This window comes from Caulobacter sp. P1_D6 (assembly GCF_056406095.1).
Genome location: NZ_JBFUAW010000012.1, coordinates 1 through 107,061 on the forward strand (window position 1 = coordinate 1; position 107,061 = coordinate 107,061).

The 107,061-nt window shown below is 69.5% G+C and carries 118 protein-coding genes, 2 pseudogenes and 1 riboswitch; of the genes and pseudogenes, 60 read left to right on the forward strand and 60 right to left on the reverse strand.

Going from position 1 to position 107,061, the window contains the following annotated elements; all coding sequences use genetic code 11:
• Positions 1–122 precede the first annotated feature (122 nt).
• From ctaD to AC1DYP_RS08740, 10 genes are all read left to right on the forward strand, one after another.
• On the forward strand, positions 123–1,802 hold the full coding sequence (gene ctaD / locus AC1DYP_RS08695) for a cytochrome c oxidase subunit I (RefSeq protein ID WP_477045994.1): 1,680 nt from the start codon (positions 123–125) through the stop codon (positions 1,800–1,802).
• A gap of 98 nt (positions 1,803–1,900) precedes the next feature.
• Complete coding sequence (gene cyoE / locus AC1DYP_RS08700; protein ID WP_477045995.1) at positions 1,901–2,923, forward strand: heme o synthase; 1,023 nt, start codon at positions 1,901–1,903, stop codon at positions 2,921–2,923.
• Positions 2,920–3,063: a hypothetical protein gene (locus AC1DYP_RS08705; RefSeq protein WP_018061469.1), complete on the forward strand. Its 144-nt coding sequence runs from the start codon at positions 2,920–2,922 to the stop codon at positions 3,061–3,063. Before cyoE ends, AC1DYP_RS08705 begins: the two co-directional genes overlap by 4 nt.
• Positions 3,064–3,112: 49 nt before the next feature.
• Positions 3,113–3,751, forward strand: a complete 639-nt coding sequence (locus AC1DYP_RS08710; RefSeq protein ID WP_477046082.1) for a cytochrome c oxidase assembly protein — start codon at positions 3,113–3,115, stop codon at positions 3,749–3,751.
• 73 nt (positions 3,752–3,824) lie between these two features.
• Positions 3,825–4,700, forward strand: a complete 876-nt coding sequence (locus AC1DYP_RS08715) for a cytochrome c oxidase subunit 3 (protein WP_477032742.1) — start codon at positions 3,825–3,827, stop codon at positions 4,698–4,700.
• A gap of 100 nt (positions 4,701–4,800) precedes the next feature.
• Positions 4,801–5,163: a DUF983 domain-containing protein gene (locus AC1DYP_RS08720; RefSeq protein ID WP_477045996.1), complete on the forward strand. Its 363-nt coding sequence runs from the start codon at positions 4,801–4,803 to the stop codon at positions 5,161–5,163.
• Entirely contained in the window at positions 5,156–5,854 is a 699-nt protein-coding gene (locus tag AC1DYP_RS08725) for an SURF1 family protein (protein ID WP_477045997.1), read from the forward strand. Before AC1DYP_RS08720 ends, AC1DYP_RS08725 begins: the two co-directional genes overlap by 8 nt.
• Positions 5,854–7,251 carry a threonine synthase gene (gene thrC / locus AC1DYP_RS08730; protein ID WP_477045998.1) on the forward strand — a complete coding sequence of 466 codons (1,398 nt, stop codon included), beginning with the start codon at positions 5,854–5,856 and terminating at the stop codon, positions 7,249–7,251. The genes AC1DYP_RS08725 and thrC overlap by 1 nt, the downstream gene beginning before the upstream one ends.
• 165 nt (positions 7,252–7,416) lie before the next feature.
• A complete protein-coding gene (locus AC1DYP_RS08735; protein ID WP_477045999.1) occupies positions 7,417–8,685 on the forward strand; it encodes a M16 family metallopeptidase in 1,269 nt (422 codons plus the stop codon).
• Positions 8,686–8,805: 120 nt separating this feature from the next.
• A complete protein-coding gene (locus AC1DYP_RS08740; protein WP_477046000.1) occupies positions 8,806–9,456 on the forward strand; it encodes a hypothetical protein in 651 nt (216 codons plus the stop codon).
• A 24-nt stretch (positions 9,457–9,480) separates the two neighbouring features.
• Here the strand turns inward: AC1DYP_RS08740 and AC1DYP_RS08745 are convergent, their stop codons facing one another.
• Entirely contained in the window at positions 9,481–10,788 is a 1,308-nt protein-coding gene (locus tag AC1DYP_RS08745; protein ID WP_477046001.1) for a serine hydrolase domain-containing protein, read from the reverse strand.
• A gap of 260 nt (positions 10,789–11,048) precedes the next feature.
• On the opposite strand from AC1DYP_RS08745, the gene AC1DYP_RS08750 reads away from it, so the two are divergent.
• On the forward strand, positions 11,049–11,627 hold the full coding sequence (locus AC1DYP_RS08750) for a GNAT family N-acetyltransferase (RefSeq protein ID WP_477032735.1): 579 nt from the start codon (positions 11,049–11,051) through the stop codon (positions 11,625–11,627).
• 41 nt (positions 11,628–11,668) lie between these two features.
• On the forward strand, positions 11,669–13,336 hold the full coding sequence (locus tag AC1DYP_RS08755) for a putative bifunctional diguanylate cyclase/phosphodiesterase (protein WP_477032734.1): 1,668 nt from the start codon (positions 11,669–11,671) through the stop codon (positions 13,334–13,336).
• Between the two features lie 75 nt (positions 13,337–13,411).
• On the opposite strand, the gene AC1DYP_RS08760 is transcribed toward AC1DYP_RS08755, so the two are convergent.
• Entirely contained in the window at positions 13,412–14,212 is an 801-nt protein-coding gene (locus tag AC1DYP_RS08760; protein WP_477046002.1) for a lysozyme inhibitor LprI family protein, read from the reverse strand.
• A gap of 163 nt (positions 14,213–14,375) precedes the next feature.
• Positions 14,376–14,960: a YqgE/AlgH family protein gene (locus AC1DYP_RS08765; protein WP_477046003.1), complete on the reverse strand. Its 585-nt coding sequence runs from the start codon at positions 14,958–14,960 to the stop codon at positions 14,376–14,378.
• A gap of 121 nt (positions 14,961–15,081) precedes the next feature.
• Here AC1DYP_RS08765 and AC1DYP_RS08770 point away from each other — a divergent pair, with 121 nt between their 5' ends.
• Positions 15,082–15,564, forward strand: a complete 483-nt coding sequence (locus tag AC1DYP_RS08770; RefSeq protein ID WP_056435751.1) for a peroxiredoxin — start codon at positions 15,082–15,084, stop codon at positions 15,562–15,564.
• Between the two features lie 177 nt (positions 15,565–15,741).
• Here AC1DYP_RS08770 and AC1DYP_RS08775 read toward each other — a convergent pair whose 3' ends face one another.
• Positions 15,742–17,484 (reverse strand): acyl-CoA dehydrogenase, encoded by a 1,743-nt coding sequence (locus AC1DYP_RS08775; protein ID WP_477046004.1) that lies wholly within the window; start codon positions 17,482–17,484, stop codon positions 15,742–15,744.
• Between the two features lie 174 nt (positions 17,485–17,658).
• Between AC1DYP_RS08775 and AC1DYP_RS08780 the strand changes: the two genes are divergently transcribed.
• The 4 genes from AC1DYP_RS08780 (at position 17,659) to AC1DYP_RS08795 (ending at position 20,943) form a co-directional block, all read left to right on the forward strand.
• Entirely contained in the window at positions 17,659–18,279 is a 621-nt protein-coding gene (locus AC1DYP_RS08780; RefSeq protein ID WP_477032730.1) for a YceI family protein, read from the forward strand.
• 89 nt (positions 18,280–18,368) lie between these two features.
• Positions 18,369–19,697, forward strand: a complete 1,329-nt coding sequence (locus AC1DYP_RS08785) for a YceI family protein (RefSeq protein WP_477046005.1) — start codon at positions 18,369–18,371, stop codon at positions 19,695–19,697.
• Positions 19,628–20,620, forward strand: a complete 993-nt coding sequence (locus AC1DYP_RS08790) for an L-threonylcarbamoyladenylate synthase (RefSeq protein ID WP_477046006.1) — start codon at positions 19,628–19,630, stop codon at positions 20,618–20,620. The genes AC1DYP_RS08785 and AC1DYP_RS08790 overlap by 70 nt, the downstream gene beginning before the upstream one ends.
• A gap of 5 nt (positions 20,621–20,625) precedes the next feature.
• Complete coding sequence (locus AC1DYP_RS08795; protein WP_477046007.1) at positions 20,626–20,943, forward strand: 1-deoxy-D-xylulose-5-phosphate synthase; 318 nt, start codon at positions 20,626–20,628, stop codon at positions 20,941–20,943.
• Here AC1DYP_RS08795 and AC1DYP_RS08800 read toward each other — a convergent pair.
• Together AC1DYP_RS08800 and AC1DYP_RS08805 are read right to left on the reverse strand one after the other, a co-directional pair.
• Positions 20,940–21,335: a type II toxin-antitoxin system VapC family toxin gene (locus AC1DYP_RS08800; RefSeq protein ID WP_477046008.1), complete on the reverse strand. Its 396-nt coding sequence runs from the start codon at positions 21,333–21,335 to the stop codon at positions 20,940–20,942. The genes AC1DYP_RS08795 and AC1DYP_RS08800 overlap by 4 nt on opposite strands.
• The gene (locus tag AC1DYP_RS08805) at positions 21,332–21,613 is read right to left on the reverse strand and encodes a type II toxin-antitoxin system VapB family antitoxin (RefSeq protein ID WP_477046009.1); all 282 of its coding nucleotides are present in this window, start codon (positions 21,611–21,613) and stop codon (positions 21,332–21,334) included. The genes AC1DYP_RS08800 and AC1DYP_RS08805 overlap by 4 nt, the downstream gene beginning before the upstream one ends.
• 67 nt (positions 21,614–21,680) lie before the next feature.
• On the opposite strand from AC1DYP_RS08805, the gene AC1DYP_RS08810 reads away from it, so the two are divergent.
• Positions 21,681–23,090, forward strand: coding sequence for an FAD-binding oxidoreductase (locus AC1DYP_RS08810; RefSeq protein WP_477046010.1), 1,410 nt, complete (start codon positions 21,681–21,683; stop codon positions 23,088–23,090).
• 11 nt (positions 23,091–23,101) lie between these two features.
• On the opposite strand, the gene AC1DYP_RS08815 is transcribed toward AC1DYP_RS08810, so the two are convergent.
• Entirely contained in the window at positions 23,102–23,431 is a 330-nt protein-coding gene (locus tag AC1DYP_RS08815) for a hypothetical protein (protein WP_477032723.1), read from the reverse strand.
• A gap of 101 nt (positions 23,432–23,532) precedes the next feature.
• Here AC1DYP_RS08815 and yaaA point away from each other — a divergent pair, with 101 nt between their 5' ends.
• The 7 genes from yaaA to AC1DYP_RS08850 all read left to right on the forward strand — a co-directional run bounded on the left by yaaA (position 23,533) and on the right by AC1DYP_RS08850 (position 29,034).
• A complete protein-coding gene (yaaA, locus tag AC1DYP_RS08820) occupies positions 23,533–24,300 on the forward strand; it encodes a peroxide stress protein YaaA (RefSeq protein ID WP_477046011.1) in 768 nt (255 codons plus the stop codon).
• Between the two features lie 95 nt (positions 24,301–24,395).
• Complete coding sequence (locus AC1DYP_RS08825; RefSeq protein WP_477032721.1) at positions 24,396–25,193, forward strand: 3-hydroxybutyrate dehydrogenase; 798 nt, start codon at positions 24,396–24,398, stop codon at positions 25,191–25,193.
• Positions 25,194–25,204: 11 nt separating this feature from the next.
• Positions 25,205–26,266, forward strand: a complete 1,062-nt coding sequence (locus AC1DYP_RS08830) for a patatin-like phospholipase family protein (protein ID WP_477046012.1) — start codon at positions 25,205–25,207, stop codon at positions 26,264–26,266.
• Positions 26,267–26,310: 44 nt separating this feature from the next.
• Positions 26,311–26,766, forward strand: coding sequence for an NUDIX hydrolase (locus AC1DYP_RS08835; RefSeq protein WP_477046013.1), 456 nt, complete (start codon positions 26,311–26,313; stop codon positions 26,764–26,766).
• A 177-nt stretch (positions 26,767–26,943) separates the two neighbouring features.
• Positions 26,944–27,726 (forward strand): SDR family NAD(P)-dependent oxidoreductase, encoded by a 783-nt coding sequence (locus tag AC1DYP_RS08840; protein ID WP_477046014.1) that lies wholly within the window; start codon positions 26,944–26,946, stop codon positions 27,724–27,726.
• Between the two features lie 131 nt (positions 27,727–27,857).
• Positions 27,858–27,995: a hypothetical protein gene (locus tag AC1DYP_RS08845; protein WP_477033262.1), complete on the forward strand. Its 138-nt coding sequence runs from the start codon at positions 27,858–27,860 to the stop codon at positions 27,993–27,995.
• 73 nt (positions 27,996–28,068) lie between these two features.
• A complete protein-coding gene (locus AC1DYP_RS08850; protein ID WP_477046015.1) occupies positions 28,069–29,034 on the forward strand; it encodes an NAD(P)H-dependent flavin oxidoreductase in 966 nt (321 codons plus the stop codon).
• Between the two features lie 137 nt (positions 29,035–29,171).
• Here AC1DYP_RS08850 and AC1DYP_RS08855 read toward each other — a convergent pair whose 3' ends face one another.
• Entirely contained in the window at positions 29,172–29,924 is a 753-nt protein-coding gene (locus AC1DYP_RS08855; protein ID WP_477046016.1) for a Crp/Fnr family transcriptional regulator, read from the reverse strand.
• Between the two features lie 128 nt (positions 29,925–30,052).
• Here AC1DYP_RS08855 and AC1DYP_RS08860 point away from each other — a divergent pair, with 128 nt between their 5' ends.
• On the forward strand, positions 30,053–30,601 hold the full coding sequence (locus tag AC1DYP_RS08860; protein WP_477046017.1) for a hypothetical protein: 549 nt from the start codon (positions 30,053–30,055) through the stop codon (positions 30,599–30,601).
• Here the strand turns inward: AC1DYP_RS08860 and AC1DYP_RS08865 are convergent.
• Positions 30,598–30,807, reverse strand: coding sequence for a hypothetical protein (locus AC1DYP_RS08865; RefSeq protein WP_477033258.1), 210 nt, complete (start codon positions 30,805–30,807; stop codon positions 30,598–30,600). The two genes, AC1DYP_RS08860 and AC1DYP_RS08865, sit on opposite strands and share 4 nt — an antisense overlap.
• Positions 30,808–30,965: 158 nt before the next feature.
• Between AC1DYP_RS08865 and AC1DYP_RS08870 the strand changes: the two genes are divergently transcribed.
• From AC1DYP_RS08870 to AC1DYP_RS08880, 3 genes are read left to right on the forward strand one after another with little or no spacing between them, the layout of a single operon-like run.
• Positions 30,966–31,403 (forward strand): TIGR02301 family protein, encoded by a 438-nt coding sequence (locus AC1DYP_RS08870; RefSeq protein WP_477046018.1) that lies wholly within the window; start codon positions 30,966–30,968, stop codon positions 31,401–31,403.
• 48 nt (positions 31,404–31,451) lie between these two features.
• On the forward strand, positions 31,452–32,405 hold the full coding sequence (locus AC1DYP_RS08875; protein WP_477033271.1) for an SPFH domain-containing protein: 954 nt from the start codon (positions 31,452–31,454) through the stop codon (positions 32,403–32,405).
• A gap of 4 nt (positions 32,406–32,409) precedes the next feature.
• Positions 32,410–32,862: an NfeD family protein gene (locus AC1DYP_RS08880; protein WP_477033256.1), complete on the forward strand. Its 453-nt coding sequence runs from the start codon at positions 32,410–32,412 to the stop codon at positions 32,860–32,862.
• Between the two features lie 108 nt (positions 32,863–32,970).
• On the opposite strand, the gene AC1DYP_RS08885 is transcribed toward AC1DYP_RS08880, so the two are convergent.
• Together AC1DYP_RS08885 and AC1DYP_RS08890 are read right to left on the reverse strand one after the other, a co-directional pair.
• The gene (locus AC1DYP_RS08885) at positions 32,971–33,732 is read right to left on the reverse strand and encodes an ABC transporter permease (RefSeq protein ID WP_477033255.1); all 762 of its coding nucleotides are present in this window, start codon (positions 33,730–33,732) and stop codon (positions 32,971–32,973) included.
• Positions 33,729–34,652, reverse strand: coding sequence for an ABC transporter ATP-binding protein (locus AC1DYP_RS08890; protein ID WP_477046019.1), 924 nt, complete (start codon positions 34,650–34,652; stop codon positions 33,729–33,731). The genes AC1DYP_RS08885 and AC1DYP_RS08890 overlap by 4 nt, the downstream gene beginning before the upstream one ends.
• Positions 34,653–34,872: 220 nt before the next feature.
• On the opposite strand from AC1DYP_RS08890, the gene AC1DYP_RS08895 reads away from it, so the two are divergent.
• A complete protein-coding gene (locus tag AC1DYP_RS08895; protein WP_477046020.1) occupies positions 34,873–35,496 on the forward strand; it encodes a hypothetical protein in 624 nt (207 codons plus the stop codon).
• The gene (locus AC1DYP_RS08900) at positions 35,497–36,066 is read left to right on the forward strand and encodes a hypothetical protein (RefSeq protein WP_477046021.1); all 570 of its coding nucleotides are present in this window, start codon (positions 35,497–35,499) and stop codon (positions 36,064–36,066) included.
• A gap of 48 nt (positions 36,067–36,114) precedes the next feature.
• On the opposite strand, the gene AC1DYP_RS08905 is transcribed toward AC1DYP_RS08900, so the two are convergent.
• From AC1DYP_RS08905 to AC1DYP_RS08920, 4 genes are read right to left on the reverse strand one after another with little or no spacing between them, the layout of a single operon-like run.
• Positions 36,115–36,546, reverse strand: coding sequence for a hypothetical protein (locus AC1DYP_RS08905; RefSeq protein ID WP_477046022.1), 432 nt, complete (start codon positions 36,544–36,546; stop codon positions 36,115–36,117).
• Positions 36,546–37,556, reverse strand: coding sequence for a phosphotransferase family protein (locus AC1DYP_RS08910; protein ID WP_477046023.1), 1,011 nt, complete (start codon positions 37,554–37,556; stop codon positions 36,546–36,548). Before AC1DYP_RS08910 ends, AC1DYP_RS08905 begins: the two co-directional genes overlap by 1 nt.
• The gene (locus AC1DYP_RS08915; RefSeq protein ID WP_477046024.1) at positions 37,553–38,656 is read right to left on the reverse strand and encodes an Rv3169 family protein; all 1,104 of its coding nucleotides are present in this window, start codon (positions 38,654–38,656) and stop codon (positions 37,553–37,555) included. Before AC1DYP_RS08915 ends, AC1DYP_RS08910 begins: the two co-directional genes overlap by 4 nt.
• Position 38,657: 1 nt before the next feature.
• Positions 38,658–39,995, reverse strand: a complete 1,338-nt coding sequence (locus tag AC1DYP_RS08920; RefSeq protein WP_477046083.1) for a cytochrome P450 — start codon at positions 39,993–39,995, stop codon at positions 38,658–38,660.
• A gap of 138 nt (positions 39,996–40,133) precedes the next feature.
• Here AC1DYP_RS08920 and AC1DYP_RS08925 point away from each other — a divergent pair, with 138 nt between their 5' ends.
• Entirely contained in the window at positions 40,134–40,745 is a 612-nt protein-coding gene (locus AC1DYP_RS08925; RefSeq protein ID WP_477046025.1) for a TetR/AcrR family transcriptional regulator, read from the forward strand.
• Between the two features lie 155 nt (positions 40,746–40,900).
• On the opposite strand, the gene AC1DYP_RS08930 is transcribed toward AC1DYP_RS08925, so the two are convergent.
• From AC1DYP_RS08930 to ftrA, 5 genes are all read right to left on the reverse strand, one after another.
• Entirely contained in the window at positions 40,901–42,085 is a 1,185-nt protein-coding gene (locus tag AC1DYP_RS08930; RefSeq protein WP_477046026.1) for a Gfo/Idh/MocA family protein, read from the reverse strand.
• Positions 42,086–42,102: 17 nt separating this feature from the next.
• On the reverse strand, positions 42,103–42,903 hold the full coding sequence (locus tag AC1DYP_RS08935; RefSeq protein ID WP_477046027.1) for a hypothetical protein: 801 nt from the start codon (positions 42,901–42,903) through the stop codon (positions 42,103–42,105).
• 15 nt (positions 42,904–42,918) lie between these two features.
• Positions 42,919–43,839, reverse strand: a complete 921-nt coding sequence (locus AC1DYP_RS08940; protein ID WP_477046028.1) for a VOC family protein — start codon at positions 43,837–43,839, stop codon at positions 42,919–42,921.
• Between the two features lie 323 nt (positions 43,840–44,162).
• Positions 44,163–44,813 (reverse strand): hypothetical protein, encoded by a 651-nt coding sequence (locus tag AC1DYP_RS08945; RefSeq protein WP_477046029.1) that lies wholly within the window; start codon positions 44,811–44,813, stop codon positions 44,163–44,165.
• A 72-nt stretch (positions 44,814–44,885) separates the two neighbouring features.
• Positions 44,886–45,863, reverse strand: coding sequence for a transcriptional regulator FtrA (gene ftrA / locus AC1DYP_RS08950; RefSeq protein ID WP_477046084.1), 978 nt, complete (start codon positions 45,861–45,863; stop codon positions 44,886–44,888).
• An 85-nt stretch (positions 45,864–45,948) separates the two neighbouring features.
• Here ftrA and AC1DYP_RS08955 point away from each other — a divergent pair, with 85 nt between their 5' ends.
• The 3 genes from AC1DYP_RS08955 (at position 45,949) to mug (ending at position 47,643) form a co-directional block, all read left to right on the forward strand.
• Positions 45,949–46,368, forward strand: a complete 420-nt coding sequence (locus tag AC1DYP_RS08955) for a rhodanese-like domain-containing protein (protein WP_477046030.1) — start codon at positions 45,949–45,951, stop codon at positions 46,366–46,368.
• A gap of 154 nt (positions 46,369–46,522) precedes the next feature.
• The gene (locus AC1DYP_RS08960; protein ID WP_477046031.1) at positions 46,523–47,119 is read left to right on the forward strand and encodes a DNA-3-methyladenine glycosylase; all 597 of its coding nucleotides are present in this window, start codon (positions 46,523–46,525) and stop codon (positions 47,117–47,119) included.
• An 11-nt stretch (positions 47,120–47,130) separates the two neighbouring features.
• Positions 47,131–47,643: a G/U mismatch-specific DNA glycosylase gene (mug, locus tag AC1DYP_RS08965; protein WP_477046032.1), complete on the forward strand. Its 513-nt coding sequence runs from the start codon at positions 47,131–47,133 to the stop codon at positions 47,641–47,643.
• On the opposite strand, the gene rnhA is transcribed toward mug, so the two are convergent.
• The 4 genes from rnhA to AC1DYP_RS08985 all read right to left on the reverse strand — a co-directional run bounded on the left by rnhA (position 47,640) and on the right by AC1DYP_RS08985 (position 51,722).
• The gene (rnhA, locus tag AC1DYP_RS08970) at positions 47,640–48,089 is read right to left on the reverse strand and encodes a ribonuclease HI (RefSeq protein WP_477046033.1); all 450 of its coding nucleotides are present in this window, start codon (positions 48,087–48,089) and stop codon (positions 47,640–47,642) included. The genes mug and rnhA overlap by 4 nt on opposite strands.
• A complete protein-coding gene (thrB, locus tag AC1DYP_RS08975) occupies positions 48,086–49,048 on the reverse strand; it encodes a homoserine kinase (protein ID WP_477033241.1) in 963 nt (320 codons plus the stop codon). The genes rnhA and thrB overlap by 4 nt, the downstream gene beginning before the upstream one ends.
• 125 nt (positions 49,049–49,173) lie before the next feature.
• On the reverse strand, positions 49,174–51,015 hold the full coding sequence (locus AC1DYP_RS08980; RefSeq protein WP_477033240.1) for an arginine--tRNA ligase: 1,842 nt from the start codon (positions 51,013–51,015) through the stop codon (positions 49,174–49,176).
• Positions 51,012–51,722, reverse strand: a complete 711-nt coding sequence (locus AC1DYP_RS08985) for a Tat pathway signal sequence domain protein (RefSeq protein WP_477033239.1) — start codon at positions 51,720–51,722, stop codon at positions 51,012–51,014. The genes AC1DYP_RS08980 and AC1DYP_RS08985 overlap by 4 nt, the downstream gene beginning before the upstream one ends.
• A 182-nt stretch (positions 51,723–51,904) precedes the next feature.
• On the opposite strand from AC1DYP_RS08985, the gene ispH reads away from it, so the two are divergent.
• The 8 genes from ispH (at position 51,905) to AC1DYP_RS09025 (ending at position 59,162) form a co-directional block, all read left to right on the forward strand.
• The gene (gene ispH, locus AC1DYP_RS08990) at positions 51,905–52,876 is read left to right on the forward strand and encodes a 4-hydroxy-3-methylbut-2-enyl diphosphate reductase (protein ID WP_477046034.1); all 972 of its coding nucleotides are present in this window, start codon (positions 51,905–51,907) and stop codon (positions 52,874–52,876) included.
• Positions 52,877–52,935: 59 nt separating this feature from the next.
• Positions 52,936–53,027, forward strand: a riboswitch (glycine riboswitch).
• 152 nt (positions 53,028–53,179) lie between these two features.
• On the forward strand, positions 53,180–54,307 hold the full coding sequence (gene gcvT / locus AC1DYP_RS08995) for a glycine cleavage system aminomethyltransferase GcvT (protein WP_477046035.1): 1,128 nt from the start codon (positions 53,180–53,182) through the stop codon (positions 54,305–54,307).
• Positions 54,308–54,321: 14 nt separating this feature from the next.
• On the forward strand, positions 54,322–54,687 hold the full coding sequence (gene gcvH / locus AC1DYP_RS09000; protein WP_477033236.1) for a glycine cleavage system protein GcvH: 366 nt from the start codon (positions 54,322–54,324) through the stop codon (positions 54,685–54,687).
• Between the two features lie 3 nt (positions 54,688–54,690).
• Positions 54,691–55,209 (forward strand): hypothetical protein, encoded by a 519-nt coding sequence (locus tag AC1DYP_RS09005; protein WP_477046036.1) that lies wholly within the window; start codon positions 54,691–54,693, stop codon positions 55,207–55,209.
• Entirely contained in the window at positions 55,210–56,556 is a 1,347-nt protein-coding gene (gcvPA, locus tag AC1DYP_RS09010; protein ID WP_477046037.1) for an aminomethyl-transferring glycine dehydrogenase subunit GcvPA, read from the forward strand. It abuts the gene before it with no gap.
• Complete coding sequence (gcvPB, locus tag AC1DYP_RS09015) at positions 56,553–58,145, forward strand: aminomethyl-transferring glycine dehydrogenase subunit GcvPB (protein WP_477046038.1); 1,593 nt, start codon at positions 56,553–56,555, stop codon at positions 58,143–58,145. Before gcvPA ends, gcvPB begins: the two co-directional genes overlap by 4 nt.
• Before the next feature lie 133 nt (positions 58,146–58,278).
• On the forward strand, positions 58,279–58,722 hold the full coding sequence (locus AC1DYP_RS09020; RefSeq protein WP_477033232.1) for a hypothetical protein: 444 nt from the start codon (positions 58,279–58,281) through the stop codon (positions 58,720–58,722).
• On the forward strand, positions 58,719–59,162 hold the full coding sequence (locus tag AC1DYP_RS09025) for a hypothetical protein (protein ID WP_477033231.1): 444 nt from the start codon (positions 58,719–58,721) through the stop codon (positions 59,160–59,162). Before AC1DYP_RS09020 ends, AC1DYP_RS09025 begins: the two co-directional genes overlap by 4 nt.
• A 231-nt stretch (positions 59,163–59,393) precedes the next feature.
• Here AC1DYP_RS09025 and AC1DYP_RS09030 read toward each other — a convergent pair whose 3' ends face one another.
• From AC1DYP_RS09030 to AC1DYP_RS09050, 5 genes are read right to left on the reverse strand one after another with little or no spacing between them, the layout of a single operon-like run.
• Positions 59,394–59,903: a F0F1 ATP synthase subunit B gene (locus AC1DYP_RS09030; RefSeq protein ID WP_477046039.1), complete on the reverse strand. Its 510-nt coding sequence runs from the start codon at positions 59,901–59,903 to the stop codon at positions 59,394–59,396.
• 12 nt (positions 59,904–59,915) lie between these two features.
• Positions 59,916–60,449: a F0F1 ATP synthase subunit B family protein gene (locus tag AC1DYP_RS09035; protein WP_477033229.1), complete on the reverse strand. Its 534-nt coding sequence runs from the start codon at positions 60,447–60,449 to the stop codon at positions 59,916–59,918.
• 29 nt (positions 60,450–60,478) lie between these two features.
• Positions 60,479–60,703, reverse strand: a complete 225-nt coding sequence (locus tag AC1DYP_RS09040; RefSeq protein WP_477033228.1) for a F0F1 ATP synthase subunit C — start codon at positions 60,701–60,703, stop codon at positions 60,479–60,481.
• 49 nt (positions 60,704–60,752) lie between these two features.
• On the reverse strand, positions 60,753–61,523 hold the full coding sequence (locus AC1DYP_RS09045; RefSeq protein ID WP_477046085.1) for a F0F1 ATP synthase subunit A: 771 nt from the start codon (positions 61,521–61,523) through the stop codon (positions 60,753–60,755).
• A gap of 25 nt (positions 61,524–61,548) precedes the next feature.
• Complete coding sequence (locus tag AC1DYP_RS09050; protein WP_477033227.1) at positions 61,549–61,917, reverse strand: AtpZ/AtpI family protein; 369 nt, start codon at positions 61,915–61,917, stop codon at positions 61,549–61,551.
• A 511-nt stretch (positions 61,918–62,428) separates the two neighbouring features.
• Between AC1DYP_RS09050 and AC1DYP_RS09055 the strand changes: the two genes are divergently transcribed.
• The 3 genes and pseudogenes from AC1DYP_RS09055 (at position 62,429) to AC1DYP_RS09065 (ending at position 63,787) form a co-directional block, all read left to right on the forward strand.
• Entirely contained in the window at positions 62,429–62,644 is a 216-nt protein-coding gene (locus AC1DYP_RS09055) for a hypothetical protein (RefSeq protein ID WP_477046040.1), read from the forward strand.
• 114 nt (positions 62,645–62,758) lie between these two features.
• Positions 62,759–63,088, forward strand: a complete 330-nt coding sequence (locus AC1DYP_RS09060; RefSeq protein WP_477033224.1) for a DUF6481 family protein — start codon at positions 62,759–62,761, stop codon at positions 63,086–63,088.
• A gap of 72 nt (positions 63,089–63,160) precedes the next feature.
• Positions 63,161–63,787 (forward strand): annotated as a pseudogene (locus AC1DYP_RS09065) (TSUP family transporter).
• A 139-nt stretch (positions 63,788–63,926) separates the two neighbouring features.
• Here AC1DYP_RS09065 and smc read toward each other — a convergent pair.
• The 4 genes from smc to AC1DYP_RS09085 form a co-directional block, all read right to left on the reverse strand.
• Positions 63,927–67,373 (reverse strand): chromosome segregation protein SMC, encoded by a 3,447-nt coding sequence (gene smc / locus AC1DYP_RS09070; RefSeq protein ID WP_477046041.1) that lies wholly within the window; start codon positions 67,371–67,373, stop codon positions 63,927–63,929.
• Positions 67,374–67,386: 13 nt separating this feature from the next.
• Positions 67,387–68,013, reverse strand: a complete 627-nt coding sequence (locus AC1DYP_RS09075) for a DsbA family protein (RefSeq protein ID WP_477046042.1) — start codon at positions 68,011–68,013, stop codon at positions 67,387–67,389.
• The gene (locus tag AC1DYP_RS09080; protein WP_477046043.1) at positions 68,010–68,648 is read right to left on the reverse strand and encodes a thioredoxin domain-containing protein; all 639 of its coding nucleotides are present in this window, start codon (positions 68,646–68,648) and stop codon (positions 68,010–68,012) included. Before AC1DYP_RS09080 ends, AC1DYP_RS09075 begins: the two co-directional genes overlap by 4 nt.
• Positions 68,649–68,783: 135 nt before the next feature.
• Positions 68,784–69,323 (reverse strand): DUF721 domain-containing protein, encoded by a 540-nt coding sequence (locus AC1DYP_RS09085; protein WP_477046044.1) that lies wholly within the window; start codon positions 69,321–69,323, stop codon positions 68,784–68,786.
• Positions 69,324–69,505: 182 nt separating this feature from the next.
• Here AC1DYP_RS09085 and mutY point away from each other — a divergent pair, with 182 nt between their 5' ends.
• The gene (gene mutY, locus AC1DYP_RS09090) at positions 69,506–70,558 is read left to right on the forward strand and encodes an A/G-specific adenine glycosylase (protein ID WP_477046045.1); all 1,053 of its coding nucleotides are present in this window, start codon (positions 69,506–69,508) and stop codon (positions 70,556–70,558) included.
• Positions 70,559–70,562: 4 nt separating this feature from the next.
• Here the strand turns inward: mutY and AC1DYP_RS09095 are convergent, their stop codons facing one another.
• From AC1DYP_RS09095 to AC1DYP_RS09120, 6 genes are all read right to left on the reverse strand, one after another.
• Positions 70,563–71,441 carry an NAD(P)H-hydrate dehydratase gene (locus AC1DYP_RS09095; protein ID WP_477046046.1) on the reverse strand — a complete coding sequence of 293 codons (879 nt, stop codon included), beginning with the start codon at positions 71,439–71,441 and terminating at the stop codon, positions 70,563–70,565.
• Positions 71,438–72,202: a histidine phosphatase family protein gene (locus AC1DYP_RS09100; RefSeq protein ID WP_477046047.1), complete on the reverse strand. Its 765-nt coding sequence runs from the start codon at positions 72,200–72,202 to the stop codon at positions 71,438–71,440. Before AC1DYP_RS09100 ends, AC1DYP_RS09095 begins: the two co-directional genes overlap by 4 nt.
• 68 nt (positions 72,203–72,270) lie before the next feature.
• Positions 72,271–73,347 (reverse strand): DNA methyltransferase, encoded by a 1,077-nt coding sequence (locus AC1DYP_RS09105; protein WP_477033216.1) that lies wholly within the window; start codon positions 73,345–73,347, stop codon positions 72,271–72,273.
• A 120-nt stretch (positions 73,348–73,467) separates the two neighbouring features.
• Positions 73,468–74,982 carry a sensor histidine kinase gene (locus tag AC1DYP_RS09110; RefSeq protein ID WP_477046048.1) on the reverse strand — a complete coding sequence of 505 codons (1,515 nt, stop codon included), beginning with the start codon at positions 74,980–74,982 and terminating at the stop codon, positions 73,468–73,470.
• Positions 74,983–75,130: 148 nt separating this feature from the next.
• Positions 75,131–75,784 (reverse strand): ribonuclease HII, encoded by a 654-nt coding sequence (locus AC1DYP_RS09115; RefSeq protein ID WP_477046086.1) that lies wholly within the window; start codon positions 75,782–75,784, stop codon positions 75,131–75,133.
• Between the two features lie 46 nt (positions 75,785–75,830).
• Positions 75,831–76,430 carry a helix-turn-helix domain-containing protein gene (locus AC1DYP_RS09120; protein WP_477046049.1) on the reverse strand — a complete coding sequence of 200 codons (600 nt, stop codon included), beginning with the start codon at positions 76,428–76,430 and terminating at the stop codon, positions 75,831–75,833.
• Positions 76,431–76,504: 74 nt separating this feature from the next.
• Between AC1DYP_RS09120 and AC1DYP_RS09125 the strand changes: the two genes are divergently transcribed.
• The gene (locus AC1DYP_RS09125; protein WP_477046050.1) at positions 76,505–77,419 is read left to right on the forward strand and encodes an NAD-dependent epimerase/dehydratase family protein; all 915 of its coding nucleotides are present in this window, start codon (positions 76,505–76,507) and stop codon (positions 77,417–77,419) included.
• Between the two features lie 9 nt (positions 77,420–77,428).
• Here AC1DYP_RS09125 and AC1DYP_RS09130 read toward each other — a convergent pair whose 3' ends face one another.
• The 5 genes from AC1DYP_RS09130 to AC1DYP_RS09150 all read right to left on the reverse strand — a co-directional run bounded on the left by AC1DYP_RS09130 (position 77,429) and on the right by AC1DYP_RS09150 (position 81,438).
• Positions 77,429–78,013, reverse strand: coding sequence for a DNA-3-methyladenine glycosylase I (locus AC1DYP_RS09130; RefSeq protein ID WP_477046051.1), 585 nt, complete (start codon positions 78,011–78,013; stop codon positions 77,429–77,431).
• 68 nt (positions 78,014–78,081) lie between these two features.
• Complete coding sequence (locus AC1DYP_RS09135) at positions 78,082–79,593, reverse strand: serine hydrolase domain-containing protein (RefSeq protein ID WP_477046052.1); 1,512 nt, start codon at positions 79,591–79,593, stop codon at positions 78,082–78,084.
• Positions 79,594–79,647: 54 nt separating this feature from the next.
• The gene (locus AC1DYP_RS09140; protein WP_477046053.1) at positions 79,648–80,028 is read right to left on the reverse strand and encodes a PRC-barrel domain-containing protein; all 381 of its coding nucleotides are present in this window, start codon (positions 80,026–80,028) and stop codon (positions 79,648–79,650) included.
• Positions 80,029–80,090: 62 nt separating this feature from the next.
• Positions 80,091–80,885, reverse strand: a complete 795-nt coding sequence (ygfZ, locus tag AC1DYP_RS09145; protein WP_477046054.1) for a CAF17-like 4Fe-4S cluster assembly/insertion protein YgfZ — start codon at positions 80,883–80,885, stop codon at positions 80,091–80,093.
• Positions 80,886–80,949: 64 nt separating this feature from the next.
• Positions 80,950–81,438, reverse strand: a complete 489-nt coding sequence (locus tag AC1DYP_RS09150; protein ID WP_477046055.1) for an arsenate reductase/protein-tyrosine-phosphatase family protein — start codon at positions 81,436–81,438, stop codon at positions 80,950–80,952.
• Between the two features lie 143 nt (positions 81,439–81,581).
• Between AC1DYP_RS09150 and AC1DYP_RS09155 the strand changes: the two genes are divergently transcribed.
• On the forward strand, positions 81,582–82,745 hold the full coding sequence (locus AC1DYP_RS09155; protein WP_477046056.1) for a glycosyltransferase family 9 protein: 1,164 nt from the start codon (positions 81,582–81,584) through the stop codon (positions 82,743–82,745).
• Between the two features lie 173 nt (positions 82,746–82,918).
• Here the strand turns inward: AC1DYP_RS09155 and pip are convergent, their stop codons facing one another.
• A complete protein-coding gene (gene pip, locus AC1DYP_RS09160; RefSeq protein WP_477046057.1) occupies positions 82,919–84,004 on the reverse strand; it encodes a prolyl aminopeptidase in 1,086 nt (361 codons plus the stop codon).
• 153 nt (positions 84,005–84,157) lie between these two features.
• Between pip and AC1DYP_RS09165 the strand changes: the two genes are divergently transcribed.
• The 5 genes from AC1DYP_RS09165 (at position 84,158) to AC1DYP_RS09185 (ending at position 89,695) form a co-directional block, all read left to right on the forward strand.
• Complete coding sequence (locus AC1DYP_RS09165; RefSeq protein ID WP_477046058.1) at positions 84,158–85,492, forward strand: dihydroorotase; 1,335 nt, start codon at positions 84,158–84,160, stop codon at positions 85,490–85,492.
• 211 nt (positions 85,493–85,703) lie between these two features.
• Positions 85,704–86,069 carry a YciI family protein gene (locus AC1DYP_RS09170; RefSeq protein WP_477046059.1) on the forward strand — a complete coding sequence of 122 codons (366 nt, stop codon included), beginning with the start codon at positions 85,704–85,706 and terminating at the stop codon, positions 86,067–86,069.
• A gap of 134 nt (positions 86,070–86,203) precedes the next feature.
• Positions 86,204–86,557 (forward strand): YciI family protein, encoded by a 354-nt coding sequence (locus AC1DYP_RS09175; RefSeq protein WP_477033203.1) that lies wholly within the window; start codon positions 86,204–86,206, stop codon positions 86,555–86,557.
• 5 nt (positions 86,558–86,562) lie between these two features.
• Positions 86,563–87,810, forward strand: coding sequence for an RNA polymerase sigma factor (locus tag AC1DYP_RS09180; protein ID WP_477046060.1), 1,248 nt, complete (start codon positions 86,563–86,565; stop codon positions 87,808–87,810).
• Positions 87,811–87,874: 64 nt separating this feature from the next.
• The gene (locus tag AC1DYP_RS09185) at positions 87,875–89,695 is read left to right on the forward strand and encodes a feruloyl-CoA synthase (protein ID WP_477046061.1); all 1,821 of its coding nucleotides are present in this window, start codon (positions 87,875–87,877) and stop codon (positions 89,693–89,695) included.
• 46 nt (positions 89,696–89,741) lie between these two features.
• On the opposite strand, the gene AC1DYP_RS09190 is transcribed toward AC1DYP_RS09185, so the two are convergent.
• Positions 89,742–90,428, reverse strand: coding sequence for a lysoplasmalogenase (locus tag AC1DYP_RS09190; RefSeq protein ID WP_477046062.1), 687 nt, complete (start codon positions 90,426–90,428; stop codon positions 89,742–89,744).
• 219 nt (positions 90,429–90,647) lie between these two features.
• Between AC1DYP_RS09190 and AC1DYP_RS09195 the strand changes: the two genes are divergently transcribed.
• Entirely contained in the window at positions 90,648–92,189 is a 1,542-nt protein-coding gene (locus AC1DYP_RS09195) for an acetolactate synthase large subunit (protein WP_477046063.1), read from the forward strand.
• A gap of 102 nt (positions 92,190–92,291) precedes the next feature.
• Here AC1DYP_RS09195 and AC1DYP_RS09200 read toward each other — a convergent pair whose 3' ends face one another.
• The 3 genes from AC1DYP_RS09200 to AC1DYP_RS09210 are packed head-to-tail and all read right to left on the reverse strand — an operon-like array spanning position 92,292 to position 94,839.
• Complete coding sequence (locus tag AC1DYP_RS09200) at positions 92,292–93,638, reverse strand: ATP-binding protein (protein ID WP_477046064.1); 1,347 nt, start codon at positions 93,636–93,638, stop codon at positions 92,292–92,294.
• Complete coding sequence (locus tag AC1DYP_RS09205; protein ID WP_477033197.1) at positions 93,638–94,339, reverse strand: response regulator; 702 nt, start codon at positions 94,337–94,339, stop codon at positions 93,638–93,640. Before AC1DYP_RS09205 ends, AC1DYP_RS09200 begins: the two co-directional genes overlap by 1 nt.
• Entirely contained in the window at positions 94,336–94,839 is a 504-nt protein-coding gene (locus AC1DYP_RS09210) for a MarR family winged helix-turn-helix transcriptional regulator (protein ID WP_477033196.1), read from the reverse strand. The genes AC1DYP_RS09205 and AC1DYP_RS09210 overlap by 4 nt, the downstream gene beginning before the upstream one ends.
• A gap of 119 nt (positions 94,840–94,958) precedes the next feature.
• Here AC1DYP_RS09210 and AC1DYP_RS09215 point away from each other — a divergent pair, with 119 nt between their 5' ends.
• Positions 94,959–95,846, forward strand: coding sequence for a branched-chain amino acid aminotransferase (locus AC1DYP_RS09215; protein WP_477046065.1), 888 nt, complete (start codon positions 94,959–94,961; stop codon positions 95,844–95,846).
• Positions 95,847–96,261: 415 nt separating this feature from the next.
• On the forward strand, positions 96,262–97,944 hold the full coding sequence (gene flgE, locus AC1DYP_RS09220) for a flagellar hook protein FlgE (protein ID WP_477046066.1): 1,683 nt from the start codon (positions 96,262–96,264) through the stop codon (positions 97,942–97,944).
• 3 nt (positions 97,945–97,947) lie between these two features.
• Here the strand turns inward: flgE and AC1DYP_RS09225 are convergent, their stop codons facing one another.
• The 8 genes from AC1DYP_RS09225 to AC1DYP_RS09260 form a co-directional block, all read right to left on the reverse strand.
• A complete protein-coding gene (locus tag AC1DYP_RS09225) occupies positions 97,948–98,922 on the reverse strand; it encodes a tetratricopeptide repeat protein (RefSeq protein ID WP_477046067.1) in 975 nt (324 codons plus the stop codon).
• 168 nt (positions 98,923–99,090) lie between these two features.
• Positions 99,091–99,495: a DUF4870 family protein gene (locus AC1DYP_RS09230; RefSeq protein ID WP_477046068.1), complete on the reverse strand. Its 405-nt coding sequence runs from the start codon at positions 99,493–99,495 to the stop codon at positions 99,091–99,093.
• Positions 99,495–99,884, reverse strand: coding sequence for a DUF4870 family protein (locus AC1DYP_RS09235; protein WP_477033191.1), 390 nt, complete (start codon positions 99,882–99,884; stop codon positions 99,495–99,497). Before AC1DYP_RS09235 ends, AC1DYP_RS09230 begins: the two co-directional genes overlap by 1 nt.
• A gap of 56 nt (positions 99,885–99,940) precedes the next feature.
• A complete protein-coding gene (locus tag AC1DYP_RS09240) occupies positions 99,941–100,165 on the reverse strand; it encodes a hypothetical protein (RefSeq protein WP_477046069.1) in 225 nt (74 codons plus the stop codon).
• 85 nt (positions 100,166–100,250) lie between these two features.
• Positions 100,251–100,814, reverse strand: a complete 564-nt coding sequence (locus tag AC1DYP_RS09245; RefSeq protein ID WP_477046070.1) for a hypothetical protein — start codon at positions 100,812–100,814, stop codon at positions 100,251–100,253.
• Positions 100,811–101,224, reverse strand: coding sequence for a dihydroneopterin aldolase (gene folB, locus AC1DYP_RS09250; protein WP_477033188.1), 414 nt, complete (start codon positions 101,222–101,224; stop codon positions 100,811–100,813). Before folB ends, AC1DYP_RS09245 begins: the two co-directional genes overlap by 4 nt.
• A gap of 10 nt (positions 101,225–101,234) precedes the next feature.
• Positions 101,235–101,990, reverse strand: a complete 756-nt coding sequence (locus AC1DYP_RS09255) for an SDR family oxidoreductase (RefSeq protein WP_477046071.1) — start codon at positions 101,988–101,990, stop codon at positions 101,235–101,237.
• A 7-nt stretch (positions 101,991–101,997) separates the two neighbouring features.
• The gene (locus AC1DYP_RS09260; protein ID WP_477046072.1) at positions 101,998–102,132 is read right to left on the reverse strand and encodes a hypothetical protein; all 135 of its coding nucleotides are present in this window, start codon (positions 102,130–102,132) and stop codon (positions 101,998–102,000) included.
• Positions 102,133–102,236: 104 nt separating this feature from the next.
• Here AC1DYP_RS09260 and AC1DYP_RS09265 point away from each other — a divergent pair, with 104 nt between their 5' ends.
• The 3 genes from AC1DYP_RS09265 (at position 102,237) to AC1DYP_RS09275 (ending at position 105,277) form a co-directional block, all read left to right on the forward strand.
• The gene (locus AC1DYP_RS09265) at positions 102,237–103,190 is read left to right on the forward strand and encodes a DUF3829 domain-containing protein (RefSeq protein WP_477046073.1); all 954 of its coding nucleotides are present in this window, start codon (positions 102,237–102,239) and stop codon (positions 103,188–103,190) included.
• 56 nt (positions 103,191–103,246) lie between these two features.
• Entirely contained in the window at positions 103,247–103,717 is a 471-nt protein-coding gene (locus tag AC1DYP_RS09270) for an NUDIX domain-containing protein (RefSeq protein ID WP_477046074.1), read from the forward strand.
• 120 nt (positions 103,718–103,837) lie between these two features.
• Complete coding sequence (locus tag AC1DYP_RS09275) at positions 103,838–105,277, forward strand: aldehyde dehydrogenase family protein (RefSeq protein ID WP_477046075.1); 1,440 nt, start codon at positions 103,838–103,840, stop codon at positions 105,275–105,277.
• Between the two features lie 96 nt (positions 105,278–105,373).
• On the opposite strand, the pseudogene AC1DYP_RS09280 reads toward AC1DYP_RS09275, so the two are convergent.
• From AC1DYP_RS09280 to AC1DYP_RS09290, 3 genes and pseudogenes are all read right to left on the reverse strand, one after another.
• Positions 105,374–105,699: pseudogene (locus tag AC1DYP_RS09280) on the reverse strand (GIY-YIG nuclease family protein).
• A gap of 227 nt (positions 105,700–105,926) precedes the next feature.
• Positions 105,927–106,433 (reverse strand): hypothetical protein, encoded by a 507-nt coding sequence (locus tag AC1DYP_RS09285; RefSeq protein ID WP_477046076.1) that lies wholly within the window; start codon positions 106,431–106,433, stop codon positions 105,927–105,929.
• Between the two features lie 58 nt (positions 106,434–106,491).
• The gene (locus AC1DYP_RS09290; RefSeq protein ID WP_477046077.1) at positions 106,492–107,046 is read right to left on the reverse strand and encodes an RNA polymerase sigma factor; all 555 of its coding nucleotides are present in this window, start codon (positions 107,044–107,046) and stop codon (positions 106,492–106,494) included.
• Positions 107,047–107,061: the final 15 nt, after the last annotated feature.

The following is a 107,061-nucleotide window of genomic DNA, read 5'->3' on the forward strand; positions in this document are numbered from 1 at the left end:
CCGCTCCGGCCCCCGCGACCGCCGCCCCGGCAGCGACGACGCCGGCCGCCGCCCCCGCTTCCGCTCCGGCCGCGGCTCCCGCCGCGCCGGCGGCCTAAGATACGATTGCAGGATTAAGTCCGATGGCTCACGCCGCTGACATCGATCATCACGACGCCCATAACGGTGCTGGGCACGACGACGCCGACCACAAGCCGCCGTTCTTCCAGCGTTGGTTCTTCTCGACCAACCACAAGGACATCGGCACCCTCTACATCCTGTTCGCCATCATGGCGGGCCTGGTGGGCGGCGCGCTTTCGGGCCTGATCCGCTGGGAGCTGGCCGAACCGGGCATCCAGATCTTCGGCCCCAACTCGTCGATCAGCCTGATGGGCCTGATCGAGCAGTCCAAGCACGGCTACAACGCCGTCGTCACCGCCCACGCCCTGATCATGATCTTCTTCATGGTCATGCCGGCGATGATCGGCGGCTTCGGCAACTGGTTCGTGCCGATCATGATCGGCGCGCCGGACATGGCCTTCCCGCGGATGAACAACATCTCGTTCTGGCTGTTGGTCGCCGCCTGGGTGCTGCTGCTGACCTCGATGTTCGTCGACGGCGGCCCGGGCAAGGGCTTCGGCGGCGGCTGGACGATCTATCCGCCCCTGTCGACCACCGGCCACACCGGCCCGTCGATGGACCTGGCGATCCTGGCCCTCCACCTGGCCGGCGCCTCGTCGATCCTGGGCGCCATCAACTTCATCACCACGATCTTCAACATGCGCGCGCCGGGCATGACCCTGCACCGCATGCCGCTGTTCGCCTGGTCGGTGCTGATCACCGCCTTCCTGCTGCTGCTGTCGCTGCCCGTCCTGGCCGGCGCCATCACCATGCTGCTGACCGACCGCAACTTCGGCACCCACTTCTTCGACCCGGCCGCCGGCGGCGACCCCGTCATGTTCCAGCACCTGTTCTGGTTCTTCGGCCACCCGGAAGTGTACATCCTGATCCTGCCGGGCTTCGGCATCATCAGCCACATCGTCTCGACCTTCTCCAAGAAGCCGATCTTCGGCTACCTGGCGATGGCCTACGCCATGGTCGCCATCGGCTTCGTCGGCTTCATCGTGTGGGCGCACCACATGTACACCGTCGGCATGAGCATCAACCTGCGCGCCTACTTCGTGGCCGCGACGATGGTCATCGCGGTTCCGACCGGCGTGAAGATCTTCTCGTGGATCGCCACGATGTGGGGCGGTTCGATCAGCTTCAAGACGCCCATGCTGTGGGCGATCGGCTTCATCTTCCTGTTCACCGTCGGCGGCGTGACCGGCGTGGTCCTGTCGAACGCCGGCATCGACTACAGCCTGCACGACACCTACTACGTCGTCGCCCACTTCCACTACGTGCTGTCGCTGGGCGCGGTGTTCGCCATCTTCGCCGGCTTCTTCTACTGGTTCGAGAAGATGTGGGGCGTGAAGTACAACGAGTTCCTGGGCTGCGTGCAGTTCTGGATCATGTTCGTCGGCGTCAACCTGATCTTCTTCCCGCAGCACTTCCTGGGCCTGCAGGGCATGCCGCGCCGCTATGTCGACTATCCGGACGCCTTCACCCTGTGGAACCACGTCTCGTCGATCGGCTACGCGATCACCGCCGTGGGCGTGGTGGTGTTCCTGGTGATCCTGCTGGAAGCCGCCATCCGTCGCCGCAAGGCCGAGGCCAATCCGTGGGGCGAAGGCGCCACCACCCTGGAATGGACCCTGTCCTCGCCGCCGCCGTTCCACCAGTTCAGCGATCCGCCGGTCATCAAGGCCGACAGCCACTGAGTCTAGTAGACTAGAGACGCAAAACGCGGGGGCGCGGGCCGGATGAGAAATCCAGCCCGCGCCCTTCGCCCATCAAGACCTGAAGACCCTTAAGTAAAATGGCCCGCACCACTGTCCTGACCCCCGACGACGAGGCGACCGCCACGGTCCGCCACGCCCGTTGGCAGGACTACTTCCAGCTGATGAAGCCGCGCGTGATGTCGCTCGTCGTCTTTACGGCGCTCACGGGCCTCCTGGCCGCCCGCACGCCGATCCATCCGCTGCTGGGCGCGGTGGCGGTGTTCTGCATCGCCGTCGGGGCCGGGGCCTCGGGCGCGCTGAACATGTGGTACGACGCCGACATCGACGCCAAGATGCGCCGCACGCGCGGCCGTCCGGTGCCCGCCGGCCTGGTCAAGGGCGAGGAAGCCGCCACCCTGGGCGTGGTGCTGAGCCTGCTGTCGGTGCTGCTGATGGGCATGGCGATCAACTGGCTGGCCGCCGGCCTGCTGGCCTTCACCATCGTCTTCTACGCCGTGGTCTACACCATGTGGCTCAAGCGCTGGACGGCCCAGAACATCGTCATCGGCGGCCTGGCCGGCGCCCTGCCGCCCGCCATCGGCTGGGCCGCGGCCACGGGCCACGCGCCGCTGAACGCCTGGCTGATGGTGCTGGTGATCTTCCTGTGGACGCCGCCGCACTTCTGGGCCCTGTCGCTCTACATCAGCACCGACTACGCCAAGGCCGGCGTGCCGATGCTGCCCGTCGTCAAGGGAGCCAAGGAAACCCGCCGCCAGATCCTGATCTACAGCCTGATCCTGATCCCGGTCTGCATCGCGCCGGTGTTCACCGGCCTGGGCGGCTGGCTGTACCTGGCGGTGTCGGGCCTGGGCGGCCTGGTGTTCCTGACCCTGGCCTGGCGGGTGTTCGCCAGCACCGCCGGCGACGCCGCCGACCCGCGCCCCGCCGACCGCGACCTCTACGAAGTGGGCGAAACGGCGGCCAAGCGCGGCAAGCCGGTGGGCGATGCGCGCCACGCGCGCAACCTGTTCGCCTTCTCGATCCTCTATCTGTTCGCCCTGTTCGCCGCCCTGCTGGCCGAGGCTGTGCTGGGCCTGAAAGTCCTGGAGCTGCCGCTATGAGCCGTAAGGATCTTGATCCCGCCGCCAAGGCGCGCGGCGGCCGCAACATCGCCCTGGGCCTGGGCCTGGCGGCGTTCGTCATCCTGGTGTTCGTGGTCACCGTCGTGAAGCTGGGAGGCAATGTTGGCCCCCACTTTTAAGGACGACGTGTCGCCGGAAGCCATTCTTTCTCCGGAAGATCGGGCGAAGATCGAGGCCGACAACCTGGTCGGCGCCGGGCCCCGGCCGAAGGGGCGCGGCCACCTGAAGGTGGCGGCGATCTGCGGCGTGGCCTTCTTCGGCATGGTCGGCGCGGCCTATGCCGCCGTCCCGCTGTACAAGCTGTTCTGCCAGGCCACCGGCTTCGACGGCACGGTGCGCAAGGCCGTGGCCAAGCCGACCAAGATCCTGGACCGCAAGGTCGAGATCCGATTCGACGCCAACGTCCGCAACCTGCCCTGGGACTTCCAGGCCATGCAGGTCAGCCAGGACATTCGGATCGGCGACACCGGCCTGGCCTTCTTCAAGGTGACCAACACCAGCGACAAGCCGCTGACCGGCCGGGCGATGTACAACGTCGTCCCCGAGCAGGCCGGGCCCTACTTCCAGAAGCTGGAATGCTTCTGCTTCTCCAGCCAGACGATCCAGCCCGGCCAGACGGTCGAGTTCCCGGTCGTCTACTTCGTCGACCCCGGCTTCGCGACCGATCCGGAGACCAAGGGGAAGTCGGAGATCACGCTCTCCTACACGTTCTTCCCGGCGGTCGAGGACGCGGCCGGGAGCAAACAGGCGGCGACGACGCCCCGTATCGTCGAACCCCTTGGCGGCAAGCCGCCGAGGGCGCTATAGCGTTTCAAACACAGCGCGTCGGCAGGGGGAACCGGGTCGATGCGCTTCGAGGGATTAAAGGGTTAGCACGCACATGGCCCACGGCGCCGTCAAACACGACTATCACATCCTGCCCCCCAGCCCGTGGCCGTTCGTCGGCTCGGCCTCGGCCACGATCATGGCCATCGGCCTGATCGCCTGGATCAAGGGCGGCGTCTTCGGCATCGAGAAGGGCCAGTGGTGGCTGTTCGCGACCGGCTTCGCCGGCGTGCTCTACACGATGTTCGGCTGGTGGCGCGACGTGGTGAAGGAAGCCAACGCCGGCGACCACACCCCCGTCGTCTCGATCGGCCTGCGCTACGGCATGGTGCTGTTCATCGCCTCGGAAGTGATGTTCTTCGTGGCGTGGTTCTGGATCTTCTTCGAGATGGCCCTGTTCCACCATCACCGCACCCTGTCGGGCATCGAGGAAGTCCGCGCCGCCTGGGCCACCTGGCCGCCCGCCGGCGTCGAGACCGTCTCGCCCTGGCACCTGCCGCTGGTCAACACCCTGACCCTGCTGCTGTCGGGCACGACCATCACCTGGTCGCACCATGCGCTGCAGCAAGGCGACCGCAAGGGCGCCAAGTGGGGCCTGATCCTGACCATCCTGCTGGGCGCGCTGTTCACCTGCATCCAGGTGTACGAGTACAGCCACATCAACCACGAGCACCTGTTCTACTCGGAAGCCGCGGCGAACTCGGGCCTCTACGGCTCGACCTTCTTCCTGGCCACCGGCTTCCACGGCTTCCACGTGTTCGTCGGCACCCTGTTCCTGATCGTCTGCCTGATCCGGCTGATGAACGGCGCCTTCACCCCCAAGCAGCACTTCGGCTTCGAGGCCGCCGCCTGGTACTGGCACTTCGTGGACGTGGTCTGGCTGTTCCTGTTCGCCTTCGTCTACGTGGTCTTCGGCGGCTCGCCGCACTAGACCATCCGCTTCGAGGGGGCCCGGAACGCCAGATGGTGTTCCGGGCCTTTTTCATTTTGGCTTTCCCTCGTGCGACGGCGGCGGGTGTAAGGATCGGTCGATGGCTAACGTGAACCCCTACCTGGCCGGCGCGACCGGCCGCTGCCCGCATTGCGGCGAGGGGATGCTGTTCGACGGGTTCCTGAAGGTCAGCGAGACCTGCGAGGCCTGCGGCTTCGACCTGGGCGCCCACGAGACCGGCGACGGCGCTTCGACCTTCGTGATCCTGATCGCCGGCTTCCTGTGCGCCTTCGGGGCGCTGTTCTCGATGTTCGCCTTCAATTGGCCCGCCTGGCTGCTGCTGGTGGTCTGGCTGCCGATCACCCTGGCGGCGTGCCTGGGCCTGATGCGGCCGGCCAAGGGCCTGATGGTCGCCGCCCATATCGCCAACAACGCCTCCGAGGCCGGCCGCCACGATGTCTGACGTTTCTTCTCAGCAGGACGGGGGCCCCAAGGACCGCCGCTTCCCCATCGGCCTGACGATCGCCACCCTGATCGCCTTCGCCATCCTGTGCGTGCTGGGCGGCTGGCAGGTCAAGCGCCTGGCCTGGAAGGAAGACCTGCTGGCCCGGATCGAGGCCCTGAAGACCGCCCCCGCCCAACCCTTGGCCACGGTGCTGGCCGCCAAGGGCGAGGACGCCTCCTGGACCCGCGTCTCTGTGACCTGCACGCCCGACAAGGCCGAGACCCTGCCGCTGGTCTACGGCGTGCGCGACGGCGACATCGTCTGGCGCGCGACCGCTATCTGCCGGACGTCCGCAGCCGGTTACGGCGCGATCCTGCTGGACCTGGGCGTGGTCCCGGCCCTGACCGGCCAGCCGGCCCCCGCGCCGGTCGCCATGGCCGCCCCGGCCCAAGCCGTCGGCGTGCTGATGGCCCCCAAGTCGCTGGGCGGCGACCGCGCCGCGACGGTGGCCCGCTTCGCCGCTTACAAGCCCGCGCCCTACATCCTGATGGTCGAGTCCGCGACCCCCGTTCCGCCCGGCGTCACCCCCGCGCCGCTTCCGGCAGAAATTTCCAATCGGCACCTGGAATACGCGCTTACGTGGTTCGGTCTTGCCGTAACCCTCCTGTTTATCTATGCCGCCATGCTCTGGCGGAAGATGAGATCCTGATGCGCTACGTCTCCACGCGGGGTGAGTCCCCGTCGATCGGTTTCCTGGACGCGGTCCTGGCCGGCCTGGCCCCGGACGGGGGGCTGTACGTGCCCGAGCGCTGGCCGACCTTCACGCCTGAAGAGATCGGCGCCTTCGCCGGCCAGCCCTACGCCCAGGTCGCCGCCACGGTGATCGGCAAGTTCGTCGGCGATGACCTGCCGGCCGAGGACCTGCGCGAGATGTGCGACGAGGCCTACGCCTCCTTCGCCCACGCCGCCGTCGCGCCGCTGAAGCAGCTGGCGCCCGGCCGTCACCTGCTGGAGCTGTTCCACGGCCCGACCCTGGCCTTCAAGGACGTGGCGATGCAGTTGCTCGGGCGGCTGTACGACTATGTGCTGTCGCGCCAGTCGCGGACCATGACCATCATCTGCGCCACCTCGGGCGACACCGGCGGCGCGGCCGTCGAGGCCTTCCGCGGCCGCTCGCACGCCCGCATCGTGGCCCTGTTCCCCGAAGGCCGGATCAGCGAGGTCCAGCGCCGGTTCATGACCACGGCGATCGACAAGAACGTCGCCTGCGTCTCGATCCAGGGCTCGTTCGACGACTGCCAGGCCATCGTCAAGCAGGCCTTCCAGGACGACCAGTTCCGCCACGCCGTCGACCTGTCGGGCGTCAACTCGATCAACTGGGCGCGGATCGCCGCCCAGAGCGTCTATTTCTTCACCGCCGCCGTCGCCCTGGGCGCCCCGGCCCGCAAGGTGGCCTTCGTGGTGCCGACCGGCAACTTCGGCGACGCCTACGCCGCCTATGTCGCCACCCGCATGGGCCTGCCGATCGCCCGCATCGTGGCCGCGACCAACTCCAACGACATCCTGGCCCGCGCCTTCGAGGACGGCCGTTACGCACGCGGCGCGGTGGCCGCCACCCAGAGCCCGGCCATGGACATCCAGGTCGCCTCCAACTTCGAGCGCCTGTATTTCGAGGCCGTCGGCCGTGACGGGGTCGAGACCGGCCGGGCGTTCCGCGCCTTCGCCGGCACGGGCATGCTGGACATCCCGCCCAGCGCCCACGCCAAGATGCGCGAGCTGTTCCAGGGCGCGTCGGTCAGCGAGGCCGACACCGCCAAGACCATCCTGTCGACCCTGAACGAGACCGGCGAGGTCATCGACCCGCACACCGCCGTTGGCGTCGCCGCCGCCGCGACCCTGCGCCTGGCCGATCCGACGACCCCGGTCGTGGTGCTGTCCACCGCCCACCCGGCCAAGTTCCCAGAAGCCGTCGCCGCCGCCGCCGGCGTCGTCCCCGCCACCCCGCGCGCCACGCCGGACCTGTCCAGGAAGCCCGAAAAGTTCGACCGCCTGCCCGCCGACGCCGAGACGGTGAAGGCCTTCGTGCGGGAGTTCGCGGCGAGCTGACGAAGTCGGGGGACATGCCCTTGTGGCGTGTCCCCACCTCGGCCCTGAAGTTGCGGAACGAGAACCTCGGCGACCGACGAGGAGACACGCCGCAAGGGCATGTCCCCGATCCGGCGATCGGCCACACTGGCGCCATGGCCCTCGCCCCGCTATGTGCGTGGGCAGATGACAAACCCCACCACCCTCCACACCCTCGAAAACGGCGTCCGCGTCGTCCATGACCCGATGCCGGGCCTGGAGACCATCGCCCTCTCCGTCGTCGCCGGTCGCGGCGCGGCCTACGAGGATCCGGCGCGGTCCGGCTGGTCGCACCTGCTGGAGCACATGGTGTTCAAGGGCGCGGGCAAGCGCAGCTCGCGCGACATCGTCGAGGTGATCGAGGCCGAGGGCGGGCAGATCAACGCCGCCACCGGCTATGAGCGCACCAGCTTCCAGGTCCGCGCCCTGAAGGGCGGGCTGGACCTGGGCATGGGCGTGCTCAGCGACCTGGTGCTGCGGCCCACGCTCGACGAGGGCGACCTGACCCGCGAGAAGCAGGTGGTGGCCCAGGAGATCGCCGAGGCCGCCGACGCCCCCGACGACTACGTCTTCGACCTGGTCCAGGCCGCCGCCTGGGGCGACCATCCGCTGGCCCGGCCGATCCTGGGCACGGTCGACAGCGTCAACTCGGCCACGGTCGAGGGCCTGTCGCACTGGCGCGGCCAGCTCTACGCCGCCGACCGGCTGATCGTCAGCTGCTCGGGCGCGGTCGAGCTGGACGAGGTGCTGGACCTGGCCCGCCGCGAGTTCGGGTCGATGCCCGCCGCCAACGGGGCCCTGGCCTCCGATCCGGCTGGCTTCATCGGCGGCCGCAAGAGCCAGGCCCGCAAGCTGGAGCAGGCGCACCTGGTGTTCATGCTGCCGGCCGTCAGCGCCCGCGAGGACGACTATTTCGCCCTGCGCATCTTCGCCGAGGCCCTGGGCGGGGGGATGTCGTCACGACTGTTCCAGGAGGCCCGTGAGAAGCGGGGCCTCGCCTACAACATCGACGCCTATGCCGACACCTACGCCGACGCCGGGGCCCTGGGGGTCTATGCCGGCTGCGCTGCGGACGACGCGGCCGAGACCGCCAAGGTCTGCGCCGAGCAGATCGCCCTGCTGGCCGCGCGGATCGAGGACGCCGAACTGGCCCGCGCCAAGGCCCAGCTGAAGGCCCACATGTTCATGGCCCGCGAACAGCCCCTGTCGCGCGCCGAGCAGGCGGCCGGCCAGGCCCTGATGTTCGACCGGCTCTACACGCCCGCCGAGTTGGCCGAGGCGGTCGACGCGGTCACCGTCGACGACCTGCAGCGCCTGGGCCGCATGATCCTGGGCCCCGGCAAGGCCGCCAGCGCCATCCTCGGCGCCAAGGCGGCGCTCAAGGCGGGCGAAGTGTTCGAGAAGGCGCTGGGCTAGGAACCCTCGGCGGGCCTCGATCGCGCCAGGCGTGTGCGATGCAATCCATGCTTGTTATGCTGCGGCATCCGGCTTTGAATGCCGTTCACGGAGGGACGCCGGGCCTCCGGGAGCGATGACATGACTGGACGCTGGATCACGGTGAGCCTCGTCGCGCTGGCGATGGCCGGCTGCAACAAGAAGGAGGCCGACAAGCCGCCTCCGCCCAAGACCGAAACGCCGACAGCGCCCCCCACGGCGCCAGTGACGCCTCCCCCGACGACGCCGGCCCCGACCGATTCCGTGCCCGCCGTCGAGACGCCCGCCAATGAGCCGGCGCCGCCTCCGCCAGGCGTCACCCCGACCACGACGCCGGACGCGCCGCCCACCTTCCTGCCGACCAAGCCGCTGCGGCCGGTCATCAGGCCGACGCCGAACATGGCGGCGATGGCCCGGCCGAACCTGAAGATCGCCAAGACCCCGGCCCAGCTGAAGGCCGAGCGCGACGTCCTGGGCCTGTGGATCGAGCAGAAGCGCAACAAGTCGATCCTCAACTTCACGCTCGACGGCAAGGTCACCTACGTGGAGAAGATCACCGAGAAGCCCCTCTGGACGGGTAAGTGGAAGGCCGGCCCGGACGGGGTGGTGGCGTTCGACCTCGCCATGGAAGGCGCGACCAGCAGCCTGCAGTTCGCGGCCTATCCGACGGCGGCGAACATCATGGCCGTCGCCCCGCACTGGACCAGGGAATGGGCCGGCTCGGGGCAGTATGCGTACGTCAGGATGAAATAGGCCTCCGGCCCGCTTCCTGATGGATCAGGGGGCGGGCGCGGGCGAGCGGTCGCCCTTCAGCTGCAGCCAGTCGGTGAACGGCTGGTGGTAGGCGCTGTCGAAGACCTCGGCCTGGAGCTTGAAGGGCAGGCTGCTCTCGCTGTTCCACAGCATGACCACGCCGGTCTTGGTGGCCGGCTCGAACATCATGGTCGAGCGATAGCCGTCCACCGCCCCGCTGTGACCGATCATCCGATGGTTCTTGTAGATGAAGCTGCGCATGCCCAGGCCGTAGCCGGGCTGGTCCAGCGAACGGCCGAGCGGCGAGTTGCCGTAGGGCCGTCCCGTCTTGACGCGCGGCTGCTGGATGTCGGCCAGCACCGGGGCCGGCAGGACGGCGGGCGCCTGGCCCATCTGGGCCTGCATCCACCGCGCCAGGTCCACGATGTTGGAATTGACCCCCGCCGCGGCGGGCACGCGGTAATAGGCGTCAGCCACGGGCATGGTCCGGCCGTAGCGGGACGGCCGCGCCCAGTGCTCGGCGTCGCGCAGGCCCTCGACGCCGATGGTGGCGCTGGTCATGCCCAGCGGCAGGAACAGCCGCTGGCGGACCTCATCGGCGTAGGAGCGGTGGGTAGTGGTCTCCACCACCTCGCGGATCGTGTCGTAGGCGACGTTCTGGTAGCTGTGGCAGGTGCCCGGCGGGCATTGCGGCGGCACGGTCCCCAGGCTCTGGCGGATCATCCTCGGGTCCCGCCCGCCCTCCAGCCAGCCGTCATAGGCGTTGCGGGGCAGGCCCGTGCGCTGCGACAGCAGCTGCTCGACCGTCAGGGTGTTCTGGGCGTCGGCGGGCAGGCGCAGGCTGGTGTTGAACTTGCCCAGGGGATCGTAGAGCGAGAACACCCCGTCCCGGGCCAGGCGGGCGCTGAGGGTGCCGGCCACCGTCTTGGACAGCGACGCCCAGCGGAAGATCGTGTCGGCGTCGATCTTCTCGCCGTCCTTCGGCGAGGTCAGCCCGTAGCCCTGGACGAACGACAGCCGGCCGTTCTCGACCACGGCGATCGCCAGGCCTTCCATGGTCTTGTCGGCCATCATCGTCCGGATGCGGGCGTCCAGGGCGCGATAGTCGATCTCGCCGCGCCAATCCTGGGGCTTCAGGGGCAGGACGGCCGGCGTCGCCGGGGCGGCGGCCATCTCGACGGTCTTCGGGGCGTGCGAGCGGTGGGCCGCCGTCCAGCCCAGCGCCCCGAGGCCGGCCGCCAGCACCAGGGCGCCCGCCATCCACCAGCCGCGTCGAGAGCGAAAGGCGAAGGTGTTCTGCTTGGTCCGATAGAACTTGGTCAGCCGTCTCATCCGCCGAAAAAACCGTCGTCGCCCAAATCCGCGACGCTTGGGCCGCGACGTCAGCGGAAGGCTGTCGTCCGGCGTCGAAGACGCGTCGTGCGAGTCATGAACCCCGTGTCCTACCCTTTTGCCGCCCGACGACAAGGCTCAAGCCGAAAGTCCCGTCCATCGATGTCCAAAGCAGGGCGGAGAAGGCCTGCGACGGCGCGCCCCTATTGCCTCGAAGGCGTTGACGCTCGAAGGTGCGCCCCTCAACGAGAACGCTCCGCTTGACCGCCTTCCTTCGCCTCTTCCAGACCGATACCGGCCCCCGCCTCGAAGGCGAGAAGGTGTTCCTGCGTCTGCCGCGCCTGCACGACTACAAGCCCTGGGCCGAGCTGCGCGCCCAGTCGGCGGCCTTCCTGCGGCCCTGGGAGCCGACCTGGCCGGAGGACGACCTGACGCGTCCGGCCTTCCGCGCCCGGCTCAACGCCTATGCCCGCGAACTGGAGGTGGGGGAGGCGTTTCCGTTCTTCATGTTCCGTCGCGACGACGGCGCGCTGATCGGCGGGGTGCGGCTGTTCCACATCCGGCGCGGCGTCGCCCAGTGCGGGGTGATGGGCTACTGGATCGGCCAGCCCCATGCCCGCCAGGGCTACATGAAGGACGGGGTCCGGGCGGCGATCGACTTCGCGTTCGGCGAGCTGGCGCTGCACCGGCTGGAGGCGGCCTGCATGCCCGAAAACGAGCCTTCGGCCGCCGTTTTGCTGAAATCCGGCTTCTCCGAAGAGGGATATGCCCCCGCTTATCTGAAAATTAACGGCGAGTGGCGAGATCATCGTCTGTTCGGGATGGTCGCGCCAGAATAGCGCGGACCCGCACACAGCGCCTTCGGGCGCGGGATCAAGGCATGTCGTTCAAGATCAGTCAGCGACGCGTATGGGACGCCACGGCCACGCTCGAGGCCTTGGGCGCCGCCGAAGTCGCGCTTTGGCTCTGGGAGCCCGAGGCCGACCGCCTGCGCGTCAACGGCGCTGCTAGAGCCCTGGGCCTGGGGCCGCTGGCCCCGGACTGCTCCTCCGCCGCCTTCCGCGCCCTGACCCTGCCCCAGGACCGCGCCCAGGCCGAAGACATCCTCAAGGTCCGCCCGCCGGGCAGCGAGATCGTCGCCCGCCTGCGCATGCGCAACGGCGAGATCTGCATCTGGCGCGGAACCTGGCTGGAAGACGGCGTGCGCGCCGCCGGCGTCATCGCCCCCGAGGTCAAGTTCGCCGCCTCCGAGCGCGACACCCTCACCGGCCTGCTGGACCGCAAGAGCTTCATCGCCCAGGCCCGCGAGCGGTTGGGCAAAAGCGGCGTGCACGAACTGGTCGTCGCCGACGTCGACCGCCTGCGCCGGCTGAACGAGGCCCTGGGCCACGAACGCGCCGACCTGGTGCTGGCCGCCCTGGGCTCGCGCCTGGCCGCCGCCTTCCCGTCCGAGGCCCTGCTGGGCCGGATCGGCGAGGACGAGTTCGCGGTGCTGTGCGACCCGGCCGGCTTCGAGCCCGCCGAGCTGCTGCGCAACGCCCTGGAGCAGCCCCTGCGGGTGGCCGGCTTCGACATCCACCCGACCCTGTCGATCGGCGCCGTCTCGGCCGAGGGCGGCGAGGACGCGCCGGAGGCGGCCGAACTGCTGCGCCGCGCCGAGCTGGCCGTCGAGGCCGCCGCCTCCAACGGCCGCGGCAGCGCCGCCGCCTACGGCCGCTCGATGGAGACCGACGGCCTGTCGCGCCTGGCCCTGGAGGCCGACCTGCGCGGCGCCATCGGCCGCGGCGAGATCACCCCCTTCTTCCAGCCGGTCGTCCGGCTGTCGACCGGCGCCCTTTCGGGCTTCGAGGCCCTGGCCCGCTGGATCCATCCGCGTCGCGGCATGTTGCCGCCCGACGAGTTCCTCCCGCTGGTGGAGGAGATGGGCCTGATGAGCGAGTTGGGCGAGCACATGATGCGCACCTCGGCCCGGCAGCTGGCAAAATGGCGCGACAGCCACCCGGCCGTCGGCGCCCTGACCGTCAGCGTCAACCTGTCGACCGGCGAGATCGACCGGCCCGGCCTGGTCCACGACGTGCGCCAGGTGCTCAAGGAGCACGACCTGCCGCGCGGCGCCCTGAAGCTGGAAGTCACCGAAAGCGACATCATGCGCGATCCCGAGCGGGCCGCCGTGATCCTGCGGACCCTGCGCGAAGCCGGCGCCGGCCTGGCGCTGGACGACTTCGGCACCGGCTTCTCGTCGCTGTCGTACCTGACGCGCCTGCCGTTCGACACGCTGAAGATCGACCGCTACTTCGTGCGGACCATGGGCAGCAACGCCGGCTCGGCCAAGATCGTCCGCTCGGTGGTCAAGCTGGGCCAGGACCTGGACCTGGAAGTCGTCGCCGAGGGCGTCGAGAACGCCGAGATGGCCCGCGCCCTGCAATCGCTGGGTTGCGACTACGGCCAGGGCTTCGGCTACGCGCCGGCCCTGTCGCCGCAGGAGGCCGAGGTCTATCTGAACGAGGCCTATGTCGACGGCGCCGCGCCGGTGAAGGCCCGGGGCTAGTCCCAACCACAAAACCGGCCGTCATCATCGGACTTGTTCCGAGGACCCCTCGCGCCGCCGCGCGGAAGAATCCGACTAGGTCGAGGCTTCTCCGTCCAACGCCTTGGCAGATGACGCAGGGGTCCTCGGAACAAGTCCGAGGATGACGGGCGTGGTGGGGGCGGATTTGGACGTCAGCATTCCCACCGACCCCGCCCGCAGCTCCAGCGCCACCGCGAAACTGCGAAGCTGGCTCTCCCGCTGCTGGTAGGCGGCCAGGAGGTCCTCGGGCGAGGCCTGGGCCATCTCGTCGCGCCTGGTCAGCCAGCGGGCCTGGGAGCGTCCCAGCGCGGCCGGAGAGACCCCGGCGGCCAGCACCGCCTCATAGGCGGCCGCCATCCGCTGCTCGGCCTCGCGCAGGACGGGATCGATGCAGGTCATCTGGGCCGCCAGGGTCGGCGCGTCGCGGCAGCCGACCGTGTCCTCCGGCGGGGCGGCGTCGGCCAGGGGCGAGGCGACCACCGGCGCGCTGACGGCGGTGGGCAGGGCGCCCCAGGTCTCTGGATGGGTCACGGGCCGGGAGTCCGCGGTCAGGACAATCCTCAGTCCGCGCTGGGCGTCGGCCGCGGCGACCGCCAGCGGCGTTTGAGGGGGCGGCACCTGGAAGACCAGGGGCTGGGGCGCGGGTTCGGGGGGCTCGGTTCCCAGCAGCAGCCACAGGCCCCAGACGCCCAGCGGCATGGCGATCATGCCCAGAAGGATGTTTCCGCCGAGCGATCGCCTGGGAGGCGGCATCACGCCGTAGCGGCGCTGGCCCCAGTTTTCGGGCGGCGGGTTGCGCCCGCCCCGGGCCGCCCAGTTGTCGTTCGATGGCGATGTGAGACGCAGGTAAGCCATGCCACTGTCCTGACCACACGTCCCGCATGCGCGAGCGAGCCGGGTCCCCCAGTGACGGCTTGAAAAGCAACAGCGTGACTGTGGCGGAATATAACCGCTTCACGCGTTCAATATTATCAGCGGGAACCCGAGGTTTCGGCGCGGGATTTGCTGTAGCGTCTACTCAAGCTCTACCGGCTTGGGACGAAAGATGATCGGCCGTGATTCCGATCTTGGCCAAGGCCATTGTCCATTTGTTGTCGTAGTCGTCGCCGAATAGCAGCGCTTCGTCGGCGTCGCAGATCAACCAAACGTTATCGCGCAGTTCCTGCTCCAGTTGGCCGGGACCCCAGCCGGAATAGCCCAGGGCCAGGATGGCGTGGCGGGGGCGGCGGATTTTGCTGCCCAGGGCGTCCAGCGCGTCGCGGGTGACGGTCAGGGCCAGGCCGTCGGCCACCGGCACCGTGGAGTCGGGAGAGACGTAGTCGTCGGTGTGGAGCACAAAGCCCCGCTCGCGCTCGACGGGGCCGCCCAGCATCACCAGGTCGCCGCCGGCCTCGATCTCGGGCGCGACGCCCAGGTTGTTGAGCAGCTCGAACAAGGTCAGGCCCTCGACCGGCCGGTTGACCGCCAGGCCCATGGCCTGCTCGGCGTCGTGGGCGCACACATAGAGCACGGCGCGTTCGAAGCGCGGATCCTCGATGCCGGGCATGGCCACCAGCATCTGTCCGGCGAGGAAGGCTACGTGATCCGTGCGAGGTGAGTCCATCCTAAGAGGATCGGTTCGGAACGCGTCGGTTTCAAGTCCAACCTTCCCTTGGCGATCGGCTCCGGCGCCTTTATCTCCGTTGCGCGCTTTCAAGCTCAGGCAACGGACAGGGACACCGCACATGGCGATCAAGGTTGGCGACAAGCTTCCTTCGGCGACTTTCATGACCAGCACGGCCGAGGGCCCGGCCCCGGTCACGACCGACGATCTGTTCAAGGGCAAGACGGTCGCCCTGTTCGCCGTCCCGGGCGCCTTCACGCCGACCTGCTCGGCCAAGCACCTGCCGGGCTTCAAGGAGAAGGCCGCGGACCTGAAAGCCAAGGGCGTCGACACCATCGCCTGCGTCTCGGTCAACGACCTGTTCGTGATGAAGGCCTGGGGCGCCGACCAGGGCATCACCGACGAAGTGCTGCTGCTGGCCGACGGCAACGGCGAGTTCACCCGGGCCATCGGCCTGGAGTTCGACGGCTCCAAGTTCGGCATGGGCCTGCGTTCGCAGCGCTACTCGCTGATCGCCAAGGACGGCGTGGTCGAGACCCTGAACGTCGAAGAGGGCGGGGAATTCAAGGTTTCGTCGGCCGACTACATGCTGGGTCAGCTGTAGGGTTTTCGAGTTCTGACATGAGAAGGGCGGCTCCGCGAGGAGCCGCCCTTTTTCTTTGCGCGGGGAAGACCCCCTCAGTCGCTCCGCGACAGCTCCCCCAGGGGGAGCATCCAGAAGGCGCGGCGTCGGCCAAGATTCTCCCCCTCTGGGGGAGGTGGCCCGGAGGGCCGGAGGGGGTTAGGCCCCCAGCATCTCCGGCGTCACGACTTCCAAATCCGCCGATCCGCCCGTCACCGCCGCCACCTGCCCCGGCACGCTGGCCAGCACGTTCTCGCCATAGACCCGCGCCAGGGCCAGCCGCAGACCCGCCGGCTCGGCCAGCGCCCCCTTGGCCAGCATCCAGCCGCCGACCGTGTCGCCCAGCAGCTTCAGATAGGCCGTGGCGCCGGACAGGGCGTCGGGCATGGCCCGGACCCGGCGCTCGATCAGCCAGACCGTGGCCGAGCCGACCGCGTCCAGCGCCGCCTTGAACCGCAGGGCCACCCCGCCCAGGTCGCCGCCGGCGGCTTCGAGCGCTTCCTGGGTGTCGCGCATGTCGTCCATCAGGTCGCCGATCGCCTGGCCTTCCGACAGACCCAGCTTGCGGCCGATCAGGTCGATGGCCTGGATGCCGTTGGCGCCCTCGTAGATCGGGGCGATGCGGGCGTCGCGATAGTGCTGGGCCGCGCCGGTCTCCTCGATGAAGCCCATGCCGCCGTGCACCTGCACGCCCTGCGAGGCGACTTCGACGCCGACGTCGGTCGACCAGGCCTTGGCGATCGGGGTCAGCAGCTCCTCGCGCAGCTTGGCGGTGGCGCGCTCGGCCTCGGTGGCGGCGTGGGTGGACAGGTCGGCGGCGACGGCGGTCGACAGGCAGATGCCGCGCGCCGCCTCGATCTTGGCTTTCATCAGCACCAGGGTCTTGCGGATGTCGGGATGGTCGTACAGCCGCGAGGGCTGGACGCCGGTCCAGGCCGAGCGGCCCTGGGTGCGCTCCAGCGAGAAGTCCAGGGCCTGCTGGTAGGCCCGCTCGGCGATGGCCGTACCCTGCGCCCCGACCTGCAGCCGCGCGGCGTTCATCATCGTGAACATGTGGGCCAGGCCCGAGCCCAGTTGGCCGACCAGTTCGGCCTTGGCGCCTTCGTACAGCATCACGCAGGTGGGCGAGCCGTGGATGCCCAGCTTGTGCTCCAGCCCGCCGACCCGCACGGCGTTGGCCGCGCCCAGGGCGCCGGCCTCGTCGACCATCACCTTGGGGGCCAGGAACAGCGAGATGCCCTTCACGCCGGGAGGGGCGTCGGGCGTGCGGGCCAGCACCAGGTGCAGGATGTTGTCGGCGGCGTCGTGGTCGCCCCAGGTGATGAAGATCTTCTGCCCCGACAGGGTGTAGCCGCCGTCGCCGTCCGGGGTGGCCATCGTGGTCAGGGCGCCCAGGTCCGAACCGGCCTGGGGCTCGGTCAGGTTCATGGTCCCGGTCCATTCGCCCGACACCAGCCGGGGCAGGTAGAGGGCCTTCTGGCGGTGGGAGCCATGATGGGTCAGGGCCTCGATGGCCCCCAGGCTCAGCATCGGGCACAGGCCGAACGCCATGTTGGCGGCCTGGACCATTTCCAGCACCGCGACTTCCAGGGTCTTGGGCAGGCCCTGGCCGCCGTGCTCGGGCGCGGCCGCCAGGCTGGTCCAGCCGTCCTGGGCGAACTGGCGATAGGCGTCGGCGAAGCCGGGGGCGGCGCGGACCACGCCATTTTCCAGCTTGGCGCCGACCAGGTCGCCGGCTCGGTTCAGCGGGGCCAGCACCTCGCTAGCGAATACGCCCGCGGCCTGCAGCACGGCCTCCACGGTGTCGGCGTCGGCTTCCGGAAAGGCCGTCGCCAGGCGATCGAAGCCGGCCACGTGCTTCAGGGCGAAGGCGAGGTCGCGGACGGGCGCGCGGTAGGTCATGGGACGGTCCGATCTGGCGGCGGGCTCAAGTGAACTTCGTTTAGATGCTGCGGCGCGGCATGCAAAGCCGAACCGATCACGGCTTCGTGAAGCGCGGTCCCTTCATCGCCGGGCCAAGCTTCCTAAGTTGGGGGTTCAGCAACTGCTGCTATTACAGTTTGGAGACTGTCCCTCATGAACCGCCGCTTCGCTTCCGCCCTTCTGGTCGGTGCCCTCCTGGCCGCGCCCGTCGCCGTCCTGCCGGCCGTCGCGTCCGCCCAGGCCACCGCCACCGATCCGGCCCAGGCCCCGGCCGGCGCCTGGACGATCGACAAGAAGCACGCCAGCCTGACCATGAAGGTCACGCACTTCGGCACCTCGCACTACACCTTCCGCTTCGCCCGCGAAGCGATCGACGGGTCCTACGACTACAACCCGGCCAAGCCGCTGGACACCAAGGTGTCGATCAGCATCGACGCCGCCGCCGTCGACACCGGCCTGCCCGACTTCAACAAGGAAATCGGCACGGACCCGAAGTTCTTCAACGCCGCCCAGTATCCGAAGATCACCTTCGTCTCGACCAAGGTCGAGCCGGGCAAGCTGACGGGCGACCTGACCTTCCGCGGCGTGACCAAGCCGGTCACCCTGGACGTCAAGTACAACGGCTACGCCAAGACGCCGTTCGGCTCGCAGATCATGGGCTTCTCGGCAACCGGCACGATCAAGCGTTCGGACTTCGGCTTCACGCACCTGAAGGGCTTGGTCGGCGACGACGTGGACCTGGAGATCGAAGCCGAGTTCAATCCGAAGAAGTAGGCTGTCCAAGGCCCTAGCTTGGCCTTGGAAACGACATCGGTTCGGGCGTCTTGTTCGGACCCGGACTTAAGCTTGAGACGAGGACGACCATGACCGCCGAGACGCCTATCGAGACCGCCTCGGCGGCGGGTCGTCCTCCCCGCTACACCACGGTGGCCGTTGTCCTGCACTGGCTGATCGCGGCCGCCATCCTGTTCCAGATCATCCTGGGCTGGCGGATGGGCGACGAGCCCAAGGGGCCGGCCACCTACGCCATCTTCCAGCTGCACAAGTCGATCGGCATCACGATCCTGCTGCTCAGCCTGGCGCGCCTGGCCTGGCGGCTGTTCCACCGTCCGCCGCCGCATCCGGCCACCCAGCCGCGCTGGGAGACCATCGCCTCGCAGATCGTGCACGTGGCGTTCTACGTGATCATGATCGGCCTGCCGATCACGGGCTGGATCATCGTCTCGACCAGCAAGCTGACCATCCCGACGGTGCTGTACGGCGCGATCCCCTGGCCGCACCTGCCGTTCCTGCCCGAGCTGGCGGCCGGTCCCAAGCACCTGTGGCACGAGATCGGCGAGAACGGCCACGGCCTGCTGGTCAAGACCACCTACCTGCTGCTGGCCCTGCACCTGGGCGCGGTGGCCAAGCACCAGATCCTCGACCGCGACGAGGTGCTGGGCCACATGGCGCCGGGCGCCAAGCCGGGCTGGCTGGAGCCGCGCGCGTGGCTGGCCGCCGCCGGCCTGATCGCCGTGGTCGCGGCGGGGTACCTCTACAAGCCGGCTGTGAAGCACGCCGCGCCCGCACCCGCCGCCCCGGCCGAAGTCGCCGAGACGCCGACGGCCTCGCCGCCGCCCGTCGCCGCGACCACTCCGGCCGCCGCCGCGCCGGCCGAAACCGCCGCGCCGGTCGAGCCGGACAACGCGCTGAAGGACCCGGTCGCCTGGACCGTGGCCAAGAGCTCGACCCTGAACTTCTCGGCCACCTGGGCCGGCGACAGCATCGACGGCCAGTTCAAGCGCTGGACCGCCGACATCCTGTTCTCGCCCGAGGCCCTGGACCGCTCGAAGCTGACGGTCAGCATCGACATGGGCTCGGCCGCCACCGGCGACGACCAGCGTGACAGCAGCCTGCCCAGCGGGGACTTCTTCGACACCGCGACCCATCCCAAGGCGACCTACACCGCCAGCAAGTTCCGCAAGACCGGCGAGGGCAAGTTCGTCGCCGACGGGACGCTGGAGCTGCGCGGCGTCAAGAAGCCGGTCAGCCTGCCCTTCACCCTGAAGATCGACGGCGACACGGCCACGGCGCGCGGTGTAACCACCCTGGACCGGACCGCGTTCGGGGTTGGACAGGGTGAATGGGCGTCTACGGATCAGATCGGCGGCAAGGTGAAGGTCAGCTTCGCCATCACGGCCAAGAAGAAGTAACGGCCGCTCAAGTCGAGAAGGCCGCGCGCGCCCTCCGCGACGGCGGGCTCGTGCTGCTGCCGACCGAAACCGTCTACGGCCTGGGCGCCGACGCCTCGAACCCCGCGGCCGTGGCGGCGATCTTCGAGGCCAAGGGCCGGCCGCGCTTCAACCCGCTGATCGCCCATGTCCATGACGCCGCGACGGCGGCGCGCATCGCCGCCTTCGACGACCGCGCCCTGGCCCTGGCCGCCGCCTTCTGGCCGGGACCGCTGACCATCGTCGCCCCGGTCCGCGACACCGCCGCCGTCTGCGACCTGGCCCGGGCCGGGCTCGACACCGTGGCCATCCGCGTGCCCGGCCATCCGCTGTCGCGCGCCGTTCTGGCCGCGTTCGGCGGGCCGGTGGTCGCGCCGTCGGCCAACCGCTCGGGCAGGCCCAGCCCCACCACCTTTGACGACGCCTTCGCCGAGACCGGCGACAAGGCCGCCGCCGCCCTGGACGGCGGGCCGTGCGAGGTCGGGCTGGAGAGCACCGTCGTCGCCGTGCTCGACGGCCCCGTCCGCCTGCTGCGCCCCGGCGCGGTCACCCGCGCCCAGCTGGAGGCCGTGGTCGGTCCGCTGGCGCAGGCCGACGACGACGCCAAGCGCTCGCCCGGCCGCCTGGCCCTGCACTACGCCCCCGACGCCCCGGTGCGGATCGAGGCGACGGCGCCGGAGGCCGGCGAGGCGTTCCTGGCGTTTGGGGAATGGCCGGAGGGCGAAGGCGTGTTCAACCTCAGCCCCTCCGGCGACCTCGCCGAAGCCGCCGCGAACCTGTTCTCCTACCTGCGCGCCGCCGACCGCACCAAACCCGTCGGCATCGCCGTCGCGCCGATCCCGGACGAAGGCCTGGGCGAAGCGATCAATGACCGGCTGCGGCGCGCGGCCGGGTTCATAGGATAGAGCCGATGAAATTCCGCATCATGTACATCGAGGACAAGTCCAAGGGTGTGAACGGGCCGGCGCGGATCGGGCGCGTTCGCCTCTCAAAGACTGGAGAGACCCTGTACTACGGTGGGCGTTCGTTCGAGGCCCTGCGCAATTCGGGCCTGAAGGCCAATTTCATCGATCAGCAGACCGGTCAGGTCTTCTGGATCGCCAAAGCCCGCAAGGGCGGCGACGACCGCCTCTACAAGGGCGCGGGCGATCCCCCGGTGATCGACGACGACGTGGCCGAGGAATACTGGCGCGACATTCGGGGCATGCCGGACCCGGCGGCGAGCTAGACGTCCAGCGCCGAGCGGACGTCGGTCAGCGGAAAGTCGTCGCCCTTGTAGAGCAGGGGGGCGTCCAGTTGCTTGGCCAGGGCGTAGGCGAAGCAGTCGCCCATGTTGAGCGCTGCCCTGTGCACCCCTTTGCCCCAGCGAATATAGGCGTCGAGCGCGTCGGGTTCGCCCGCCAGATCAGACGACGTGATGTTCAAGTCGTCGAGCCATCGGTGATATTCGACGGCCGTGAAACGTCGCTCGCGCAGCACGAGAACGAGGCCGGCCTCCATCAGGTTCACGGGCGTGGCGAGCAGGACTGTAGCGTCGGCGATCACGGCCTCAAAAGCCGCGCGTTCGGGCTCTGCCAGTGCCATGGCGACAAGGGCGGATGCATCGACGACGACGATCACAGATTGTCGATTTCAGGGATGCCGGTTGGCCAAAGCGCGTCCCACTCGGCCTTGGTGATGGGCGTAGACGGTAACTGATCGAGTCCCGTGGCCTTACGAAACCGGTCGGTGGCCGCGCGGATTTCCTCCAGACTGCGTTTGCGAGGAGGCGCTACATTCGCGGACTTCAGGGCTTCGTCCAGCGCTTGATCCACCGCTGCGGTCAAACTCGAACCGCGAAGCTGCGCTAGTTCGCGCGCTTTGCGTTCGGTCTCGGGGTTCTTGATGAAGATGCCCATGACGGCCTCCGGTATATACCGAGTATATACTATGCCCCGGCGGCTCGGAAGCGTATCCTCCGCGCCCATGACCAAGCCCGTTCCCGCCGATACCCTGTCCCGCCTCAAGGCCGTGCTCGGCGAGGGCGGGTGGAGCCAGGATCCCGACCGGTTGGCGCCCAAGCTGCAGGAGTGGCGCGGGCGGTGGTCGGGCGAAACCCCGCTGCTGGCCCTGCCGCGCTCGACGGCTCAGGTCTCGGCGGTGGTCGGCATCTGCGCGGCGGACGGCGTGGCGATCACCCCGCAGGGCGGCAACACCGGCCTGGTCGCCGGCCAGATCCCGCAAGGCGAGATCCTGCTCTCCACCGAGAAGCTGACCGCCGTGCGCGATGTCGACGCCTTCGACGACGTCATAGTGCTGGAGGCCGGCGTCACCCTGGCCAAGGCCCACGAGGTCGCCCTGAGCGTCAACCGCCGCTTCCCGCTGAGCCTGGCCTCGGAGGGGTCTTGCACGATCGGCGGCCTGGCCTCGACCAACGCCGGCGGCACGGCGGTGCTGCGCTACGGCGTCATGCGCGACCAGATCCTGGGGATCGAGGCGGTGCTGCCCAATGGCGAGGTCTGGAACGGCCTCAAGCGCCTGCGCAAGGACAACACCGGGTACGACCTCAAGCATCTGCTGATCGGGGCCGAGGGCACGCTGGGGATCATCACCGCCGCCAGCCTCAAGCTCTATCCGCTGCTGGTCTCGCGCTGCGTGGCCGTCGCCGCCGTGGCGACGCCGCACGACGCCATCGCCCTGCTGGCCAAGGCCAAGGACGAGACCGGCGGGGCCATCGAAGCCTTCGAGCTGATGAGCCGCCTGGGGATCGCTTTCGCGCTCAAGCACATACCGGGTCTGCGCGAGCCGCTGGAGGCCGTGCATCCCTGGTACGTGCTGATCGAGACCGCCTCGGGCGAGCCCGGCGCGGCCGAGGCGGCCATGGAGCGGCTGCTGGCCGGCGCGCTGGAGACCGGCCTGATCCAGGACGCGGCCGTCGCCCAGACGCAGGCCCAGGCCCACGCCTTCTGGGCGGTGCGCGAGAACCAGTCGGGCGGCCAGAAGCCCGAGGGCGCGGCCTGGAAGCACGACGTCTCGGTGCCGGTGTCGAAGGTCGCCGAGTTCATCGACCAGGCCACGGCGGCGATGGAAAGGTTCTCGCCCGGCGTCCGCGTCGTGGCCTTCGGCCATGTCGGCGACGGCAATGTTCACTACGACGTGCTGCGGCCCGACGGCGGGGCCGATGACTCGCACGACGCCCTGCGCGACGAGGGCGCGCGGATCGTCCACGACATCGTCGCGTCGATGGACGGCTCGATCAGCGCCGAGCACGGCCTGGGGGCGATGAAGTCGGTCGAGGCCCTGCGCTACAAGAGCGCCGTCGAGGTCGAAGCCCTGCGCGCCGTCCGCGCCGCCCTGGATCCCCAGCGGATCATGAACCCGCGCGTGTTGTTCTAGGCCGGTCGTTCTTAGGAGGGATCGTCCTGACGGCGCTGCGCCGCCTGAAGACGGGCTCTGCGGACGCTGATGCAGATGAACATCGAGACCAGGGCCCCGACCGGGACCGTGGCCTTGAAGTAGCCGGGCTGCTGGCCGGGCCCAAGCACGTTGATCGCCGCCGGAACGAAGCCCCACGCGCCGTCCGCCGCCCGCATCCAGAACGCCCCGATCCCGACGAAGCACAGCACCGCCCAGGCCAGGCGCCACTTCAGGTTCGGGGTGCGGATCACCAGGAACAGGGCGACGAACATCACCAGCGGGCAGATGAGGGCGGCGATCAGGCCAAGGAGCTGGGGCATGGAGCGTGGTCCGAAGAAAGGGCGCGCAACATCGCGGCGAGCGGCGCCATTGTCCAGCGCCACACTAGCCGTGGCCCTTCCAAGCCTCTATCTGCACCGCCATGTTGATGGTCATCTCCCCCGCCAAGTCGCTGGACTTCACCGCCCCCGATCAGGTGCTGCCGCTCACCACGCCCGAGCTGAAGCCGCAGATCGCCGAGCTGGCCAAGGTGACGCGCAAGCTGTCCAAGGCAGACCTGCGCCGGCTGATGCACATCTCCGAAAACCTGGCCGAGCTGAACCACGCCCGGTTCCAGGCCTTCGACTCGCAGGTCGAGGACGGCCTCCAGGCCGTGATCGCCTTCAACGGCGACGTCTACGCCGGCCTCAACGCCCGCGAGCTGGACCGTCCGGCCCTGGACTGGACCCAGGACCGCCTGCGGATCCTGTCGGGCCTATACGGCGTGCTGCGGCCGCTGGACGCCCTGCAGGCCTATCGCCTGGAGATGGGCACGCGCCTGAAGACCAAGCGGGGCTCGAACCTCTACGACTTCTGGGGCGAGACCATCGCCAAGACCCTGAACGCCGCCGCCAAGGACCACGTCGACCCGACCCTGGTGAACCTGGCCAGCCAGGAATATTTCGGGGCCGTCGACGCCAAGGCCCTGAAGCTGCCGACCGTCACCTGCCACTTCAAGGAAGAGAAGGGCAACACCCTGCGGGTGCTGGGCTTCTTCGCCAAGAAGGCCCGCGGCCGCATGGCCCGCTTCGCCATCGACAACCGCATCGACAAGGCGGCCGACCTGCAGGGCTTTGATCTCGATGGCTACAAGTACCGCGCCGACCTCTCCACGCCGGCCGACTGGGTTTTCGCTCGCCTCCAGCCTTAATTTCATCTACCGATGAATTTATAAACGCTCGCTCATCGCAAGAGCGAGCTATATGCTGCGATGCAGCAATTGGGCGGCGAGCCAAGGAGCGTGCGATGGCCGTGGATTTCGGTTTGCAGGGTCAGGTCGCGATCGTGACCGGCTCGACCAGCGGCATCGGCCACGCCATGGCCGACGCCCTGGCGGCCCAGGGCGTCAACATCGTCCTCAACGGCCTGGGCGAGATGACCGCCATCGAGAAGACCCGCGCCGAACTGGCCGAGAAGCACGGCGTCGAGGTGCTCTACAACGGCGCCGACATGACCAAGCCCGGCCAGATCGCCGACATGGTCAAGGCCGCCAAGGCCGAGTTCGGCGAGCTGGACATCCTGGTCAACAACGCCGGCGTCCAGCACGTGGCCCCGATCGAGGACTTCCCGGTCGACCAGTGGGACCTGATCATCGCCATCAACCTGTCGTCGGCCTTCCACGCCACGCGCGCGGCGATCCCGATCATGAAGGAGCAGGGGCGCGGGCGGATCGTCAACATCGCCTCGGCCCACGGCCTGGTCGCCTCGCCGTTCAAGGCCGCCTATGTGGCGGCCAAGCACGGCATACTGGGCTTGACCAAGACTGCCGCCCTCGAGCTGGCCACCTTCGGGATCACCTGCAACGCCATCTGCCCGGGCTTCGTGAAGACCCCGCTGGTCGAGGCCCAGATCGTCGACCAGGCCAAGGCGCGCGGCATCAGCGAAGAGGCCGTGATGAAGGACGTGATCCTGGCCGCCCAGCCGACCAAACAGTTCGTCACCTTCGACCAGCTGAACGGCCTGCTGCTGTACCTGGTGTCCGACGCCGGGGCCTCGGCCAACGGCTCGGCCTTCAGCATCGACGGCGGCTGGACCGCGCAGTAGCGGCCGGGGACATGCCCATCGGTCCGTTCAAGAAGAAGGCCCCTGGCCCCAAGCCGATCTCGCTGGCCCTGCAGGGCGGCGGCTCGCACGGGGCGTTCGAGTGGGGCGTGCTCGACCGCCTGCTCGAGGAAGAGGATATTGAAATCCTGGCGGTGACCGCCGCCTCGGCCGGGGCGATGAACGCCGTGTGCCTGGCCCAGGGCCTGATCGACGGCGGCCGCGATGGGGCCAAGGCGCGGCTCGAGCGCTTCTGGAAGCAGGTCAACCGCAACGGCGGCCGCAACGTGTTCGGCGACACCAGCATCTGGACCAGCGCCTTCGCCGGCGGGGCCGACTGGCTCAAGAACAGCCCCGGCTGGCGGCTGGCCGAGACCTTTGCGCTGTCGATGAGCCCCTACGAGTTCAACCCGTTCAACCTGAACCCGCTGCACGACGCGCTGGAAGGCGAGATCGACTTCAAGGCCCTGCGCGAGCGCTCGCCGATCAAGCTGTACATCGCCGCCACCCAGGTGCGCACCAGCAAGGCCAAGGTGTTCCGCGAGACCGAGCTGACCGCCCGCCACATCATGGCCAGCGCCTGCCTGCCCCAGGTGTTCCAGGCCGTGGAGATCGACGGCGAGCCCTATTGGGACGGCGGCTTTCTCGCGAACCCGCCCCTGTGGCCGCTGTTCTACGACGACACCCCCGACGACATCCTGCTGGTCAGCCTCAATCCGTTCGTCCGCGAGGAGACGCCCAAGACGCCGGGCGAGATCATGGACCGGCTGAACGAGATCACCTTCAACGCCGCCCTGGCCAGCGAGCTGCGGGCCATCGGCTTCGTGCAGAAGCTGCTGGATGAGGGCCTGCTGAAGGACAACGCTCGCGGCCGCTATCGGCGGATGCTGATGCACGCCATCACCGCCGACAAGGCTCTGGCCGACCTGTCGCTGGGCAGCAAGTTCGACACCGAGTGGAGCTTCCTGAGCGATCTGCGCGATCGTGGGCGCAAGGCGGCGGACGACTGGCTGGGCCATTGCCTGACCCAGGTGGGCGTCAGCTCCAGCCTGGACCTGAAGGCCGGATTTCCGTGAGGGCGCGCTTGACGCGGCCCGAACCGAGCGTATCTGACGCCGCCATGGTTTCCGCTTCCACCGCCGTCGCCCCTGCCGCCGCCGAGTTCCCCGTCCCCACCGTCGGCGTCGTCTGCCTGCGCGACGACCAGGTGCTGCTGATCAAGCGCGGCACCCCGCCGCGCCTGGGCCAATGGAGCCTGCCCGGCGGCCGCCTGGAGCGCGGCGAGACCACCGTCGCCGCCGCCCTGCGCGAGCTGGCCGAGGAGACGGGCGTCCAGGCCAAGCTGCTGGGCCTGGTCGACGTGGTCGACGGCCTGTTCACCTCGCGCGAGACCGGCGCGACCACCCGCCACTACGTGATGATCGACTACGCCGCGCGCTGGATCTCCGGCGAGCCGGTGGCCGGCGACGACGCCGCCGAAGCCCGGTTCGTGTCGCTGGACGAGGCCCTGGCGATGGTCGAGTGGGATGTCACCCGCAAGGTGATCGCCGAGACGTTCGAGCGGTTCGGGGCGTAGCGGCTTACTGACTTGCCCCACCTGGCGGCTTCGCCGCGGCGTCCTCTTCCCCCTCTGGGGGAAGACGGCCGAAGGCCCGTAGGGGGCAAGTGTTAGCCGGCAAGGCCTTGACGTTTGAAGTGACAACCGCTCCCCTCAAACAAACGTTCGAAGCGAAACGTTCGGGAGCGCAATGCCATGGCCTACAAACCCTTCGACCTGACCGGCCGCGTGGCCCTGGTCACCGGCGGCAATCGCGGCATCGGCCTGGGCATGGCCAGCGCCCTGGCCCAGGCGGGCGCCGACATCGTCATATGGGGCAGCAACGCCGAGCGCAACCAGGCCGCCGAGGTCGAGCTGCTCAAGCACGGGACCCGGGTGAAGGCCCAGGTGGTCGACGTCTCGCAGGAAGACCAGGTCCGCGAGGGCATGGAGGAGGCCGTGGCCGCCATGGGCCGGGTCGACAGCGTGTTCGCCAACGCCGGGGTCGGCTACGGCGCGCCCAGCTTCGTGGAGATGAAGACCGAGACCTATCGCAAGACCCTGGCGGTCAATCTGGACGGGGTGTTCTTCACCTTCCGCGAGGCGTGCCGCCACATGGTCGAGCGGGCCAAGGGCGGCGATCCGGGCGGCTCGATCGTCGGCGTCGCGTCGCTGGCCGCCATCGAGGGCGCGGCCCGCAACCAGGCCTACGCCGCCACCAAGGGCGCGGTGATCTCGATGATGAAGTCGGTCGCCGTCGAGCACGCCCGCTACGGCGTGCGGGCCAACGCCATTCTGCCCGGCTGGATCGCCACCGACATGACCCAGGGCGCCCAGGACAATCCCGCCTTCGCCGACAAGGTCATCCCCCGCGTGCCGGCCCGGCGCTGGGGCGAACCGGCCGACTTCGGCGGCATCGCCGTCTACCTGGCCTCGGGCGCCTCTAGCTACCACTCGGGCGACACCTTCGTGATCGACGGGGCCTATTCGATCTTCTGAGGAAAGCTGGACGGTTCGGTCCACGAATTCCCCTTAAAAATAAGGGACTTGCGGAACCTTCGGGCCGGTGAGAAGCTTTCCCTGTCGACAGCTTGGGCATCAGACCCGGGCGTCGCCAGAGGAAACGACAGATGACCCCGCAAGACATCGTGGGCCTGGCCCCGCCCAGAGGCATGCTGGCCCTGATCGCGATGATCCTGACCTCGATGGCGGCCTGTTTCTGGACGTCGGAAGCCGAGGTCCAGCCGGAAGTTCTCAAGCGGGACTGAGGCCTGCCCTCGCGGCACGCTTGCCGCCTCGCCTGAAGCGCCCATCCTCCCCGAAAAGACGGGAGGAAACCCAATGACCCTGCACACCCCGCTGTGCGACCTGCTCGGCGTCGAGCATCCGATCCTGCTGGCCGGCATGGGCGGGGTTTCCTATGCGCCGCTGGCGGCGGCGGTCTCCAACGCCGGCGGCTACGGCGTGCTGGGCATGGCCGGGACCAGCCCCGACTTCATCCGCCTGCAGATGGCCCAGGTCCGCGACCTGACCGACAGGCCGTTCGGCGTCGACCTGCTGGCCGCCACGCCCGACGCCCTGACGGCCTCGGTCGACGCGATCATCGAGGGCGGGGCCTCGTCCTTCGTCGCCGGCCTGGGCGTGCCCCTGTCGATCATCGAACGGCTGAAAGGGGCGGGGTTGAAGGTCATGGTCGTCTGCGGGGCGGTCAAGCATGCGGTCAAGGCCCAGCAGGCCGGCTGCGACGCGGTGATCTGCCAGGGCGGCGAGGGCGGCGGCCACACCGGCCTGGTCGGGACCCTGCCGCTGGTCGCCCAGGCGGTGGACGCGGTCGACATCCCGGTGATCGCGGCCGGCGGCCTGTACGACGGGCGCGGCCTGGCGGCGGCCCTGGCCCTGGGCGCCCAGGGCGTCTGGATGGGCACACGCTTCATCGCCTCCACCGAAGCTCATGCCGGCGACCTCTATCGCCAGGCGGTGCTGGAGGCGGCCGACGAGGACACCGTCCGCACCCGGTCCTATTCGGGCAAGCCGATGCGGGTGCGCAAGAACGCCTGGGTCGACGACTGGGAGGCCCGCCCGGCCGACATCCAGCCGTTCCCGCAACAGGCCATCGCCTCGATCCAGGCCGGCGCCATGGGCGGCATTGGGGGCCAGATCGAGGGGCTGGACCCGGACCGGTCGTGCTTCGCGATGGGGCAGAGCGCCGGCGGGATCCGGCAAGTGCTGCCGGCGGGGGAGATCGTGCGCCGGATCATGAGCGAGGCGGAGGCGGCGATCGGGCGGGTGGCGGCGTTAAGAGGTTAGTGGCTCACCCACTTGCCCCCACCTGACCGCTACGCGGTCTGTCCGCCCCCATAGGGGGCGGAGGACACGCCTCTTCCCCCTGTGGGGGACGATCGCGAAGCGATCCGTAGGGGGCAAGTGTTCGCCGCCCAGACGCCCTAGGTCTTCACCTCCGGCAGCATCCGCTGAAAATGCGCCTCGACCTGCGCATGGCACTCACACGCCCGCCGCTCCAGCCGCGGCTGGTCCAGGATCTCGATCCGCCCGCGCCCCGTGCGGATCAGCCCCTCGTCCTGCAGGGCCTTGGCCACCGCGGTGACCGTGGTGCGCTGGACGCCCAGCATGTCGGCCAGGGTCTCCTGGGTCAGGCGGATGGTGGCGTCGTTGGCCCGGTCGTGGGTCGACAGCAGCCAGCGGCACATGCGTTGGTCGATGCTGTGCAGCGCGTTGCAGGCCGAGGACTGCATCATCTGGGCCAGCAGCACGTCGGCGTAGCGGGCGAACAGGTCGGCCAGGGCCGGCGAGCGCAGCTTTGCCTCCTCCAGGCGATTGGTCGGAATGCTGAGCGCGGAACCGGGAATGCGGACCACGGCGCGGCCGTAGGCGGGCTTGAAGCCGGCGCTGACGATGCCGCCGATCGCCCCTTCGCGGCCGATCGAGGCCACCTCGATCTCGTCGCCGTCGCGGGTGACCACCAGCAGCGAGGCCATGGTCGAATAGCAGGGCAGGACGGTGTTGACGACGTCCTCGCCGGCCTCGAACAGGGTCTGGCCGACGGCCAGGATCATCGGCGTCAGGTGCGGCGTCAGCATCGCCAGATCGTTGGGGCGCAGGGCGGCCAGCAGCCGGTTGCCCGCGCAGCCCTGGGGCAGCGCGCCGCTCACGACGGCCATTTCAGCAGTGTCGGCCATGTTCGCCTCCTGGAGGACAGCCAAGCTTTTTCCCTAACAAAGCGCGCGACGGGGCGATCAGTTTCCAGTCGACGCGGGACGGGTTCCGAGTCACCGTCCGGCGAAGCTTGGCTCTGGGGGGAGACATCATGCGGGATCGCGCCGTCATCCGACATCGGCTGAGCCAGTACAGCGCCCTTTGGCTGGGCGGCTTCCTGCTGGTGTTGATCGCCGCCGCCGGGGCCAGCCTCGTCGCGGGGTTCGACCTGATCGACGTGGCCGACCTGATCCTGCCGGCCGCCTTCGTCCTGCTGGGCGGGGCCATGGCCTATGGCGTGGGGGCCACGGCGGTGTCGCGGGCCGGCCTGGCGACCAAGAGCCTGGTCACGGCCCTGGGTCTTGTGCTGCTGCTGCCGCTGTTGTGGGCGCCGGTCCTGGCGGTGCTGGTGACGGCGGCGATCGGCGGGGCGGTGATCGAATATTCCACCGCCTATGCCGGGTTCCGGATCGTCGTCAGCCAGATCATCTATCCGCTGGTCTCGCTGTTCACCGAAAGCCCGCTGGCGACGGCGGTGTGGGCGATCTTCCAGGTCGCGGCGTCGGTGATCGGCTTCCTGGCCTCGATGGTCCAGGTCTGGAAGGCGGTGCGGAGCTTCCTGTACGACGGTGACGGCGATGGGGACGTGGAGACGGCCTAGCTCAGCAGGGTGGGCTTATGCAACTGGCCGGTGTCGTCCTGCAGGTGCATGCGGACCGGAAGGCCCACGCCCGTGACCTGTTCGGCCAGGCGTCGGGCCGCGCTCTCGGCCTGCCGGCGGGTCGTATAGGCGCCGACCCGGAGCTGGTCTCCGATGATGGCCCAGGTTTCTCCGACGCGAACCACGCCGTAATGCACTTCAGCCATGACGACCTCCCTGCGCGTGTTGTTCCCCACGTTATCCACAGGGTCGCTCCAAACCGTGGCCTTCGCAAGGCCTGCCGGAGTCTTTTGTGCATCCGCACGGTTCGCCTGAGGCGGGCGGAACCGTGACAAGAGCGCGGTCAGCGGAGATAGTGCGGCCCATGAAACGCCTGCCGCTCAACGCCTTGATCGCTTTCGCCGTCCTGTCCGGAGCGGGTTCCGCCCTCGCCCAGGATCGTGGACCGGTGGAGCGCCAGACCCTGCTCGACCTGGCCTTCACCCTGGGCGAGAGCCACGCCCTGCGGCAGGTCTGCGAGGGCGGCGGCGACCAGTACTGGCGCTCGCGCATGGTCCGGCTGACCGAGGTGGAAAAGGCCGACCAGGCCTTCGACGCCCAGCTGCGCGACAAGTTCAACGTCGGCTTCGCCGCGCGCCAGGGCGAGTTTGTCAGCTGCGACGACGCCAGCCGCCAGGCCGAGCAGGCGGTCGCCCGCAAGGGCCAGGCCCTGTCGGCCAAGCTGTCCCGGTCGATGCGGACCCGGGCGCCGTCGCAAGCCTCGCAGGACGAAGCGGCGCCGGAAACCGTGGCGAACAACTGAGGCACGCGCTAGGGTCTCTTCCATCGGTTGTGGGAGGCTTTCGCAGTGCTGTCTTACCTTGTTCCGCTGGTGCTCGTGGCGCTGGCGATCTTCCTGGTCGTCAACGTCATCAAGATCGTGCCCCAGGGGCGTGAATTCACCGTCGAGCGGTTCGGCCGCTACACCCGCACGCTGAAGCCCGGCATCAGCATCCTGACCCCGTTCGTCGAGAGCATCGGCCGCCGGGTCAACATGATGGAGCAGGTGCTCGACGTCCCCCAGCAGGAGGTCATCACCAAGGACAACGTCTCGGTGAAGGTCGACGCCATCGTCTTCATCCAGGTGATGGACGCCTCGCAGGCCGCCTATCGGGTCGACAACCTGATGTACGCCATCACCCAGCTGGCCCAGACCAACCTGCGCACCGTGGTCGGCTCGATGGAGCTGGACGAGGTGCTCAGCCAGCGCGACCAGATCAACACCCGGCTGCTGTCGACCATCGACCACGCCACCGGCCCGTGGGGCGTCAAGATCGCCCGCATCGAGATCAAGGACCTGACGCCGCCGGCCGACATCACCAACGCCATGGCCCGCCAGATGAAGGCCGAGCGCGAGCGCCGCGCCGTGATCACCGAGGCCGAGGGCGAAAAGCAGGCCGCCATCGCCCGCGCGGAAGGTCAGAAACAGTCCGCCATCCTCCAGGCCGAGGGCCGCAAGGAAGCCGCCTTCCGCGACTCCGAGGCGCGCGAGCGGGAAGCCGAGGCCGAGGCCAAGGCGACGGCCTTCGTGTCGGAAGCCATCTCCAAGGGCGACGTCAACGCCATCAACTACTTCATCGCCCAGAAGTACGTCGAAGCCTTCGGCGACCTGGCCCGTTCGCCCAACGCCAAGACCGTGATCGTGCCGGCCGACTTCGCAGGCCTGACCGGCACGGTGGCCGGCGTCGCCGAGTTGGTGAAGACCCTGGGCGGCAGCGACGCGGCGCGTCCCGCCGTGCCGCCGACCCCGAAACGCGGAGCCTGACGTCATGCAGGGCCTGATGCTGTTCTACGCCACCCATCCGTTCTGGGTCTGGCTGGCGGTCGCGGCCATCTTCCTGGCGGTCGAGGTGGCCACCGGCACCGGCTGGCTGCTGTGGCCGGCCGCCAGCGCCATGCTGGTGGGGCTGCTGACCCTGGCCGTGGCGCCGGGCCTGCCGATCGAACTGGGCCTGTTCGCGGTGCTGACCATCGCTTCGACCTACTTCGCCCGCCGGTTCCTGCGGCCGGTGCTGGACGCCGACAACCCCGACCTCAACGACCCGTCGCTGCGCCTGGTCGGCCGCGACGGCGAGGTGCTCGACGGCTTCGCCAACGGCAAGGGCCGGGTGTTCGTCGACGGCAAGGAATGGGCCGCCGTCGTGGCGGACGGACCGGAGCCGGCGGCCGGCCAGAAGGTGCTGGTCGTGGCCATCGACGGCGCGGTGCTGACGGTTCGATAAGCGACCGGGGACATGCACTTGTGCGTGTCCCCATCCCCGCGCACGGGAGCCACCGTTTGACCCCTGAGGGGCGGTGGGGACACGCACGAGTGCATGTCCCCGGCTTGGCTAGACCTTCAGCCGATACCCGGTCTTGAACACCGCCCACACCGCCGTCAGGCAGGCGGCCAGGAAGCATAGCGTCGCGCCGAAGCTGACGATCGGGTTCAGGTCCGAGACGCCGTAGAAGCTCCAGCGGAAGCCGCTGACCAGATAGACCACCGGGTTGAACAGGGTGATCTTCTGCCAGATCGGCGGCAGCATGCTGATCGAATAGAAGCTGCCGCCCAGGAAGGTCAGCGGCGTGACGATCAGGGCCGGCACGATCTGCAGCTTCTGGAAGTCGGTGGCCCAGACCCCGATCACGAAGCCGAACAGGCTAAAGGTCACCGCCGTCAGAACCAGGAAGCCCAGCATCCAGAAGGGGTGCAGGATTTCGTAGGGCACGAACAGCCGCGCCGTGGCCAGGATCAGCAGGCCCAGGCACACCGACTTGGTCGCCGCCGCCCCGACATAGCCGATCACCGTCTCGATCCACGACACGGGCGCGGACAAGAGCTCGTAGATCGTGCCGGCCCACTTGGGCATGTAGATGCCGAACGAGGCGTTGGAGATGCTCTCGCCCAGCAGCGACAGCATGATCAGGCCGGGGATGATGAAGGCGGCGTAGCTGACCCCGTCGATAGACTGCATGCGCGAGCCGATCGCCGAGCCGAACACCACGAAATAGAGCGAGGTCGAAAGCACGGGCGAGAGCACGCTCTGGGCCAGGGTGCGGAACCAGCGGGCCATCTCGAAGCGATAGATGGACTGGATGGCGTGGATGTTCATTTCGCGTCCCTCACCAGGCTGACGAAGATCTCTTCCAGCGAGGATTGGCTGGTGTGCAGGTCCTTGAAGTCGACGCCCTGCTCGCCCAGGCGGCGCAGCAGGCCGGCGATGCCGGTCTCCTCGGCCTGGGCGTCGAAGGTGTAGACCAGCTCGTGGCCGTCGGCGGCCAGTTCCAGCGCATAGTCGGAAAGCTTGGCGGGGATGGCGGTCAGCGGGCTCTGCAGCTGCAGGGTCAGCTGCTTCTTGCCCAGCTTGCGCATGAGCACGTCCTTGTCCTCGACCAGGATGATCTCGCCCTTGCTGATCACCCCGATCCGGTCGGCCATCTCCTCGGCCTCCTCGATATAGTGGGTGGTCAGGATGATGGTGACGCCGTTCTCGCGCAGCTTGCGGACCATCTCCCACATGTCGCGGCGCAGCTCGACATCGACGCCGGCGGTGGGCTCGTCCAGGAACAGGATGGTCGGCTCGTGGCTCAGGGCCTTGGCGATCATCACCCGCCGCTTCATGCCGCCCGACAGCGTCATGATCTTGGCGTCCTTCTTGTCCCACAGCGACAGGTCGCGCAGCACCTTCTCGATATAGGCGTCGTTGCGGGGCTTGCCGAACAGGCCGCGGCTGAACCGCGTGGTGGCCCAGACGGTCTCGAAGGCGTCGGTGTTCAGCTCCTGCGGCACCAGCCCGATCTTGGTCCGCGCGGCGCGGTAGTCCTTGATCACGTCGTGGCCGTCGGCCGTCACCGTGCCGGTGCTGGGATTGACGATGCCGCAGATGATGCTGATCAGCGTGGTCTTGCCGGCCCCGTTGGGACCCAGCAGGGCGAAGATCTCGCCCTGCTTGATGTCGAGATCGATGGTCTTCAGGGCCTGATGGCCGGAAGCGTAGGTCTTGGTCAGACCGGATACGGAAATGATCGCCATGGGGCCCCTGGTGAGCGGCCGTCCCTCCCTGGAACCAGGACCGCCTGAGCCAGATGGGGGAGGGCGGGCGACTTGGCTAGGGCTCATGAGCGGTATGAGCGGAAGTTTGTGGCGTGGAGCGCGCCGCCGTCCGGGTCCCGCGACCGCAACCTGCGCGACATCGAGCAACTTTACCGGTGTTGGACGTCATGTTACGGCAAAGCTTGGGGGGACGATTCAGATGTTGGCGACTGCTATTATCGTGTGCGCCTTGGCGTCCGCCGGGCTCGGTCAGGTCGAGGCGAGCGTATCGGCTCCGACCCCGGCGCCACGGGCCCCGCCAGCGGCCTCGCCCGTTCCGGCGCCGCCTCCCGAGGCCCCGCCCGCTCCGGTGTTGCGATTGGCCGCAGGCTCCCAGATCGAGGTCGAGCTGGTCGACGCCCTGAGCTCCCGCGTCAACAAGCTGGGCGACAAGTTCACGATCCGCCTCGTGCAGCCGATTTCCAGCCAAGGCGCCGATATCGTCGCCGCCGGCGCCACGGGCCAGGGTGAAGTCATCGACGCCGCCCGGGCCGGGATGGGCGGCAAGCAAGGCAAGCTGATCATCTCCGCCCGCTTCATGGACCTGAACGGACAGCGTGTCCGCGTCCGCGGGATGACGTTCATGGCCGCTGGAAAAAGCCGCGTCGACCTGGCGACGGGGGTGCTGCTGGTGCCCTACGCGGGCGTGGCGGCGGTCTTCATCCAGGGCGGAGAGATCGAGATGCCCGCGGGCGCGCGGGCCACGGTTCGGCTGGCCGAAGACCTGGAACTTCCGGTTGGCGCGACGACACCATCAACGACTGCAGAAACGGGAAAGTTCTAAGTGAAAAAGCTTCTACTCGCGGCTGGGGCCGCTCTCTCGCTGGCGTTCGGCGCATCGGCCTTCGCTCAGGAAGCGACGCAAAGCGCGCCCGCGCCCGCTCCGGAAGCCGCCGTCGCTCCGGCTCCGGACGCGGCCGCCGCTCCGGCCCCGGAAGCCGCAGCGACTCCGGAAGCGGCGCCGCCGGCGGCCGCGACCAGCGCGTCCGGCAAGGGACGCATCTACTTCTTCCGGCCGGGCCGCCTGCCCGGGGCGATCTACACCTATCACATCGTCGAGGTGGGCGATGACGGCAAGCCCGCCAAGGACGCCCCGGAGCTGGGCGACCTGCCGAACGGCGGCGCCTTCACCATCGAGGTCGAGCCCGGCATCCACAGCTACAACATCACCGGCCCGATGGCGGTCAACAAGGCCGAGGACCGGCTGCGGCTGGAGGTCGAGCCCGGCGAAACCTACTACGCCGAGCAGACCGTGCGCATGGGCATGGTGACGGGCGGCTTTCGGTTGGTGCCGGCGGACGAAGCCCGGTTCAAGAGCTCGAAGGTCAAGCTGGACAAAGGCAAGAAGAAGTAGCCTCGCCAGTCCGGCGCGAAGGCGCGACGATGGTCGAGCGGTAGGTGATCACCGTGCCGGCAACGGCGGCAGGTCCAATCGCCGCCGCTCGGCCATCTCGCCGTACAGCCCCACGATCGTCCGATGCCTCGCCAAGTCCCCCGCCGTCTCCGCCGCCTCGTGCAGGGCGATCAGCCCCCGGCGCAGGGCGGCGTTGGCGCGGTCCAGGGCTTCCAGCGACAGGTCGGTGGGGCCGATGGAGGCGAGCTCGGCGTACTGGACGCCGTAGGCGTCGGCCGCCTCGGCCAGCGCGGCGGCGATGGCCGCGTTCTCCCAGACCCGGGCCGTGGTCCCGCGCTCCACCTCTTGCGCGGCCAAAAGCGACAGCAGGGCGATCACCCCGACGCGGCCGGTCATGAACTCGCCCTGCGACTCCACGGGGGCGGGGATGGCCAGGCACATGAAGTTGCCGCGCAGGATGTCGGGCAGGGCCGGGGTCATCAGATCGCCTCCAGCCTGGCCAGGCGGTCGGCCAGGATCAGGTCGTGGCGCCGCGCCGTGTACCAGCCCGAGATCGCCAGGATCGGGTCGACGAAGCCGCCGTCGCGATATTCCTTGGCCGCCGAGGTCCAGATCGCCTGGCCCTTCACGGCGTTGAACAGCGACCACCAGGCCAGGGCCTGGGGATCGACCGTCAGGCCGCTTGCCGCTTGCCAAAGGCCGATCGCCTCGGCCTGGGGGATCAGCCCCGCGACCTTGCCCTCGTCGAAGTGGTTCCACAGCGGATCGAACGCCCAGCCCAGGTCTTCGATGGGGTCGCCCAGATGAGCCATCTCCCAGTCGAGGATGGCCATGATCGTCCCCGCCCCGTCGTGCATGAAGTTGCCGGAGCGGTAGTCGCCATGGACGATGCCGATCCGCTGGGCCGGCGGCGGCGGGTGGCGATAGAGCCAGCGGATCGCCGCGCGGACGATCGGCTGCGGATGCTGCTCGTCGGCCTCGATGACGCCGGACCAGTGGTCCAGGGCGATGCGCCAGCAGTCCTCGGGGGCGGGCGCCGGGGCGGCCTCACGGATCGGCGTCCCCTCGTGGTTCAGGGCCGCCAGCTTGCCCAAGGTGGTGAAGAACTGCTCGCCCAGCGCCTGGGCGTGCTCGCCGTAGGGATCGAACACGAACGGCGAGGGCACGGTCCCGCCGTCGATCCGCTCCATCAGGAAGAACGGCCGCTCCAGCGGCCCGCCGTCCTCCTCCAGGGCGATGGCCTGGGGGACCGGCACGTGGCCGTGGACGGTGCGGTAGGCCAGGAACTCCAGCCGCCGGTCGGTCTCGATCAGGCTGCCGGGCGGGTCGCGACGCAGGATCATGCCGCGCGTCACGCCGCCCGTATCCGCGTCCAGGCGATAGGTCTCGCGGCTGGCCCCACCGGGGATGCGCGACAGGTTCGTCACCGCCGTCGGCGCGCCCCACAGGTCGGTCAGATAGGCTTCCAGGCCCGCCCGCAGGTCGCTCATGGGGCCATGTCCAGGATGCTCTTGAAGCCCGACGGCGCGTGCGGCCCCAGGGCGAGCTGCTCGAACACCCCGCGCCCGACCCTGGTCGTCCCGTCCGGCTCGCGCCAGGTCACCTTCGACAGGGCCTGGACATGCAGGTGGAAGGGCAGGGCGCGGTCCAGGTCGGCCAGGACCAGGTCCTCGCGCTCGACCTTCAGCTTGCCGTGGTTCAGCCCGTGGCCCCAGACCGGATGACCGTAGCCCAGGCCCAGCATGAAGAACTCGGCCTGGGGCGTGATGTCGACCTCGCCGCCGTCCGGCAGGCGGATCGTGCCCCGCGTGGCGTGCCGCGTGCCCGGACGCCAGTCGACGCCGTAGTCGACCTCGTCGAAGTCGACGGCCCCGTCGCGCGCCGAGCCCAATGGCGCCCAGACCGCCCGCCGGTTCCAGGCCCGGCCGTGCTCGTCGTCATTGGTGTGGAAGAACAGGTCGCCATCTGTAAAGGCGCAGGGGGTCCACAGCCAGAAGAACTGCGGCAGGACCTGCGGGGCCATCTCCTGCGGATCGCGCGCGCCGATCGGCCGCACGCCCCACGACCGGTCGCGGGTGCCGACGAAACCGGCCAGCTCGTGGCGCCGGCCGTCGACCTCTATCCAGCCCGAATAGGACCCGTTCTGGGTCAGGCGGGTGTAGTCCAGCAGGGTGCGCGGTCCGATCCGGCGGGTGAAGCGCGGCTCCTCGATCGGGAACGACCGGCCCTCGAAGGTGACCTCTGCCCGCATCCCCTGTTCGAGCGCCTCGACCGTGATCCTCAGGCGGCGCAGCGGTTCCAGCACCTGGATGGTGATCGGACCCACCGTCAGGTCCATCCGCTCCATCTCCAGCCAGCGGCTGGCGTGCAGGTTCACCTGGCGGCCGTCCCTCATCCAGCAGAAGGCGGCGTCGGCGATGTTGAGGTGCGGATAGACCCCGAACGCGGCGGCGAAGAAGGCGTCGCCGTCTCCCGTCGCTTCGTAGCCGTTGAAGAAGTAGCGGTCGTAGAAATTGCGGTCCGTGCCGGCATAGGCCACTGGCTCGGCCGTCTGGTGGATCGGATAATCGTCCCCGCGCGTCAGGGCCATCTCAGGCCGTCCCGCCCGGGGTGAACTCGACCTCCAGCTTGCTGATGGCGTGGACGAAGTTGTTGGGGGCGATGTCGATCTCGCCGGTCCAGCGGATGTCGGGGAAGCGGCCCAGGATCTGGCGGTAGGCCTCTTCCAGCTGGATCTGCGCCACCCGCTTGCCGATGCAGACGTGCGGGCCGTAGCCGAAGGCGATGTGCTTGTCGGCGTTGGACCGGGTGATGTCCAGCTGGTCGGGGTTGGCGAACACCGCCTCGTCGCGGTTGGCCGCGCCGTAGTACATGACCACCTTCTCGCCCTCGCGGATGGCCTGGCCGGCGATCTCGGCGTCGCGGGCGGCCGTGCGGCGCATGTAGATCACCGGGCTGACCATGCGGATGAACTCGTTGACCGCCCCGCCCATCAACGACGGATCGGCGATCAGCCGCTGCTTCTGGTCGGGGAATTCGGTCAGCAGCTTCATCGTGCCCGACAGGGTGTTGCGGGTGGTGTCGTTGCCGGCGAAGACGATCAGCAGCCACGAGCCGYCCAGGTACTCGTCGCTGAGCAGGGTTCCGTCGACCTGGGCGCGGGCGATGGCGCTCATCAGGTCGGCCTGCGGGTCCTGCCGCCGCTTGTGCAGCATGGTGCGGCCGTACTCGAACATCTCCTCGACGTTGGTGTTGAAGTCCTGGACGAACTGCATGAGTTCGAGCGTCGGGGTGATCGGGGCCAGGGCCTGCTTCAAGGCCAGGTCCTGGGCCATCTCCAGATAGTGCATCCACTTCAGAAACTTGCCGCGATCCTCGGCCGGCACGCCCAGGATCTCGCACAGGGTGAACAGCGGCAGCTTGGACGAGAACGCCTCGACCAGGTCGCAGCGGCCCAGCGGCGCCATCTCGTCCAGCAGTCGGCTCACCTCGGCGCGCACCGCCTCTGTCACGCCGCGCAGATAGGCGGGGGTGAAATAGGTCATGTGCTCGCGGCGCAGCTGGATGTGCTCGGCGCCGTCGAGATTGATCATGGTGTCCATCGAGGCGCGATAGAGCAGGGCGTGGCGCTTCTGCGGGTCGCCGTGCGCCATCAGTATGCCGCCCTTGCGCGACGAGAAGGTCTGGGGATCGGCCTCGACGGCCATGATGTCGGCGTGACGGGTGATCGCCCAGAAGCCGGGGCCGCCATAGGGCTCGGGATGCCACATCACCGGCGCCTGGGCGCGCAGCCGGGCGAAATCGCCATACGGCTGGCCCCGGGTGAACTGCTCGATGTTGGAGAGGTCGACCCCGTCCAGCGTGGGGAACAGCGTCGGGGCGCCAGGCCCCTCGACGCCGTCGACCGCGGTTTCGCTGACAAGCTGCATGGCCATGCGCGTCTTCCCTATGCGCCCGCGTACTCCGTCGCGTGACGCCTTCGAGTAGTTCAGACGACACCTGTCGTGTCAATCAACTGGCGTCGAACCTGGGGGCGTGGCAAAACTGGAGCGGCGAGGAGAGCGAACTTGGCGAGAGCAGCGGCGGAAAAGACGGGCGGCCTGCGCGAGGCCCAGCGCCAGCTGACCCGCGAACGGCTGATCGACGCCGCCGTCGCCCTGTTCGGCCGGCGCGGCTTCCGGGCCGTGACCATCGAGCAGATCGCCGCCGAGGCCGGCGCCAACCGCGCCACCTTCTACCTGCATTTCCGCAACAAGGAGGACGTGGCCAACGCCATCGGCGACCGGCTGGTCCCCAACATCCAGGCCACCTTCGCGGCGCTGGACGCGATCCCTGATCCGACCCTCGAGGACGTCCGGGCCTGGCTGTCGGAGGGCATGGCCGAGCAGACCGACGAACGCCGCAACCTGCTGGCCGTGGCCACCGAAGCCAATGTCGCCGACCCCGACCTGGCCGACGACTATCTGCGCTTCATCAACCTGTTCATCGACGCCATGCCCAACTACCTGGCGCGGTTCTCCGACGCCGAGCGCCCGGCGGCGCGCACGCGGATGCTGATGCAGCTCGTCCAGTTCGAGCGGCTGTCCTACGTGATGGTGGTGCAGCGGGCGTCAGCGCCGCTGGAGCCGCTGCTGGACGCGCTGGCGGAGAGCTGGTGGCGGTTGTTGAAGGGGAAGTAGAGCTTTTCTTTTTTGATCCGCTCATCCCGGCGAATGCCGGGACCCAGATGGAAGGGTTTCGAGGCTGACGCCAAAGGCTCTGAGTCTTTCCAATCAGCTACTCAGCTTTGGGATCTGGGTCCCGGCATTCGCCGGGATGAGCGGGTTTTTTCGGCTTAAGCCTTACCCGGCACGTCCACCACGGCCGCCGGATCGACCGCCCGCTTGTAGCCCCAGTCCGTCTTCACCGTCGCGCCGTCCTTGGCCGCGGACTCCAGGATCGCCTGCATCAGGCGCATGTCCTGCAAGCCCTCCTCGCCGGGCGAGACCATCGGCGCCTTTCCGCGCACCACGTCGGCCATCCAGTCCATCTCGCGGGCGAACTGGTCGCTCTGCGGGGCGGGGACCGGCGGCTGGGCCGAACCGCCCTTGACCACGGTCAGGCGGTTGCCGCCGTAGAAGGCCGCAGGGTCGGCCACCAGCCGGCCCTGCTCGCAGATCACCTCGAAGGCCATGGTCGGGGCGTAGTTGAACGAGGTCGAGCCGTTGGCGATCACGCCCGAGGGGAAGCGGAACTGCCAGTTGATCAGATCCTCGGTCTCCTTGAACCGCGGATCGGAACGATCGGTCTGGGCCCAGGCCTGGACGGCGACCGGCTCCTCGTTCAGCAGGTAGCGGGCGGCGTTGACGCCATAGACGCCCATGTCGCCCAGGGCCCCGCCGCCGGACATCTTGCCGTCCAGCCGCCAGGCGTCGGACGGATCGGAGGGGTCGGCCTGCCGCCCCATGGTGGTGTTGATCTGCCGGACCTTGCCCATCGACTTGGCGCGCAGGCGACGCATGACGTCCAGGTTCAGCGGCTCGTAGTGGCAGCGATAGGCGATCATCAGGTGGCGCTTGGCGGCCTTGGCGGCGGCGATCATCGCCTCGGCGTCGGCGGTGGTGGTCGCCATCGGCTTCTCGCACAGCACGTGCTTGCCGGCCTTGAGGGCGCGGATCGTGTGCTCGGCGTGCATGGAGTTGGGCAGCACGATGTAGACGACCTGGATGCGCGGGTCTTTGGCGATGCGGTCGTAGTCGTCGTAGCCGTAGACCGCGTCGGCCGGCAGGCCGTTCTCGGCGGCCACGCGCTTGGCCTTCGCCGGATCACCGCTGACCACGGCCGCCAGCTTGGCGCCCTTGGCGACCTTCAGGCCGGGGATCAACTGGCCCAGACTCAGCTTGCCCAGGCCCACGATGGCGAAACCGATCTTGTCGCTGTCGGCCATGGCCGTCCCCTGTGTGTTCGAGACCGTCGGCGCGAGCGCCGCCGTGGCGCCGGCGGCGCCGATCAGGCTGCGTCTGGAAATGCGGTTTGGCATGACGTTTCCTCGTGTTTCTAGCGAACCTTGCCGGCGGCGTTCTCCAGCACGACGTCGGTCAGGATCGCCGTGTCCAGGGTGACGGGCAGATGCGAGGTGAAGCCGATCCCGACATAGAACGGCCCGTCCAGATGCAGCTTCAGCGGCGCGCCGTACTGGTGCATCGGCTCGCCCCGCTCGCTGACCCACAGGGTGAAGTCGTCGCCCGATTTCTGGATGCCGATCCGCTTGGCGTGCATCGTCACCAGGCTGTCGGGGCTGGCCCCGCCGGGCAGGCCGCCGCGGCTGCCGATCCGATATTCCATGTCGTCGATCCGCGCGCCCTTGGCCGGGCGGCGGGCGATATGGATCATGCCCGCGCCGTGCAGGGCGACCAGGGCCTCGGGGGAGTCGTCGTCCAGGGTCTGGCGGATGACCAGCACCGCCTTGCGGTCGCCATAGCCCTCGGCGTCGGGATAGACGATGTCGGCGGCCAGCGAGACGTCGCCCGACATCTTCTTCCAGAGGAAGCGGAATTCGTCGCGCGTGTACCAGACGTTATAGCCGGCCGAGGTGATGGTGTAGGCGCCGTCCTTGAAGCTGGCCGAGCCGGGGACGAGCGCCGAACCGACGTCGGCCTGTCCCTCGAACACCCCGATCGGCGTGGCGATCACCGTCGTGGGGCGGTGGAAGTCGGGCGGCGGCGGACGCTGCTTGTGGGTCGGACTGTCGGGATAGGCCCAGTCCGGCGCGACCGGCGCCGGGACTTGGGCCGAGGCCGAGCCCGCCAGGGCCTGGAAGGCGGCGGTCAGCAGCAGCAGGGCGCGGAGCTTCGACATCACGTGCCTCCGCCGTCAGTGCTGGGGATCGGCGGCGGTGAAGGGCGAGCAGCAGGGCTTGCCGATGGCGTGGAACTCCATGATCTCGGCCCGCGTGCCGTCGGGATCGAACAGGTTCAGCTGCCACTTGGCGTCGCGCCCGATCTTGGGCGTCTCCTTCTGGCCTTCCAGGCGGTCGCCGTTCCACAGCAGGGTGTAGGCCAGGCGCGTGTCGGGCACGCCCAGCGAGAAGTGGTCCAGAACGCCGGCCGTCGCCTGGCTCATGCCGGGCGGCGTTCCCCGACCCTCGGGCGGGGCGACGACCATGTATTCCAGCCAGTCGGTCCCGTCCGGGACCTGCAGCGAGATCCAGCTCGGCGTGTCGTCCTTCATGCCGCCGAACCAGTAGGGCCGGAAGCCCAGGATCTGGCGATAGAAGGCGTCTTGCCTGGCGCGGTCGTGGACGATGAAGCCGACATGGATGATGTGGCTGGACAGCGGGTTGACCGCGATCGCCGGCGGGTTGGCCGGCGGCTGGACGAACTGGACCTTCACGCCCTCCGGGTCGACCACGTCGAACCAGCGGCCGCCGTCGGCGCCGGTCTCGATCCTTGAGGGGACGGCCACGCCCTTGGCGGCCAGATAGACGCGCAGGCCTTCCGCGTCGGGGGTGTTGAAGGCGGCGTGGTCCAGTCGGTCGACCTTGGACGGGCCGGGCGGCAGGGGCAGGACCTCGACGAACTGGGTCGGGCTGAAATAGTAGCGCGCGCCGGCGGGGTTCTCGGGATCAGGGCCCTTCACCGCGCCCAGGTCGCGGACATAGAAGGCCTCGCTCTTGGCAGGGTCCGCCGCGTGGACCGCCAGGTGCGAGACCGAGATGATCGGGGGCCGGGCTGGCGTCGCCGCCTGGGCGCCGCCGAAGGACAGGATGGTCAAGGCAAGGGCGATGGCCCGCATGATCGCTTCGCTCCCGTGACCCTTCGTTCTCCATGGACGAAGGTTTCAGGTGCAGGATAGCGCGGAATGGTAGCGTTACCAGAACAATGTTGCGCGACGTTCGTAGGGCTTGCCAGACCAGTATTGAACGCAAACAGCGCCCGTGCCGAGGGGGGGGAGGGCACGGACGCTGCGCTTGCAGGACGCTGGGGCCGGCCGGGGGGAGAAGCCGGGTTGTCCGCGTCGAGTAAGAGATTGGGATTCGAACCGGGCTTCGCAACGGCGCGACCAAGGTCATTTCGCGGCGGGTTCGTTTCAGAGGGGCGACCTTGTGTCGGGGCGGTTCAGTCGGCCGCTTCCGGAATCGTCTTGAAGTGGTCGGGGACATAGCTCCGGGCCAGCGAGGCCTGATCGAAGATGTCGAGCGACGGCAGTTCGGACAGCACGCCCACGGCCTCGGATGACAGTTCGACCGGCGCTTCGGGGCTGTTCTTGGCGAAGGTCGTGCGCACGATCACGCCCGCTGGCGAGATGTCGTAGGTGCGGATGTTGTCCTTATCGGTCAGGACGACGCGGTCGGCCTCGCCGTAAGGTGTCCGGACCACGCCCTTCCATTCGATCGCCGTGAAGACCTTGTTGGTGTTGATGCCGCAGGCGACGCGGGCGACCGACGGGCCCTCGACGGTCTTGCCGGTCACCAGCGACAGCGCCGAGCCGGTCTGGGCCTTGCAGTCGGCGATCACGCGGTCGCGGGGCGTCTCCACGCGGTGCTTGTCTCCCGCATGGAACTCCGCGGCCCATTCCTGGGTCGGCTGGCCGTCGTGTGAGAGTTCGGTCCAATAGTACGCGGCGTAGGTCGCCTGGGTGGTTTTGCTGCGGTCGACGACCGCCTTGACCTTGCCGGTCAATTCGACGGGCGGCGCGGCTTGATCGCATCCCGTCAGCAGGGTCGCGACGAGGGCGGCGGCCTGGGCCGTCGGGAAAACGAGGTTCATTGGCGAGGATCCCGATACGCTTCAAGGCGGCAAGCTTAGCCATGGGCGGGGTCCAGCGGAAGGACCGCCGTCCTATTCCCCGAACCGCGCCCGATAGGCCTGGGGCGTCGTGGCCAGCGACTTCCTGAAGTGGTGGCGCAGGGCCGGCGCGCCGAAGCCGACGGCCTGGGCGATCTGCTCGACGCCCGCTGGGGTGGTCTCCAGCAGGTCGCGGGCCTGGGCCAGGCGTTCGGCCAGCAGCCAGCGGGCCGGGGTCGTGCCGGTGGCGGCCTCGAAGCGGCGCAGGAAGGTGCGGGGGCTCATGCCGGCAGCGTCGGCCAGGGTCTTGACCGTATGCTCGCGGGCGAGGTCGGCGCGCATGCGGTCCAGGATCGGCGACAGGCGCGAGGCCTCGTGGGCGATCGGCACCGGACGCTGGATGAACTGGGCCTGGCCGCCGTCGCGGTGCGGCGGGATCACCAACCGCCGGGCCACGGTGTTGGCGGCTTCGGGGCCGAAGTCGCGGCGCACCAGGTGCAGGCCCAGGTCCAGCCCCGCGGCGCTGCCGGCCGAGGTCATGACGTCGCCTTCGTCGACATAGAGCACGTCGGGCTGCACATCGATATCGGGATGGAGGGCGCGCAGCTTGTCGACATAGCGCCAGTGGGTGGTGGCCCGCCGGCCCGCCAGCAGGCCCGCCGCCGCCAGCACGAATACGCCCGAGCAGATCGACATCACCCGCGCGCCGTTGGCATGAGCCGCTTGGAGCGCCTCGATCAGCGGCCGGGGCACGGGCGTGTCGGCCCCGCGCCAGCCGGGGGCGATGATCGTGCCGGCCCGCTCGACCAGCTCCAGCCCGCCGTCGGCGATCACCTGGATCCCGCCCAGGCCGCGCAGCACGCCTGGCTCGATGGCCGCCGTGGCGAAGCTGTACCAGTCAGAACCCATCTCGGGTCGGGGCAGGCCGAACAGCTCGACCGCCACCCCGAACTCGAAGGTGCACAGGCCGTCATAGGCCAGGGCCACGACGCGCCTGTTGGCCGGTCCGGCCGCTTTCGAAGGGTTTGGCATGATCTTTACGGTCATTGTCGATCACGCCAACTAACGCGCGGTCATGCTCTGGGGCAAGTCTTCCTCGTCAATCGAGGAGATCGTCATGAGCTTTGTGTCCGCCATTCCCGCCGCCCCGTCCGCCGAGGCGGTCGCCCACTTCGCCGGCCGCCTGGCCCTGGAGACCGACTGTTCCGATGTCGGGGCGTCGATGAAGGCCGGCGAGACCGATTTCGTCCTGCTGCACGTGGTGGGCTCGCCGGAAGCCTATGCCCGCCGCCACGTGCCGGGCGCGATCCACCTGCGCCACGCCGACATGAGCGCCGAGCGGATGGCGCAATGGCCGGCCGACACCCTGTTCGTGGTCTATTGCGCCGGCCCGCATTGCAACGGCGCCGACCGCGCGGCGCTGAAGCTGGCGCTGCTGGGCCGCCCCGTGAAGCTGATGATCGGCGGCGTCACCGGCTGGGAGGACGAAGGCCTGCCGTTCGCCACGGGCGCCGAGCCGGGAAGCTTGGCGGCTTAAAAATGATCCGCTCATCCCGGCGAAGGCCGGGACCCAGATGGAATAGCGGTGTGGCTGACGCCATGAGCGTCGCGCTGTTCCAATCATCCGCTCCGCCATAGGATCTGGGTCCCGGCCTTCGCCGGGATGAGCGGTGTTTGGGGGCGGGACCGGCATGACCTATCGACGCCTCGCGCGGTCCGAACTGCCGATCGATACGGCCGCCCTCGCGCGGTTCCTCATCGGCAAGGTGGTCGTGCGCGAGACGCCGGAGGGCGTCGTCAGCGGTCGGATCGTCGAGACCGAAGCCTATGTCGTCGGCGACGCGGCGGGGCACGCCTACCGGGGCATGACGTCCCGCACGCGCTCGCTGTTTCTCGAGCCCGGCCACGCCTACATCTATCTGGCCTATGGCCTCTCCTACATGCTGAACGTGTCGAGCGAGGCGGCCGGGATCGGGGCGGGCGTCCTGATCCGGGCGCTGGAGCCGCTGGAGGGCGTGGCGATCATGCAGCGCAATCGCCGGACCGAACGGCTGCGTGACCTGGCGCGCGGTCCGGGGCGGCTGGCGCAGGCGCTGGAGATCGGCCCGTGGGCCGATGGCCTGGACCTCTGCGAAGCCGGCCCGCTGTGGCTGGCCCACGGCGGCCAGGAGCCGGGTGAAATCGGGGAGGGCGTCAGGATCGGTCTTTCCAAGGAGGCGGACCGCGTCTTGCGCTTCTATGTTCGGGGCAGTCCGTTCGTCAGCGGCCCCAAGTCGCTCTACCTCTAGCGGGGACGCCCATGGACAAGCCGCTTCCCGACATCGTCAAGCCGGGCCTGGACGTGGTGTTCTGCGGCTTGAACCCCGGCCKTTCCGCCGCGGCGGCGGGGCATCACTTCGTCGGTCGGAGCAACCGGTTCTGGCGCGTATTGCACTCGGCCGGGTTCACCCCGATCCAGATCGCGCCGGAGCGGGACGCCAGCCTGCTGGACTACGGCCTGGGCGTCACCAGCGTGGTCGAGCGGCCGACCGCCGGGGTCGATGATCTGGCGCGGTCGGAGTTCGTCGACGCCGCCGCCGGGTTCGAGCTTTGGGTTCGCCGGTACGCGCCGCGCCATGTGGCCTTCCTGGGCAAGGCGGCCTATGGCGCGATGCTGGGCCGCCGGACCGTGTCCTGGGGTCGGCAGGCCGAGCCGTTCGGCGGCGCCGTCGCCTGGGTGCTGCCCAATCCCAGCGGCCGCAACCTCGGCTTCAGCCTGGACGCCCTGGTGGCGGCCTTTCGCGAGCTGCGGCTGGCCGTCGAGGGCGACTAGGCCTTCTCGCCCAGCGCCTTCAGCATGCCCAGCCGCGCCAGCTCGTCGGCGCGCTCGTTGTGGACGTGGCCGGCGTGGCCCTTGACCCAGCGCCAGTCGACCTCGTGCCGGGCCCGGGCGGCGTCCAGGCGCTGCCACAGGTCGACGTTCTTGACCGGGCTCTTGTCGGCGGTCTTCCAGCCCTTGGCCTTCCAGCCGTGGATCCACTGGGTGACGCCCTTCATCACGTACTGGCTGTCGGTGTGCAGCTCGGCCTTGGTCGGCTTGTTCAGCGCCTCCAGGGCCTGGATGGCGCCCATCAGCTCCATGCGGTTGTTGGTGGTCGCCAGCTCGCCGCCGCACAGCTCCTTCTTCTTGTCGCCGTACATCAGCAGCGCGCCCCAGCCGCCGGGGCCGGGATTCCCGCGGCAGGCGCCGTCGGTGTAGATGATCAGCTTGGGGGTCACGCGCCGGCTCCGAACAGGCTGAGGCCTTCGCGGTGCACGGCCAGCTTGCGCTCGTATTCCAGCGGGTCCTTCGGCTTGACCAACGCCCCGGCCGGGGTCGCGCCCCAGTCGGCCAGGCGGGTCAGGAAGAAGCGCATCGCCGCGCCGCGCGCCAGGATCGGGATGGCGTCGCGCTCGGCCGGGCTCAGCGGCCGGCGACGCTCGTAGCCGGCGATCAGGGCCCTGGCCGAGGTGATGTTGAAGCTGCCGTCGGCCTCGAAACACCAGGCGTTCAGGGTCACGGCGATGTCGTAGGCGTAGGCGTCGTCGCAGGCGAAGTAGAAGTCGATGGCCGCCGCGAACTTGCCGTCAGGCTTGAAGAACACGTTGTCGGGGAAGTAGTCGGCGTGGATCACGCCCGCCGGCAGGCCGCGCGGCCAGGCCAGGGCCAGCTCGGCCAGGTCCTTGTCGATGGTGGCGGCGAGACCCGGCTTCAGGCCGTCGGCGTCCTTGCGGTGCTTGGCGAACAGCGGGGCCCAGTGCGGCTGGCCCAGGTCGTTGGCGCGGCGGGCCGGATAGCCTTCACCGGCCAGGTGCAGCCAGGCCAGGCCCTCGCCGGCCTCGCGGCAGTGGGCGACGGTGGGGCGGCGGGCCGACAGGCCGGGCAGGAACTCGACCAGGGCGGCCGGCTTGCCGCGGATGGTCTTCAGGGTGGCGCCCGAACGGTCGGCGATCGGCTTGGCGCTGGGATAGCCGCGATCGGCCAGCCAGGTCAGCAGGTCGAGGAAGTAGGGCAGGTCCTCGGGCTTGGCGCGCCGTTCGTAGACCGTGAGGATGAACCGGCCGGTCGTGGTCTCCAGCAGGAAGTTGGAGTTCTCCACCCCCTCGGCGATGCCCTTGAACGCCACGGCCTGTCCCAGGTCGTAGTCGCCCAGGAAGGCTGAGAGTTCGTCGTCGGTGATGTCGGTGTAGACGGCCATGGCGCGGGGATGCGGGAGCGGGCGCTGGCGGTCAAGTGCGAGCGATCGTCCTTTTCGTCGGCCAGGCCCGAGAAAAGCTGGAACGATCGGCGGCGCTCGAGATCATCGAGCGCCGCCGCCGGGTCCTACATGCGTTCCGGCGCTTCGATGCCCAGCAGGTTCAGAGCCAGCTCCAGCTGTCGCAGCGTCGTCTCGGCCAGGGCCAGACGCGAGGCCCGGATGGCCGGCTCGTCGGCGCCGAGGATCGGGCAGGCGGCGTAGAACTTCGAGAAGGTCTGGGCCAGCTTGTAGGCGTGCTCGGCGATGAAGTTGGGGGCCTTCTTGTCGTAGGCCTCGCTCAATGCGCCTTCGAACGCGTCCAGCAGCAGGGTCAGGTCGCGCTCGGCCGGCTCGCCGACGACGATCGGGCCCGAGACGACCTTCTGCTCGGCCGCCTTGCGCAGGATGCTCTTGATGCGCACCGACTGGTACAGCAGGTACGGCCCGGTCTTGCCCTCGAAGCTGGTGAAGCGGTCGAGATCGAAGACGTAGGAGGTGCCGCGGAAGTTCTGCAGGTCGGCGAACTTCAGGGCCGCGATCCCCACCTTGTGGGCGGTGTCCTCGAAGGCCTCTTCCGAGAGTTCCGCGCCCAGGCCGGCTTCGCGCAGGCGCTCGCGGGCCTTCTCGCGGGCCATCTCGATCAGGTCGTGCAGCTTGAGCACCCCGCCGGCGCGGGTCTTGAACGGCTTGCCGTCGCTGCCGTTCATGGTGCCGAAGCCGATGTGCTCCAGCCCGCCCGGCTCGGCGTAGCCGGCCAGGTACGAGGCGCGGAACACCTGCTCGAAGTGGTCGGCCTGGCGCTGGTCCACGCAGTAGAGGATCAGGTGCGGGTCGAACGTCTTGCGGCGGTCCAGGATCGTGGCCAGGTCGGTCGTGCCGTACATGGCCGAGCCTTCCGACGACACCACCAGCAGCGGGTCGGGGCTCTCGACCTCGACCACCGAACCGTCGGGCAGCTTCTTCTTCTTGGTCTCGCCGGGCCGGGCCACGCGGACGATCCGGGCGCCCTGGTCGTCGACCAGCAGGCCCTTGACCTCCAGCTGACGGACCATCGGGGCGATCAGGTCCTGTACGTCGCTCTCGCCCTTCCAGAGGTCGAAGTCGACGCCCAGGGCATGGAACTCGCGCTCAAGGGCCACGCGGCTGATGTTGACGAAGTGACGCCACAGCAGGCGGTAGCCGAAGCGGCCGTTCTGCAGCTCGGCGGTGGCCTTGCGGGCCTTTTCCTTGAACTCCGGATCGTCCTTCTGGCGCTGCGAGGCGGCCGGGTAGAGGCGGTCCAGGTCTTCCAGCGTCACGCGCTGCGCGAACTCGGCCATGACCTTGGCCTCGTCGGCGGCGGAGAAGCCGCGAGGGGCCTCGACCAGGCGCTCGAGCAGGGCGCGGATGAAGGCGTCCTCTTCCATGATGGCGCTGATCAGCAGGCCCATCTGGAAGCCCCAGTCGCCGAAGTGGGCGTCGCCCACCACGTCGTCGCCGCGGAAGCGGTACAGACGCTTAACCGACTCGCCGATGATCGAGGCGCGCAGGTGGCCCACGTGCATCGGCTTGGCGACGTTGGGGCCGGCATAGTCGACCAGCACCCGGCGCGGGGCGGCCAGGGGCTCGGCTCCGGCGCGCGGATCGGCGGCGATCTCGTTGGCGCGGGTCGACAGGGCGTCGCTGGAGACGCGCATGTTGATGAAGCCGACGCCGGCGATCTCGACGGAGGCCAGGCGCGGGTCGGTCTTCAGGATGTCGACGACCTGCACGGCGATCTCGCGCGGATTGCGCTTGGCGCTCTTGGCGGCCGCCAGGGCCCCGTTGCATTGGAAGTCGGCCAGGTCGGGCCGGTCGGACGCGGTGACGCGACCGAAGTCGGGGGACAGTCCGGCGGCCTGGAAGGCGGCCGCGGCCGCCTCGCTCAGGGACCGCTTCAAATCACTCATGGCTTGGGCGTGTTTCCGGGTTGGGCCGTCTGGGCCTGCTGGGTCTGGCCGGCGTTGACGCGGAAGCGCTTGCCGTCACGATTGAAGGCGGCCATTTCCGGGGTCACGTCGAAGCCGATCAGGACCTCGAAATTGCCGCCGCTGACCTTCTCGTCGGCGCGCGGGATGGTGATGGTCTGCAGCGTCTGGTTCGCATAGACGCGATCCTGGCCCTGCGGGAAGGTGACCGGCAGGTCGAAATATTCCTTGGCCAGGACGTCCTTGTTGCGCTCGGTGACCGCGACCCAATAGCGATAGGTCTTCTGGGCGCCGGTCGCCTGCGGGCCGCGGCCCAGCGCGAACAGCAACTGGACCTGCATCCTGATCGGGTCGTTGCTCTTGTAGGCGCAGCCCGAGGTCAGGCCCTGGATCTCGCCGGTGTAGGCGGTCTGGGCGGCCGCCTCCTTGCCGTCCTTGAACTCGACATAGCGGCTGGCGTCGTACAGCACCTTCACATAGGGGCACGGGCCGGCGTTGCGCAGTTGAGCCAGGGGAGCCTTGGGCTGGTTCCACTCGTCGTCGCGCTTCTTCTTCTTGGCGGCCTGGTCGCCGTCGTCCTGGCCTTGGCCGCCGGGACGCCCGCCCTGCTGGGCGTGGACGGTCGTCGCCGTGGCGGCGATCGAGAGGGCCATCAGGGCGCTGAGGGCGACAGAAAGATTGCGGCGCATGAAACGTCCGGTTCGAGATTGGAAAGCTTGAGCGGGATTCCCCGCCAGCGTCATGGAGCCTGATAAAGGCATATGCGTGACGTCGCAATGTACAGCAGGTTTCAACAGGATGCGGCGGACTTTTGGACCAGACTCGATTGGCCCGCTGGCGCGGGCCGCCCGGAACCCTTAGGTTCGGGGCCATGAACGCCCATTCGCCCATCTCCAGCCCCGGCCGCCGCGAACTCCGCGTGGTCCTGGCCAGTCCGCGCGGCTTCTGCGCCGGTGTCGATCGGGCGATCCAGATCGTCGAACGGACGATCGAGAAGTTCGGCGCGCCGGTCTATGTCCGCCACGAGATCGTCCACAACCGCCACGTGGTCGACCGCCTCAAGGCCCTGGGCGCGGTGTTCATCGAGGAACTGGATGAGGCGCCGGACGATCGTCCCGTGGTGTTCTCGGCCCATGGCGTGCCAAAGACCGTCCCGGCCGCGGCCAAGGCCCGCGAGATGGTCTATCTGGACGCCACCTGCCCGCTGGTCTCCAAGGTCCACGTCGAGGCCCAGAAGCACTTCGACGCCGGCCGCGAGATCGTGCTGATCGGCCACGCCGGCCACCCCGAGGTCGTCGGCACCATGGGCCAGCTGCCCGAGGGCACGGTCACCCTGATCGAGGACATCGACGACGCCCGCGCCTGGATCCCTCAGAACCCGGCCAACGTCGCCTTCCTCACCCAGACCACCCTGTCAGTCGACGACACCGCCGAGATGGTCGACCTGCTGAAAGCGCGCTTCCCGGGCATCGCCGCCCCGCACAAGGAAGACATCTGCTACGCCACCACCAACCGCCAGGAGGCGGTGAAGCTGCTGGCCGACGCGTCGGAACTGATCCTGGTGGTCGGCTCGAAGAACTCGTCCAACTCGGTGCGGCTGATGGAGGTCGGCAAGCGGGCCGGCGCCCGGGACGCCCGGCTGATCGACGACGCGCGCGGCATCGACTGGTCGTGGTTCGAGGGCGTGTCGCGCGTCGGCGTCACCGCCGGCGCCTCGGCTCCGGAGGACCTGGTCCAGGGCGTGATCGACGCCATGGCCGCCCGCTACGACGTGACCGTCGAGGAGCTGATCGAGGCGCGCGAGACCGTCACGTTCAAGCTGCCCCGTCTGCTGACGGCCTAAACGCCCTCGGACCGTCGCCTTCCCCGTTGACTCCGCCCGCCCCCTCGCCCAAACACGCCTCTACCCTCGCGGGAGACATCGGGATTCTGGTCCCGAGGCCGAAGGCGCAACCGCCCCGGAAACGCTCAGGCAAAAGGACCGCGCGGGTTTAGGAACGCTGGAAAGAGGCAGTGTGAAAGCGCTGCCCGCCGAAGGAGCAAGGCCAAGCTAGCTTGGCCGAAATCTCTCAGGTCAAAGGGACAGCGGGGGCGAGACCACCTGGCGAAAGCCGGGCGGCGTCGCCGACCCCGATTGGAGCCCCCCGTGTCCGAGCAAAGCGTGTCCACTGAAGACCTCAAGAAGACCCCGCTGTACGACGCGCACGTCGCGGCCGGCGCTCGCATGGTGCCGTTCGCGGGTTACCACATGCCGGTGCAGTACAAGGACGGGGTGCTGAAGGAGCACCTGTGGACCCGCGAGCACGCGGGCCTGTTCGACGTCTCGCACATGGGCCAGGCGCGGCTGCGCGGCGACAATCCCGCCAAGAGCTTCGAGAAGCTGGTCTCGGCCGACTACCAGGGCCTCAAGCCCGGCAAGCAGCGCTACGCGGTGCTGCTGAACGCCGAGGGCGGCGTGATCGACGACCTGATGACCGCGCGTCCGGACGACGACGGCCTGTTCATCGTCGTCAACGGCGCCTGCAAGGACAACGACTACAAGATCATCGCCGAAACCCTGAAGGGCGAGGCGACCGTCCAGCGCCTGGAAGACCGCGCCCTGCTGGCCCTGCAGGGCCCCGAGGCCGCAGCCGTCCTGGCCGCCCACGTGCCGGAAGCCGCCGGCATGGTGTTCATGGACACCAAGGCCCTGACCGCCTTCGGGACCGACGCCATCATCTCGCGCTCGGGCTATACCGGCGAGGACGGCTACGAGATCTCGGTGCCGGCCGCCGAGGCCGAGCGCATCTGGAACACCCTGTTGGAAGACGAGCGCGTGAAGGCCATCGGCCTGGGCGCCCGCGACAGCCTGCGCCTGGAGGCCGGCCTGCCGCTCTACGGCCACGACATGGACGAGACCGTCTCGCCGATCGAGGCCGGCATGCCGTTCGCCGTCGGCAAGAGCCGCCGCGAGGCCGGCGACTATCTGGGCGCCGATCGCATCGCCAAGGAACTGGCCGGCGATCTCAAGCGTGTCCGCGTCAATCTGAAGGTGCTGGAAGGCGCCCCGGCCCGGGAGGGCGCGGAGATCGCCGACGAGACCGGCGCCGTGGTCGGCGTGGTCACCAGCGGCGGCTTCGGTCCCAGCTTCGGCGGCGCCATCGCCATCGGCTTCGTCCCCCCCGCCCTGGCGGTGGTCGGTTCGAAGCTGAAGGTCATCGTCCGCGGCAAGCCGCAGGCGGCCGAGGTCGTGACCTCGCCGTTCGTCCCGACCCGCTACGTGCGCAAAATCTAAAAGAGGGCCAGACCATGAAGTTTACCAAGGACCACGAGTGGGTCGAAGTCGCCGGCGACGTCGCGACCGTCGGCATCACCGGCTACGCCGCCGAGCAGCTGGGCGACGTCGTGTTCGTCGAAGTCCCGGAAGTCGGCAAGACCGTGAAACAGGGCGAAGCCCTGGCGGTGGTCGAGAGCGTCAAGGCCGCCTCCGACGTCTACGCCCCGGTGTCGGGCGAAGTGGTCGAGGCCAACGGCCAGCTGTCGGACGCCCCCGAGACCGTCAACGCCGTGCCGGAAGCCGGCGGCTGGTTCGCCAAGATCAAGCTCAGCAATCCCGGCGAGCTGGACGCCCTGATGGACCGCGCGGCCTACGAAGCGTTCCTCGGCACGCTGTAAGCCATGGTCCAGGTCCTTCTCCACAACTCGACCCTGACGCCCGCTCCGGCGGCCTATGGGGCGGCGGTGGAGAAGGCCCTGGCCGCGGCCGGCGCGACGTTCGGCGCGGACGGCGAGGTCGGCCTCGCCGGCGAGACGGTCCTGATAGTCAATGTCGATCCGGACGACGACATCGCCGTGATCGCCCTGGAGCGGTTCGACGACGCGGTCCTGGACCTGGTCTTCGATCTGGCGGAAGCCACCGCCTCGTTCGTGGTCATGAGCAACGGCGCGGTCTGCGGGACGCCAGCGACCGGTCAGCCGCCGCCGGCCTGGTCGATGAGGCTTCAGGCCCACGGAACCGCCGAGCGCGCCGACTTCCGCGACTGGCTGGCCGGCGACATCGAGACCCAACAGGAGACGGAAGCCTACGAGGCCGCCGTCGCCGAAGCCCTCGCCAAGGCCCGCGCCGCCCGTGACGCCAAGCCCGCCCAACCCATCTTCAAACGCCTGACGGACGCCCTTTTCGGAAAGTCGATCTAGATGCGATACCTCCCCCTTACCCCCGAAGATCGCGCCGACATGCTCGGCGTCATCGGCGCGGAGTCGATCGACGAGCTGTTCGTCGACGTTCCGGCCGTCGCCCGCCGCAAGGATCCGGTGGACCTGCCGTTCCACGCCGGCGAGCTGGAAGTCGAGCGCGAGATGCTGGCCCTGTCGCGCCGCAACCGCTCGGCCTCGGAAGGCCCGTTCTTCGTCGGGGCGGGGGCCTATCGCCACCACGTGCCGGCCACGGTGGACCACATCATCCAGCGGTCGGAATTCCTGACCAGCTACACGCCCTACCAGCCCGAGATCGCCCAGGGCACGCTGCAGGTGCTGTTCGAGTTCCAGACCCAGGTCGCGGCCCTGACCGGCATGGAAGTGGCCAACGCCTCGCTCTATGACGGCTCCACCGCCGCCGCCGAGGCGGTGATGATGGCCGCCCGGATCACCCGCCGGAACAAGGCCGTCCTGTCGGGCGGCGTGCACCCGCAATATGTCGGCACGGTCGAGACCCTGGCCCACGCGGCCGGCGTCGCCACCGATCGCCTTGCCCCCGCCGTCGACGCCGAGGACGCGGTGATCGCCGCCATCGACGCCGACACCGCCTGCGTCGTCGTCCAGACCCCCAACGTGTTCGGTACGGCCACCGACGTCAGCAAGATCGCCGCCGCCGCCCAGGCCGCCGGCGCCCTGCTGATCGTGGTCGCCACCGAGGCCGTCTCGTTCGGCCTGCTGAAGTCGCCCGGCGAGATGGGCGCCGACATCGTCGTGGCCGAGGGCCAGTCGATCGGCAACGGCCTGAACTTCGGCGGCCCTTATGTCGGCCTGTTCGCCTGCAAGGAAAAATACGTCCGCCAGGCCCCGGGCCGGCTCTGCGGCGAGACCGTCGACGCCGAGGGCCGTCGCGGCTTCGTCCTGACCCTGTCGACCCGCGAGCAGCACATCCGCCGCGACAAGGCCACGTCGAACATCTGCACCAACAGCGGCCTGTGCGCCCTGGCCTTCAGCATCCACATGAGCCTGCTGGGCGAGAAGGGCCTGCGCCGGCTGGCCCTGGTCAACCACCAGAAGGCCGTGGCCCTGCGCGACGCCCTGGCGGCCGTGCCGGGCGTGCAGGTGCTGACCCCGCGCTTCTTCAACGAGTTCGCGATCAAGGTGCCGGGCAACGCGGCCGAGCTGGTCGAGACCCTGGCCGCCAATGGCATCATCGCCGGCGTCCCCTATTCGCGCCTCGACCCGACCGCCGGCCTGGACGACGTCCTGCTGGTCGCCGTCACCGAGACCACGCCCGACAGCGACATCACCTTCTTCTCCAAGGCCCTGACCAAGGTGCTGGCACAATGAGCATGAATTCCGTCGGACGCCCGACCCGTCCTGAAACCGCCTCTGGCGACGCCAACGACTACGTCCACCCCACCCTGACCGGAGCCCGCGGCCTGCTGCAGGACGAGGCGCTGATCTTCGAACTGAACGCCTGGGACAAGACCGGCGTCGATCTGCCGGACGCTCCGGCCGCCGATGATCTGGGCGACCTGGTCCGCGCCGAGCCCATCGGCCTGCCGGGCCTGTCCGAGCCCGAGGCGGTGCGCCACTACGTGCGTCTCAGCCAGAAGAACCACGCCATCGACCTGGCGCTGTATCCGCTGGGCTCGTGCACGATGAAGCACAACCCGCGCCTGAACGAGAAGATGGCGCGCCTGCCGGGCTTCTCCGACATCCACCCGCTGCAGCCGCAGTCGACGGTGCAGGGCGCGATCGAGCTGATGGACCGCCTGGCCCATTGGCTGAAGACCCTGACCGGCATGCCGGCGGTGGCGCTGAGCCCCAAGGCCGGCGCCCACGGCGAGCTGTGCGGCCTGCTGGCCATTCGTGCTGCCCACGAAGCGAATGGGCAGGGCCACCGCAAGACCGTGCTGGCCCCGACCAGCGCCCACGGCACCAACCCCGCCACGGCGGCCTTCTGCGGCTACACGGTCGTTGAAATCGCCCAGACCGACGACGGCCGGGTCGACCTGGCCGACCTGGAGGCCAAGCTGGGCGACCACGTGGCGGCCATCATGGTCACCAACCCGAACACCTGCGGCCTGTTCGAGCGCGACGTCGTCGAGATCGCCCGCCTGACCCACGCGGCGGGCGCGTACTTCTACTGCGACGGCGCCAACTTCAACGCCATCGTCGGCCGGGTCCGCCCGGGCGACCTGGGCGTCGACGCCATGCACATCAACCTGCACAAGACCTTCTCCACCCCGCACGGCGGCGGCGGTCCGGGCGCGGGTCCGGTGGTGCTGTCGGCGGCCCTGGCTCCGTTCGCCCCCACCCCGTGGGTGGTCAGCGGCGAGCACGGCTTCCAACTGGTCGAGGAGGCCAAGGGCCCCGCCGCCCAGGCCTTCGGCCGGATGAGCGCCTTCCACGGCCAGATGGGCATGTTCGTGCGCGCCTACGCCTACATGCTCAGCCACGGGGCCGACGGCCTGCGCCAGGTGGCCGAGGACGCCGTCCTCAACGCCAACTACATCAAGGCCCGCCTGTCGGACCTGATGAGCCCGGCCTTCCCGAACGGCCCGTGCATGCACGAGGCCCTGTTCGACGACGCCTGGCTGGAAGGCACCGGGGTGACCACGCTCGACTTCGCCAAAGCGATGATCGACGAGGGCTTCCATCCGATGACCATGTACTTCCCGCTGGTGGTGCACGGCGCGATGCTGATCGAGCCGACCGAGACCGAGAGCAAGCAGGAGCTGGACCGCTTCATCACCGCCCTGCGGGCCCTGGCCGGGGCGGCGCTCCAAATCAAGGATGGGGGCGGCGACGTCGACCGCTTCAAGGGCGCCCCCTACCATGCGCCGCTCAAGCGCCTGGACGAGACCTTGGCGGCGCGTAAACCACGTCTGAGGTGGAAACCTGTGGCCGCCGCGCCACTGGCGGCGGAATAGGCGCCACAGTCTGACGAATCGGAACGGGGCGCCTTTACGGAAGGGCGCCCCGTTCTCATATCGGGTTCAGTGAGCCGAGGAGGCCGGTCGTCGCCGGGATCGAACGGACCACGGAACCCGTTTCTTCCTGCCCATGAACCTTGCCCTCGCCATGCCGCCCGTGCGCTTCTCCGCCGCCGATGAACTCGCCCGCGAGCTTCTCGGGCGGATTGCGCGCGTCGTTCTGGTGACGCTGGGCCTGATCCTGATCGTGGCGGGCTTCCTGATCGCGCCCCTGCCGGGCCCGCTGGGCGTGCCGCTGACGGTGGTCGGCCTGATGCTGGTGCTGCGCAACTCGTTCCGGGCCCGCAAGCAGTTCGTCCGCTTCCAGCACGCCCACCCCAAGCTGCTGTTCCCGTTGCGCCGCCTGTTGCGCCGCGAGCCGGAAGTGTTTCCGGTCGCCTGGCAGCAGGTCCTGCGCATGGAGCGCCTGGTCATGCCGCGCCGCTGGCGCGTGGCCAAGCGCTGGCGCAAGTCCCTTCGGCGCCAGGCCTCCGCGCGCCAGACCGCGCGTCAGTCGGCCAAGCAGCGGCCGTGAGTTCGGCGGCTGATACGCTCGCCAGACTGCCTTCGAGGCTCTACCGCCGCCGTCGCCGTCTAGCCCTGGTCCTGCGCGAAACCGCGGGTCGCGTCGCCCGCTGGGCGGCGTTGGCCTTTGGCGTGCTGGTGCTGCTGGCCGGGGTCGTCCTGACGCCGCTGCCGGGGCATGTGGGCCTGCCGCTGCTGGTCATCGGGCTGATGATCGTGCTGCGCAACTCATTCCAGGCCAAGCGGCGGTTCCTGCGCTGGCAGCGACGGCACCCCAAGCTGATCTTCCCGATCCGCCGCCTGATGCGCCGCGAGCCCGAGATCATGCTGGTGGCCTGGCAGCAACTGCTGCGCTCCGAGAAGCTGTTCCTGCGCCGGGCGTCCTGGCGGGTGCTCAAGCGCGGGCGGAAGTATCTGCGGCGGCGCTGGCTGAAGAAGCAGCCGGTTTAGAATCTGCGCTCCCCTGGTCCTCCCCCTGTGGGGGAGGTGTCGGCGAAGCCGACGGAGGGGGGAGTGATCGGCAGGTGGCCAGACCCTCGATCTTCGATCCTAAAGCTCCCCCCACCGATCGCTACGCGATCGCCTCCCCCACAGGGGGAGGGCCTGGAAGGCTGGCCCAAACAAAAAGGGCGCGCCCCGCGAGGAGCGCGCCCTTGATGTCGTGAACCGTACCCGAAACCGCTATTGCAGCTTCGAACCGATCTGGCCGATCGCCGTGTCGACGAGGCCGTCCGAACCGCCCGAGGCGAGACGGGCGACCAGGATCTGCTCGGCGGCCTGAGCGGCGAGGTCGACAGCGGCCGACTTGACGTCGGCGGCGGCCTGGGCCTCGGCCTGGGCGATCTTGCGCTCGGCCATTTCGGCGCGGCGCGTGATCTGCTCTTCCAGCCGGGCCTTGGCTTCCGACGCGATCAGCGCGGCGTCGGCCTTGGCGGCTTCGAGCATGCCGGCGGCCTGACGCTCGGCTTCGTCCCGTTGAGCCTTCACCTCGGCGAGCAGGGCCTGAGCCTCTTCCCGCAGCTGGTGAGCCTCGTCGAGTTCGGCCTTGATCTTGGCCGCGTGGGCGTCGAGCCCCGCGAACAGCGCGCCCGGCAGGACCTTGAGCACGACCAGCAGGCCGATGAACAGGGCCAGGGCGACCAGCACCCACAGCTCGGGATTGGCGAGATCGAAGAGGGTTTCGTGTTCCATCGTCGTCTCTCCTTACGCCAGCGAGGCCTTGAGCTCGGCGGCCGAAGCCGCCTTGCCCGTCAGCTTCTCGACGATGGCGCCGGCCGTCTCCGAGGCCACCGCGCGGACGTGGCCCATGGCCTCGTCGCGGGCGGCCTGGATGCGGGCTTCGGCGGCCGCCAGCTTTTCAGCCAGCACGGCCTCTTCCTTCGCCTGACGCTCGGCGGCTTCGGCCGAAGCCTTGGCCTTGGCGTCCGCCGCGGTCTTCTGGGCCTTGGCGCGAGCCTCGGCCACCTCGGCCGCGGCCGCGCGGGCCTGGACCTCGGCTTCGTCCTTCAGACGACGGGCGTCGGCGATGTCGCCGGCGATCTTGGCCCCGCGCGTCTCGATCGCGCCGCTGACCCGGGGCAGAAGCACCTTGGACAGCACCGCGAAGAGGACGGCGAAGATGAGCAGCAGCCAGACGATCTGACCGCCCCAATGCTCGAACTGCAGCTGCGGAAGGCCGCTGCTTTCGTGCTTGGGAGCTTCAGTCGACTCGACCGTGCCGTGATGTTCCGTCGCCATGGGCGAAGGCGCCTCTCAGCTAGGGATTTTTAGGAGAACAGGATCAGGAAGGCGATGACCAGGGCGAAGATGCCCAGGGCTTCGGTCAGAGCCATGCCCAGGAACAGCATCGGACGCTCTTGAGCGGCGGCCGTCGGGTTGCGCAGGGCGCCTTGGAAGTAGTTGCCGAACATGATGCCGAGGCCGATGCCCGCGCCGACCATGCCGAGCATAGCCAGACCGGCGCCGATGAACTTAGCGGCGGAAGCGTCCATGATTGAGACTCCTTGGAAACGGTGTGTTGGTTGAGAGACTAAAGGTTGATCAGTGGCTGTCGAGGTGCACGACGTCGTTCAGATAGACGCAGGTGAGCACCGCGAACACGAAGGCCTGAAGGAAGGCCACCATGAACTCTAGGGCCGTCAGGGCGACGACGGAGGTCAGCGACAGCAGGCCCACCAGCCAGTAGGCCGGGGCCATGGCCAGCAGGATGGCCACGAAGGTCGCGAAGATCTTCAGCACCACGTGGCCGCCCAGCATGTTGCCGAACAGACGCAGGGCCAGGGTGATCGGGCGGATCAGGAACGAGATGATCTCGATCGGGACCAGCAGGAAATACAGGGGCCACGGCACGCCCGACGGGGCGAACAGCTTGAAGAACTTGATGCCGTTCTTGGCGAAGCCGACGCCGATCACGGTCAGGATCACCAGCATGCCCAGGGTCAGGGTCACGGCCAGCTGCGAGGTGGCGGTGAAGCCCAGGAAGTTGCCGGTCCAGCCGAACAGCATGCCTTGCAGGTTGCAGAACAGCACGAAGGCGAAAAGGGTGAAGACGAACGGCAGGTACTTCTTGCCGTCGTGGCCGATGATCGAGCTGGTCAGGCCGTCGACCAGTCCATAGAGCAACTCGCCGGTGGTCTGCAGGCGGCCGGGAATGACGGCGCCGCGGCCCGCGAAGGCGTAGAACACGATGATCAGGGTCGCGGCCAGCAGCATGGCGGCGATCGAGTTGGTGATCGACAGGTCGATCGCGCCCAGACCCGGCACGGTAACGGAAGGCAGCGCCACGATCTTCTGGATCATGAACTGGTGCATCGGGTCGATCGGCGTGGCCAAGGCCCTAGTCTCTCTTCTGCTTGGGGGCGGTAGACCCGCCTCCCGTGTCTCCGTCAGTCTTTTGGACCGACGCCTGCGCGCTCAATTTTGTCGCCTTGCGGACGACGATGTAGATCGAAGACCCCATGCCGATCAGCAGACCGCCGACCATGCCCCAGGGCCCCGTGCCGGCGTAACGGTCGAGCAGCCAGCCGAAACCGAGCCCCACCAGAACACCCCCGATCAGATCCGCCAGAAGACGATAGCCGTCCTGGGACGATTTCTCGTGCTCGGCGCGCATCGGACTTTCCGCCGCCTTTCGCGCCTCGAAAGCGGCGATCCGAGCGTCGAGGCTTTGCGGAGCCTGGTCGTTCGGTTCGTCGGCCTTGGGCATGGGAGCGGTCAGGTCCGAAAACGCCCGCGGCCGCCCCAATAGAGGCGGTTTTCCGGCCGGCTTGATCGCGGCGGAACCTATAGGGCGCGCTGCGGTGCGTCAAGGTTGGGCGGTATCGTCTCAAGTGGCGGTTTTATAACAGTTTTTGGAGATTTTAGAACCGCGCGCCGGAATCGGCGCACCCTTACGTGATCGCGGGCGGTTTCGAAGCGCGCGGTTCCGTCGCGGAACCGGGGCGCGACGCCCTCCCGTTTCGGTCCGCTCCACAGATTTCCCTCGCGCCATTTGTCGTACCAGCCCTATGGTACCGCAACCAAGATCGGCCGCCTCGATGCGCCGGCGGGCTCATTGAGGGAAGAACCAAGCCATGATCCGCGTCCCCGCAGTCTGCCGCGGCGCTGTGCGCCGTCTTCACGCCAGCCGCCCTGTCGTCCGGCGCCCAGGCCGCTCCGGCCGCCAAACCACAGCCCCTGCCGGGGTCAGCCTGTTCGCCTGTGACAACGGGACCGTCGTGGTGCAGTCGTTCCGCGACGACGACACGGACGTGAACCTGTCGCTGCTGGGCGCGGGGGTGAAGCTGCGCGGCCTGTCGAGCGGCAAGCTGGTCCAGGCCAGGCCGGCCGACGGCAAGGCCGACGCGTGGCGGCGCCAGGGCGTGCCGGCCCGCACCGAGTTCGCCGCGGCGGCCGCGCCGCACAGCTACACCGTTTATCGGATCGAGAAATAAAGGCCTCGAAACCCCGGCGCGACGGGCCTGTGTCCATTAGCGCCGGGGAAGGTCAATTGCTTTTCCCGGCGTTTTGGGGTCTTAGGAGCGCACTTTCCACCAACCAGAAGATTCATGTCGCATCTGAAGAACACCGGCTTCGCCGATCGCATCTCCGCCGCCGCCGAAGCCAAGAAGGCCATGCTGGCCAAGATGAAGGCGAAGCCCGCCGTCCAGGACCCCAACTTCGAGCAGCGCCACGCCGAGCGCGAAGCCGAGCTGGAACGGGTCCGCGCCGAACGCGCCGCGATCAAGGAAGCCGCCCGCCTGGAGATCCTGGCGCGCGAAGAGGCCGCCCTCGCCGAGAAGCGCGCTGACCGCAAGGAGCGCAAGGCTCTGACGCAAGCCGAGCAGAAAGCCGCTCGCGACGCCAAGTACGCCGCCCGCAAGGCGCGCCAGAAGTAATCACCGAAGACTCGCTCTATCGCGTGGTCCCGGCCCGTCTATGAGGGCGGACCGCGCGAGGGCTTGAGCTAGATGCACGTCGATTTCGCCCTGCTGGCCACGATGTTCGCCGTGGCCGCGATCGCCGGGGCGTTCGACGCCATCGCCGGCGGCGGCGGACTGCTGACCGTCCCGGCCCTGCTGCTGACCGGCATGAACCCCGTCGCGGCGCTCGGCACCAACAAGCTGCAGGGCGCGTTCGGCGCCCTCTCGTCCACCAGCGCCTTCGCCCGGCGCGGCCTGATCGACTGGAAGACCGCCTTGCCGGTCGCCGGCGCGGCCGCCGTCGCGGGTCTCTGCGGCGCGCTCTGCGCCAGCCTGCTGTCGCCGCGCGTGCTGGCGGCCCTGGTGCCGCTCCTGCTGATCGTCATCGCCCTCTATTTCGGCTTGTCGAAGGGGCTGCAAGCTGGCCAATGCGGCGTCGAACCTGGGGAGCCTGTCGCTGTTCATCCTGAAGGGCGCGGTCGTCTGGCCCGTGGGGCTGGCGATGGCCGCGGGGGCGTTCCTGGGCGCGCAGGTGGGGTCGCGGCTGGCGATGCGGTTCGGGGCGAGTTAATCCGGCCGTTGCTGGTGGTGATGTCGTGCGCGATGGCGGTGAAGCTGCTGAGCGATCCGGCCAATCCGTTGCGGCACGCGGTCGTCGGGCTTTTCACTCACTAAGGCCCTCCCCCCGTGGGGGAGGCGATCGCGAAGCGATCGTGGGGGGAGTCTTAGGTTCGTCGATCCGGATTATGGTCGCCTGCCGATCACTCCCCCYTCCGTCGCCCTGCGGGCGACACCTCCCCCACAGGGGGAGGGATTACTGCGCCAACACCAACTGCTCGGCCGTGCTGAGATCCACGCTCACCAGCTGGCTAACCCCCCGCTCGGCCATCGTCACCCCGAACAGCCGATCCATCCGGCTCATCGTCACCGGATTGTGCGTGATGGCGATGAACCGCGTCTTCGTCCGCCGGCGCATCTCGTCCAGCATGTTGCAGTAGCGGTCGACATTGGCGTCATCGAGCGGCGCGTCGACTTCGTCGAGCACGCAGATCGGCGCGGGGTTGGCCAGGAAGACGCCGAAGATCAGGGCGCTGGCGGTCAGGGCCTGCTCGCCGCCGCTCATCAGGCTCATCGAGGCCATGCGCTTGCCGGGCGGGCAGGCGAAGATCTCCAGGCCGGCCTCCAAGGGATCGTCGTTTTCGACCAGCCGCAACTCGGCCTGGCCGCCGCCGAACAGGGCCTGGAAGAGGGTCTGGAAGTGGGCGTTGATCACCTCGAACGCCGCCAGCAAACGCTCGCGGCCCTCGGCGTTCAACTCCTCGATGCCGGCCCGCAGCTTGCCCACCGCGCCCGACAGGTCGGCCCGCTCGGTGCGCATGGTCTCCAGCCGGGCGGCGTATTCGTTGGCTTCTTCCTCGGCGCGCAGGTTCACCGGGCCGATGGCGTCGCGCTCGCGCTCAAGCGCAAAGAGGTGAGCTTCCACACCCGCGGCGTCCTTGGGCACGGCCACGGCCTCGCCGGCCACGTGGCGGCCCAGTTCCTCGGGCTCCATGCGGGCCTGTTCGCGGATGGCGCCGGCCACCTCGGCGAAGCGGTCGCGGACGGCGTCCAGGGTGGCGACCAGGGCGGCGCGTTTCTCCCGGGCCTCCGAGGCGGCCTGCTCGGCGGCGCGGGCGGCGCGGTCGGCGTTCAGGCGAGCGGTCTCGGCGGCCTCCAGGGCGTCCGAGGCCTTGGCACGGCGATCCTCGGCGGCGGCGAACTGCTCGACGATCACCACCAGCTTTTCGGCCAGCACGGTGGGCGCCTCGCGGGCGGCCTCCAGGGCGGCGGCGGCCTTGACCCGGTCGGCGTCCAGGCTGGTCTCGCGCCTGGCCGAGGCCTCGCGGCGCTTGGCCCAGTCGGCGTGGTCGCGTTCCAGGGTCTCCAGGCGGCGGGCGCGGCCGGCGGTCTCGCGGGTCTCCTGCTCCAGGGCCGACCGGGCGCCGGCGGCGGCTTCCCGCGCGGCGGTCGCGGCCTGGCGGGCGGCGGCCAACTGCGGGGCCAGGTCGGCGGCGCTCTCGGTCCCGGCGCTCTCGGCGCGGACGGCGGCCAGGGCCGTGTCGGCCTCGACCCGTTCGGCCTCGAAGCGGGCGATGGTGTCGTCCAGCGACTGGGCGCGGGCCTCGCGCTGGGCGGCCTCGCGCTCGTAGCGGGTCACCTGCTCGCGCGCGCCGGTCAGCAGGCGTTCGGCCTCGGGCGGACCTCGGCGTTTATCTCGAAGCGTCTCTTCCGCGACCCGTAAAGCGTCGGCTGCGGTCTTCAGGGCGGCGGTCGCGGCCTCGGCGCGCGGCGTGACCTGATCGATCTCGGTCTCGACCTCGGCCAGGCGGGTGCGCTGCTCCAGGCGGACGGCGGCGGGCTTGGGCGCGTCGGCCCGGGCCACGAAGCCGTCCCAGCGCCACAGGTCGCCTTCCTTGGAGACCAGGCGGGCGCCGACCGGCAGGCCTTTGGCCAGGCGGTCGCCGTCGGCCCGCTCGACCACGGCCACATGCGAGAGGCGGGCCGCCAGTTCCAGCGGAGCCTTGATCAGCGGGGCCAATGGCGTCGCGCCGTCAGGCCACTTCACCGCCGAAGCCTCGCCGCCCGCCCAGAACGAAGGCGCGCGGGAGTCGAGGGCGGCTTCCAGGTCATCGCCCAACGCGGCGGCCAGGGCGGCGCCGTAGCCCTTCTCGGGCGTCACCGCGTCCAGGGCCGGCGAGAAGCCGCTCTTGGCGCGCGGGGCGGTCAGCTGGGCCAGGCCCCGGGCCTCGGTGCGCAGGCGGCCCAACTGGTCCTCGACCTTGCGGGCCAGGTCCCGCGACTGGGCCTCGGCGGCGGCGGCCTTCACACGGACGGCCTCGGCCTCTTCGAGCGCGGCGCGGGCGGCGGCCAGGCCGGCCTCGGCGTTGGCGAAGCGCTGGCGGGCCTCGGCGGCGGCCGGGTCGACCACGGGACCGACGGCGGCGCGTTCGGCCTTCGCCTGGTCCAGGGCGCGGACCGTGCGGGCCAGGCGGCTCTCGGCCTCGGCCAGGCGCTGGGCGGCGGCGCGGGCCCGGGCGTCCTCGGCGGCGGCGCGGGCGGCCAACTGCTCGACCTCGGCGTCGGCCTTGGCGCGTGCGTCCTCGGTGGCCTTGGCGGCGGCGGCCAGTTCGGGACCCCGGGCGGGCGCGGCGGCGATCTGGGCGCGCAGCTCGCTCAGCTCGGCGTCGGCGCGGGCCAAGGCCTGGACGGCGTCCTGCAACCCTTGGGCCTCGCGGGCCCGGTCGTCGTCGATGCGGGTCAGGTCGCCCGACAGCCGCTCGAACTCGGCCTGGGCGGCCTCGGACTCGCGCTCGGCCCGGTCCTTCTGGATGGCCAGCTGGCCCAGGATGGCTTGGGCGATCGAAGCCTCCTCGCGCAGCGGCGGCATGGCGGTCTCGGCCGCCAGGATCGCGGTCTGGGCCGTGGCGGCGGCGCGGGCGGTGTCTTCGACCGCGCGGGCGGCTTCGGTGGCGTCGCTTTGCGTGCGGTTGAGGGTGTCGCGCGCCTCGGTCCAGCGGGCGTAGAGCACGGCCCCCTGCACGGCGCGGATCTCGGCCGACAGGCGCTTGTACTTCTCGGCCTGCCTCGCTTCACGACGAAGCCGGCCCAGGGCGGTTTCCAGCTCGCGGGCCACGTCCTCCAGGCGCGAGAGATTGGCCTCGGCCGCCCGCAGCCGCAGCTCGGCCTCGTGGCGGCGGGTGTGCAGGCCCGAGACGCCGGCCGCCTCTTCCAGGATGCGGCGGCGGTTCTGCGGCTTGGCGCCGATCAGCTCGCTGATCTGGCCCTGGCGGACCAGGGCCGGCGAGTTGGCCCCGGTCGAGGCGTCGGCGAACAGCAGCTGGACGTCGCGCGCCCGGACCTCGCGGCCGTTGATGCGGTAGGTCGAGCCCTCGCCCCGGTCGATGCGGCGAACGACCTCCAGCACCGGGTCGTCATTGAACTGGGCCGGGGCGGTGCGGTCGGCGTTGTCGATGGTCAGGGTGACGTCGGCGTGGTTGCGGGGCGGGCGGTTGCCGCTGCCCGCGAAGATCACGTCGTCCATGCCGCCGGCCCGCATGGCCTTGGCCGAGTTGGCGCCCATCACCCAGCGCAGGGCTTCCAACAGGTTGGACTTGCCGCAGCCGTTGGGCCCGACGATGCCCGTCAGGCCGGGTTCGATCCGAAACTCGGTCGGCTCGACGAAGGATTTGAATCCTTGCAGGCGCAGGCGCTGGAACTGCACGTGCGCCCTTCCCCTAGCCCTTGGCCGCTTTGGCGATCGCGGCGGCGAAGGTCTCGATCGGCTGGCCGCCCTCGAGGCGTTCGCCGTTGATGAAGAAGGTGGGGGTCACCTCGATCTTGTCGCGGACGGCGGCCTTCTCGACCCTGGCGTTGATCGCGGCCAGGGCCGCCTTGTCCTGCAGGGCGGTGGTGAACTGGGCCTCGGTCAGGCCAAAGCCATTGCCGATCTTCAGCAGGCCGCCCCACAGGTCTTCGCTCTGGAAGATGGCGTCCTGCTGCTTGAAGATCGTGTCCAGCACCTCGAAATAGCGGGCCGGGCCCACGCGCCGGGCCAGCATGTAGCCGGCGGCGGCGAACTGGGCGGGCGGGGTCAGGAACTCGCGGAACACGTACCGGACCTTGCCGGTGTCGATGAACTGCTTCTTGAAGGCCGGGAAGACCTCGTTGTTCCAGTGGGCGCAGTGGGTGCAGGACAGCGAGGCGTACTCCACCACCTGCACCTTGGCCTTGGGCGAACCCAGGGCCATGTCGCCCTCGGCCGCCGGCAGCGGCGCGGCGCGCGCGACCGTCGGCGCGGCGATCAACGCCGCGCTTGAAGCCGCCAAGCCCGTTCCGATCAGGGCGCGCCGGTCGAGGATCATTTCGCGGCCGCCTCGGCCGCCGCGATGGCGGCGTCCAGCTCGGCCATCGACTGCTCGCCGCCGTCTTCGCCGCCGGCCTTCTTGCCGTTGATGATGAAGGTCGGGGTGCCGGTGATCTTGGCGTCGGCCTGGTACTTCTCGACCCGGTCGTTGAGGGCCTTGAGGGCCTTCTCGTCGGTGACGCAGCTGGTGAACTGGGCTTCGCTCATGCCGGCCGACTGGGCCACGCGCAGCAGCACGCCGCGATAGTCGCCGGTCGTGAACATCTCTTCCTGCGAGCGATAGACCGAGTCCAGCACCGAGAAATACTTGTCCTTGCCGGCGCAGCGCGCCATCAGGAACGAGGCCGAGGCCACCTGCACGGGCTCGGTCAGGAACTCGCGGTAGACGTAGTTCACGCGGCCGGTGTCGATGTACTTGGCCTTGAAGGCCGGGAAGACCTCGTTGTTCCAGCGGCCGCAGTGGATGCACGAGGCCGAGGCGTACTCGACGACCGTGACCTTGGCGTTGGGGTTGCCCAGCGACATGTCGTCGGCGGACACCGACTCCTTCTTGTCGCCGCAGCCGGCGAGCGCGACGCCCAGAGAGGCGGTGAGGGCGACGGCGGTCAAAAGCCGGCGGGTCAACGGACGCATGAGATCTTCCCTGGGATAGTCGTGAACAGTGAAGTTAAGCGCGATTCTTTAGTCGCGTGAAAAGGGCGCGGATAAGGCGTTGCATCAGCCTATCGAACGTCCGGTTGTCAATCCAGCCGAGGCTTTGACGCCGACCTAGCGCGGATCGCGCAGGACGCCTCGGCCCAGCTTCAGCAGGGCCTCCTTCAGGCCGCCCTCCGGCTGGTCGGCCAGGCTGTCGGCCAGGTCGCGTTCCTGGCCGGCGTCCAGCGGCGGCTTGCGGCGGGGCTTGGCGACGGCGGGAGCGGCCGGGGCCTTCACCGGGCCCTGGACGATGCGCAGCTTGGTCACCACGCCCTTGCCCAGCAGCAGGTCCAGGCGCTGGGTGATCTGCGGGGCCTGATGCTGGATCAGCGAGGCCACCGGCCCGTCGACCCGCAGCTCCAGGGTGCCGCCCTCGCCGGTGCGGCTCTTGATGACGCGAACGGGCTCGGTGCGGCGGGCCAGGGTGTCGCCGACGATCTCGCGCCAGCGGGCCTTCAGCACGGCGGGGCCCTGGCCGAACTTCTCGTCCAGCTTCTTGATCAGCGGGGCCAGCGACTTGCCGGCCGGCGGGGGCGCGCGGAACTGCGGACGCGTGCGGCGGCGCTTGAGGATCTCGAGGGCTTCTTCCGTTGTGGGCAGGGGGCGACGCATGGCGGGAGGGTAGCAGACGGAAGTCGCTGACGGGAGCGATCAACAACGGCTGTCATCCCGGGCGTAGCGAAGCGAAGACCCGGGACCGCCGGAAGCGCTGAGTTCACGCGTCGGTCCCGGATCTTCGCGCTGCGCGCTCGTCCGGGATGACAAGTTCGGGGAGGCTCTGTCATAGGACGGGCATGCTCGACATCCCCGCCCTCCGCGCCGCCCTGCTGGCCTGGTACGACGCCCAGGCGCGGGACCTGCCCTGGCGCACCGGGCCGGCCGCTGGGAAGGCAGGGATGCGGTCCGATCCGTACCGGGTCTGGCTGTCGGAGGTGATGCTGCAGCAGACCACCGTGCCGCACGCCACGCCCTATTTCCTGGGCTTCACCCAGCGCTGGCCGACGGTGTCCGACTTGGCGGCGGTGGAGGACGGCGACCTGATGGCCGCCTGGGCGGGGCTCGGCTACTACGCCCGGGCCCGCAACCTGCTGGCCTGCGCCCGGGCCGTGGCGGCCGAGCATGGCGGAGTGTTCCCCGACACCGAGGAGTCCTTGCGCGCCCTGCCGGGCGTGGGCGCCTACACCGCCGCCGCCGTGGCGGCCATCGCCTTCGACCGCGAGGCCAATGTCGTCGACGGCAATGTCGAGCGGGTGATGGCGCGGCTGTTCGCGGTGGAAGAGCCCGTGCCCGACGCCAAGCCGGAGCTGAAGCGCCTGGCCGGCGCGCTGGTCACGGCCGAGCGTCCCGGCGACTGGGCCCAGGCGCTGATGGACCTAGGCGCCACGGTCTGCCGACCCAAGGGCCCGCTGTGCGACCGTTGTCCGATCTCGGCCTGGTGCGAGGGCCTCAAGACCGGCGCGCCGGAGACCTATCCGCGCAAGACCAAGAAGGCCGATCGGCCTCGGCGCTACGGCGTGGCTTACGTCCTGACCCGAGGCGACGCCACCGCCCTGGTCCGTCGTCCGCCCAAGGGCCTGCTTGGCGGCATGCTGGGCCTGCCGACCAGCGACTGGCGAGATCGTCCGTGGACGGATCGGGAGGCCGCCGATGCCGCGCCGACCGCCGGCGCCTGGCGCGACTTCGGGACGGTGGAGCACGTCTTCACCCACTTCGCCCTGACGCTGCGGGTGCTGCGCGCCGAGAGCAACGGCGAGGGCGACTTCGTCTGGACGGCGCCTGAGGGGCTGGCGGCGCTGCCCAGCGTGTTCCTGAAGGCGGCCAAGGCGGGACGGGACCGGCTGATCTAGGCGGTCAGGCTTCCAGCCCCGCCATCACCGCCGGAACCTCGCCCGCGATCTCGCGCGCCAGGAAGCCCAGCGTGCCGATGCTTCTGGTCAGTCGCGCCCCCGCCTCGCCGTGCAGGAAGACGCCCCAGGCCGCCGCCTCGAACGGCGGGACGCCGCGCGCCAGCAGGCCGGCGATCAGCCCGCCCAGCACGTCGCCCGAACCGGACACGCCCAGCCCCACGCCGCCGCCGGCATAGAGGCCCGCCGCCCCGTCCGGCCCCACCACGTGGGTGCGGGCGCCCTTCATCACGATCACCGCCCCGAACCGCTGGGCCGCCTCGCGGCCTGCGGCCAGAGGATCGGCCTCGATCTCGGCCTTGTCGCGATCCAGAAGCCGCGCCATCTCGCCGGAATGCGGCGTCAGGATAAGGCCGCCGACCCGAGGCGGGGCTTCGGCGACCGCGTTCAGGGCTCCGGCGTCCAGCACCATCGGCTGCCTTGGCGACAGCTCGAGCAGCGCCTTGGCCATGCCCTCCTCGTCGCGCATCATGCCCGGGCCGATCAACAGGGCGTCGCAGCCGGCCACGTGCTCGGCCAGCACCTCGGCGGCCTGGGCCGACGGGCGGCCGTCGGTCTCGGGCAGGGCGAAGACCCGGGCCTCGGGCATGGCGACGTTCAGGGCGACGACCGCCCCCGCCACCGTCGCCAGCTGCAGCTTGCCTGCCCCGGCCCGCAACGCCGCCGTGCCGGCCAGCAGCACCGCCCCGGCCATTTCCAGCCCGCCGCCCACCACCAGGACGCTGCCGCGCTCCTCCTTGCCGCCATCGCCGGGCATGGGCAGCGGGTGGGCGCGCATCCAGGCCCTGTCTAGGGCGGCCAAATCCAGGACCGAGAGTTCGGTCATCGGGCGGCCACGTTGGCGTCGGGCTCGGCGGTGACCGGCGCGGCCTGCTCCTCCAGCGGGGCGGTGAAGTTGTAGCGGGTCAGCTTCAGCCCGCCGTCCGGGCCGCAGTCGGGGTCGAAGCGATATTCCGTGACGCCGCAATTGGCGATGTCGGCCTGGCGGTCAATGGCCAGGATCTGGTCCTCGGTCAGGCTTTCCAGCAGGTAGCGCAGGCACAGCACCACCACCTGGTGGGCGACGATCATCACCCGGTCGCCGCCGTGGTGCAGGCTGATGGTGTCGAGCACGCTGCGCAGGCGCAGGATCACGTCGCACCAGCTCTCACCTCCGGGCGGCCGATGATAGAACTTGCCCAACAGCTTGCGAAACTCGGCCTGTTCAGGGAACTGCGCCTCGATGCCCACGCGGGTCAGGCGGTCCAGGACCCCGAACTCCTTCTCGCGCAGCCGCTCGTCGATGCAGAACTTGCTGTCCTTTCCGACCATGCCGCCAGCGTCGCGGATCTTCTGGCTGGTCTGGATCGCCCGGCGATAGGGCGAGGTCATAAGGGTGCGCGGCCGTTGGTCCTCTGGTTGCTGGGCCAGCCAAGCGCCGAGCGCGGCGGCTTGCTCTTCACCCAGCGAACTGAGCGCCACGTCCATGTCGCGGTCGGCGATGTCGATCCGGCCCAGCCCCGCGGCGTCGGCGGCGTCGCGGGCGACATTGCCGGCGCTCTGGCCGTGGCGGACGATCCAGAGGGTGTTCGGCCAGCGCTGTTCCATGACGAGCTTAACCCGCGAGGTTGGCGATGGGTTCGCTTCCAAATCCCGCAAAGGGAGAAGGGAAAAATCTAGTTCATTCCCGCCCGCACCTGGCTGCGCAGGACGTCGATCGGGGCCAGGCCCTTGTCGGTCTTGAAGTGCCAGTAGGTCCAGCCGTTGCAGGCCGGGGCCGACTGCACCAGGGCGCCGACCTTGTGGATCGAGCCCGACAGGTCGCCCACCGTGATCGAGCCGTCGGCGCGGACCTTGGCGGCGTGCGAGCCCTTGGCGCAGTACAGGGTGTCGCCCGGATTGAGCAGGCCGGCTTCGACGATGTTGCCGAACGGCACGCGCGGCTCCGAACGCTTGCTGCCCATGACGTCCAGGTCTTCCGGCGCGATCGGCACGACCTTGGCGATGCGTTCCTTGGCGTGGGCGATGTATTCGGCCTCGCGCTCGATGCCGACGAACCTGCGGCCCAGGCGCTTGGCGGCCGCGCCCGTGGTGCCCACGCCGAAGAACGGATCCAGGATCACGTCGCCCGGCTTGGTGGTCGACAGGATCACCCGGTAGAGCAGGGCTTCGGGCTTCTGGGTCGGATGGGCCTTGTTGCCGTCCGCGCCCTTGATGCGCTCCTCGCCGGTGCACAGCGGGATGGTCCAGTCCGAGCGCATCTGCACCTCGTCATTGGCCATCTTCAGGGCGTCGTAGTTGAAGGTGTAGCGCTTGGCGCCCTGGCTCTTGGAGGCCCAGATCAGGGTCTCGTGGGCGTTGGCGAAGCGGGTGCCCTTGAAGTTGGGCATCGGGTTGGACTTGCGCCAGATCACGTCGTTGAGGATCCAGAAGCCCAGGTCCTGCACGGCCACGCCGACGCGGAAGATGTTGTGATAGCTGCCGATCACCCAGATCGCGCCGTCGTCCTTCAGCACCCGGCGGGCGGCCTTCAGCCATTCGCGGGTGAACTTGTCGTAGGCCGCGAAGCTCTCGAACTGGTCCCAGTGGTCGTCGACCGCGTCGACCTTGGAATTGTCGGGACGCAGCAGGTCGCCGCCCAGCTGCAGATTGTAGGGCGGATCGGCGAAGATCAGGTCCACGGACTTCTCGGGCAAGGCGTTCATCGCCTCGATGCAGTCGCCCTGGATGATGGTTTCAGGCCCGAAGGACATGTCCGCTTCCCGTCAAAAACACTGAGCGGAATCATGAGTCTTGATGGTTACGCTGGGGTAAATGGACGTGGTTACCGGCCTGTTAACCCCGCTCGAAACGGTGGATGAGTCTGATTAGACTCAGAAATCCTGTTCCGGCGGGCGCGCCAGGCTGAAGGTGATCCGCGCCTCGAGCCCCGTCGGCTTCAGGTCCAGCGTGGCCGAACCGCCCAGCTCGCGGGCCAGGCGGTCGATCAGCCGCGTGCCGAAGCCCTTGCGCGTCGCGCCAGGGAGGGGATGGCTGACCGTCTCCCGCCAGGCCAGGAAACCGCCGTCCGCGTCGCGCCCGCAATGGACCCGCAGCCGGCCGTCCGGCGTCGACAGGGCGCCGTACTTGGCGGCGTTGGTCAGCAGTTCGTGGACGATCAGGCCCAGGCTGACGGGTGCGTCCGAGGTTAGCTCCATCGTCTCGCACACCAGTTCCAGCTGGCCGTGGGGCTCGGCGTAGGGGGCCAGCTCGGCGCGCAGCACGTCCTGGACCGTGATGGCGCCGGACGCGTTCTGGATCAGCAGGTCGTGGGTCTTGGCCATCGCGTGGACGCGGTCGGTGAAGACGGCGACGAACTCCGGCACGGATCCCGCCGACTTGCCGCTCAGCATGGCCAGGGACATCACGGTGGCCAGGGTGTTCTTGACGCGATGGTTCAGTTCGTCGAGCAGCAGCTTCTGGCGGCGTTCGCCGACGATCCGTTCGGTCACGTCGTGACCTTCGACGAAGACGCCGTTCACCGCGCCCTGGGCGTCCAGGGTCGGCTGATAGACGAAATCGAGATAGCGATCGGTCGCCGGTTCGCCTGGTCCGCCCGTCGCGGTGAATTTCGACCCCGTGGCCGTGAACGCCTCGCCCGACCGGTAGACCTGGTCGAGCAGCTTCACATAGCCCTGCTCGATGGCTTCCGGCAGGGCCTGGGCCACGGTCAGACCCACCACGGGGCGTTCGCCGACCAGGCGCATATAGCCCGGATTGGCCAACTCGAACCGGTGGTCGGGACCGCGCAGCACGGCCATGAAGCTGGGCGCCTGCTCGAACAGGGCGCGCAGGTGTTCGGCTTCGCTGTTCAGTTCGAGATTGGCCCGCGCCAATTCCTCGCGCACGAGGTGCTCGGCGGTCACGTCCTTGCAGACCACCAGCACGCCGCCGACGCCGTCGTCGTGGTCGATCGGGCTGTAGCCGTAGGTCCACCAGACGTCCTCGCGCCGGCCGTTGCGGGTGACGGGGACGAGGGCGTCCTCGTGCCAGGTCGAGCCTTCGCCGCGCATCACCAGGGCGATCTGAGGGCCGATGATGTCCCAGATCTCCGCCCAGCAGGCCTCGCCGCGATCGCCCAGGGCCGACGGATGGCGTTCCGGACCCATCGTGGCGCGATAGGCGTCGTTGTAGAACTGGATCAGGTCCGGCCCCCACCAGATGAACATCGGGTGGCTGGAGGTCAGCATCAGGCGGACAACGGTCTTCAGGCTCTGGGGCCAGCCGTCCGGCGGCCCCACCGGCGAGGCGGACCAGTCATGGGCGCGGATCAGGCGGCCCATTTCGCCGCCGCCGCTCAGGAAGGTGGGCCCTTCGTGACGGGTCTTGTCGGCCGGCTGGTCGAGCAAATGAGATCTCCGACGGGAAGGGCGTTCACGCCTCGACGCGGGCTTCACGTCACGTTGTGGATTTAGGCACGGAACCATAGCCGAAACGCTCGTCTAGCCGACATAGCGCATCGAGGCTTGGCTGAAGTCTTTTCGGAGCCGCGTGCGACTAGGCGCCAAGCTCGTCGTCGAACGCCGCGTCGCCCAGGTCGGGCAGGTCGCCCAGGGGCAGTTCGCCCGACAGCGCCAGCTTGACCGGCGCCCAGCTCATCCGGTGGATCGGCGAGGGACCCAGCTTGCGCAGGCCCTCGACGTGGATCGCGGCGTGATAGCCCTTGTGGCTGGCGAAGCCGTAGCCGGGATAGACGCCGTCCATCTCGATCATGATCTTGTCGCGGGCTTCCTTGGCCAGGATCGAGGCCGCGGCGATCGAGCACGACAGGCTGTCGCCCTTGACCACCGTCTTGATCGGGCAGGGCAGCTTGAAACGATAGTTGCCGTCGACCAGGGCCATGTCGGGCTTCACCCCTAGCCCTTCGATGGCCCGGCACATGGCCAGGCCAGCGGCGTGCAGGATGTTGAGCTCCTCGATCTCCTCGACGCTGGCCAGGCCCACGCACCAGGCGACCGCGACCGACTTGATCTCGATCTCCAGCGCCGCGCGCGCCTTGGCGGTCAGCTTCTTGGAGTCGTTGAGGCCCTTGGGCACCCGGGCGGGGTCCAGGATCACCGCCGCGGCGCTGACCGGCCCGGCCCAGGGTCCGCGTCCGGCCTCGTCCACCCCGCAGACCAGACCCGGTCCGCAGGCGGCTTCCAGCATCATGTCGGGGCCCTTGGGGGCGATGGCGGGGGACTTGGTCACGACCCGCTCATAATCCGTTTCGGGCGGGCGGGGAAAGGTCCTGCGTCCGCACCAGCCGCGCGAAACGGCCGTCCGACAGTCGCAGGCGCGTCCAGTTCATCCGACCGGGTCGGATGGGCACTTCGTTGGAGTCGTTGGCGCCGGTCTCGATCGTCAGGCTGGGCGGCAGGGGCTCGTACCAGCCGGCCTCGCCGAGTCCCGCCTCGGCCGCGACGATGGCCGGGCTGGCGTAGCGCCACAGCGAGGCGCCCATCAGGTCTTCCTTGGGAAGCCCCCATTCACGGCTGCGCACGGGAGAAGCGGCCAGCAAGCGGTGCGAGAGGTCGCAGACCATGTGGGTCGGATCGGTCGAGCTCTCGACCAGTTCGAGCAGGGCGCGGTCGGCGTCGGAGTCGGGGCGGGCGGCCAGGAGATCGGCCAGCCGCGCCGCTTCGCGGGGCGAGGGGGGCAGGGCGCCGCTCTCCCAGCGCGAGATGGTGGCCTGGGAGACGCCCAGGATCTCGGCCGCGTGGACCTGTTTGACCCGCCGCGCCGCGCGCCAGGCGCGCAGTGAGCGGCCCAAGGCATGCGGCGGTGTCGGCGAGACGTCCAAGGGAGAGCGGGGCATGGACGCAGAATAACTTATGCGTTCGCCGCGCCAACCGTCGATGCGATCAGGCCGCCTCTGATCGGAGAAAGCCCATGCGTGTGTTGTTGACCGGATCGTCGGGATGGTTGGGACGGACCCTGGCGCCGGCCCTGCGCGCCGCCGGCCATGGAGTGACCGGGCTGGACATCGTCGCCTCGGCCGAGACGTCGGTGGTCGGCTCGGTCGCCGATCGCGCCCTGGTGCGCCAGGTGATCGGCGACCACGCGATCGAGGCGGTGATCCACGGCGGGGCCCTGCACAAGCCGGACATCGAGCGTTTCGACCGTCAGGCTTTCGTGGACGTCAACGTCACCGGCACGCTGAACCTGCTGGAAGAGTCCGTCGCCCAGGGCGTGGGGCGGTTTGTCTTCACCTCGACCACCTCGCTGATGATCTCCGAAGCGATCAGGGCCGGGGCGGCGGGCGGGGCCCGGCGGGCCGAGTGGCTGACCGAGGACAGCCCGGTCCAGCCGCGCAACGTCTACGGGATCACCAAGCTGGCGGCCGAACAGCTGTGCCGGCTGGTCCACCGCGAGCACGGCCTGCCGGTGGTGGTGCTGCGCACCAGCCGCTTCTTCCCCGAGGCCGACGACATGGCCCACGCCATCGCCCAGTCCGACGCCAACACCAAGGCCAACGAGTTGCTGTTTCGCCGCCTGACCGTCGACGACGCGGCGCGCGCCCACCTGCTGGCTCTGGACCGCGCGCCGGAGTTGGGCTTCGACCTGTTCATCGTCTCGGCCCCGCCGCCGTTCACCCGTTCCGACGCCGAGGCGTTGATCAGCGACGCGCCGCGCGTCGTGGCCCGTTATTTCCCGCGCTACGCCGAGCTCTACGCCCGGCGCGGCTGGACGATGTTCGACAGCATCGACCGCGTCTACGACCCGTCCCGGGCGGCGGCGCGGCTGGGCTTCGTCTGCGAAACCACCTTCGCCCAGGTGCTCGAAGGGCTGGAGGCGGAAAGCTAGAGCCGCCGCCTACCGCGCCATCTTCCGGCATTCCTCGTGGCGGAAGCAGGTGGTCAGGTGGTCGTTCACTAGCCCCGTCGCCTGCATGAAGGCGTAGACGATCACCGGGCCGCAGTACTTGTAGCCCTTGGCCTTGAGCATCTTGGCCATGTCGACGGCCAGGGGCGTCTGGGCCGGGACGTCGCCGCCGGTCCAGCGGTTCTGGATCGGCTTGCCGCCGACCATGCCCCACAGCAGATCGCCCAGGTCCTCTCCCCGGTCGCGCATCTCGCAATAGATCCGGGCGCCCGAGATCGCCGCGTCGATCTTGCCGTTCGAGCGGATGATGCCGGCGTCGGCCATCAGCCGGGCGCGATCGGCGTCGCCGAACCGGGCCACCTTGTCCGGGTCGAAATTGGCGAAGGCGGCGCGGAAGGCCTCGCGCTTGCGCAGGATGGTGATCCACGACAGCCCGGCCTGGAACCCGTCCAGCACCAGCTTCTCCCACAGGGCGCGGGAGTCGTACTCCGGCACGCCCCATTCCTCGTCGTGATAGGCCTCGTAGAACGGGTCGCCGTTCATGCCGCGCCAGGTGCAGCGTTGGATCTCGGTCATGGGCGGAGCTTGGCCCGATCAGTTGGAACTTTTCAAGAACAAATCCAATCGGCCGCCTTTCGGTGTGCTCACTGGCGGACGTAGTAGGCGGTCGATCCAGTCTCCGGCATGGCCACCGTCACGCCGCGCACCTTGCCCCAGGCGTCGCGGCGGAACTCGAAGGTGAAGGCGTAGAGGCCCGACTGGGCGAACTGGCCTGGGCCCATGGTCAGCAGGGGAGAGGGCTTGTCCTGGCCGGCCGGCGTCATGTGCACCGTGTCGCCGGCGACCGCGAACCGCAGGGCGTCGTATTCGAAGTTGTCGGCCAGGGCGCGGCGAACGTCCATCGGCACGGCCGGGTCCAGGCGGTAGTCCCCGGCGAGGTCCGGGGCGGGCGGAACGCGCGGCACGACCGTCCGCAGCGCGGGGTGGGCGCCTTGGCCGATGGCGTCGGCCAGGGCGTTGCGCACTTCGGCGATCAGCGCCCCGCCGTTGGCGCCGTTGGTCAGGATCACGAAGCCGTCGCCGGTCTCGGGATAACCCTCCATGAACGCCAGATAGCTCTCGTTGGCGCCCAGGTGGAAGAAGTAGCGGCCCGGTCCCATTCCGCCGAGGCGCGGACCCAGGCCGAACGGACCCGGCGAGACCTCGGTCAGCATCGCCGTCGCCAGGGGCTGGGGCAGGAAATCCGAGCGGCCCTGGTAGCTCCTGATCAGGCCGCCGACCAGCCGGCCCAGGTCGTTGGCGCTGGTCCACAGGCCCGAAGCGCCGGCCTCGGCGAAGGCTTCCCAACCGCGCGGCGCGGCCCGGGGCGCGCCGTCGTCGCCGTGCGCCTTGGCGATATTGCCGTGGGCGGCCGACAGCGGGCTCTCGAACGTGCTTCGTCCCATGCCCAGCGGCGCGAACACCTCCGTCCGCGCCAGGGCCTGGAGAGGCTGGCCCGTGGCGTCCTCGATCGTGGCCTGCTCCACGCTCACCCCGCCGCCCGAATAGTCGTTCACCCGTCCGGGCGTGGTCTTGAACCGCACGGCCTCGTTCTTGGCCGGCTTCTGGCCGTCCAGCACCTGGACCAGGGTTGGCAGCGGCTCGGCCGGCTGGTAGTCGGCGAAGCCATGCACGCCCAGGCCAGAGGTGTGGGACATCAGCATGCGCAGGCTGACCTCCGGACGCGGGGCTGTGTCGGAGACCGGCAGCTTCCAGCGCTTGAGGTAGTCGTCGACATCGCGGTCCAGGTCGAGCCGGCCCGCCGCCACCAGCCGCAGGGTGGTCGTCGCGGTGGCCACCTTGCTGATCGAGCCGACCGAGAACAGAGTGTCGGCGTCGACCCTGTCGTCGGTCCCGGCCTCGCGCAGGCCATAGCCGGCGGCGGCGACCACCTCGCCGCCCCGCAGCACCGCCACGGCCACGCCGGGCACCTTGTGATGGGCCATGCGCTCGGCCAGCGACCAGCCCGGCGGCGCTTGAACGCCCGCCAGCACATTGGGGCGCAGGCCGTGGTCGAGGGGCGCAAGCGGTGCGGGCTGCGCCGTTGGCCTGGCTTGCGCGCCGGCGGCCAGGAAGAGGACGCAGCCGCTCAGGATCACGCTCGCCAGTCGCCTCATTAGCCCTCTCCCAACATCGAGTGGCGGGGAGAGTGTGCGGGCGACAGCGTTCGCTCAATGCGGATAATTCTTAAAGATAGTCCATGAACTGGCGCCGTCCGCCCAGCGCAGGCTGGGCGGCTTGGTGTGGACGATCATGTCGTCGTCCTTCGGCTCCGGCGTCACGGTGACGTCGGCCAGGGCGACGACCACCTTCTTGTCCGGGCCCGGGCGGTCGATCTCGATGACCACGGCGGTGGGCTTGCCGGCCGGGTCCAGCAGCACGTGCTCCACCTCGCCGGCCCGGCGGCCGGCCGAATCCATCACGTCCGCGTCCTCGATCTGGCCGACGGTCGCCTTGTGCTGGGTGGGCTGGCTTTCGTCGCGGGCGATGGTCTGGGCGGTGGCCGCGCCGGCGATGGCGGCGAGCGAGAGACCGATCAGAAGACGTTTCATGGGCAGGACTCCTTGAAAGCAGGCCTGTCCAACGTTCCGCCGTCTGACGATGTTCCCGTCTTCTAGTCGGCGGGACCGGTCGGCGGGACCCAGGCGGGCCGCTCGACCGCGGCCGCCCGGCCGTCCGCCGTCAGGTCGGCGCCCTCGATGCGGTCCAGGCGCAGCAGGGCCATGGCCCGGCCGTCGCGGCCCGACAGCACCTCGCCGGCCCGCAAGGTCCCGGCCAGAACCTCGGTCCCGAAGGCCGGCGGCGGGCCGTCGAAGGCGATCGGCAGCATGCGGTTCTTGATCACGCCCCGCCGCTTCATGCGGCTGGTGGTCTCCTGGCCGACGAAGCAGCCCTTCTTGAAGTCGATGCCGTTCAGCAGGTCGAAGTTCGCCTCGATCGGATAGGTCTTGTCGGTCCCCCAGTCGGCGGGGCCGGGAACGCCGAGGGCCAGGCGGCGGGCGTCGTAGTCGTCCTCGGTCGCGGTGGTCTCGAGAGCGCCCGCGTAGAGCCGGGACCCCAGCGCGGGGAGGCGGGGATCGGCGATCCCCTCGCCGGCGGGGAAACTCGCGAAGACGCAAAGCGCGCTCGCCGCCAGCTCCACCTTGGCCCGCAGCTTGTACATGGTCAGGCGCATCAGGACGGCGTCGCGGTGCTCGGCGGCGACGTCCAGCAGCAGGCCGTCCTCCACGCCCGCCACGAACAGGTCGTACAGCAGCCGGCCCTGCGGGGTCAGCAGGCCGGCGAAGCGCAGTTCGCCCTGGGCCAGCGTCTCGACCTCCTGGCTCAGCAGGCCGTTGAGGAAGCTTCGGGCGTCGGGGCCCGAGACGGCGATGACGGCCCGCGAGGGCAAGGCGGCGATCTGGTTCACCCGGCGGATATAGGCCGCCAGGGTCCAACCCGCCAGCGGATCAGCTTCCCGACCAAGTCAGGGCTCAGGTCTTGCCGATGGCGTCGACGTGGCTGGTCAGGCTGATGCGGTCCAGCGACTGGAAGGGCAGCTGCATGAAGGTCTCGATGCGCCGTTCCAGCCCGCCCAGCATGCGGGCGTAGACCAGGGCGATCTCGACCGGGTCCTCCTCGACCAGCAGCGGGTCCTCGCAGGCCCAGTGGGCGGTGACCGGCTGGCCGGGCCATTCGGGCATGGGCTCGCCGCGCGCCGTGTCGCTGAGGGTGAAGACGAAGTCCATCGGCTCGTCCCCGGCGAACACCGCGTACGACTGCGGCTTCAGGTCCGACGGGTCGTAGCCGGCGCGGGCCAGGGCGCGCAGGGCCACGGGGTCGGCCTTGTCGCCGGGCGCGACGCCGGCGCTGAACGCCGTGAACCGGCCGGCGCCCTTCTGGTTCATGATCGCCTCGGCGATGATGCTGCGGGCGGTGTCGCGCCGCGACAGGAAGAGAACGCGATACGGAGAGATGGTCATGGGCCGGCTCCGGAGTCCTGTTGAAGGCATCCTGGCGCCGTTTCGTGACGATCTGGCGTCTCTCCGATGCAAGGTCAAAGAACGGAAAGCTGAGCCGTTATCGAGGGATGCGCCGACTCGCGACCCGCCTTATACAAGGACGGATGACACAGCGGGCCTTCCCGATTCTCTTCATCACCGCCACGCGGATCGGCGACGCCGTGCTGTCGTCCGGCCTGATCAAGTTCCTCGCCGACCAGATCCCCAACGCCCGCTTCACCATCGTCTCCGGACCCTTGGCCGCGCCCCTGTTCGCCCACGTGCCGGGCCTGGACCGGGTGATCGTCATGGAGAAGGGCAAGGGCAAGGGCCACTGGTTCAAGCTGTGGAACCAGGTGCGCCACAGGAAGTGGGGCCTGGTCGTCGACCTGCGCGGATCCGGCACGGCCCTGTTCCTGCGCCGCGAGAAGCGGGCGATCTGGAAGAAGCACGTGGGCGAGCCGATCCACAAGGTGATCGACGCCGCCCGCGTGCTGAAGCTGGAAGGCGATCCGCCGGCTCCGCACCTCTACATCACCCCCGAGGTCCAGGCCCTGGCCGACCAGTTGCTGACGCCCCGCCTCGGCGAGCCCGCCGGCCCGATCCTGGCCGTCGGCCCGGCCTCGAACTGGGTGGGCAAGATCTGGCCGATCGAGCGCTTCGCCCAGACCGCCCAGCAGCTGCTGGCCCCCGGCGGTCCGATGGCGGGCGGGCGACTGATGATCCTGGGCGGTCCCGGCGACGAACGCATGGTCGAGGAGCTGCGCATGGCCTCGGCCCGCGGACGCTATGTCGACCTGACCGGCAAGGTCGACCTGCTGACCGCCTATGCGGTGCTGAAGCGCGCGGACCTGTTCATCGGCAACGACAGCGGCCTGATGCACATCGCCGCCGCCGCCGGCGTCCCGACCCTCGGCCTGTTCGGCCCGTCGGACGAGCGCCGCTACGGCCCGTGGGGTCCGCTGACCAAGGCCGTGCGCGGCCCGCGCACGTTCGAGCAGTTCCTGGCGGTCGACCCCGACCTGTCCCAGGCCATCCGCCACATGAGCGACCTGCCGGTGACCACCGTGGTCAAGGCGGCCAAGGCGCTGCTGGCCGAGGCGAAGGCGGCGGCCGAGGCCGCGCCGGAAGTGGTGGTCGAGGAGGATGCGCCGGAAGCGACCGTCGAGGACGCCGCGGTGACGCCGGAGCTCCAGGCGGTGGTGGAGGATGCGGCGGAGCCGGACACTGCTTACGAGCCTGCCGAAACGCCCGCTTCCGAAGACACGATCGAAGCGGACCGCACCTAGGTCCACCCCGCACCCCCAGCGTCCGTCATCCTCGGACTTGTTCCGAGGACCCCTCGGTCCGCCGAGCTGACCTTGCCTTGGCGCGCTTGCGCGCCACCCCACCGCCTTCGCGGTTGAAGCAGGGGTCCTGGGAACAAGTCCGAGGATGACGAGCGTGGGTGGTGATCGCTGCCCTAGATCCTCGCCAACCCGTCCATGATCGCTGTCAGGGCCAGCACCGTCTCGGCTTCCATGGCGCTGTGGCCGGCGTTGGTCCGCACATAGGTCGCCGGCGGCGCACCCGCCGCCGCCAGGGCCGCGACCAGCCGCGAGGCCTGGGTCAGCGGGCAGACCTGGTCGAAGCGGCCGTGGACCACATGGATCGGCAGCCCCGCGATCTTGTCCGCATTGGCGGTGATGTAGTCCGGCACCAGGAACAGGTCGTTGGCGAAGAAGTGCGCCTCGATCTGGGCGAAGCACAGGGCGAAGTCGGCCTCGCCGAACTTCCCCGGATCGTCCGCCTCCGGGATCATGTTCGAGATCGCGCCCTCCCAGACCGACCAGGCCACGGCCGCCCGAAGTTGGGCCTGCCTGCCGGCGTCGTCGCCAGGCGTTGAGTCGAAGATCGCCTTGTAGGCGCCCATCATGTCGCCGCGCCGCCCAGCCGGGATGACCTCGACGAAGGCCTTCCACTCGTCGGGATAGCTCACATAGGTCCCCGGCTCGCTGAGGGCGTAGGGCGTCTGCTCGAACACCGCCGCATTGCCCTGGTACATGTAGAGCAGGTCCTCGCGGGTCCCCAGGAAGATGCCGCGCAGGATCAGCGAGGCCACGTGCTCGGGATGGCGGATGGCGTAGACCAGGGCCAGGGTGCTGCCCCAGCTGCCGCCGAACACGTGCATCTTGCCAGTGATGGCGAGCGCGTCGCGCAGGCGGTTGATGTCGGCCACCAGGTGGTCGGTGTCGTTGCGCACCAGGGCGACGGCTGGGCCGTGCGAGGCCACGGTCGGCGTGCTTTTCCCGCAGCCGCGCTGGTCGAACAGGATCACGCGGTAGCGCTTGGGATCGAAGAACCGCGACATCACCGGCGCGCAGGCCCCGCCCGGCCCGCCGTGCAGGAACATCACCGGCTCGCCGTCGGGATTGCCGTATTCCTCCCAGTAGAGCTTGTGGTCGGGCGCCTGGTCGACCTGCAGCAGTCCCGTCCGGTTGGGCGCGCCTTGCGGATACTTCCACTCGCTGGTGACCTTGCTGGTGGTCTGGAGTCTGGAAAAGTCCATGGGAGCCTCGTGCCGCTAGGGGAATGACGCGGAGGTGCGCCCGTCGCGCGCGAGGGTCAATGTCGGAAGCGGGCGATATTTGGTCTTGCGGGCGCTAGGGTGGGCTCCTAGACCGCCTCGAACCGTCACAAAAGCCCGGCAGGAGCCGCCCCCATGACCCAGACCTTCGACCTGATCGTGCGCGGCGGCGAGGTGGTCAATCACGCGGGGCGCGGCTTCGCCGACATCGGCGTGCGCAACGGCAAGATCGTCGCCATCGGCGACCTGGGTCAGGCCAGCGCCGGCGAGATCTTCGACGCCACCGGCCTGACCGTGCTGCCCGGCGTCATCGACAGCCAGGTCCACTTCCGCGAGCCGGGCCTGGAGTGGAAGGAAGACCTGGAAAGCGGCTCGCGCGGCGCGGCCCTGGGCGGCGTGGTCGCCGTGTTCGAGATGCCCAACACCGAGCCGACGACGACGGACCCGGACGCCCTGGCTGACAAGCTGGCCCGCGCCAAGGGTCGCATGCACACCGACCACGCCTTCTATGTCGGCGGCACCCACGAGAACGCGACGTTCCTGGGCGAGCTGGAGCGCCTGCCCGGCTGCTGCGGCATCAAGGTGTTCATGGGCGCCTCGACCGGCACCCTGCTGGTGCAGGACGACGAGGGCGTCGAGAACGTGCTGCGGCACGTCAACCGCCGCGCCGCCTTCCACTCCGAGGACGAGTACCGCCTGGCCGAGCGCCGCTCGCTGGCCCGTCCAGGCGACTGGACCAGCCACCCGGAAGTCCGCGACGCCCAGGCCGCCATGCAGTCGACCGAGCGCCTGGTCCGGATCGCCAAGAGCCTGGGCAAGCGCATCCACGTGCTGCACGTGACGACCCACCAGGAGATCGAGTTCCTCTCCAAGCACAAGGACGTGGCCAGCGTCGAGGTCACCCCCCAGCACCTGACCCTGGTCGCCCCTGAGGCCTATGAGCGGCTGAAGGGCTTCGCCCAGATGAACCCGCCGATCCGCTCGGCCGAGCACGTGGCCGGCGTCTGGCGCGGCATCGAGACCGGCATCGCCGACGTCCTGGGCAGCGACCACGCCCCCCACACCCGCGAGGAAAAGGCCCGGCCCTATCCGGCCTCGCCCTCGGGCATGCCCGGCGTCCAAACGCTGGTGCCCATCATGCTGACCCACGTGGTCAATGGCCGCCTGTCGCTGGAGCGCTTCGTCGACCTGACCAGCCATGGCGTCAACCGCGTGTTTGGCCTGGCCGACAAGGGCCGCATCGCCGAGGGCTTCGACGCCGACTTCACCATCGTCGACATGAAGGCCAAGCGCACCATCACCCACGACTGGATGGCCACCCGCTCGGGCTGGACCCCGTTCGACGGCTTCGAAGCCAAGGCCTGGCCGGTGGCGACCATCGTGCGGGGCACGGTGGTGATGCGGGACGACGAGATCGTGGCCGAAGGGACCGGGGCGCCGGTGCGGTTCCTGGAGACGCTGGCGGGGTAAACCCCCTCCGGCCCTCCGGGCCACCTCCCCCAGAGGGGGAGGATCTTGGCTGACGCCGCGCCTTCTAGATGCTCCCCCTCTGGGGGAGCTGTCGCGGAGCGACTGAGGGGGTCTCACCGTCCCTCGACTTTTTCCCGCGGCCCCTGTCGAATTCCCCCCGCCTCGCGCGTCTTCCAGCGAGGGCGCGGGCCGTGCGCCGACGGAGGGTTCGATGAAGTACCTGCTGATGATCTACTCCAACGAAGCCGACTGGGCCTCGCCGGAGGGCCAGACGGCTCTGCCGGACATCATCGCGGCGCACGAGACGCTGCAGGGCGAGCTGCGGGCCAGCGGCATGGACTGGCTGGGCGCGCGGCTGGCCGACACGCCGACCGCCCGCACCATCATCCAGGGCGCCGAGGGGCGGGTGGTGCACGACGGGCCGTTCGCCGAGACCAAGGAACAGCTGGCCGGCCTCTATCTGGTCGAGGCGCCCGACATGGCGGCCGCCGAGGCCTGGGCGCAGAAGATCCCGCTGATGGCCGGAGCCAAGGTCGAGGTTCGGGCGATCGTCCATAGTCCCAACGACCCGGCTTAGCCGAGATTTGGTCGCCCCCCAAAAAGCCGTGCGAAAAACTTGCGGGCGAATGTCGAGTCCCGTCAGGTTGCCGCGTCTCTGATCCGAGACCGGGCGGCGCACCCGCCGGCTCGGTCGTCGAGGAGGACTGATCCATGCAATACGCCCTGGTGATCTACGAGGACGAGGCCGTCTACGGCGAAGAGAACAGCCCGGTCTGGCAGGATATCCTGGCCAAGCACACGGCCTTCGCCGGCGAGCTGGTCGAGAAGGGCCTGCTGCGCGGCGGGGCGGGTCTGAAGACCACCAACACCGCCACCACCGTGCGCCGAGCCGCCGGCCAGTGTTCGCTGCACGACGGGCCGTACGCCGAGAGCAAGGAACAGCTGGGCGGCTTCTACCTGATCGAGGTCCCCGATCTCGACGAAGCCCTGGCCTGGGCGCGCAAGCTGCCGCTGTCGGGCGACGGCTCGGTCGAGGTGCGGCCGATCATCGAGGGCACGACGTAACCACGATGGCGAGGAGCCTCCTCGACCAGGCGGCGCGGACCCACGGCGGGCGGGTGATCGCCGCCCTGGCCGCCAAATACCGCGACCTGGACCTGGCCGAGGAGGCCTTCGCCGAGGCCTGCCTGAACGCGGCCCAGGCTTGGCCCCAAATGGGCGAAGGAGGGGACGGGGCGCCCCGCGACCCGGCCGCCTGGCTCTACAGCGTCGCCCAGCGGCGGGCGCTGGACATGCTGCGGCGGCGAGGCGTGCGGACCCGGCTGGTTCCCGATCCGCCGACGCCGCCCCCCAGCGCGGAGGACGTGATGGTCGACGATGCGCGCCTGATCCCGGACGAGCGGCTGCGGCTGATCTTCGTCTGCTGCCACCCGGCCGTGGCGCCCGACGCTCGCGCCGCCCTGACCCTGCGCCTGGTCTGCGGCCTGTCGACCCAGGAGATCGCCCGGGCCTTCCTGGTCCCCGAGCCGACGCTGGCCCAGCGGCTGGTGCGGGCCAAGCGCAAGATCGCCCAGGCCGGCATCCCGTTCGAGGTGCCCGGTCCCGAGGCCTGGCCCGAGCGGGTCGGGGCGGTGCTGTCGACCCTGGAGATCGCCTACGCCAAGGCCCACGAGGACGCGGCCGGGGCGGGCCAGCACGCCGGCTACGCCCAGGAGATGCTGGACCTGACCGCCGTCCTGGCCGACCTGCTGCCCGACGAGCCCGAGTGCCTGGCCTTCGCCGCCCTGGTCCGCTACGCCGAGGCCCGGCGCCCCGCGCGGATGGACGACAGCGGGGCGATGACGCCGCTGTCCGAGCAGGATCCGGCCCTGTGGCGGCGTCCCTTGATCGTCCAGGCCGAAGCCCTGCTGCGCGCCGCCGCCCGTCGGCGACAGCCGGGGCCGAGGCAGCTGCAGGCGGCCATCCACGCGGCCTGGTGTTCGCGCACGGGCCTGGCCGAGCCCGCGCCCTGGCCGACCGTGCTGGCCCTCTACGACGCCCTGCTCAAGTGGCGCGACGACGCGGTGGTGCGGCTGAACCGGGCCGTGGCGGTGGCCGAGGTCTCGGGTCCTGCCCTGGCCCTGGCCGAGGTGGACTGGCTGGACGGGGTCGCCTTCCGCGACTTCGGCCCGTTCCACGCGGTGCGCGCCGACCTGCTGGCCCGGTTGGGCCGAAGCGGTGAGGCTTTGGCGGCCTACGACCGGGCGCTGGCTCTGGACCCGGCCCCGGCCGAGCGGTTGTGGCTGGAGCGGCGGCGGGGGCAGGCGGCGGCGCGCTGAAGCGAGACCTTGGGTCAATTAACCGCCATTGCCACCCGTCCCGTCGTGGTTAACACTTCGACTCATGGATGGGACGTCAGAGACCCACGCACCGTTCCGCGACGCCCGCTACGCGCCCCCGGCGCTGGACGTCGAACGCCGCGGCGACGTTCTGATCCTGCGCAACCCCACCCCCTATTCCAAGACCGTCCAGACCGTGACCGCGCCGCTGGTCCGCTGGGCCTCGCAGACCCCGCACCGCGTCTGGCTGGCCGAGCGGCCCCATGGGGAGAGGGGCGAGGGCGCCGAGGGCTGGCGGACCGTGACCTACGCCGAGGCGGCCGATCAGGTCGCTCGCTTGGCCGGGGGCCTGGTCCGCCTGGGTCTCTCGCGCGGCAAGCCCCTGCTGATCCTGGCCCGCAACGGGATCGACCACGCCCTGATCGGCTACGCCGCCATGAGCCTGGGCGCGCCGATCGCCCCGGTCTCGCCGCAGTACGGCCTGAAGGGCGCGGACCTCTCCCGTCTGGCCTTCGCGGTCGAGCGGCTGAAGCCGGCGGCGGTCTATGTCGACGACGCCGAGGCCTTCGCCGACGCCCTGGCCGCGCCCTTCCTGGCCGACCTGCCGGTGGTGGCCGGCCGCAACGCCCGCGAGGGCGACGTGGCGTTCGAGGCCCTGCTGGACTCCGAGCCCCAGCCGCCCGTCTGCCGGCCCGACGACGCCGCCAAGCTGCTGCTGACCTCGGGCTCGACCGGCCTGCCCAAGGCGGTGATCTGCACCCACGCCAACATCGCCCTGAACGCCGCCCAGATCGCCGCCTGCTACGAGGATCCGGACCCGCCGGTGCTGGTCAATTCCGCCCCCTGGAGCCACAGCCTGGGCGCCAACGCCATCCTGCACATGGTGCTGCACCGGGGCGGGACATTGTACATTGATGGTGGCCAGCCGCTGGCTGGCGGGCGCTTCGACGAGACCGTGCGCAATCTGCGCGAGGTGGCCACGACCTATCACAACATGGTCCCGGCCGGCTGGGGCCTGCTGGTCGGCGAGCTGGAGCGCGACCACGCCCTGGCGGCCAGGTTCTTCGAGAAGGTGCGGGTGCTGCAGTACGGCGGGGCCTCCATGGCCCAGTCGATCCTCGACCGGGTCCAGGCCGTGGCCCTGCGCACGATCGGCTGCCGGGTGACCTTCGCGGCCGGCTACGGCGCCACCGAGACCGGCCCGACCGCCTGCAACATCCACTGGCTGAACGCCCGCTCGGGGATGGTGGGCCTGCCCACGCCCGGCACGGCGGTCAAGCTGGTGCCGGTCGCCGACGGCCCGCCCGACAAGTTCGAGATCCGCGTGAAGGGGCCGCAGGTCTCGCCCGGCTACCTCGACATGCCGGAAGCCTCGGCGGCGGCGTTCGACGAGGACGGCTTCTACCGGCTGGGCGACGCGGCCAAGCTGGCCGACCGGCTCAATCCCTCGGCGGGCCTGGTGTTCGACGGGCGGCTGGTCGAGAACTTCAAGCTGGCCAACGGCACGTTCGTGGTGGCCGGGGCGCTGCGCGTCGCGGCGGTTTCGGCGATCGCCGGGGCGGTGTCGGACGCGGTGGTCTGTGGCGAAGGGCAGGGCGGCGTGGGGCTGATGCTGTTCCTCGACCCCAAGGCGGCCTTGCGGATCGGCGAGCCGGACGCGGTCAAGGCGGCGATCCGCGCCGGGCTGGAACGGCTGAACGGTCTGGCCAAGGGCGGCGGCAAGGTGACCCGGGCGCTGGTGCTGGACGGAGGCCCGGACGCGGCGTCGGGAGAGCTGACCGACAAGGGCTACATCAACCAGGCCCTGGCGCGGGAACGGCGACCGGCGGAGCTGGCGCGGCTGTTCGCCGAGGAGCCGGACGACGGGGTGATGGTGTTTTCGTAGCGTGACGGGTGAAGGTGGGGACACACACTCACCCCACGATCCGCGCTCATCTTGGCGAGGCCTCGGTGTGAGTGTGTGTCCCCTCCGTCGCGCTCAACGCCCGCACCACCCCCATGCAGATCAGCAGCTGCCCGAAGTAATACAGCCCCCACACCGCCAGCCCGACGGCGAAGCTGTCCGGCCAGGGTCCGCCCCGGCCGAAGATCAGCAGGTCCGAGACCACGAACATCAGCGCCCCGACTCCGACGCGGTAACGCGGGAGCCGGCTGAGCCAGGCGGTGGCCGCCATCAGGGCCAGGCCCAGGCTGTAGAGCGCCACGCCCGGCGCCCCGGCCCGGTCGGCGGGCAGCAGGAAGGCGACGATCATGACCGCCGGGACCAGCACGACGGCCAGGGCGACCTGACTGCGGGACGGGTTCGGACGCCGGTTACGCAGGTAGAGGCCGATGGCGACCAGGTGTCCGGCCAGGAAGGCCAGCGCCCCGACCGTCAGTCCGGCCGCCCCCAGCAGCACGTCGCCCAAGGCGCCGAACGCCATCACGGCGACCAGCAGCCGGCCGTCCAGGCTCCGGGCGTTCAGCGCCGCGTAGACCGTCAGCAGCCCGACGCCCAGACCCTTCCAGGTCAGGTCGACGGCTTGCGGCAGGCCCCGGTCCCAGGTCGCCACATAGCTGATCCCGGCGATGATCGAGGCGATCAGCACGGCCTTGGCCAGGCGATTTGATTGAGACATCCGGTTTCCCCCTGGCCGAGCCCGCTCTTCGGCGGCGCTTCGGTGGGCCAGACTGCGACGGGTGACGCTGCCAGCGCAACCTCCCCTCAACCGTCATCCTCGGACTTGTTCCGAGGATGACGGGGGTTTGGGGGCGGATCCTCTCACCCCGAACCCGCAACCAGCGTTGGCGCATCCCGCGAAATGTCGGAAGCTGGTCCGAACGGTACGGAGAAGACCATGAACGGCGCCGACGCCCTGATCACCACCCTGGCCGACAACGGCGTCACCGCCTGCTTCGCCAATCCCGGCACCAGCGAGATGCAGTTCGTCGCGGCTCTGGATCGCGAGCCGCGCATGCGCAGCGTGCTGTGCCTGTTCGAGGGCGTGGCGACCGGGGCGGCCGACGGCTACGGGCGGATGACGGGCACGCCGGCCTGCACCCTGCTGCACCTGGGTCCCGGCTACGCCAACGGCGCGGCCAACCTGCACAACGCCCGGAGAGCATTCACCCCAATCGTGAATGTCATCGGCGACCACGCCACCGATCACCGCCAGTACGACGCGCCGCTGAACTCCGACATCGCCGCCCTGGCCGCGCCCAATTCGATCTGGGTCAAATCGGCCGACAGCGCCGACGTGGTGGGTCCCCTGGCCGCCGAGGCCGTGGCCGCCAGCTTCGGCGCGCCGGGCGGGAACGCCTGCCTGATCCTGCCCGCCGACAGCGCCTGGAACGAGACCAACACCGCCGGGCCGGTGATCGAGCGGCCCAGGCCCCGAGCGCCCGACCCGGTCGCCGTCGCCGCCGTGGCCAAGGCGCTGAAGGCCGCCGCCAAGCCCGTGCTGTTGCTGGGCTCGGGCGCGTGCGGCGAGACGGCGATCACCGCCGCCGGGCGGATCGCGGCGACCGGCGCGCGGGTGCTGACCGACACGTTCACCGCCCGCCAGGCGCGGGGCGAGGGCCGCTTCCGCCCCGACAAGCTGCCCTATTTCGGCGAGCAGGCCCTGAAGGACCTCGAGGGCGTCGACCTGATGGTGCTGGTCGCCACGACCGAGCCCGTGGCCTTCTTCGCCTATCCCGACCGGCCTAGCGTGCTGGTTCCCGACGGCTGCGCGACCCTGGAGCTCGGCGACCGGGGAACGGACGCGGCCGCCGCGCTCGAAGCGTTGGCCCAGGTGCTGGGCGCGCCGGCGACCGGGGCCGTCGAGCCCTATGCGCCGGCCGCCGCCCCGGCGGGCAAGCTGGACGCCTGGGCCATGGGCGCGGCCATCGCCCGCCACATGCCGGCCGGCGGGATCATCTCCGACGACGCGGTGACCGCCGGCCTGCCGATCTTCACCCAGACCCGCAACGCCCGGGCCCACGACTGGCTGTCCCTGACCGGCGGGGCTATCGGCCAGGGCATCCCGCTGGCCATCGGCGCGGCCGTGGCCTGTCCCGACCGCAAGGTGCTGGCCCTGACCGGGGACGGGGCGGGGATGTACACGGTGCAGGGCCTGTGGACGATCGCCCGCGAGAAGCTAGACGTGACGGTGGTGGTGTTCGCCAACCACGCCTACCGCATCCTGGGCATCGAGATGGGCCGCACCGGCGGCGGCGAGCCCGGCCCGGCGGCGTCGCGGCTGCTGGACCTGGGCGACCCGAGGATCGACTGGGTGGCGGTGGCCGGAGGGCTGGGCGTGCCGGCCGAGCGGGTCGCGACGGCGGAGGCGTTCGACGAGGCGATGGCGCGGGCGATGCGGGAGCCAGGGCCTCATTTTATAGAAGCGGCGATGCGGTAAGGGGTTCGGGGCGAAGGTGGGGACACACACTCACGCCACGACCTCGCCCGGATCACACCGGCCTTGCCGTGAGTGTGTGTCCCCCTCTCGTGGCGCGGCGCCTTACCCCGGCAACCTCAACACCGCCCGCAATCCCCCCATCGGCGAGCGCTGCAGCGTCAGCTCCCCGCCCAGTCCCCGGGCCATGTCCCGCGCGATGGCCAGGCCCAGGCCAACGCCCTTCTCGTTCTGGTTCCGCGACTCGTCCAGGCGGTTGAACGGGCGGAAGGCCTCTTCGTGGCGGTCGTCGGGGATGCCGGGGCCGTCGTCGTCGACGAAGATCCACACCCCGCCGGCCGGGGCGGCGGTCGACGAGACCCGCACCGTCTCGCCATGGGCGGCGGCGTTGTCGATCAGGTTGACCAGGGCCCGCTTGAAGGCCTGGGGCCGCAGGATGGCCGACAGGTCGTCGCCGATCGACACCTCGACCTTGGCGCCGGCCCGCTGGGCGCCTTCGCAGACCCCCTCGATCAGCGGCCGCAGCATGACCTGACGCGCCTCCTCGCCGCCCTCGCCGCGGGCGAAGGCCAGGTACTCGTCGATCATGTGCTCCATTTCGGAGAGGTCGCGCGCCATGGCCTCCAGCTGCGGGCTGGGCTCGGCCAGGGCGATCTCCAGCTTCAGCCGGGTCAGGGGCGTGCGCAGGTCGTGGCTGACGCTGGCCAGCAGGGCGGTGCGCTGCTCGATGTGGCGCTGGATGCGGGCCTTCATGGCCAGGAAGGCCTGGGCCGCCTGGCGCACCTCGCGCGCGCCGTGCGGCTTGAAGGCGGCCTGGTCGATGCCGCGCCCGAAGGCGTCGGCCGCGTCGGCCAGCCGCTCGATGGCCCGCACCTGGTTGCGGATGAACAGGATGGCCACCGCCGTCAGCAGCAGGGTCGCCACCACCATCCACAGGATGAAGATGTGGCCCTGGGTGGCGAAGGCCCGGTCGCGCGGGGCGATGATTCGCAGCACGCCTTCCTTGACCTGCACGCGGATGTCGACGTGGCCGGGATAGCGGGTGGTGTCGAACCAGAACGGGTCGTCCAGCCGGTCGTCGAGGGCCGTGCGCAGCGAGCGGTCCAGCGAGGCGAACAGCGAGGGGCGCTGGCCGGTCGGCAGCTTGCGGCCTTTCTGCAGGGCGATCGACAGCGACATCGACTCCTCGGCCCGCTCGGCCATCTGGTCCAGCGCCTTGGGCGAGGGATCGTCCTTGTAGGTCTCGACCGCCCAGGCCACGTCGCCGGCCAGGCCCTCGGACAGGCGGCTGGTGACGGTCTCCCAGTGGGCGTCGAAGAAGGCCCAGGTCACGGCGATCTGCATCACCGCCACCGGCAGGACGATGATCAGCAGCGAGCGGCCGAACAGCGAGGTCGGCAGCCACCGCTTGATCTGGCGGGGGATGTAGAGGCGGGTGCGCAGGTGGAACATCAGTCCGGCGCCAATCGGTACCCGATCCCGCGCACCGTCTGCAGATACCTCGGGTTCTTCGGGTCCGGTTCGATCTTGCGGCGCAGGCGGGTGACCTGGACGTCGACGGCGCGGCCGGTGACGTCGACGGTGTCGCGGGCCAGCTCCAGGCGGTCGACCGGGGCGTGGGCGGCCTTGGCTAGGCGGCGCAGCAGGGCGACCTCGGCCTCGGTCAGGCGGATCGGCTCGCCGTCGCGGGTCAGCTCGCCGCGCTCGGGCTCGAAGGCGCAGTTGCCCAGGCTGAGGGCGCGCGGGCCGGAAGGCTTGGGCGCGGCGCGGCGCAGGATCGACTCGATGCGCAGCAGCAGTTCGCGCGGCTCGAACGGCTTGGCCAGGTAGTCGTCGGCACCGTGGGTCAGGCCCTCGATCCGGTCGTTGGTCTGGTCGCGGGCGGTCAGCATCAGGATCGGCGTCTTGCCGGCCTCGCCGCCCCGGGCCCGCACCCGCCTGGTGAACGAGAAGCCGTCCTCGCCGGGCATCATCACGTCCAGCACCAGCAGGTCGAAGTCCATCGCCCCGGTCAGCCGGTCGGCGTGGGCGGCGTCGGCCGCGGCGCTGACCCGGAAGCCGGCGCGGGTCAGGAATTCCTTCAGCAGGGTGCGGATGCGGTCGTCGTCGTCGACGACCAGCAGGTGACGTTCCGCGCGTTCTTCTGGGGTCATAGCCCGTCCCGACGGTTGAGGCCGACACCTTGGCGCGGTCCGGCCAGGGCCGCCAGGATTCGCCGCGCGCCGGCCACGCCGTCGAGGCCGCCGGTGCGATAGGCGCGGCCCAGCAGGGTGCGCAGCCGCTCGGCCACCCTGTACTCGAAGGCGATCCCCTCGGGAGTCAGCTCGGCCGGCCGCCGGCGGGCGTCCAGGTCGCCGGCCGCCTTCTGGGCCAGGCCAAGGCGCTGCAGGTCCGACAGGGTCTTGCTAGCCGCCTGCTTGGACAGGCTGGTCAGCCTGGAAAGGTCCTGCACGCCGATGCCGGGGCGGCGGCGCAGCAGGAAGGCGGCGCGCCAGTGCGAGCGGCCCAGGCCCGGACCCTCGCCCTCCAGCGCCGCGTCGACCGCCGCCCACAGGCCCGCCTCGGCCAGCAGCAGCAGCTCCAGACCACCGTCCAGCTGCTCCTCGCCCAGGATCAGGCGCGGGTCGGTCGAACCACCCGAAATCCCCCCCATTGGGCTCCCGGGCGGTCCCGATGAGAGCGGTCCGGCCATCAGCTTGCGTCCATTTTATTTGACCTTCGCCGGCTCGGGGCGTCTAAGAACCGGGTTCCAAATAAGGAGGTCTTTGACCGATGTCTCTCGTTCCCTTCGACGATCGCGATGGTTGGATCTGGCTGGACGGCCAGTTCGTTGCCTGGCGGGACGCGAAGGTGCACGTATTGACCCATGGCCTTCACTACGCCTCGTCGGTGTTCGAGGGCGAGCGGATGTATGGCGGCGAGATCTTCAAGCTGACCGAGCATACCGAGCGCCTGTTCAAATCGGCCGAAATCCTCGATTTCAAGATCCCCTACACGGTGGCCGAGATCGATGAGGCGTGCAAGCAAACCGCGGCCAAGAACGGTCTGACCGACTGCTATGTGCGGCCCATCGCCTGGCGCGGCAGCGAAATGATCGGTGTTTCGGCGCAGCAGACCAAGATCCACGTGGCCATCGCCGTGTGGGAATGGCCCAGCTACTTCGACCCGGCGACCAAGGCCAAGGGCATCCGCCTGACCTGGGCCAAGTACGACCGTCCCGCGCCGAACACGATCCCGACCGCCGCCAAGGCCGCCGGACTCTACATGATCTGCACCATCTCCAAGCACGCCGCGGAGAAGGACGGCTTCGCCGACGCGATGATGGTCGACTATCGCGGCTATATCGCCGAGGCGACGGGGGCCAACGTGTTCTTCGTCAAGGACGGCGTGCTGCACACCCCGACCCCCGACTGCATCCTGAACGGCATCACCCGCCAGACGGTGATCCAGATCGCCAAGGAACGCGGTGTCCAGGTGGTCGAGCGCCACATCGAGAAGTCCGAGCTGGCCGACTTCACCGAGTGCTTCATCGTCGGCACCGCCGCCGAGGTCACCCCGGTGTCCGAGATCGGCGAGTTCCGGTTCACCCCGGGCGCGCTGTCGCTGTCGCTGATGGACGAATATGCGCGCCTGGTGCGCCGGGAGCTGGTGCCGGCGTAAACCGCTTCCGCTTCGTTGAATTGAAGGATCCCGGAGGGCCCAGGCTCTCCGGGATTTTTTGTGTCCAGGATCCCCTCTCCCAGAGGGAGAGGGCGGGGCCCGCCGCGCAGCGGTGGGAGGTGAGGGGGTTAGGGACATTGGCCGGCGTGCCGGCAGGGCGTCGGTGTGAAGCCGGACAGGGCGTCACCCTCTCCCTCCCACGCCTGCGGCGCGGGTCCCTCCCTCTCCCCTCCGGGAGAGGGTTTGGGTAGGCGCCTAAGAAACCCCCTGGCAAAACCTGCTCGGCAAAAGATCTCGAAACATAGTAAACGGCGGTTATATTAACCATCTATACTGTTGATTACCTGGAAGCGCCGCGCTTCGCCCAGGATTTGCACCGCATCCGGCATCGATCGTCGGATGAGGTTTTCACGTCATGAGCATCAACAGCGCCATGTTGGCCGGGGTTTCCGGCCTGCTCGCCAATTCCTCGTCGCTGGCGGCGATCTCCGACAACATCGCCAACGTCAATACGGTCGGCTACAAGCGCAGCTCCGCCAACTTCTCGTCGATGGTCACGTCGCAGGGGCGGGGCGGCAGCTACAGCGCCGGCGGCGTCTCGGCCAAGACCCACCAGTTCGTCGGCCAGCAGGGCCTGAGCCAGGCCACCACCTCGAACCTGGACCTGTCGATCTCAGGCTCGGGCTTCTTCGTCACCACCGAGAAGCCGGAGGGCCTCTCGCCCACCGACACCCGCTCGTTCACCCGCGCCGGGTCGTTCCAACTCGACAACCTCGGCTATCTGCAGAACGACGCCGGCCTCTACCTGCAGGGCTGGCTGGCCGATCCGGTGACCGGCATGATCACCACCGACCCGTCCGACCTGTCGCGGCTGTCGTCGATCAATGTCGCCACGGTGGGCGGCGCGGCCGAGAAGACCACCCGGGCGGGCATCAACGCCAACCTGCGCTCCGAACAGACGGTGTCGGCGGCCGCCAGCGCCAAGGTCACCAAGACCGCCGTGCCGGAAACGCCCGCCGCGACTCCGGCGGTGGACTACGCCGTCACCTACAGCCCGACCGGCGTGGGCAACCAGTATTCGGTGTCGGTCAGCCGGGCCGGAACCGTGGTGTCCACGGGCACGGCCACCTACGACCCCACGACGGGCGCCCTGACCGGCTACATCCCCACCGGCGCGACCGTTCCGGTCACCACCCTCACCTCGGGCGGCCAGACCGTGGCCCTGACCGACCTGGGCATGACCACCAAGGCCGACGCCGTCACGGCCGGGGCCTACGATCCGGCGACCAATTCGATGTCGGACTATGCCAAGGACCCGACCAAGGGGGTCAAGCCGGACTTCGAGATCCAGCTGCCGGTCTCGGACTCCAAGGGCGGCCAGCGGACCATCACCCTGTCGCTGATCAAGGGGCCGGGCCCCAACGAATGGTACGCCGAGCTGCGCGCCAAGCCCGGCGACCTGGACAACGCCGCCAACGGCCTGATCAGCTCGGGCAAGATCACCTTCACCAACGACGGCAAGCTGGCCAGCACGGGCGGCCTGTTCGGGAGCACCAACCCGACCTCGATCAGCATCGGCGCGTCCGATCCGGCCGCCACGGGAACCGGCCCGCGCTGGGCCGACGGCCTGGGCATCGACAGCCAGAACATCCAGATCGACCTGGCCAACGCGGCCGGCGGCCTGACCCAGTTCAACAGCCAGTCGGTGGTCCAATCGGTCAACACCAACGGCACGGCGTTCGGCAACCTGACCAATATCGAGGTCGATGAGCAGGGCTATGTCTCGGCGATCTTCGACAACGGCGTGACCCGCCGCATCGCCCAGGTCGCCATCGCCACCTTCGCCAATCCGGACGGGCTGAAGGCCGTGAACGGCAACGCCTATCGGGTGACCAACCAAAGCGGCGGCTTCAGCCTCAAGGCGCCGGGCGACGGCGGCGCGGGCTCGATCGCGCCCTCGACGCTGGAGGCCTCGACGGTGGACCTGTCGACCGAGTTCACCGGCCTGATCACCACGCAGAGGGCCTATTCGGCCTGCTCGAAGATCATCACGACGGCGGACCAGATGCTGGAGGAACTGCTGAGCATCAAGCGGTAGGGGCTAGCCCGCCACCTTCGCTTCAAGCTCGGCCAGTCGCGCTCGGGTCGAGGCCAGGTCGGCGCCGAACCGCGCCGGATCGGCGGCCGCCAGGCGGGCGGCGACGTCGTAGCTCTCGCGGTACAGGTCCAGCGCCCGCATGCGGTGGCCGCGGTCCTCGCGCAGGTCGGCCAGGCGTTCCAGCGACACCGACAAGGCTCTGCGGGCGCTGGGGTCGGCGGCTTCGCGGCCGCCTTGCGAACGGCGCAGGGCCAGGGCCTCCTCGAAGGCCGAAAGGGCGTCGTTCAGGCGGCCTTCCATCTCGGCCACGTCGCCCACGCCCGACAGGGCGCTGGCCAACAGCTCGTCGCTGGCGAAGTCGCCCGGTTTGCCGGCCCGGACGGCGCGGGCGTGGCTGACGGCCTCCTCATAGGCCTCGGCGGCCTCGTCCAGCCGGCCCTGGCCGCGCGCGAAGTCGCCCAGGTCGCGGCGCGAGATCGCCTTCTCGCGATCATCGCTCGCCATGCGCAGCAGGCGGTTCAGGGTCTGGGCGGCTTGGGACCAGGCCTCCTGGCGGCTCAGCGTCACCAGGCGGGCGCGGAGCTCCTCGAAGGTCTCGGCGGCGGCGACGGGCGTCGGAAGGATCGGCGCGACGATCGGCGCTTCGGCGACGGGCGTGGCGATCGGCGGCGCGGGCTCCGGCGCGACCTCGACGGCCGTGGCCGGCATGGCGGCCGGCGGCGGATCCAGGTCGACCGGACCCAGGACGGCGGGTCCGGCCCTGCGCCTGGTCTTGCGCTTGAAGCGCGGGGTCAGGGCGGCGACGAGCAACACAGCCCCCGTGATCGCCGCCGCCCAACCCACGAACGGGCGGTGTGGCTCGAAAGGTCCGAGATCGAGGTTCTGCGCCCAGTCCCCCAGGACGCCCAGACCCGCGATGACGTACCCCGATGTCGCCAGGATCGTCCCCAGGACGATCCCCACGAGTCGAGCCATCATGTCACCCCTCCATGACCGCGTTCGTAAGGAGCGAGAGGTCAGCGCAGCGCCGCTCTCGCGTCGAGACGTCTCAACCGCCAGGGGAAGGCCCGGACCGAAGCGACGCCATAAAGGGCGCCGCATGGCTTGGGCGCCTTGGAAACGCCCATGCCCTAACGGAAGTCCGTGTCAGATCAACCAGCTCATCGGCCGGGGATAGGCCTGGCCCTGCAGCAGATAGACCAGGCCCATGATGCAGCGGACCGCGAAGAACACGCCGATCGCGCCCATGATCACGCCCCCGGCGATCAGCATCGGGATGCCGATCAGCAGCACCGCCAGGGCCAGGCCCACCAGGAACAGCGCCAGGCCGATCAGGAACCACCAGATCGACAGCCAGAAGGTGCGGATGGCGAAGGTGTAGTGGCTGGCGTTGATCGGCCCCGCCGTCTCGCGATTGACGTAGGCGACGATCAGCCCGACCAGGAAGGTCAGGCCGTTGGTGAAGCCCAGCAGGTACAGGGCGTAGACCACGATCGGCAGGACCTTGTCCTCGTCGGCGCGGTCAGCGGTCGTTTGGGCGGCGTCGCTCATCAGATCATCCAGTTGCGGGGCGTGGGATAGGGCTGGACCTTCAACAGCCAGGACAGGCCGAGGATGCATCGCACCGCGACCCACACCCAGACGGCGGGCAGGATCACGAAGCCGACGCCCACCGGGGTCAGCACCAGTCCGACCAGGCCGAACAGCAGCGACAGCCAGAAGGTGCGGATCTGGAAGACGTAGTGGCTCTGCAGCCATTCGGGCGCGGCGCCCTTGCTGACATAGGCCAGGATCACGCCGACGAAGCCGGTCATGCCGGCCGAGAGCAGTCCGGCCAGATACAGGGCGTAGACCACCAGCGGCATGGTCTTGTCGTCCTGCAGCGAGGGCGGGACGGCGGGATCGTCGGTTGGATTGGGGGCGGGGTCGGTCGTGCTCATGGAACGATGGTCGTCAATTCCGGCCCGCAACGCAAATGAAGGTCGTGTAAGGCGGTTCAGTCGACCTGGCTCTTGAAGTCCAACCAGTCCGCCCAGACGTTCTCGAGGTCCAGGTCCCGATATCCCCGCGCCTGCGCGATGGCGTCGGCCCGAGCGGCGGGCAGCGCGACGCAGACGGCCTTGTCGCGAGCCTCGATCACCTCGGCTTCGGTCAGCGGCGCGCCCTTCTCCTTTTCCAGATGCACCAGCAGGACCACGAGGGGCGGCATCGGGGTGATCACCAGGGGCTCCGGGCTTGGCGCGTCCGACGACTCCTGGCGACCGCGGGCTCCAAAGAGCTTCGCGAAGGGGTTCTTCATGGTGTTCCTATCCGCCCGGCAGCAGATCCTCGGGCAGCGCGTGCGGGTCCAGACCTTGCCCACGGCCCAGCCACGGCAGCGCCGCCGCCAGCAGGATCAGCAGGAAGGCCATGCGCGCGGCGATCTCAATGGAGATCGCCAGCATGCCGGGGCTGAAGGCGAACAGCAGCATCACCACCGTGCCGAACGCCAGGAAGCTCATCACCCAGGTCAGGGCTTCGCGCGGGGCCATGACGCCGGCGATCTCGAAACGGGCTTTCGGCGCCAGGTCGGCCGCCACCGCCGCCACCGCGCGGGCGAACAGCGAGAAGCTCGCCAGCCGGTCGTCGAACCGGCCGGGGCCGAGATAGCTCTGGGCGGTCAGGATCGTCTTGCGGCGGCCGAAGCTCAGCGTCAGCACCCGGCGACGCCCGCCCTCGCGCGGCTTGGCCAGGCGGAAGACGGTCAGGCTGGAAAGCGGGAAGCGCTGCTTGCGCGGACCGCGACGCTCGACCAGCTCCGCGCCCTCCAGCGTCCAGACCGTCTCGGGCTGGAACGGGGAAAGGCGGGCGCTGTGTCTAAGCTCGCTCACCCCCGGACGGCGGTGATTTCCACCCCGGCCGCGGCGGCGTGGGGGGCCAGGGCCGAAGGCTTTTCGACCCGCACGCGGGCGCGGGTCACGCGGGGATCCTCGAAACAGGCCTCCGCCAGGCGTTCGGCGAAGGTCTCGACCAGGCCGATGTGGCCCTCCGCGGCGATCCGCCGGGCGGCCTGGGCGATGGTCTCGTAATTGACGGTGTCGCTCAGCTTCTCGCAGTGGCTGACGGCGACGTCGAGCTCGACATCGGCGATCAGGGCCTGCAGCCGGCCGTGCTCCTCGTCATAGACGCCGATGCCCGCCTCGACCTTCAGGCCGCGCACGAACACCTTGGTGACGATGATGCGGGCCGGCGACGGCTGGACCGCTTCGTTCGGGGCGTTGGTCAGGGGTTGGGCGGCCAAGGCGAGACTCTCAGGAACCGATGATGTCCGGCGTGCGCCAGCCCAGATGCTGACCCGCGTCGACCGCGATCATCTGGCCCGTGACCGACGCTGCGTCAATGAGGTAGCGCAGGGCCGCGGCGATGTCGTCCGGCGAAACCGCCCGTTCCAGCGGGGTTCCGGCGGCCTCGCGCTCGAACTCGCCGGGCGCCTGGTGCACCGAGGCCAGGGTCGGGCCGGGGCCGATGGCGTTGACCCGGATGCGCGGCGCCAGGTCCTGGGCCAGGGTCTGGGTCGCCCACCACAGGCCGGCCTTGGACAGGCTGTAGCTGAAGAACTGGGGATTGGGCCGCAGCACGCGCTGGTCGACGATGTTGACGATCTGGCCTTGCGCGCCGGCCGGCAGGGCGGCGGCGAAGGCCTGGGCCAGCACGACCGGGGCCCGCAGGTTGGCGTCCAGATGGGCGTCCCAGCTGTCGCGGGTCGCGGTGGCCAGGCGGTCGTCCTCGAAGGTCGAGGCGCTGTTGATCAGCAGGGTGACGGAGCCCAGGGCCCGGGCGGCGCGGGGAAGCAGAGCGGCGGTCTGGTCCTCGTCCGTCAGTTCGGCGTCGAGGATGACGGCCCGGCGGCCCAGGGCCGCGATCTCGTCGGCGACGGCCTGGGCCTCATCGCTAGCCGTGCGGTAGTGGACGGCGACGTCGAACCCGGCCCGCGCGGCCTCCAGGGCCAGGGCGCGGCCGATCCGGCGGCCGGCGCCGGTGACCAGGGCCGCGCCGCGCGGAGTCATGTCCGTCTTAGTCGAAACGGCCGAACTCGAACTTGTTGAGGCCAAGGATGACCACCAGGAAGATGGCGATGATGCCGATCGCGATCATGGACGCGGCTCCGGTTGGGATGAACGTTGCAGCGGCTTTAGCGGGGCGGCGCATCCGGGGCAAGGCTCGCCTGTCGATCGGCCAAAAGCGCTCAACCTCAGGGAGCTTTCCGCCGGCCCGCGCATTCTAGAGCTTCGTATCCTTCGGGGAGCCTTGGCGTGATCACTTCTTTCAACGGCGCGGCCCGCTCTGCGATGTCCGCCTCCGTCCTGGCCCTGGCGATCTCGGCCGTGCTGGGGCTGGGCGGTTGCGACAAGGCCCCTGGCGGCAAGGCCGCCGATGGCGCGCCAGCCAGCGTTCAGAACCCCGCCGCCATGGCCAAGCTCAGCGCCTACACCGAGAGCCACAACGATCTGCTCGACACCTGGGGCCTGGTCCCGACCGCCCAGACCTATGCCGAGCAGGACATTCCCAACAAGACGGCCCAGGAGAGCATCCTGATCTCCGACGGCCAGATCGACCTGGCGCTGGAGAAGCTGAAGAACGCCCGCGCCCTGCCGGGCGGCCCGCAGGCCCTGGACAGGGCCGCCGACACCCTGATCGCCGATCTCGACAAGCTTATGGCGCGCCTGCGCCCGCTGAAGATCTATTACGACAGCAAGGCCTATCGCGAGGACGGCCTGGCGCGCGGCAAGGCCGAGGACCCGTTGATCAAGGCCGAGTTCCAGACGGCCCTGACCGACATGCAGGCCTTCTCCGACGCCCTCGACGTCGAGCGCCAGAAAGACGCGGCGGCCGTGCTGGCCGCCCTCAAGGCCAGCGGCGACATGCTGGGCTACGACAGCAAGCTGGCCCTGCAGCAGGCCGAATCCCTGGTCAGTCTCTTCAAGTCGCCCAAGGACCTCACGGACCCGGCCGTGCTGGCCAAGGGCGACGCCATCGTCGCCGACCTCGACAAGACCCTGGCGGACCAGCGCCAGGCCTATGCGGCCGTCAAGGCCAAGGCCAAGACGCCCATCGAGCAGCCGGACCCCAACCACGAGATCGCGGCCGGAAACCTGACCTCGCTGATCGGCGACTATCGTGACCTCAAGCAGAGCCACAAGGTCGAGGATCTCGACGACATGACCAAGAACTACAACAGCGCCGTCGAGCGGCTGAACAGCATCTAGACCCGCGCCGGCGGCTTGGCCCTGGCGTCGCCGGACCAAGCCGCTAGTCTGCCGCCATGCTCTGGCGTCGCCGTGTCGAACCCTTCACCCGTCCCTTCGTCTATGCGTGGTTCCGCTTCCGGCGGGGCCTGACGCTGGGCGTGCGCGGGGTGGTCACCGACGCGCAAGGCCGGGTGCTGCTGGTGCAGCACACCTATGTCCACGGCTGGTACCTGCCCGGCGGCGGGGTCGAGCGGCGCGAGACGGCCGAGCAGGCCCTGGCCCACGAGATGCAGGAGGAGGCCGGCGTGCGGGTGCTCGGCCGGCCGACCCTGGTCTCGGTGCACAGCAACGAGCCGCGCCACCCGGGCGATCACGTGCTCGTCTATCGCGTCCACGCCTGGGAGCCGTGCGAGTCCAGCGCCGAGGGCGAGATCCACGAGATCGGCTGGTTCGCGCCCGACGCCCTGCCCGAGGGCGTGACGCCCAGCACCCGCCGACGCATCGCCGAGGCGCTGAATGGCGACGAATGCGACCCGATGTGGTGAGGGAGATCATCGGAATTGCGATCGGCCCTTCCCCAGTGATCAACGATCATTAAAATGGATGTTTGAAAGAGGCCCGCCGTCTGCCCAGATGAGAGCGGCCCCAAACCGGAGGAGCACGGCATGCGCGACTACCTGAAGTTCTACATCGACGGGCAGTGGGTCGAGCCGAAAGGCTCCAAGACCGTGGACGTGATCAATCCGGCCACCGAGGCCGTCGCCGGCCGGGTGACCCTGGGCACGGCCGAGGACGTCGACGCCGCCGTCCGCGCCGCCCGCAAGGCCTTCCCCAGCTTCTCCCAGACCAGCCGCGAGGAGCGGATCGACCTGCTCGAGCGGATCATCGCCGAGTACCAGAAGCGCTTCGAGGACATGGCCAAGGCCATCACCGAGGAGATGGGCGCCCCGTCGTGGCTGGCCCAGCGCGCCCAGGCGGCCATGGGCATCGCCCACGTCCAGACCGCGCTGCAGGTGCTGAAGGACTACAAGTTCGAGGAAGATCGCGGCACGACGCGTCTCGTGAAAGAGCCGATCGGCGTCTGCGCCTTCATCACCCCGTGGAACTGGCCGATCAACCAGATCGCCTGCAAGGTCGCGCCCGCCCTGGCGACCGGCTGCACCATGGTGCTCAAGCCCTCGGAAGTGGCCCCGTTCTCGGCCTGGATCTGGACCGAGATCCTGGCGGCCGCCGGCGTGCCGGCCGGCGTCTACAACCTGGTCAACGGCGACGGCCCCGTGGTGGGCGCGGCGCTGAGCTCGCATCCGGAAGTCGACATGGTGTCGTTCACCGGTTCGACCCGGGCCGGCATCGAGGTGGCCAGGAACGCCGCCCCGACCGTCAAGCGCGTGCACCAGGAGCTGGGCGGCAAGAGCCCCAACATCATCCTCGACGACGCCGACTACCAGAAGGCGGTCGGCGGCGGCGTGGCCTCGGTGATGATGAACTCGGGCCAGTCGTGCAATGCCCCGACCCGGATGCTCGTGCCCCAGAAGCGCATGGACGAGGTGATCGCCATCGCCCGGGCCGCGGCCGAGGCCCACACCGTGGGCGACCCGAACGGCAACTCCAAGCTGGGCCCGGTGGTCTCCGAGGTGCAGTGGAACAAGATCCAGGGCCTGATCCAGAAGGGCGTCGACGAGGGCGCGACCCTGGTCTCGGGCGGTCCCGGAAAGCCGGAAGGCCTGGAGACCGGCTACTATGTGAAGCCCACCGTCTTCGCCAACGTCACCTCGGACATGACCATCGCCAAGGAAGAGATCTTCGGCCCGGTGCTGGCCATCCTCGGCTATGACGGTGTCGACCAGGCGGTCGAGATCGGCAACAACACCGAGTACGGCCTGGCGGCCTATGTCTCGGGCAACGATCCGTCCGAAGTCCGCGCCGTGGCGTCCAAGCTGCGCGCCGGCCAGGTGATCCTGAACGGCGCCGGCCCCGACCTGATGGCCCCGTTCGGCGGCTACAAGATGAGCGGCAACGGCCGCGAATGGGGCGACCACGCGTTCGGTGAGTTCCTCGAGACCAAGGCCGTGCTGGGCTATTCGGCCAAGCAAGCGGCGGAATAACTTCCTTCTCCCCTTGCGGGAGAAGGTGTCAGCCGTAGGCTGACGGATGAGGGGTCGCACAGGCGAAAGCCGTGCGACCCCTTTTCGTTCGGCGGCCTAGAACTGGCGCGGAACCGGCGTCCATTCAAAGTCGGATGCGTAGAGATCGTCCCAGCGGGGATTGTCGCGTTCGATCAGGTTGATCTTCCATTGCCGAGGCCAGCGCTTGATTGACGTCTCGCGCTGGATCGCTTCGGTCATGAGGTCGTGGATTCGTACCAGACGAGACGCTTGAGACCGTGCTTGCGCGTGAAGCCGGGCGTGCGCCCTTCGCGGTGTTGTCCGATCCGCGTGAAGAACTGACCCGTCACGCCGGTGTAGAGCGTGCCTCGGTAGTGGTCGGCCATCATGTAGACCGCGATCCAAGCGTCGGGTGAAACCATGTCGCGCCTCGCCGAACTCCGTTCGGAACAATACACGAACAAACTCAGCCGTCATTCCCGCCCTTGTGGCGGGAACCCCTGGTTCAGCTGACGGTGAAGCGCCTTGGCGCGCTGGCGCGCCACACCTCCGCACCTGCGGCGGACAGAGGGGTTCCCGCCACAAGGGCGGGAATGACGGCTGGGAGGTGGTGTTTTGGGGGCGGGCGTCGGTTCCCTTCACGCCCGCGTCAAAGCCTGTCGATCTCCTCCTGCAGCCTCCGCGCTCCGCGCAGGTTCAGCCACCAGATCCCGCCGAACACCAGGGCGCAGACGCCGCTGGCGATCAGGATGCCCAGGTGGTCCATGGCCAGCGACCGGCCTCCGACGTGCGACTGGAACCAGCGGCCCATCATCACCAGCACCATGCCGGGGACGAACGGGGCCAGGTACCAGCGGCCGACCGAGCGCAGGGCGTCGCGCTGGCGGATCAGTTCCTCGCGGTGGAAGTCGCGCAGCGCCTCGCCGGCCTCCGGGACCGCTCTGGCCGAGGCGTGCCGGTGCATCCGCCAGGCGACGAAGATCGTGGCCAGGATGATCAGCGCCGCGCCGGCCTGCATCATCCAGCTGTCCTTGTGGAAGAGCACGGGGCTGAAGCCGGCGATGACGATGACCGACGCCACATATTCCCGCGCATTGCGCCAGCGGACCTTCTTTTCCAGGCTCCGCGCCTTCTGGTGGATTTCCGCGAGCGACATGGGTTCGTGCTCCTGAACTTGGCTCTGCCAAAGGGTTTGAGGATCGAAGTCGGAGGGATCACCGCTCATCGGGACCTCCCTTGTTGATGCGCTGGGCCAACACGGCCTTGAGCCGGTGGAGCTTGGTGGCGACGGCGCCGGGCGACAGGCCGCAGACCTCGGCGATCGCCTTGGCCTCCAGGCCTTCGAGATAGAGCATGACGATCTGCCGGTCGGGCGGGACCAGGGCCCGGATCAGCGCCGTCAGCCGGGCCAGGGCGTGGCGGTCGGCGGTCTGGGCCTCGGGATCGGGCTGGCTCGGATCGCCCTGGGCCGCCAGTTCGTCCAGGGTCAGCAACCTTTCGGGCTTCGAGCGCCGCTGCTTCTGGCCGTGCGAGATCGCCACGTTGTGGGCCACGCGATAGACCCAGGTCCGCTCGGAACAGCGGCCGTCATAGCGCGCGAAGCTGCGCCAGACGGCCAGGTGGATGTCCTGCAGCAGGTCCAGCCGCTGGTCGGCGTCGGCCTCGTAGGCCCGCGCCAGCCGCTCCAGCGCCGCGCCGAAATCGGCCGCCGCGCGGGCGTAGCGCTCGTCCTGCGCTGTCTGTGTCGAGGCTGGGTTCGCGCCGTCCATATCAAGGTAGTCTCG

Excerpts from the sequence above, each read along its gene's own strand:
- gcvPB (WP_477046038.1), top strand. The coding sequence starts at position 56,553 with ATGAGCATGAATTCCGTCGGACGCCCGACCCGTCCTGAAACCGCCTCT.
- flgE (WP_477046066.1), top strand. The coding sequence starts at position 96,262 with ATGAGCATCAACAGCGCCATGTTGGCCGGGGTTTCCGGCCTGCTCGCC.
- AC1DYP_RS08845 (WP_477033262.1), top strand. The coding sequence starts at position 27,858 with ATGACCCCGCAAGACATCGTGGGCCTGGCCCCGCCCAGAGGCATGCTG.
- AC1DYP_RS09195 (WP_477046063.1), top strand. The coding sequence starts at position 90,648 with ATGAACGGCGCCGACGCCCTGATCACCACCCTGGCCGACAACGGCGTC.
- cyoE (WP_477045995.1), top strand. The coding sequence starts at position 1,901 with ATGGCCCGCACCACTGTCCTGACCCCCGACGACGAGGCGACCGCCACG.
- AC1DYP_RS09290 (WP_477046077.1), bottom strand. The coding sequence starts at position 107,046 with ATGGACGGCGCGAACCCAGCCTCGACACAGACAGCGCAGGACGAGCGC.
- AC1DYP_RS08955 (WP_477046030.1), top strand. The coding sequence starts at position 45,949 with ATGAGCTTTGTGTCCGCCATTCCCGCCGCCCCGTCCGCCGAGGCGGTC.
- AC1DYP_RS09165 (WP_477046058.1), top strand. The coding sequence starts at position 84,158 with ATGACCCAGACCTTCGACCTGATCGTGCGCGGCGGCGAGGTGGTCAAT.
- AC1DYP_RS08715 (WP_477032742.1), top strand. The coding sequence starts at position 3,825 with ATGGCCCACGGCGCCGTCAAACACGACTATCACATCCTGCCCCCCAGC.
- AC1DYP_RS09180 (WP_477046060.1), top strand. The coding sequence starts at position 86,563 with ATGGCGAGGAGCCTCCTCGACCAGGCGGCGCGGACCCACGGCGGGCGG.
- AC1DYP_RS09075 (WP_477046042.1), bottom strand. The coding sequence starts at position 68,013 with ATGATCCTCGACCGGCGCGCCCTGATCGGAACGGGCTTGGCGGCTTCA.
- AC1DYP_RS08810 (WP_477046010.1), top strand. The coding sequence starts at position 21,681 with ATGACCAAGCCCGTTCCCGCCGATACCCTGTCCCGCCTCAAGGCCGTG.
- AC1DYP_RS09190 (WP_477046062.1), bottom strand. The coding sequence starts at position 90,428 with ATGTCTCAATCAAATCGCCTGGCCAAGGCCGTGCTGATCGCCTCGATC.
- AC1DYP_RS08790 (WP_477046006.1), top strand. The coding sequence starts at position 19,628 with ATGGGCGTCTACGGATCAGATCGGCGGCAAGGTGAAGGTCAGCTTCGC.
- AC1DYP_RS08745 (WP_477046001.1), bottom strand. The coding sequence starts at position 10,788 with ATGAGACGGCTGACCAAGTTCTATCGGACCAAGCAGAACACCTTCGCC.
- AC1DYP_RS08880 (WP_477033256.1), top strand. The coding sequence starts at position 32,410 with ATGCAGGGCCTGATGCTGTTCTACGCCACCCATCCGTTCTGGGTCTGG.
- AC1DYP_RS09045 (WP_477046085.1), bottom strand. The coding sequence starts at position 61,523 with ATGCACCAGTTCATGATCCAGAAGATCGTGGCGCTGCCTTCCGTTACC.
- AC1DYP_RS08740 (WP_477046000.1), top strand. The coding sequence starts at position 8,806 with ATGACTGGACGCTGGATCACGGTGAGCCTCGTCGCGCTGGCGATGGCC.
- AC1DYP_RS08825 (WP_477032721.1), top strand. The coding sequence starts at position 24,396 with ATGGCCGTGGATTTCGGTTTGCAGGGTCAGGTCGCGATCGTGACCGGC.
- AC1DYP_RS09285 (WP_477046076.1), bottom strand. The coding sequence starts at position 106,433 with ATGTCGCTCGCGGAAATCCACCAGAAGGCGCGGAGCCTGGAAAAGAAG.
- AC1DYP_RS08720 (WP_477045996.1), top strand. The coding sequence starts at position 4,801 with ATGGCTAACGTGAACCCCTACCTGGCCGGCGCGACCGGCCGCTGCCCG.
- AC1DYP_RS09275 (WP_477046075.1), top strand. The coding sequence starts at position 103,838 with ATGCGCGACTACCTGAAGTTCTACATCGACGGGCAGTGGGTCGAGCCG.
- AC1DYP_RS09060 (WP_477033224.1), top strand. The coding sequence starts at position 62,759 with ATGTCGCATCTGAAGAACACCGGCTTCGCCGATCGCATCTCCGCCGCC.
- AC1DYP_RS08785 (WP_477046005.1), top strand. The coding sequence starts at position 18,369 with ATGACCGCCGAGACGCCTATCGAGACCGCCTCGGCGGCGGGTCGTCCT.
- AC1DYP_RS09155 (WP_477046056.1), top strand. The coding sequence starts at position 81,582 with ATGACACAGCGGGCCTTCCCGATTCTCTTCATCACCGCCACGCGGATC.
- AC1DYP_RS08760 (WP_477046002.1), bottom strand. The coding sequence starts at position 14,212 with ATGGCTTACCTGCGTCTCACATCGCCATCGAACGACAACTGGGCGGCC.
- AC1DYP_RS09255 (WP_477046071.1), bottom strand. The coding sequence starts at position 101,990 with ATGACTCCGCGCGGCGCGGCCCTGGTCACCGGCGCCGGCCGCCGGATC.
- AC1DYP_RS08835 (WP_477046013.1), top strand. The coding sequence starts at position 26,311 with ATGGTTTCCGCTTCCACCGCCGTCGCCCCTGCCGCCGCCGAGTTCCCC.
- AC1DYP_RS09130 (WP_477046051.1), bottom strand. The coding sequence starts at position 78,013 with ATGACCGAGATCCAACGCTGCACCTGGCGCGGCATGAACGGCGACCCG.
- ftrA (WP_477046084.1), bottom strand. The coding sequence starts at position 45,863 with ATGCCAAACCCTTCGAAAGCGGCCGGACCGGCCAACAGGCGCGTCGTG.
- AC1DYP_RS08865 (WP_477033258.1), bottom strand. The coding sequence starts at position 30,807 with ATGGCTGAAGTGCATTACGGCGTGGTTCGCGTCGGAGAAACCTGGGCC.
- AC1DYP_RS09040 (WP_477033228.1), bottom strand. The coding sequence starts at position 60,703 with ATGGACGCTTCCGCCGCTAAGTTCATCGGCGCCGGTCTGGCTATGCTC.
- AC1DYP_RS08915 (WP_477046024.1), bottom strand. The coding sequence starts at position 38,656 with ATGGCCCTGACGCGCGGGGACGATTATCCGATCCACCAGACGGCCGAG.
- AC1DYP_RS09260 (WP_477046072.1), bottom strand. The coding sequence starts at position 102,132 with ATGCGCCGCCCCGCTAAAGCCGCTGCAACGTTCATCCCAACCGGAGCC.
- AC1DYP_RS09085 (WP_477046044.1), bottom strand. The coding sequence starts at position 69,323 with ATGCGTCGCCCCCTGCCCACAACGGAAGAAGCCCTCGAGATCCTCAAG.
- AC1DYP_RS09205 (WP_477033197.1), bottom strand. The coding sequence starts at position 94,339 with ATGACCCCAGAAGAACGCGCGGAACGTCACCTGCTGGTCGTCGACGAC.
- AC1DYP_RS08895 (WP_477046020.1), top strand. The coding sequence starts at position 34,873 with ATGTTGGCGACTGCTATTATCGTGTGCGCCTTGGCGTCCGCCGGGCTC.
- AC1DYP_RS08735 (WP_477045999.1), top strand. The coding sequence starts at position 7,417 with ATGACAAACCCCACCACCCTCCACACCCTCGAAAACGGCGTCCGCGTC.
- AC1DYP_RS09270 (WP_477046074.1), top strand. The coding sequence starts at position 103,247 with ATGCTCTGGCGTCGCCGTGTCGAACCCTTCACCCGTCCCTTCGTCTAT.
- AC1DYP_RS08780 (WP_477032730.1), top strand. The coding sequence starts at position 17,659 with ATGAACCGCCGCTTCGCTTCCGCCCTTCTGGTCGGTGCCCTCCTGGCC.
- AC1DYP_RS09100 (WP_477046047.1), bottom strand. The coding sequence starts at position 72,202 with ATGGAACAGCGCTGGCCGAACACCCTCTGGATCGTCCGCCACGGCCAG.
- AC1DYP_RS08775 (WP_477046004.1), bottom strand. The coding sequence starts at position 17,484 with ATGACCTACCGCGCGCCCGTCCGCGACCTCGCCTTCGCCCTGAAGCAC.
- AC1DYP_RS09125 (WP_477046050.1), top strand. The coding sequence starts at position 76,505 with ATGCGTGTGTTGTTGACCGGATCGTCGGGATGGTTGGGACGGACCCTG.
- AC1DYP_RS09210 (WP_477033196.1), bottom strand. The coding sequence starts at position 94,839 with ATGGGGGGGATTTCGGGTGGTTCGACCGACCCGCGCCTGATCCTGGGC.
- AC1DYP_RS09020 (WP_477033232.1), top strand. The coding sequence starts at position 58,279 with ATGAACCTTGCCCTCGCCATGCCGCCCGTGCGCTTCTCCGCCGCCGAT.
- AC1DYP_RS09140 (WP_477046053.1), bottom strand. The coding sequence starts at position 80,028 with ATGAAACGTCTTCTGATCGGTCTCTCGCTCGCCGCCATCGCCGGCGCG.
- AC1DYP_RS08705 (WP_018061469.1), top strand. The coding sequence starts at position 2,920 with ATGAGCCGTAAGGATCTTGATCCCGCCGCCAAGGCGCGCGGCGGCCGC.
- AC1DYP_RS09030 (WP_477046039.1), bottom strand. The coding sequence starts at position 59,903 with ATGGAACACGAAACCCTCTTCGATCTCGCCAATCCCGAGCTGTGGGTG.
- AC1DYP_RS08765 (WP_477046003.1), bottom strand. The coding sequence starts at position 14,960 with ATGGACTCACCTCGCACGGATCACGTAGCCTTCCTCGCCGGACAGATG.
- AC1DYP_RS08815 (WP_477032723.1), bottom strand. The coding sequence starts at position 23,431 with ATGCCCCAGCTCCTTGGCCTGATCGCCGCCCTCATCTGCCCGCTGGTG.
- pip (WP_477046057.1), bottom strand. The coding sequence starts at position 84,004 with ATGGACTTTTCCAGACTCCAGACCACCAGCAAGGTCACCAGCGAGTGG.
- AC1DYP_RS08960 (WP_477046031.1), top strand. The coding sequence starts at position 46,523 with ATGACCTATCGACGCCTCGCGCGGTCCGAACTGCCGATCGATACGGCC.
- yaaA (WP_477046011.1), top strand. The coding sequence starts at position 23,533 with ATGTTGATGGTCATCTCCCCCGCCAAGTCGCTGGACTTCACCGCCCCC.
- thrB (WP_477033241.1), bottom strand. The coding sequence starts at position 49,048 with ATGGCCGTCTACACCGACATCACCGACGACGAACTCTCAGCCTTCCTG.
- AC1DYP_RS08870 (WP_477046018.1), top strand. The coding sequence starts at position 30,966 with ATGAAACGCCTGCCGCTCAACGCCTTGATCGCTTTCGCCGTCCTGTCC.
- AC1DYP_RS08935 (WP_477046027.1), bottom strand. The coding sequence starts at position 42,903 with ATGTCGAAGCTCCGCGCCCTGCTGCTGCTGACCGCCGCCTTCCAGGCC.
- AC1DYP_RS09235 (WP_477033191.1), bottom strand. The coding sequence starts at position 99,884 with ATGAGCACGACCGACCCCGCCCCCAATCCAACCGACGATCCCGCCGTC.
- gcvPA (WP_477046037.1), top strand. The coding sequence starts at position 55,210 with ATGCGATACCTCCCCCTTACCCCCGAAGATCGCGCCGACATGCTCGGC.
- AC1DYP_RS09050 (WP_477033227.1), bottom strand. The coding sequence starts at position 61,917 with ATGCCCAAGGCCGACGAACCGAACGACCAGGCTCCGCAAAGCCTCGAC.
- AC1DYP_RS09230 (WP_477046068.1), bottom strand. The coding sequence starts at position 99,495 with ATGAGCGACGCCGCCCAAACGACCGCTGACCGCGCCGACGAGGACAAG.
- AC1DYP_RS08755 (WP_477032734.1), top strand. The coding sequence starts at position 11,669 with ATGTCGTTCAAGATCAGTCAGCGACGCGTATGGGACGCCACGGCCACG.
- AC1DYP_RS08725 (WP_477045997.1), top strand. The coding sequence starts at position 5,156 with ATGTCTGACGTTTCTTCTCAGCAGGACGGGGGCCCCAAGGACCGCCGC.
- AC1DYP_RS09150 (WP_477046055.1), bottom strand. The coding sequence starts at position 81,438 with ATGACCATCTCTCCGTATCGCGTTCTCTTCCTGTCGCGGCGCGACACC.
- AC1DYP_RS09105 (WP_477033216.1), bottom strand. The coding sequence starts at position 73,347 with ATGTCCTTCGGGCCTGAAACCATCATCCAGGGCGACTGCATCGAGGCG.
- AC1DYP_RS08840 (WP_477046014.1), top strand. The coding sequence starts at position 26,944 with ATGGCCTACAAACCCTTCGACCTGACCGGCCGCGTGGCCCTGGTCACC.
- AC1DYP_RS08795 (WP_477046007.1), top strand. The coding sequence starts at position 20,626 with ATGAAATTCCGCATCATGTACATCGAGGACAAGTCCAAGGGTGTGAAC.
- AC1DYP_RS09175 (WP_477033203.1), top strand. The coding sequence starts at position 86,204 with ATGCAATACGCCCTGGTGATCTACGAGGACGAGGCCGTCTACGGCGAA.
- AC1DYP_RS09035 (WP_477033229.1), bottom strand. The coding sequence starts at position 60,449 with ATGGCGACGGAACATCACGGCACGGTCGAGTCGACTGAAGCTCCCAAG.
- mutY (WP_477046045.1), top strand. The coding sequence starts at position 69,506 with ATGCTCGACATCCCCGCCCTCCGCGCCGCCCTGCTGGCCTGGTACGAC.
- AC1DYP_RS09115 (WP_477046086.1), bottom strand. The coding sequence starts at position 75,784 with ATGATGCTGGAAGCCGCCTGCGGACCGGGTCTGGTCTGCGGGGTGGAC.
- AC1DYP_RS08930 (WP_477046026.1), bottom strand. The coding sequence starts at position 42,085 with ATGCCAAACCGCATTTCCAGACGCAGCCTGATCGGCGCCGCCGGCGCC.
- AC1DYP_RS08985 (WP_477033239.1), bottom strand. The coding sequence starts at position 51,722 with ATGCGCCGCAATCTTTCTGTCGCCCTCAGCGCCCTGATGGCCCTCTCG.
- gcvH (WP_477033236.1), top strand. The coding sequence starts at position 54,322 with ATGAAGTTTACCAAGGACCACGAGTGGGTCGAAGTCGCCGGCGACGTC.
- AC1DYP_RS09185 (WP_477046061.1), top strand. The coding sequence starts at position 87,875 with ATGGATGGGACGTCAGAGACCCACGCACCGTTCCGCGACGCCCGCTAC.
- thrC (WP_477045998.1), top strand. The coding sequence starts at position 5,854 with ATGCGCTACGTCTCCACGCGGGGTGAGTCCCCGTCGATCGGTTTCCTG.
- AC1DYP_RS08855 (WP_477046016.1), bottom strand. The coding sequence starts at position 29,924 with ATGGCCGACACTGCTGAAATGGCCGTCGTGAGCGGCGCGCTGCCCCAG.
- AC1DYP_RS09225 (WP_477046067.1), bottom strand. The coding sequence starts at position 98,922 with ATGATGGCTCGACTCGTGGGGATCGTCCTGGGGACGATCCTGGCGACA.
- AC1DYP_RS08940 (WP_477046028.1), bottom strand. The coding sequence starts at position 43,839 with ATGCGGGCCATCGCCCTTGCCTTGACCATCCTGTCCTTCGGCGGCGCC.
- AC1DYP_RS09120 (WP_477046049.1), bottom strand. The coding sequence starts at position 76,430 with ATGCCCCGCTCTCCCTTGGACGTCTCGCCGACACCGCCGCATGCCTTG.
- AC1DYP_RS09080 (WP_477046043.1), bottom strand. The coding sequence starts at position 68,648 with ATGCGTCCGTTGACCCGCCGGCTTTTGACCGCCGTCGCCCTCACCGCC.
- ctaD (WP_477045994.1), top strand. The coding sequence starts at position 123 with ATGGCTCACGCCGCTGACATCGATCATCACGACGCCCATAACGGTGCT.
- AC1DYP_RS09135 (WP_477046052.1), bottom strand. The coding sequence starts at position 79,593 with ATGAGGCGACTGGCGAGCGTGATCCTGAGCGGCTGCGTCCTCTTCCTG.
- AC1DYP_RS08910 (WP_477046023.1), bottom strand. The coding sequence starts at position 37,556 with ATGAGCGACCTGCGGGCGGGCCTGGAAGCCTATCTGACCGACCTGTGG.
- AC1DYP_RS08860 (WP_477046017.1), top strand. The coding sequence starts at position 30,053 with ATGCGGGATCGCGCCGTCATCCGACATCGGCTGAGCCAGTACAGCGCC.
- AC1DYP_RS08890 (WP_477046019.1), bottom strand. The coding sequence starts at position 34,652 with ATGGCGATCATTTCCGTATCCGGTCTGACCAAGACCTACGCTTCCGGC.
- AC1DYP_RS08770 (WP_056435751.1), top strand. The coding sequence starts at position 15,082 with ATGGCGATCAAGGTTGGCGACAAGCTTCCTTCGGCGACTTTCATGACC.
- AC1DYP_RS08830 (WP_477046012.1), top strand. The coding sequence starts at position 25,205 with ATGCCCATCGGTCCGTTCAAGAAGAAGGCCCCTGGCCCCAAGCCGATC.
- AC1DYP_RS09005 (WP_477046036.1), top strand. The coding sequence starts at position 54,691 with ATGGTCCAGGTCCTTCTCCACAACTCGACCCTGACGCCCGCTCCGGCG.
- AC1DYP_RS08945 (WP_477046029.1), bottom strand. The coding sequence starts at position 44,813 with ATGAACCTCGTTTTCCCGACGGCCCAGGCCGCCGCCCTCGTCGCGACC.
- AC1DYP_RS08805 (WP_477046009.1), bottom strand. The coding sequence starts at position 21,613 with ATGGGCATCTTCATCAAGAACCCCGAGACCGAACGCAAAGCGCGCGAA.
- AC1DYP_RS08980 (WP_477033240.1), bottom strand. The coding sequence starts at position 51,015 with ATGAGTGATTTGAAGCGGTCCCTGAGCGAGGCGGCCGCGGCCGCCTTC.
- AC1DYP_RS08850 (WP_477046015.1), top strand. The coding sequence starts at position 28,069 with ATGACCCTGCACACCCCGCTGTGCGACCTGCTCGGCGTCGAGCATCCG.
- AC1DYP_RS08885 (WP_477033255.1), bottom strand. The coding sequence starts at position 33,732 with ATGAACATCCACGCCATCCAGTCCATCTATCGCTTCGAGATGGCCCGC.
- AC1DYP_RS09215 (WP_477046065.1), top strand. The coding sequence starts at position 94,959 with ATGTCTCTCGTTCCCTTCGACGATCGCGATGGTTGGATCTGGCTGGAC.
- ispH (WP_477046034.1), top strand. The coding sequence starts at position 51,905 with ATGAACGCCCATTCGCCCATCTCCAGCCCCGGCCGCCGCGAACTCCGC.
- AC1DYP_RS09170 (WP_477046059.1), top strand. The coding sequence starts at position 85,704 with ATGAAGTACCTGCTGATGATCTACTCCAACGAAGCCGACTGGGCCTCG.
- AC1DYP_RS09200 (WP_477046064.1), bottom strand. The coding sequence starts at position 93,638 with ATGTTCCACCTGCGCACCCGCCTCTACATCCCCCGCCAGATCAAGCGG.
- AC1DYP_RS09095 (WP_477046046.1), bottom strand. The coding sequence starts at position 71,441 with ATGACCGAACTCTCGGTCCTGGATTTGGCCGCCCTAGACAGGGCCTGG.
- AC1DYP_RS08905 (WP_477046022.1), bottom strand. The coding sequence starts at position 36,546 with ATGACCCCGGCCCTGCCCGACATCCTGCGCGGCAACTTCATGTGCCTG.